Consider the following 110,846-nt stretch of genomic DNA (forward strand, 5'->3'; position numbering starts at 1 on the left):
GCGCCGAACTACTCCGCGACCCGTTCGGCACTGGCCAAGTCTTCGGGCCTCGGCCGCAAGCCGGCCGTTCCGGCCGCCGCGGCCAAGGTGACGAAGCGCAAACCCAAAGCCTGAACCAGGCAGCCTCTGAAAAGTCAGTCTGCTGTTTGCAATGGACGGCGCGCTTAAGGCGCGCCGTTTTCATGCCTTATGCCCCCGCCGGCGCCCAGGCCCTTGCGAAGCGCCGCCCTCCCGTGCAAAAGCCCCGGCATGCTTATCATCAACGATCTTTCGCTCCGCATGGCCGGACGCTTGCTTCTCGATCATGCGTCGCTGACCTTGCCAGCCGGCACAAAGGCCGGCCTCGTCGGCCGCAACGGCACCGGCAAGACGACGCTGTTCAAGGCCGTCACCGGCGACTTTCCCTCCGAGACCGGCTCGATAAGCCTGCCCAAGAACACCCGCATCGGCCAGGTGGCGCAGGAAGCGCCCGGCACCGAGGAGCCGCTGATCGAAATCGTGCTCAAGGCCGACCTCGAGCGCACCGCATTGCTCGAGGAGGAAAAGACCGCCACCGACGCGCAGCGCATTGCCGACATCCATATGCGGCTGGCGGATATCGATGCGCATTCGGCGGAATCTCGCGCGGCCACCATCCTCGCTGGCCTTGGCTTCGACGACGCCGCGCAGCGCCGCCCGGCCTCGTCCTTCTCCGGCGGCTGGCGCATGCGTGTGGCGCTCGCCGCGGTGCTGTTTGCCGAGCCCGACCTTCTGCTGCTCGACGAGCCGACCAACTATCTCGATCTCGAAGGCACGCTTTGGTTGGAAAACTACGTGTCGAAATATCCGCACACGGTGCTTCTGATCTCGCACGATCGCGACCTGCTCAACCGCGCCGTCAATTCCATCGTTCATCTCGACCAGAAGAAGCTGACCTTCTGGCGCGGCGGCTACGACCAGTTCGAGCGCCAGTACACCGAGCAGAAGGAATTGCAGGAGAAGGGCCGCGTCAAGCAGGAAGCCGCGCGCAAACACATGGAGTCCTTCGTCGAACGCTTCCGCGCCAAGGCTTCGAAGGCGAGACAAGCGCAGTCGCGCATCAAGGCGCTGGAGAAGATGAAGCCGATTGCCGCGATCGTGAACGACACGGTGCGGCCGTTCTCTTTCCCCGAACCGGTGAAAACGGTGGCGTCGCCGATCATTGCCTTGAACAACGTCAATGTCGGCTACACCGAGGGCCAGCCGATCCTGAAGAAGATGACGCTGCGCATCGATGCCGACGACCGCATCGCGCTGCTCGGCGCCAACGGCAACGGCAAGTCGACCTTCGCAAAGCTTCTGTCGGGCCGGTTGAAGCAGGAGAGCGGCACCATGACGGTGGCGCCGGGCCTGAAAGTGGCTATCTTCGCGCAGCATCAGCTCGACGATCTCAGGCCTGATGAAAACGCCTACGAGCATGTCCGCCGGCTGATGCCGGAGGCGCCGGAATCCAAGGTACGTGGCCGCGTCGCCCAGTTCGGTCTCACCACCGAGAAGATGAACACCGCCGCCAAGGACCTGTCCGGCGGCGAGAAGGCGCGCCTGCTGATGGGCCTGTCGGCCTTCGAAGGCCCGAACCTGTTCATCCTCGACGAACCGACCAACCATCTCGACATCGACAGCCGCGAATCCCTGATCCATGCGTTGAACGAGTTTCCCGGCGCCGTCATCCTGATCTCGCATGACCGCCATCTGCTGGAAGCGACGGCCGACCGGCTGTGGCTGGTCAAGGATGGTGCGGTCAACCCGTATGACGGCGACCTGGAGGACTACAAGACGCTGGTCACCGGCGTGTCGGGTGACCGCCGCGGCAAGCGCGAGGCCGAGAAGGCATCGAAGGCCGATCGCCGCCGCGATGCCGCGGCGCGCCGCGCCGCCTTCGAGCCGCTGGCCAAGGAAATCCGCGCCACCGAAGCACTGATGGACCGCATCCGCAAGCGCATCGACCTGATCGAGGACGAACTCGCCAACCCGGCGGTATATGAGAAGGATCCGTCGACGGCGACCCGGCTTGCCAAGGAGCGATCGCAACTGGCACAGCAGTTGGCTGGCCACGAGGAAAAGTGGCTGACCATGTCGGCCGAGTACGAGGAAGGCACGGCGGAGTGATTTACCCTCCCCCTTGTGGGGAGGGTCGATCCGCAAAGCCGAGCGGGGCGGGGGTCTGCGCCGCACCCCACCCCGGCGCTGCGCGCCGACCCTCCCCATCAGGGGGAGGGTAAGATCTGGCCCTACACGCCGCCCGCGAAACCCGCTAAAAACGCCGCATGAACCAGCACGCCAAGCTCAGAATCGGCCACTCCGCCTGTCCGCATGATTGCCCTTCGACCTGCGCGCTCGAGGTCGAACTGCTCGATGGCAACCGCATCGGCCGTGTCCATGGCGCCAAGTCCAATACGTATACGGCTGGTGTGGTCTGCGCCAAGGTCGCGCGCTATGCCGATCGTGTCCATCATCCGGACCGACTGCTGAAGCCGCTTGTTCGCGCCGGCGCCAAGGGCGACGGCATCTGGAAAGAATCCAGCTGGGAAGCGGCACTCGACGTCGTCGCCGAGAAATTCATCGCGGCCGAAGAAAAATACGGCTCCGAGACCGTCTGGCCTTATTTCTATGCCGGCACGATGGGGCTGGTGCAGCGCGACGGCATCGACCGGCTGCGCCATGCGAAAAAATACTCCGGCTTCTTCGGCTCGATCTGCACCAATCTGGCCTGGACCGGCTGGATGATGGGAGCGGGCGCCTTGCGCGGTCCCGATCCGCGCGAGATGGCGAAGTCCGACTGCGTGGTGATCTGGGGCACCAATGCCGTGGTCACGCAGGTCAATGTCATGACCCACGCCATCAAGGCGCGGAAGGAGCGTGGCGCCAGGATCGTCGTCATCGATGTCTACCAGAACGCGACGATGAAGCAGGCCGATATGGGCCTGGTGCTGAAGCCCGGCACCGATGGCGCGCTGGCCTGCGCGGTCATGCATGTGCTGTTCAGGGAAGGCATGGCCGACCGCGCCTATCTCAAAAGATACACCGACGATCCGAAGGGGCTGGAAGCGCATCTGGAGACGCGCACGCCGGAATGGGCTTCCGCCATCACCGGTCTTGCCGTCACCGAGATCGAGGCTTTCGCCCGCCTCGTCGGCACGACGAGGAAAACCTATTTCCGCCTCGGCTATGGCTTTGCCCGCCAGCGCAATGGCTCGGTCAACATGCACGCGGCATCCTGCATCGCCGCCGTCACCGGCGCCTGGCAATATGAGGGTGGCGGCGCCTTCCATTCCAATTCCGGCATCTTCAAGCTCAACCAGGATGTGCTGGAAGGCACCGCGATGCGCGATCCCAATATTCGCCATCTCGACCAGTCGCGCATCGGTCCGGTGCTGACCGGCGCAGCGGACGCGCTTTACGGTGGCCCCCCGGTGACGGCGATGCTGATCCAGAACACCAACCCGGTGAATGTCGCATCCGAGCAGCGGCTGGTGAAACAAGGTTTTCTGCGCGACGACTTGTTCACCTGCGTGCACGAACAGTTCATGACCGACACGGCAAAGCTTGCCGATGTCGTGCTGCCGGCAACGATGTTCCTCGAGCATGACGACGTCTACAAGGGCGGCGGCAACCAGCACATCACGCTTGGTCCCAAGCTGATCGACCCGCCGGAAGGGCCGCGCACCAACCACTTCGTCATCGAGCAATTGGCGCAGCGTCTCGGCGTCTCCGACCGGCCGGGCTTTGGCCTGACCGAGCAGCAGCATATCGACATCATCCTGGGCAAGCGCGGGCTGGGCTCCTTCGTCAGCCTGAAGGAAGACAAATGGGTCGACCTGCAGCCGGATTTCGAGGCCGCGCATTTCATCGCTGGCTTCGGCCATGCCGACAAGAAATTTCACTTCCGCGCCAATTGGAGCGGGCAGGCGGCGCCCAACCGGCCGCCGAAAAGCATGGGCCTGTTCGGGCCGGTGGCGGAACTCCCCGAATTCCCTGACCATGTCGACCTGATCGAGGTGGCGGACGCCGAGCATCCGTTCCGGCTGACGACATCACCGGCGCGCAACTTCCTCAATTCGACCTTCTCGGAAACGCCGGTGTCGAAGGCCAAGGAAGGCCGGCCGGAATTGTTGTTGCATCCGGACGACGCTGCCGCGCTTGGCTTGGACGACGGTGACCGTATCGAGGTCGGCAACCGGCGCGGCGAGGTGGTGCTGCACGCAAAGCTGTTCGATGGCATCAAGCGCGGCGTGGTGATCGCCGAGGGCATCTGGCCAAACAGCGCGCATGAGCGTGGCGAAGGCATCAATGTGCTCACCGGCGCCGACGCACCAGCGCCCTATGGCGGTGCGGCCTTCCACGACAATAAGGTCTGGCTGCGGCCGGCGGGCTAAAGCAATTCCAGGAAAAGTGTGAGCGGTTTTCCGTCCGGAATTGCGTAAAAGTGACTGGCTATCCCGGCAGAGGCACCGTCAGCCCCACCTTGACACGGTCCATGGCAACGAAGGTGCGGAATTTTCGGACATTCTTGCTGTCGAAGAACAGTCTGCGCGTCAGGGCCTCATAGGCCCCCATGTCGGCCGCGGTGATGACTAGGATGAAGTCGGCCTCGCCGGTGACGTAGTAGCATTGCTGCACTTCGGGCTCTGCCGAGAACTGCCGCTTGGCGGCGTCGATCAGGTCCGAGCGTTCGCTCTCCAGTTCCACTTCGACGAAGATGGTGATGGGATGGCCGACCGCCGCCGGGTCGACCACGGCGACATTGCCCGCAATGACGCCGGACTGTTCCATGCGCTTGATGCGCCGCTGCACCGCCGGCGCCGACAGGTTGACGGCTTCGCCGATCAGCCGCTGCGGCATCGTGTTGTCCCGCTGCAGGATGGCAAGGATGGCGAGGTCGAAACTGTCGAGTGAAGGCGATCGAGGCAAAGCGCTATCCTGGCGAAACAAACTTGCATTTCGAAGCGCCAATAACAGCGCTATTTGCGCCTCGGCTGCAATATGATTTCGTCACACCCAAAGGAGGCCACCCGTGTTCCTGCTCAACAGCAATGCCTTGCACCGTCGGCCGCTCGATCCGGTCGATGCCGAAACGCTGGGGAATGCCGGTGCCGATACGGTCGAGCGCTTTCTGGCCCATCGCGACAATCACCTGGCAACTCCGTTGCATGCATTGCCGACGCTGGCCGGCGAACTCGGCCTCGGCGCCGTCCACATCAAGGATGAAGGCTTTCGCCTCGGTCTCGGCAGTTTCAAGGCGCTCGGCGGCGCCTATGCCGTTTTTCGACTGGTGCTGGAGGAGGCGAGCCGATCGCTTGGTCGGCCCGTTGACGTGGCCGATCTCAACCGGTTCGACGTCCGGGCGGTCGCTGCCGGCATGACGGTTGCCTGCGCCACCGACGGCAATCATGGCCGCTCGGTCGCGCAAGGTGCACAGTTGGTTGGCGCGAAAGCGGCGATCTTCGTTCACGCCGGCGTCAGCGAGGCGCGCATTGCAGCAATAGCCCGCTATGGCGCCGAGATGATCCGCGTCGACGGCAATTATGACGACTCGGTCAGGCAGGCCGCCGAGGTTTCAGCTGAGCAAGGTTGGACCGTGGTGTCCGACACCTCCTGGCTGGGCTATGAGCGCATCCCCGGTCTGGTGATGCAGGGCTATACGGCGATCGTGCGCGAAGCGTTGGGCCAGTTGCCGCAGCCGCCGACCCATGTCTTCGTGCAGGCCGGTGTCGGCGGCATTGCCGCCGCGGTGGCCGGTCATCTCGCCATCGTGCTCGGTGACGCCAGGCCGACCTTCATCGTCGTCGAGCCGGCCCGCGCCGCCTGCGTTGTCGCAGCCGCCCGGGCGGGCCACGTGGTCAAGGTCGCACACGATCAGCCGACGGTGATGGCGATGCTCGAATGCTACGAGGCCTCGCAAGTTGCCTGGCGCGTTCTGGCGCGGGTTGCCGATGCCTTCATGACGGTGGATGAGGAGGAGGCGGTCGCGGTGATGCGGCGGCTGGCACGGCCGGCTGGCAATGATCCAGTGATCGTCGCCGGCGAAAGCGGCGGCGTCGGTCTTGCCGGGCTGATCCGGACGACGGCCGACCACAAGTCCGCTCTCGGGCTCGACGACAAATCCCGCGTGCTTGTAATCAACACCGAAGGCGCCACAGACCCGCACCGCTATACCGAGCTGGTCGGGCAGAGCCCCGCCGATGTGCTGGCCGGCAAGCTGAAGGCCGAGGCATAGCCATGATCGGGATCGATGCACAGCGTCTGCTTGGCCGCATCCGGGAACTCGGCGCCGTCGGCCGCGACAGTGAGGAGAGGCTGATCCGGCTCGCCGCCTCCGACACAGACAAACAGGGCCGTGACCTCTTTGTCGGCTGGCTCAGGCAGGCCAGGCTGGAAGTCGCCATCGACCGGGTCGGCAATATTTTCGGCATCTGGCAAAGCCCCGACAATGCCGGGCAGGCGCCACTGCTCATCGGTTCGCATATCGACACCGTCATCGATGCCGGCATCTATGATGGCTGCTACGGCGTGCTGGCCGGGCTGGAGGTGATCGAGACGCTGCAGGCTTCGGGCTTTTCGCCGTCACGCCCGGTCGCGGTCGCCGCTTTCACCAATGAGGAAGGCGTGCGCTACACACCTGACATGATGGGCTCGCTCGCCCATGCGGGCGGCGTCGACGCCGATGCGGTGCTGGCCGCTGTCGGCACGGACGGCAGCGTGCTCGGCCGGGAACTCGCCCGCATCGGCTATGCCGGCGACCGCGAACCCGGCTTCCTCAAGCCGCATGCCTATCTCGAACTGCATATCGAACAGGGGCCGGTGCTGGAGCGTGAAGGGTGCCGATCGGCGCGGTCGAGAATTTGCAAGGCATTTCCTGGCAGCGCATCACCATCGACGGCGCCGCCAACCATGCCGGCACCACGCCGATGTCGATGCGCAGCGATGCCGGCCATGCCGCCGCCCGCGTCATCACTTTCCTGCATGATCGGGCGAGCGCATCGAACACGCCGACAGTCGCCACCGTCGGCACAATGCGCTTCGAACCCAATGCCATCAACGTCATTCCCGCGCGCGCCGTCTTCACCATCGACCTGCGCGATCCCGACGAACAGTGCCTGCAGGCGCATGAGGCGGCCCTTGCTGCCTATCTCGAGGAGCTCGCTGCAGCCGAAAGCCTGTCGATTTCGGCAGAGCAACTGGCCCGTTTCGAACCGGTGCTATTCGACATCGGCATCGTCGAACGGATCGAGGCGGCCGCGAAGAACCGCGGTCTCGGCGTCAGGCGCATGACATCGGGCGCCGGCCATGACGCGCAGATGATGGCCCGCCTCGCGCCGGCGGCAATGATCTTCGTGCCGAGCGCCGGTGGCATCAGCCACAATCCGCGCGAACACACTGAAGATGCCGAGCTTGTCGCCGGCGCCAACATCCTGCTTGATGTCGCCAGTGAGCTTGCAAAATAGGTCGGGGAGAAAATGGCTGAGCTCGATCGTGATGTGCTGAAGCAGGAAATGACCGGCTGGCGGCGCGATTTGCACGCGCACCCCGAGTTCGGCTTCGAGGAAAAGCACACCGCTGCCTTTGTCGCCGCGAAGCTGCGCGAATTCGGGCTGGACGATGTTGCAGAGGGGGTCGGCGGCACCGGCGTCGTTGGCACGTTGAAGCGCGGCAGCGGCAACCGGGCGATTGCGCTCAGGGCCGACATGGATGCGCTGCGCATCACCGAGCAGTCCGCGACAGCCTATCGCTCGCAGAACCCCGGCATCATGCATGCGTGCGGTCATGACGGCCACACCACCATGCTGCTCGGCGCTGCAAAGCTGCTGGCCGCCGAGGGTGGTTTCGACGGCACCGTGCGTTTCGTTTTCCAGCCGGCCGAGGAATGGGGCAAGGGCGCGCTGGCAATGCTCGATGACGGGCTGCTGCAGCGCTTCCCCTTCGACGAGATCTTTGGCCTGCACAACATGCCGGGCCTGCCCATTGGACATTTCGAGACCCGTGCCGGCCCGTTTATGTCGGCGGAGGACAATTTCGAGATCGTGCTCAAGGGGATCGGCGGCCATGCGGCGCGGCCACATTCCGGGAACGAGACGCTGGTCGCCGCCTGCGCGCTGGTAACCAATCTGCAAACCATCGTCTCGCGAAGGCTGAGCCCGGCCGACATTTCGGTGGTTTCGGTGACCGAACTGATCACCGACGGCACCCGCAACGCATTGCCCGGCCTCGCCCGCATCCTTGGTGACGCCCGCAGTTTTCGTCCCGAGGTCAGCGCCGAGATCGAGCGCCAGATGCGGGTCATCGCGGCGGGCACCGCCGCCGCCTACAATGTCACCGCCGACGTGACCTACAGCAGGGAATTCGTGCCGCTGCAGAACGATGCCGACCTGGTGGACGCGGCCTTTGTCGCCGCAAGGCGCGTGCTGGCCGATGGCGCCGCCGGCATCGCGGCGGAGCCGATGACCGCCTCGGAGGATTTCGCCCGCTTTCTCGACCACGTACCGGGCTGTTTCGTCTTCCTCGGCAATGGCGAGGCCTCGGCCCCGCTGCACAATTCCAGCTACGACTTCAACGATGACGGGCTGTTGCACGGCACGAATTTCCACGCCGCGATCGTCAGGCAAAGGCTGGGCGGCGCGATCGGGAAGTGACGCCTGATCGCCTTCGCAGCTGGCCCAAGCGGCACTGCTATCGCCAGCCAGCTCCCAGGTTTAGGGAGATTGCCTGTTCCCGGAGATCGCACGCCGATGACCAGGGTTTCGCTTCTGGGAATACCGCATGACGAGAACTCGTCCTATCTCAAGGGCGCGGCTGCAGCGCCGGCCCTGATCCGGCGCGAACTCAAAAGCGACGCGCACAGCTCGTGGAGCGAAACCGGCTTCGATGTGGCGGACAGTTTCGTCGACCACGGCGACATCGACTTTTCAGGCGCCGGCGATCCGTGGGAGCGAATCGAGGCCGAGGTCGGCCGCGCGCTGGATGCCGGCCACCCGTTGATCAGCCTCGGCGGCGATCATGCCATCGCCTGGCCGGTGCTGCGTGCCGTGCGCCGCCGCCATGCCAGGCTAACGATCGTCCAGATCGACGCCCATCCCGACATCTACGATGCCTATCAGGGCAACAGGCGGTCCCACACCTCGTCCTTCGCGCGCATCCTGGAGGAGGGGCTGGCTGACCGGCTGATCCAGATCGGCCTGCGCACCCTCAATGATGAGCTTCGTGACCAGCTCAAGCGCTTCGGCGTCGAAATGATCGAGGCGCGGCATTTCAGCGAGGATCTGCAGCTCGATCTCAAGACGCCGGTCTATCTCTCGGTCGATCTCGACGGCCTCGACCCGGCTTGTGCGCCCGGCGTGTCGCACCGCGAACCCGGTGGTCTTACAACCCGGCAAGTGATCAACCTGATCCAGCGGATCGACCAGCCCATCGTCGGCGCCGATGTCGTCGAATACAATGCAAGCCAGGATGTCTCCAATCTCACTGCGCTGGTTGCCGCCAAGCTGGTCAAGGAGATCGCCGGCATGATGCTCAAGACCCATGGCGCCGGCTGAACCAATCTGGCAGGGCGGCATGGTAGATCATTGTTGTGACTCGCATTTCCAGTGAAAGCCGCATGCCGCATCCTTTGAAAATAGCCATAGCCGGCGCGAACGGGCGCATGGGCAGCCAGATGGCGCTGGCCGTCGAGGCCGATCCCAGGCTGACGCTCGTCGCCCGCTTTCACAGGCCGGGCAGCATCGGTGAGGGGCTGGTCGAGCGCGACGAAGCACTGGCGCTTGCGGATGTCGTCATCGATTTCACCACGCCTTCGGCCTCCGTCGATCTTGCACAAGCTTGCGCGGCCTGCGGCGGCCCGGCGCTGGTCATCGGCTCGACCGGCTTCGAGCCGGCCGATCTCGCCGCCATCGCTACTGCTTCGAAGTCCGTCGCCATCGTTCGCTCCGGCAGCTACTCGCTCGGGCTCAGCATGCTGACCGGGCTGGTCGAGCAGGCGGCGCGAGCACTTGGTCCCGCCGCCGACATCGAAATCCTGGAAGCGCATCACCGCATGAAGGTCGACGCACCGTCGGGCACGGCGCTGATGCTGGGCGAGGCGGCCGCTCGCGGACATGGCGTCAGGCTGGACGATGTGGCGAAACGCATCCGCGACGGCCTTACAGGTCCACGCCCTGCCGGCGAGATCGGCTTTGCCGTGCTGCGCGGCGGCAGCATCGTCGGCGAGCACAGCGTGAGCTTGCTGGCCGAGGGCGAGACGCTCACGCTTTCCCATTCGGCGGGCCACCGCTCGATGTTCGCGCGCGGCGCCATTGCGGCAGCACGCTGGGTCGCCGTCCGGCCGCCCCGCGAATACGACATGCGCGACGTACTGGGCTTCACGACCTTTTGAGATGCAAGGGTAACGCAACGAGGGGCGTTGGAGGTCGGAGCCGCCTAGAGAATAGAATATAGCAACAACTACGCCATTTCGCGCCTTCCAACACCGAACCGAACGGTTCGGTTCGCACATTTTTGTGATTGGCAATGGCAGCAACGCACACCCATTTCGGGGTGGTCCGAGCGACGCGAATTCCTCCCAAGGCACGCCACTTGACGGACAGAACTGAAAAATCTGGATTACCTGAAATGACCAAGATCGCACTTACCGCTGCTGCCATCCTCCTTGCCACCGGCACCGCTTTCGCAGGCAGCGACCACTACGGCTCCGACGGCGTCAACCAGCCTGCTGTGACAGCGCCCGCCGGCAACATCGATCACAGCTATACCGCCTCGATCCGCAAGCCGGCCAGCCTCGGCGATTTCACGATCAAGGGCGACTCGAACCAGCCGGAATCCGGCCAGGGCATCTGGGGTCGTTGATTTTCTGAGAAATCGACGACCACAAAGAGCGGTGGGCCTGGCCCACCGCTCTTGTTTTTGTGCAATCGACTCGGGCCGCAAAGATCTTGAATCAATCCGCCAGCAGCTGGTCCTACCTCCTTTGGCCGTGATCTTTTCAAAACACGGTTTGCGGCTGTCACCTGCGGCTAGCCCGTTAGGCAGCTTGGTCTAGCTTAGATCCTTCGGCTTGATACAATGCGTCAACCGGGCCGCGCCGAAGCCGAGATCCGCCCAGTCGCCGTCGATGACAAAGCGGGCAAGGGCGCCGGTCGGGAATTTCTCTTCAAGTTTCCTGAGAGCAGCCACACCCGATCGCGGACCGGCGAACCGGCGGGCAAAATCCTCCAGGCCGGGATTGTGGCCAAGCACCAGGAGACAGCCAGCTGATGCGACTGCCTGCTGCACCTCGGCCAGAATGTCGCCAGCCGTGGCTTCGAAAAGCGCCTCGGCGAACTCCACCGTTACGCTCGCCGACAGTTCCGCCGAGACCAGCCGCCATGTCTCGCGCGTGCGCAGCGCCGGCGACACCAGCGCCAGGTCGGGCAGCCAACTGCGCCGGGCCAGTTCGCGCCCCATCAGCGGCGCCGTCTTCAGCCCGCGCGGCCCGAGCGGCCGGTCGAAATCAGCGAGCGCCGGGTCGTCCCAGCTCGACTTGGCGTGGCGCAGCAGGAGCAATTGTCTCGATGTCGCCATGCCGGCCTACGGCGTGATCCGCGCCAGATGTTCGAGATCGCGCTCTTCGCGCAGCGGGTCGGGGGCCATCACCACCGAAGTTCCGTTTTCGGCATCGTCAGCGAAATGCGCCAGCACAGTGCGGCCGCCTTCCATGCGCGCCTTGCCGTCGGCGACGAGGCCGAGCGCCAGCGCGTAGAGCCGGTGCTCGGCTTTCAGAACGCGGGCGGCCAGTGTGTCCTCATTGTCGCCGACCATCACCGGCACCGCGGCTTGCGCGATGATCGGGCCGTCATCCATCTCAGGCGTAACGAAATGCACCGTGCAGCCATGGATACGCATGCCGGCGCGCAATGCGCGTGCATGGGTATCCAGGCCCTTGAAGGCCGGCAGCAGGGCAGGGTGGATGTTGATCATGCGCCCCTGCCACTTCTCGACCAGGCCGCGGGACAGGATGCGCAGATAGCCGGCCAGCGCCACGATCTCGGCGTTGAATGCAATCAGCGCGGCGTCGATCGCCGCATCATGGGCTTCCTTGCTGGCATGGTCGGCGCGCACGATGACCTTGGTCGGGATACCGCGCGCGGCCGCGATGCCGAGGCCGGCGGCGTTGGCCCGGTCGGAAATGACGCCAACGATCTCGGCCGGATAGGCCGGGTCGCTGGCCGCCGCGATCAGCGCCGTCATGTTCGAGCCGCGTCCCGAGATCAGAACAACCGTGCGTTTCCTGCTCATAGGCCGATCGAGCCCCGATAGATGACGCCGGCGTCGCGGCGCGGAACGATGCGGCCGATCGGCGTCACAGTCTCGCCGGCCTCCTGCAGCACGGCTGCGACCTGTGCCGCCTGGCCGGAGGCGACGACGAGGATCATGCCGATGCCGCAGTTGAAGGTGCGCATCATCTCCTCCGGCGCCACGCCGCCAGTCTTCGCCAGCCAGGAAAACACCGGCGGCACATCGATGGCATTGAGATCGAGTTCTGCGGAAAAGTCCTTCGGCAGGACGCGCGGAATGTTTTCGGGAAAGCCGCCGCCGGTGATATGGGCCAGCGCCTTGATGCCATGCGTGTTGCGGATCGCCTTCAAGATCGACTTCACATAGATGCGGGTCGGCTCGAGCAGCGCTTCGGCCAGCGTCGCTTCGTCGTTGAACGGCGCCGGATCGCTCCAGGCAAGCCCGCTGACGCCAACGATGCGGCGCACCAGCGAAAAGCCATTGGAATGCAGGCCCGAGGAAGCCAGGCCAAGCAGCACGTCGCCTTCGACAATATCGTCGGTCGGCAGCAACTGGCCGCGTTCGGCCGCACCGACGGCGAAGCCGGCAAGGTCGTAATCCTTGTCGTTATACATGCCGGGCATTTCAGCGGTCTCGCCGCCGATCAGCGCGCAGCCGGCCTGTCGGCAGCCGATTGCTATGCCGCCGACGATTGCCGCCCCCTGGTCGGGGTCGAGCTTGCCGGTGGCGAAATAGTCGAGGAAGAACAGTGGCTCGGCGCCCTGCACGACGATGTCGTTGACGCACATGGCGACGAGGTCGATGCCGATCGTGTCGTGCTTGCCGGCATCGATGGCGATCTTCAGCTTGGTGCCGACGCCGTCATTGGCGGCAACCAGCACCGGATCGGTGAAACCCGCCGCCTTGAGGTCGAACAGGCCGCCAAAACCGCCGATCTCGCCATCGGCGCCCGGCCGGCGCGTCGCGCGCACCAGCGGCTTGATCTTCTCGACCATGAGGTTGCCGGCATCGATGTCGACGCCCGCCTCGGCATAGGTGAGCCCGTTCTTGCGCTTGGCCCGGTCGCCCTTGCTCATCGTCGGCGCATCCCTGTTTCCCTCGGCGGCTCTTCGCATGAATGGTTTCGGGGGGCAAGGATGACGACAGGATACCGGGCTTTTGCCCAAGATAAATACGTGGACAGTCGTCCCTTCACCGCTGGTCCTTGCACCCACAATCCATCTCCATCATCTATCTGCAGAACAAGCATGGCGGGACATGCCTTTGACCATTCCCAACCTCATCACCATCCTGCGCTTCGTGCTGGTGCCGGCGGTGGTGCTGGCGATGCTGAACATGCGCTGGGACTGGGCCTTTGCCGGATTTCTCGTTGCCGGAATTTCCGATGGCGTCGACGGCTTCATCGCCCGCCGCTTCAACCAGCATTCGAGACTCGGCGCCTATCTAGATCCGATGGCCGATAAGGTGCTTCTGGTCTCGGTGTTCGTGGTCATGGGCTTCATCGGGCAATTGCCGCTGTGGCTGGTGGTGACCATGGTGTCACGCGATGCGCTGATCATCTGCGCCGTGCTTTTGTCCACGATCATGGCGCATCCGGTCGAGATGAAGCCGCTCTATGTGTCGAAGGCCAACACCGCCGCCCAGATCGTGCTGGCGCCGTGTGCTGGGCGAACTTGCCCTTGGCCTCCGCCTCGACCCGCTCAGGCCTGCGCTCATATTGCTGTCCGGGGTCTTGACCGTGGCTTCGGCCGCGGCCTATCTCGTGGCTTGGCTGAGGCATATGAGCGGCTATGGCGAAGGCTCCACCCCGGGTAGTTGACAAGAATGCCGCGACTGCCGCGCTGGCAGAGGCGGCTGCGTCCCTGGCGTTTCGCCGCCAGATTTTCTTCTGGCTGGGCACGGCAATCTTCCTGGCGCTGTTCCTCTACATTTTTTCCAGCATCCTGTTGCCGTTCGTTGCCGGCATGGTGCTGGCCTATTTTCTCGACCCGGTCGCCGACCGGCTGCAACGCCTCGGCCTCTCCCGGCTGATGGCGACGGTGGTCATCCTGATTGCCTTCATCGTCCTTTTGGTGCTGGCCTTCGTCATCCTGGTTCCGGTACTGGCCACGCAGATGGCCGATTTCGCCAGCAAGCTGCCGGAATATCTGACCCGGCTGCAGTCGCTGATCACCAGCTTCGATCCGAAATGGCTGGAGCAGAAATTCGGCGTCAATGCCAATGGCCTGCGCGACGGGCTGAATTCGCTGCTCACTTCCGGTTTCGGCCTGCTGAGCACCGTCTTCACCTCGATCTGGAGTTCCGGCGTTGCTCTGGTGTCGGTGGTCAGCCTGTTCGTGGTCACTCCGGTTGTCGCTTTCTACATGCTGCTCGACTGGGATCGCATGGTGGCGGTCGTCGACAGCTGGGTGCCGCGTGATTATGTCGGGACGGTCAGGGCGATCTCCAGGGACATCAACACCGCGACCGCCGGCTTCGTGCGCGGCCAGGGCACGCTGTGCCTGGTGCTCGGCGGCATGTATGCCACCGGCCTGACGCTGACCGGGCTGAATTTCGCCATCCTCATCGGCCTCTTCGCCGGGCTGATCTCGTTCATCCCTTATGTCGGCTCGCTGACCGGACTGGTCCTGGCCGTCGGCGTCGCCTTCGTCCAGTTCTGGCCGGACTGGACCATGATCGTTGCTGTCGCCGTGGTGTTCTTCATCGGCCAGTTCATCGAAGGCAACATCCTGCAGCCCAGATTGGTCGGAAAAAGCGTCGGCCTGCACCCGGTCTGGCTGATGTTTGCGCTGTTCGCTTTCGGCGCCCTGTTCGGCTTCGTCGGCCTTTTGATCGCCGTTCCTGCTTCGGCGGCGGTTGCCGTGCTGGTGCGCTTTGCCATTGCCCGCTATCTCGAATCGCCGCTCTACAAGGGACACTCCACCGAGCCAGTCCCGCCGCTGCCTGCCGATCGCGGCGGCGGCCACCGCTCGCCGCGCGGCTGAACGTGGCGGATCAAAAGACCGAACCGCCGCGCCAGCTGCCGCTAGACCTTGGGCATGGCACCGGCTATTCGCGCGACGAGTTGGTGGTGTCGGCCACCAACCGCGAGGCGGCAGCCCTTGTCGACCGCTGGCCGGACTGGCCGTCGCCGGTGATCGTGCTCGCCGGCCCGGCCGGTTCCGGGAAGACACATCTGGGCTCGATCTGGCAGGCGCGGGCCAACGCTGTGGCGGTCGATGCCCAGCGCATCGGCAATGCCATCACCGGGCTTGGCGGCAGGCCCGCGCTGATCGACGATGTCGACAAGACAGCCATCGACGAGACGGGCCTGTTCCATCTCATCAATGAAGTGCGCGGCGCCGGGGCCACCTTGCTGTTGACGGCGCGGCGCTTCCCCGCCGCCTGGAGGGTGACGTTGCCCGATCTTGCCTCGCGGCTGAAGGCGGCGGCAACCGTCGAGATCCATGAGCCGGACGATTTGCTTCTGGCCGGTGTCATCACCAAACTCTTCGCCGACCGCCAGGTCGAGGTCGAGCCGCATGTCGTGCAATATCTGGTGCGCCGCATCGAGCGCTCGCTGGCCACCGCCATGCGCGTGGTCGAGCGCCTCGACCGCACCGCGCTCGAGCGCAAGACGCCGATCACCAGGGCGCTCGCCGCCGAAACCGTCAGCGCAATGGACGAAGGGCAGGGCGAGTTCGAGGTATAGATCCTGCTGCAATTCCCTGGACGGCGATTGTCGATCCCGCCCGTGCGACGTTTTCAAAACACGCATGGTGACATCACCTGAAACAATATGATACTTTCAATCAATGACATCGGAGCGATATCAATGCCTGCAGTGACCGTCCGAAATCTTCCGGAAGCGACCCACCGAGCTCTGCGTGTACGGGCGGCCTTGCACGGTCGCAGCACCGAGGCCGAGATACGCGACATTCTGGAAAACGCGGTGCGGCCGGACGGCCGTGTGAAACTCGGCTCCGTTCTGGCAGACATTGCCCGACGCGCCGGGCTGACCAATGAAGACGTGGAGGTCCTGGAGCAGGCTCGCGACAAGGCGCCGGCCGAACCGCTGGGGTTCGAATGATCCTCCTCGATACCAATGTCGTTTCGGAGGCCATGAAGCCCGAACCGCATCAAGCTGTGTTGGCCTGGCTTGATGACCAGGCCGAGGAAACGCTTTACCTCTCCAGTGTGACGCTCGCCGAAGTGCTGTTCGGCATCGAGGCCATGCCGGCGGGTCGTCGCAAGGCTGCGCTCGCTGAAACCTTCGCCGGTGTGTGCGCCGTGTTTGAGCGCCGCATCCTGCCTTTCGATACCGAGGCGGCCCGGCACTATGCCCGACTTGCAGTGAAGGCGAGGGCAGCCGGCAAGGGGTTTCCTGTGCCCGACGGCTACATCGCGGCAATCGCCTCCGCAAACGGCTTTCATGTCGCCTCGCGTGACACGGCGCCATTCCATGCGGCCGGCGTGCCTGTCATCGATCCTTGGCAGCCGTAACCAGGTACGGCAGCCCGACCAGAGCGCGAGCTGCGAACATGCGTTTCGGCAGGATTTCCTCTTCAGCGACGACAGCGTGTTCGAATGAATACACTCGATCTCTCCGTGCCCACCGCCGCATGAGGGCCGCTGTCCCATTTCGGGAACATTATTTGGCATCCGTCTTGCACCTGGGAACTTGCCGGCTGACCCCGGTCCTGGTCGCGTTCCTGATCGGGTTGTAGGCTCGCCGGGAGTGATGATTGGGGTTCTCGCCCGGCGAGCTTACCTTCGTGGAGCAGTCACCGGAGTGTCCGGGAGGGTGCCCTATAGCCACAACGCCGCCAGATACCGGACCAGCAGATAGACCACCGTATGCGCTGCCACGTAGCACGCGGCGACGACGACAAAGAACAGCACGCTGGCGGGCCACGAGCGGGGACGGCCTTGCCTCTTGCTCGGCCGGTTGTTCCAGATCCACAGGGCTGCACAGATAATGGCCCAGACGACGACGAACGGAACCGTGATCCCGATGTAAGCGAAGTAGGCAGGGCCAATCAGCGAAAGCCATGCCTCGAGACCAAGCATCCAGAATCTCCCCTTTGCCCGGAGTCTAATGCATGTCGCTCAAGGTGGTCCCGGTTTTGAGAGAACGACATGCATCAAAACAAAAATCAAAACGCGTCGCCTGGATACGTTTCAGCGCGACGCGCTTTTAGACCGGCGATAGAGGTGGAAGCGAGGGGATTATCCCTGCGTCGATTTTCAGCCAAACCCGCCGAAGGGATGCTGTTCGATGACACGGGCGCCTGATGCATGTCGCTCAAGTGGCCCCGGTTTTGAGAGAACCACATGCATCAAACAAGACCTCAAGCGCGTCCTTGAGTCCGTTCAAATGCGACGCGCTTTAGGTCAGATTGGTGCTCCGGCCGCCAACCCGGCCGGAGCAGGTCCAAAGCGATCGGATCAGCCGCAGACCCTGACCTCTTCGACGACCCTGTGGTGATGGCGCCAGTGCCTGACCAGTTCGATATGGCAGCGGTGATGGCGATGGTGGCGCCGCCATTGGCCATCCTGGTTGTCGCTGTAGTCGTCGCCATAGTCGTCGCTATAGTCTTTGTGGCGCTGGTGATGGCGAAGAACCTGTATATCGCCATCGTCGGACGAATATTGATCGTCGTCATCGGACTGGATAGTCAGACTAGCGGCTTGCGCCGGTGCGATCAAAGCCGCCGTTCCGGCGAACGCGATCATCGAGGCGATGAGAAGGGTTTTCATTGTTTGCTCCTTGGGTTGAACATACACAACTCTGGGAGCGAACTGGTGTTCCAATGTAGGGTCCGATCGGCGAGCGGCTGCTGCTTGGGCAATGCGTGCCGCCATGCGCTACCGGCGAGGCAGCCATTGGCGACCTTGGGAGTGACCTTGGGCAAGGACTGGCTTTGTGGGAAAAAATGGTCGGAGTGGAGAGATTCGAACTCCCGACCCTCTGGTCCCAAACCAGATGCGCTACCAGGCTGCGCTACACTCCGAGGCCCTGCGGCGTATACGGTTCCGGACCCTGTCGCGCAACCCCTAAAACATCAAACGGGGCTTGGCGGTCTGCGCTCCCGCGCAATCCTGGCTGCGATCGCCTTGGCCTGGATGCGAGCATTGGCGAAGCAGCCGCGGATGCTTGGCCGCATGCCGGTGAACCACAGGCCCGGCAGTTTCGGGTCGCTGTCGGCGCCGTTGAACAGCGGCACGCCCTTTTGGTCGAGCACGCCGAGCCTGCCCAGCATGGCCTCGAGCCCGGTGCGGTAGCCGGTCGCGGCGATGACGATATCGGGCTGGATCGTCGCGCCATCGTCGAAAACGACCGTGTCGCCGGTAAATTCCCGCACGGTTGGCAGCACGATGATCCTGCGGTCCTTGATGGCATCGACGGCGCCGTCATCGGTGGCGATGGCGGTATAATCCGACGCCAGCCGGCTTGCGCCGCCCGAAGGCGTCGGCGGCAGGCCGTAGGCCGTGAGGTCGCCGAAGGCCCATCGCTGCGTCGCCGCCATCACCGCATCGGCGAGCTTGAACGGCAGCCGCGCCAGGATCGGCGAAAACCGGTGGACGGCGATCTGGCCGAGGCGCTTGGGCAGCAGTGCCGGACCGTTGCGCGCCGACAGCCAGATCTGTCCCGCGTCGGCTGCCACCAGGTGATTGAGCACGTCGAAGCCGGAATTGCCGGCGCCGACGACCAGCACTTTCTTGCCCGCATAGGCCTTGGCCTTACCGAATGCGGCCGAATGGATGATGCGTCCGGCAAAGGCCTTCATGCCTTTCCAGGCCGGGATGAAGGGCTGCCGGTCGCGCCCGGTGGCGATGACGACATGGCGCGCCAGCCGCGGCCCGGCACTGGTCCGCACAAGCCAGTGGTCGCCCTCGAAGCCAATCTCCTCGACCGCGATGCCGAACTCGACCGGCAGCCGGTGCATGGCGTGGAATTCGTTCAAATGGCCGATGATGGTGTTTCGGTGCGGAAAGGCAGGGGTGCCGGCAGGAAAGGAAACGCCCGGCAGCGCCGAAAGGTCGCGATGCGTGTTGAGATGCAGTCGCTCGTGCCGCCCGTGCCATGGCTCGGCCAGCCGGGCTTCCTTTTCCAACACCATCACAGGCACGCCGGTCTTGAGCAGCGCATGGGCTGCGGTCAAGCCGGCTGCCCCGGCGCCGATCACGATCGCGCCGTCGAAAATCGCTTGGCTGTCGGCCTCGGCGTGCAAAATCCCTGCGTCCATGCCTCTTTGTGTCGCCATCATGACCATGACTTTTGATGCTACGCCAGTGTATCGGGCCGATGCCGCTGCCGAAGCGGCCTGGTTGCAGGCCGCTTCGGCCTTGCCGTCGGCAGTGTTGCACAGTATTGACTGAAATAAGGCGGCGCTACCGCCAACGCAGCTACGAGGTGCCCATGTCCGCGCGAATTTTCAGCCCAGCCAAAACCGCGATGCAGTCCGGCAAGGCCAAGACCGGCCATTGGGTGCTGGAATTCGATCCCGCCCAACGCAAGAAGATCGACCCGCTGATGGGCTACACCACATCGGGCGACATGCTGAGCCAGATCAGGCTGACCTTCGACACCAGGGAAGAGGCGGTGGCCTATGCCGAAAAGCAGGGCCTGGCCTTCCGTGTCGAGGAGCCGAAAGAGACCAAGCGCCGGCAGATTTCCTATGCGGAAAATTTCCGCTATGACCGCAGGATACCCTGGACGCATTGACCGGCGGTCAGCGCCTGGCACATAGACACCAGCCGGCCAAGATATCAAATGCCGGCCAGCGGTCCCGTAGCTCAGCTGGATAGAGCACCGGCCTTCTAAGCCGATGGTCACAGGTTCGAATCCTGTCGGGATCGCCAATTTTGCCGGGTCCATTCCGGACACATAGGTTACGGTTTGTACCTGGCATATGGGTAGCACTCTGAAGGTGTACGAACGAAACAGAACGACCGAGCGCTGCCCTTCCCATCCTGGCGCGTTGCTCGACGACATCGTTCCCGCCGCCGGCAAGACCAAGATGGAAATCGCCAATCTGCTCGGAATCTCGCGCCCAGCAGCTCTACGATATCATCCGTGAGAAGAAGCCGGTATCGCCTGCCGTGGCCGCCCGCCTTGGCAAGATGTTCGGCGATGGTGCCGCGATCTGGCTCAGGATGCAGGCCGCGTATGATGCCTGGCATGCGGAGCGCGAAGTTGACGTTAGCGCCATCCCGACCCTGCATGCTGCCTGAAGGTAGAGCGCGTTCGCTGACGGCAGCGGTCCCGTAGCTCCGCCGGATAGAGCACCGGCCTTCTAAACCGATGGTCACAGCTTCGAATCCTGCCAATAATTTCAATACCTTAGGTGAGGCGTCGCGGCGCCGGAGACTGAAGGTCGTCCTTGTTAGCCATCTACCGGTAAAGTTTCGGGTATTTGGCCCTCTCGCTTTGGCAACTTGCCGATCTCTGGGCCGCCATTGCGAAAGCCCTCTCATAGGTATGGATGGCCATGTTGAACTTTCGGGGGTCTGGGGTCAGGTGTTTGTCCCGCCCATCATACAAAAGGACCGGGACGGCAAAAATTGCTTTTCCGTCTTCCGTTGGCCTCAACGCCGGACATCTTTGCCTTACGCCAACGAGGTCACCGGCCATTCTGGCGGCCGAATTTAACCTTGCATCGGACATCCGAGCCAGGAAGTTGATGTTTTGCTGTTCCCCTTGTCCGGCCGAGGCAGCCGACAATGCGAAGAAAATTCCTGCGGTGAATACAGCGAAAGCTAGACGTAGTTTCATTGTGCCCTCCCAAGTTGAGCACAAGAGAGCACGTTTGGACTTGACAGGATAGCCGCGTGTCCAGTGCAAGTTACTGTACGGAACCTTTGCCATACGTCGACTATCAGCCAGTTGTGCGGCCAGTCAGGATAGTCGGAACGCGGCGCGCCTTCGGGTGTTATAGGAGATGGCACCGAAAACCCCGACCATTGCGCGCATCTGGCGCGGCAGGACCTCGCCCGGCAGGGCCGACGCCTATGAGCGCTACAATTACGAGGCTGGTATCAAGCCGCTGATCGAGAAAGCGCTTGGCGTGCAGACTTTTCGCGAGGACACGCCGACGCATTCGGAATTCATCACCATCTCCTATTGGGAGAGCGTCGAGGCGATGGCCGCCTTTACCGGCGGCGATCCGCAAAGCATCCACCATCTCGACCGCGACAAGGAGTTCCTGATCGAATTGCCGAAGGGTGTCCAGGTGCTGCGAATCCGTTCCAGCCACGGACTGGTTGGCGGCAGCTGATGTTTGCGGGCTTTGACGCCAGGACCGTTCAAATGGAGGAGACATCGATCTTCGTCAGGGCCGGTGGCTCAGGGCCGCCGTTGCTGCTCCTGCATGGCTTTCCCGAAACGCATGTGATGTGGCGGGACATCGCCGTGGCCCTGGCGCCGCATTTCAGCGTGGTCGCCGCCGATCTGAGAGGCTACGGACAAAGCGGCTGTCCGGCTTCCGGAGCCAATCATGCCGCCTATTCCAAACGAGCGATGGCGCGCGACATGGTGCAGGTTATGGACGTTCTCGGTTTCGACCGTTTCATGGTTGCCGGCCACGACCGTGGCGGTCGCGTCGCCTACCGGCTGGCGCTCGACCATCCCGAAACCGTGTCGAAAGTCGCCGTTCTCGACATCGTCCCCACGGCCTCCGCCTGGGATCGGGCCGATGCCAGGTTGGCGCTGGCCTTCTGGCCGTGGAGCCTGCTCGCCCAGCCGGAACCGCTGCCTGAGCGCCTGTTGTCCGCAGCACCCGACGCAGTTGTCGACAATGCGATCGCCGGCTGGGGCTCGGCTCCAGATGCTTTTCCCGCTGAGGTCAGGGCCGCCTATATCGAGGCGCTGCGTGATCCCGCCCATGCCCACGCCATCTGCGAGGAATATCGCGCCGCCGCAGGCATCGACCGCGAGCACGACGCGCAGGACCAGGCTGATGGCTGTCGCATCAGATGCCCGCTGCTTGCGCTCTGGAGCGGCGAGGGCGGGTTGGAGAACTGGTATGCGGAGGAGGGCGGCCCGTTGGCGATCTGGCGGCAATGGGCTGATAACGTCGGAGGCGGCTCGGTCAAGGGTGGGCATTTCTTCCCGGAAGAGCACCCCGAAGACACGGCTGCAAGGCTGTCGAGATTCTTCGCAAGCTGACTACGGGCCGATTGCTAAATCCGGCCCTGTGTAGTCCTGTGTCGACTATCTCAGATGCCCGAGGGATTGCAGGATCAAAGTGCTCGAAAGACCAAGCAGGGCGATACCGTACAACCGGTCGATCCACACGGCGTTTGGCCCAGCCAGAAGCCTTGCAGCCCGCGCGCCAAGGGCTGCGTAAAACGTCAGCACAAACACATCGGCAAGCGCGGCGATAATGGCCAGGATGCCATACTGGATCGCGATCGGCTCATCCACGCGGACAAAATGCGGCAGGATCGCGGGGAAAAGCAGCCAGGCCGCCGGATTTGTGACCGCCACCAGGAAGCAGCGCCCAATGAGTGCCTTGGCTGAATGGCGTGTTTCGGGAACGTTAGGGTTGAACGAAGGTCGGGACGCGGTGCGCAGGGTACCGATGGCGACGAAAAGCAGATAGCCCGCGCCGAACATCCTGAGAGCCGAGAGATAGAATTCCGAAGCCAGCAGAAGAGCGCCGAAGCCCAGCGCGACGATGCTGATAAGAACGAAATCAGACAGTACGACGCCGGCCATGCCGAGAAACGCGCGTCGAAAACCGTAGCGGGAGCCGTTGGTGATGGCGAGCACGACGTCCGGTCCCGGAACCGCCATTCCGAGCACCGACACGAAGGCAAATGTCACCAGCGGCAGGTTTCCCATGACGCCGCGTAATGTACCCGGCGCTCACCGTCCGTAACGCCCTTCACACAGCGGCTTGGCTATCGCCGATTGTTGTTGGCCACCTTGGCTCAGTGCCCGCCGCGCATCTTCACCACCACAGTCCTCACCGCCAGGACCAGCACGGTGATGATGATCAGGATCACCGAAAGGGCTGCGATCGCCGGGTCGATGTTGTCGCGCAGGCCCATCCACATCAGCCGCGGCAGCGTGATGGCGTTGACCGAGGTGATGAACAGGGTGACGCCTATCTCTTCCCAGGACAGCACGAAGGACAGCAGCGCGGCGGTGACGATGCCGAACTTGATGTTGGGCATGATGATGCGCGTGGCGCGTTCCCACACGCCGGCGCCAAGGCCGCGCGCGGCAAGGTCGATGCGGCGGTCGAGCTGGCTGAGCGAGACCAGGATCAGCACCGTGGCGAAAGGCACCGTCATCACCGAATGCGCCATGGCGACGCCGAGCCAGGTGTCGTAGCCGAAGAACGAACTCATGCCCGAGATCGACGTCAGCAGGAAGTAGAGCGTGATCGCCGAGACCACCGGCGGCACCACCATCGGCAACAGCACGAAGCCGACAAGGGTGGCCGTGAAGCGCGGCTGGAACATCCAGGCGCCAAGGCTGAAGCACAGCGCCAGCACGGTGGAGATGACGCTGCTGACGATGCCGATGCGGATCGACAGCAGGATGGCGTCGAGCCAGCGCGGATCCTCGATCAGCGCGCGGTAGTGGCGCAGCGACAGTTCGCCCGTCGGCATAGCCAGCATGCGGCTTGGCGTCAGCGACACTGGGATGACCGCCAGCAGCGGCAGCAGCAGGAACAGTGCCACCAGCACGGCGAGGATCAGCGAGACGGGACCGGGGCGATAGGTCGGCATCAGATCAGTTGCTTCGGTCTGACATAGCGGAACAGCAGCGCCATGAGCGCGCCGACGAACAGCACCAGCACGACGCTGATCGCCGCACCCAGTCCCCAGTCGGGACTCTGGAAGATGCGCAGATAGATCAGCTCGGCGATCATCACGCTGCGGCCGCCGCCGAGGATCGCCGGCGTGACGAAGAAGCCGAGCGAGAAGACGAACACGATCATCGCCGAACCGATGATGCCGGAGCGCGTCATCGGCACGAACACGGTCCAGAAGGTGCGCATGCGGCTGGAGCCGAGCCCGCGCGCCGCGAGCAGCACGCGCTCGTCGAGGCTGCGCATGGCGGAGGCCAGCGGGAACACCGCGAAGGGAATGAGGAAATGCGTCATGCCGACGATGACGCCGAACTCGTTGCGCACCAGCGCCAGCGGCTCGGAGATGAAGCCGATCGATTGTAGCCAGGTGTTGATCAGGCCGCGGTTGGACAAAAGCGCCACCCAGCCGAAGGCGCGGGTCAGCACCGAGATCCAGAAGGGGACGAGAATGCAGAATTCAGCGATTATGCGCTGTGCCGGGCTGCCGCGCACCCACACCATGGTGATGGCGTATGCCGCCGCCACGGAAACCACGGTGACGATCAGCGCGATGCGCAGCGTGCGGATGAACACAGACTGCACCAGGGCATCGGTGGCGAGCGCGCCATACTGGCCGAGCCCCGGTGTCGGCAAGGTGACGCTCCACTTGACGACGCCGAGGAACGGCCAGGCGTAGGCCAGCACAAGGAACAGGAGCAGCGGCGCCATCAGCACCGCCGCGCCCATCCTGTCGGAGAGGGTGCCTCTCATCGAAGCTCGTGCCCGGCCTGGTCAGGCCGAGATGATCTTGGTGTATTCGTCGAGTGCTGCCCCGTAATTCTTGGCGTACCAGTCCATGTCGAGCGCGATCTGCTTCTTCATGTTTTCGGGATCGACCGGGTTGATGCGCTTCTTGTCGGCGGGGATCAGCGCATCGGCGGCCGGATTGGCCGGACCCTGTCCGAGCTTGTCGAACATCACCAGTTGCTTTTGCGGATCCTGGGCGCTGGCGATGAACTTCATCGCTGCGTCCTTGCCGCCGGGGTTGCCCTTGAGCACGGCCAGCGCGCCGGGCGAAATCAGGCCCTGATCCCAGATGAACTTGATCTTGCCGCCCGAGTCCTGCTCGATCAGCGAGGCGCGGGTCGACCACACGATCGCCATCGAGGCTTCGCCGTTGAGCAGCACGCTCTGGCTCTCGGCGCCGCCGCCCCAGTAAGCCACGACGTTTTCCTTGAAAGCGGCGATCTTGTCATGCGCTCGCTTCAGGTCGAGCGGGTAGAGCGAGGCCGGCGCGATGCCGTCTGCAAGCAGCGCTGCTTCCCAGCTCGACACGCCCCATTTGTAGAGCGAGCGCTTGCCCGGAAACTTCTTCACGTCGAAGAAGTCGGCCATGCCGGTCGGCGCGTCCTTGCCGTATTTCTCCGAGTCATAGGCGATGACGTAGGAGAAGAAATAGGTCGAGGCCGCGTATTCCCAGCCGAAGCCTTCTCGCATCTTCTTCTTGTCGACGACGGCGTAGTCGATCGGCTCGAGCGCACCCTGGGCACCGAGAGTGATGGCCGAGAACGGGTCGACATCGACGAGATCCCAGGTCGGCGCGCCGCTCTTGAACTGTGCGGCAATCGCGCCTTCGGTCGGGCCCGAACCGTCCATCTTGACGGCGATGCCGGTGTCCTTGGTGAAGGCCTGGCCATAGGCGGCGTCATAAGCGGTGAGGGCATCGCCACCCCAGTTGACCAGCACCAGTTCCTTGGCCTGCGCAAACGCGCCGGTCGAGCGCAGCAGCATCGGCGTGCCGGCCAGCACGAAGGCTGCAAGCTGGGTGAATTGCCGGCGCGAAATCTCGCCGCGCACAGCCCGGGCGGATAGCGCGTCCATGGCTTGTTTTTTGCTTTGGTCTGTCATTTTAGTTCCCCTTTTTCGTTGTTGGTTCCGGTGGTTATGGCGCGCTCCAGATTCTTTGCTGGAAGACTTCGCCGTTCTCGTCGTCATCCTCCGTCCGGAAGGAGGAAACCCTTTTCCGCCGGCCAGGTCAGCCAGACGGAATTGCCTTTGCTCAGCGCCGCCGCCGCGACCTCGTTCGGCACCGAGACGGTCACCTTGGCGCCCTGGCGCGTCGTCAGATCGAGCTTGGTCGCCGCACCCAGATAAGTCGAGCCGATGGCGGTGGCGGCGATGCCATTCTCGCCGGTGGCGGCTTCGCGCGCGATCGACATATGTTCGGGCCGGATCGCCAATATGGCGTTGCCGTTCACCGCCTCGGCATTGCCGCGCAGCGTGATCGCGCGGTCTTCGCAGAGCGCGGTCGCGCCATTGTCGGCGCGCTTCACGCCCTTGAGCGGCAGCATGTTGATCTCGCCCAGGAACTCAGCGACGAAACGATTGGCCGGCCGGTCATACACCTCGTCCGGTGCACCGACCTGCAGCAATTTGCCATGGTTGAAGATGGCGACGCGCGACGACAGCGCCAGCGCCTCGCTCTGGTCGTGGGTAACGAAGACGAAGGTGGTGCCGGTCTCCTGATGCAGCCGCTTCATCTCGGCCTGCATCTGGCCGCGCAGGCTCTTGTCGAGCGCTGAGAACGGCTCGTCGAGGAGCAGCACGCCGGGTTCGAACACCAAAGCGCGGGCCAACGCCACGCGCTGCTGCTGGCCGCCGGAAAGCTGCGCCGGCAGTTTCGTCTCATGGCCCTTGAGGCCGACGCGCTCGATCATCTCGGCAACGCGGCGCTTGATCTCGGCAGCCGATTTCTTGCGTACCTTGAGCGGGAAAGCGATGTTGGCTTCGACCGACATATGCGGAAACAGCGCATAACCTTGGAACACCATGCCGGCGGCACGCTGCTCGGCCGGCCGTTCGGTGATATCGACGCCGTCGCTGAAAAGCCTGCCGACGGTGGGCTGCACGAAGCCGGCCAGAATCATCAGGAAGGTGGTCTTGCCGGAACCCGAGGGGCCGAGCAGCGTCAAAAACTCGCCGCGGCCGATATTGAGCGTCAGATCGTCCAGCGCCTGGAACGAGCCGAAGCTCTTGCCGATCCCGATTGCCTTGATCTCTGCGGCCCGGCCGGGTTGCTGCATCCTGCCTCTTCCTTGATCGTGGCTTGAGCGTAGGGCAGTGCGCCGGCTCACCGCAACCGAATAGTTTTCGCCTGATCGGCAAATTTGATTCACGGATGGGAGGCTAGTACGGGCTGATCCGGTTCTCCGACAGCTTCGACCTCAACCACCCATTGAATGCTTCCAGCACCGGGTGGCTGGCCTTGGCATGTTCCGACACCAGGAAATACGAGCGCGGCGAGGGGATCGCGATGTCGAAGGGGCGCACCAGACGGCCTTCGCTCAGCGCCCGGCGGCTGGTCAGCTCGTCGCCCATGGCGATGCCCTGGCCGGCGATCGCCGCGGAAAAAACGAGGTTCATGTCCGAGAAGAAGATGCCGCCTTCGGTGTCGGGGTTTTCCACCTTGGACAGCGCCAGCCAGCGCGCCCAGTCCTCGGTGTCGCCGAGATGCAGGAGATTGGCGCGCAGCACGTCGGCCGGTTTTGAAAAGCCGCCGACCTTGTTGAGCAGTGTCGGGCTGCAAAGTGGCGTGAACGAGATTTCGCACAGCAACTCCACCGAGCGGTTCGGCCAGTTGCCGACGCCAAAGGCAATGAAGGCATCGGCGTCCGGATTGCTGACATCGTCCAGCCGCCGCGGCGTCAGGATCGACAGCGCCACGTCCGGATACATCTGCCGGAACTCGCCGATGTGCGTGCACAGGAACAGAGAGGCGAAGCCCGGCGTGCAGGAAACGGCGAACGAACCGCCGACGCCCGTGCCGGCCTGGCGCGTCACCGCATCGCCGAGCACCGTCAGCGCCTTTCTCACATCGGCGGCATAGCGCTGGCCGCGCGGTGTCAGCGCCACGCCCTTGCCGATGCGCTCCAGCAGGTCGAAGCCGAGGTCGCGTTCGAGCAGCCGCAACTGATGGCTGACGGCGCTGCGGGTCAAGTGCAGTTCATCGGCTGCGCGCCAGACACTGCCGTGACGGGCAAAACTGTCGAGGGCGCGCAGCGCCTGTGTGGAAGGTATTCGCAAGAGGCCTCAGGTGAACCGAATTTGCATGAACCGGAAAAACATATCACTTTTTGCAATGCCGCTTCACTGCTTTCTTGGGCGGCATGGAGAAACCGGTGACGACCTCGGCGCAAGCCACCGCGCTTGCCTGTCTCGATAGCATCCAGCCGTCGCTGTCGGCGTGGACGCGCACCATTTTCGATTTCGGCGAAACAGCCTGGCGCGAATACCAGTCGGCGGCCTGGTATGTCGCGCGGCTGAAGCATGAGGGCTTTTCGGTCGAGGAAGGGTCGGCCGGCATGCCGACCGCCTTTTGCGCCCACTGGACGAATGGCCCGGGGCCGACCATCGGCATGTACGGCGAATACGACGCCGTGCCTGGCAACTGCCAGGACGCGGCAACGGTGAAGCGATCGCGGCCGCGCCTCGGCAGCGAGGCCGGCGGCCACACCGATCCGCATTCCGGGCTTGGCATTGCCGGCCTCGGCGGACTTCTCGCCACCAAGGCGGCAATGCAACGCCACGGCATCGAGGGGACGTTGCGCTTCACCGGCGAGCCGGCCGAGAAGGTCAGGGGCTCGAAGCCGATCCATGCGGCCAAGGGCTACTATGACGGCCTTGCCGGCATGATCTCCTTCCACCCCTTCTATATGCTGCCGCTCTGCAACACGGCGCGCTGGGACACGCATTGCGGCGCCGCCTATGCGATGATCTACCGTTTTGTCTGCGACGAACCCGAAAACTGGGTTCGCGCAAGCGATGGCGCGCCGATCCCGCAGGCGCATTCGGCGGTGCGGGCGCCCGGCGCCAACGACGCACTGATGACGATGTACATGGCCTCCAAGGCGCTGCGCGATTCCATGCTACCCCACCAGGGCGGCTGGTCGATCAGCGAGGCGATCCTCACCGCCGGGCAGGCGACCGCCGACAATCTGCCGGCGGGGCTGGCCGAGATCCAGTACATGATCCGCGTGCCGACCATTGCCATGGCAGAGCAGGTCACCGCGGTGCTCGACCGTAATGCGGCCGCGGCCGCGGCGATCAGCGGTTGTCGCTATGAGCGCCATTGGGTGTCGAAGTCGAGGCCGGGCCTCGCCAATCACGCCATGGCGGGGATTGCCTATGAGGCGCTGTCCACCGTTGGCGCTCCAAGCTGGGACGAGGCGGCGAAAGCGATCGGTCGCGAGGTCCAGGTCAATGCCGGCGGCACCGCGACCGACAACCCTTTCATCGACGAGATGGAGCGGCTGGTTGCGCCGCAAGAGGCCGAGGCAATCCTGCGCCGCGATTTGCCTCCGTCGCAGATCAACTCGACCTCCGACGACTACACCGACATGTCGTGGCACACGCCGACCGCACGCTTCTATGTCGCCCGCCCGGCGCTGCGCTCGGCGAATGGCCATGCCTATCCATCCTGGGCGATGAACGCGCTGGGCGGTATCTCGGCCACCATCGACCCGATGGTCATTTGCGCCGCCAAGACGGTTGCGCTTGCAGCCCTCCGCCTGCTCGAGGACAAGTCCGCGCGTGATGCAGCCATGGACGAATTCGTCACCCGCACCGGCGGCGGCATTGGTGGCTCCAACTGGATCGCGCCGCTTTGCGACTATGACCCGCCGATCAATTTCCGCTGGCCGGAATATGTCACCACCGCGCGCGGACGCGATTGGTGGATTCCGAGCAGCCAATCCAATCAAGCTGCATAGTCAAATCGAGGAGAACCTTATGACCGTCCATGATCGCATCATCGCCGAACCGTTCTCGCTGCAGCGCCGCAATCCCGCCGGCGGCACCAAGCCGCTGACATCATGGGGCTTTGCCAACGAGACCGACGTGCTGACAGACGTGTTGCTCGGCTCGCCAAACTTCCTGCGCCACCTCTCGACCAGCTCGCTCTCGCGCAAGCATTTGCGCGAAGCGCCCTGCAACGTTCAGATCGCCCAGGCGCAGCACAAGGACCTCGTCGCCGCCTATGAGCATTTCGGCGTCAACATCCACTGGCACGAGCCGACGCCGGAACTGCCGATGCAGGTCTATTCCAGAGACTCCAGCGTCATGACGCCCTACGGCGCCTTCATCACCGCCATGGCCAATTGGTGGCGGCGCGGCGAGAACTATGCCGCCATCCGCACCTATGAAAAGCTCGGCATCCCGATCTACGACATGGTCACGGCTGGCACCTTCGAAGGCGGCGACTTCAACGTCATCGAGGAGGGCGTGGTGCTGATCGGCTGCGGCGGCGCCCGCACGCAGGAAGAGGGCGCCCGCCAGGTGCAGGACTGGTTCGAAAAGGAAGGCTGGGAAACGCGCCTCGCCTTCATCGACGAATATTACGTCCATATCGACCTGATGGTGGTGCCGATCGCCGACAAACTCACCGCGGTGTGTCTCGCCTGCACCGAGCCCGGCATCGTCGACTGGCTGAAGGGCAAGGGCCACGAGATCATCGACGTGCCGTTCCAGGACACGATGGCGCTCGGCTGCAACTTCATGTCGCTTGGCAAGGACAGGGTGATCGCGCCGACGTCGAGCCAGTCGCTGATCGGCCAACTCAAAGCGCGCGGCTTCGAGGTTGCTGCCGTCGACATGAGCGAGATTTCCAAGACCGGCGGCGGCATTCACTGCATGGCGCAGGCGCTCAAGCGCGAGCCGGCGTAAGGGCACGAATTGCCGCCGGGACCTGTGACGGACTGCTGCCAGATTTGACAAAACGGGCCCAGCAGACGAAATTGATGCTATTAAGGAGGGATTCTGTGAAAAAAACCTACGAAAAGCCGAGTCTGGCCAAAGCCGGCAAACTGGGTTCGCTGGTCGCTTCAAACCCATCGAAGCCCGCCCCCTGAGCGCAACCAGCCGCTGAAGGCCGAAATTCGGTCGTCCTGGTTATCGGCGACCGGATCGCGCTGTATGATTGAAGGGAGCCGCCGGCTATGAACGGCGGGCTTTTTGCTTTGCGCCAGAGCGCTGCCGCGTCTGCCGGCTAGTCCAATCTGCCCGAACCTGAATTGAACTTGCGCCGGGCGTTTTCCAGATGCGCCCGCATCGCTTGGCCGGCCGCTTCCGGGTCGCGGCGCTCGATCGCCTCGAACACCGCTCGGTGGCCGGCAAAACTCGTGCGGTTTTCGATCTCCGTATTGGCCACGTGGATGCGCTGGTTGATCAGCCATTCGACCTAGCCGATGATTTGAAAACCAAGCCAGCTTCCCCAAAAGATCATGCCCAAACAAAGCCATAGCGCGAAGACCACATGCGCGCCGTTCCCGCCCGCTCGGCGATCAGGGAGTGGCTGGCGTGAGATGGCCGCGCTGACGACGGAACGAGATCGCCTCGTCTGGCCGGCCGGACTCGCGACGGCGTGGTCCGGCCGGAATTCCATCTGCTATGCGGGTATCAATACGGCGATGCGATGCACGCCGACCTCCTTGCTTGTATTCGTCGCTTCATCGGTCTTGCCCTTGGAGCAGGTGTACATATCACCCGTCTTGAGCTTGAATTCCTTGTCCGCTTTCTTGATCGTGAATGCACCTGAGGTAATGGTGCACACCATGTCGTTGTCCATCACGGTTTGAGGAGCATGTGCTCCGGGCTGAAACACAACGTCGATAATTGCGATGCTCTTGTAGGCGGGAATGTCTGCATTGCCGGTGCCGACCTCCACCACCCTGACACCGGGCGCAATCTCCTTGCCCTCTTTCGGGCCGTATTTCTTGATTTTTGCCGATGCCGCCAAGGTGAACAAAGGCGCTACCGCGGCGGTCGTCAGACCGAGGGCAATTGCAGACCTGCGATTCATGGTTTTCATTGCATCCTCCCGATGCTCGTCATGCATGGATATGCACGGCCGGCGATATATTAGCACAAACGAATTTACTTGTATGCAAAGTGACTGTGGCGCAGGCCAGCAAGAAATGCTCCGCCGGATAATGTCGCTTCACTGTACCTTTTGCCGGAATTTCGAATGACAGGTCGAGCAATCCTGCAGGATGAGATGCAGGATATGCTCCGCCGGCAGTTTGGTCGGATCGGCTTCCTCTGGAATCGAGCGCTTGCCGAGCAGGCTGCCGCCGCCCATCGCCAGGCCGGTGCCCATGCGCATGTCATCGGTGATGACGGCCGGCGCGCTTTCGGCCTTGGCGGCCAGAGCGTCGGCCAGCGTTCCGATATGATTTGCCAGGGCCTCGAATTCCGCCCGTGACTGATCGATCTCCAGCCTGGCCTGCGAAGGCGGTCCAAGCGAGCCGCTCGGAAATTCGGCAATCAGGGCAGGGCCGATGCGCGCGCGCAGCGTGTCCGCTGCCGCCTTGAAGGCTGCCGCGTCATAGGCTTGCCTGCGGTCGAACATGCCGGCAATGGTTTTCGCAGCCGCCGCCATCTCCTTCATCGACGCCTGGCGGGCCGCGACGATCGGTCCGCTGCCGACGGAGGCGCCCATCGTAAGGGCACAGACCAGCCACAGCAGCGCCGCTTTCACAGTCCATCTCACGGCGCCATGTCCTTGCCCCATTCATCCGTGCTCAGCCAGCCGCAGCAGGGGTTCGACCTGCAGTCGGATTCTTCGGTCGTGATGCCGGTTCTCATCGGTAAATTTCCGTCGCCGGAGGTCTCCGTCTCTGAGCAGATAGACCTTCCAGCCACCGGAAGGTCAACTGATTGAGAAGGCCGATCAGCGGGCAATCAGCACAGGCTTGCAGCAAGCTGACGCAGCGTTTCCTTGACTTGGATCGCAAAAACGGGCAGCAAGGCGGGGGTGAGGGAGAGCATTCTACCGTGGCGCAGACCATGGAGTGCTCTTTTTTTCGTATCAGGCGCCGCATAATCGGTGGCTGATGGAGGGATTGGTTAACCAACTTTGTCCATCTTTTGATTCAATCGGCAACAGACGCGAAAGGTGCAGGGGGCACCAGCGAACTGTGGATGTCACGGATGCGAGGGTCGCAAGCCTGCATGCCGATTGAGAGTGGTTGTATGGCGTTTTTGCGTTTGAAAGACCGGGGCGATACTCCTGAACGGGGTTTGACTTCGAAGAGATCCGGCCAGCGCTGGGTGGTGGTGCCGGTTGTCGGCGCGGCCTTGGCGCTGTGGTCGGTGGCAACTATGGCCGGCCTCTATTCGCTCGGTACCTCGCTCACCGCAGCCTCCAACAGCCTTCCGCACAGTCTGCTTCTGCCGAACGCAGCACTTGCCGATTCGCGCCGCAGCCTCGCCAATTCGTGGGCGCCTCGGCTTTCGGCGCAAAAATCACAGGCCTCGCTGCTCAGCCAATGCGACGCCGGCTGCGCGCATGCCGCCGCGAACTTCGCGCATGACGGCAAGATGGCGCGGCTGAAGCCGGCCGCGCACGCTGTGGCCCCGAGCAGTGTCGCCTCAAACATTGCGCCAAACACCAGCGTCGCTCTCGCCACTTCGCGCGGCATGCGCTTCGACGGCGTGGTGGCCAAGGCAGAGCTGTCGCCGCAAAAGCTGGCTGCCGCCTTCGCCAAGGCCTCGAATGCGCCCTTCATGCTTGCCAGCCTTCCGGTCGCTGCCCGTTTCGCCGAAGTCCGGCTGCCCGATCAGCATGGCCCGGCCTCGGAACGCTTTGGGCCGGAAGTGGCTGAGATCGAACGCTCATCGCGCCTGGCGCTGGCGCTGGCCAACAGCTTGCCGGAAGACGCTGACATGCTGGCCCCGCCGCCGGCCGTTGAAGCAATCGCCGGAGGGCAGGATCCTGAGCAGGCCGAGGTTCAGGTCGCTTCGCTGCCGCCGCAGGACGATCTGCCCGACAACATTGCGTTGCCCGGTTGGCGTCCACGCGCCGAAACCGCTCAGCCTGCCGAGGCTCGGCAAGCCAGCAAGCCCAGGGCAGCCAAGCCACAGACCGACAGGACGCCCGAGAGCCCCGCACCCCAGTCGCCGGGCAATTCGTCGCCGCGCTCGCCACGCAGTACTTCGGAGGTCGCCGCACTGCCTGGCGTGCCAGACAGCCAGAGCATCCAATCAAGCCGGATCAAGCCTGGCAAACGGTCGAAGACACAGGCCGGCGAGATGCTGGCCTATGCCAAGCCGGACGTCCCGGCGGGCGGTGTCGGTCGCGCCTTCAAGGATCTGTTCGCCACGCCCGGAATGGGCGGCGGCGTCGCCGTGTACGATATCTCGGCCAAGACCGTCTATATGCCGGACGGCTCGCGGCTGGAGGCCCATTCGGGGCTGGGTTCGATGGTCGACCAGCCGCGCTTCGTGCACAAGAAGAATGTCGGCCCGACGCCGCCCAACACCTATGATCTGCGACTGCGCGAATCCCGCTTCCATGGCGTCGAGGCGCTCCGTCTCACTCCGGTCAGCGGCGGCAATAAATACGGCCGCGACGGCCTGCTCGCCCACACCTACATGCTGCGCGGCGGCCGTGCGGAATCCAATGGCTGCGTCGTCTTCAAGGACTACGCCCGCTTCCTTGCCGCCTACAAGAAGGGCAAGATTAAGCGCCTCGTCGTCGTGCCGCGCCTGACCAAGCCGCTGACGCGGGTCGCTCAGGAAGGCCGGGGAGCGTAAGGCAGTAGGCAGTAGGCAGTAGGCAGTAGGCAGTAGGCAGTAGGGCCCAGGAGCGTCCATCGCCTGTTGATTGTTTTTCTGCCCCTATTGCCTATTCCCCACTGCCTATTCCCTTTTCACCCCCAGGCAGACTATGAGTGACCCCTGCGGGTCGGCTTCACCACGAGGACATCCATGACAATACGCGCTGTCGTTTGGGGCGAGAACATCCATGAGCGGACCAACGAGGTGGTCGCAGCCCTCTATCCCGAGGGCATGCACACGACCATCGCCAAGGCGCTGAATGCCGACAAGGCGATCTCCGCCTCGACCGCCACGCTCGATCAGCCGGAGCACGGCCTGCCGGCCGACCGTCTGGCCGAGACCGACGTGCTGGTCTGGTGGGGCCACAAGGATCATGGCGCGGTGGCCGACGAGATCGTCGAGCGCGTCGCCCGCCGCGTTTGGGAGGGGATGGGGCTGATCGTTCTCCATTCCGGCCATTTCTCGAAAATCTTCAAGCGGCTGATGGGCACGCCCTGCACGCTGAAATGGCGCGAGGCGGGCGAGCGCGAGCGACTCTGGGTGACCAGTCCCAGCCATCCGATCGCCGAAGGCGTCGGCGAATATTTCGAGCTCGAGAATGAAGAAATGTATGGCGAGCAGTTCGCCGTGCCCGAACCGCTGGAGACCGTCTTCATCTCCTGGTTCCAGGGCGGCGAGGTGTTCCGTTCTGGGCTGACCTATCGCCGCGGCGCCGGCAATGTCTTCTACTTCCGCCCGGGCCACGAGACCTATCCGACCTATCACGACGCCAATGTGCACAAGGTGCTGCGCAATGCGGTGAAGTGGGCGCACAATCCGCAGGGCACCAAGTCGGCGATCCTTGAGGCGCCGAACGTGCCGGTCGAGAAGGCGCTGGAGCCGATCGTCGAGCGCGGCGGCAAGCTGCACGCTTCGGGCGAGGCCGGCTTCCGCTAAAGCAAAATCCAGGAAAAAAGGCGTAGCGGTTTTCCGCATGGGTTTCCTAGACCGTATCTGCGCCATATGATTGAATCGAACCAATTCGCTCGGAGTGCAGAGAATGCGGCTTTTGATACTGGGTACCGGCTGGATGGCGCAGGAGCATGCCCGCCGCTTCGGCGGTATCGACGGCGTCGAGATCGTCGGTGCTGTCGACGTCGATGAAAAGCGCGTTGGCGAATTTGCCGACGGGTTCAAGATACCGAAGCGATTCACATCGCTGGAAGACGCGCTGGCGTGGGGCGAGTTCGATGCGGTCGCCAACGTCACGCCCGACCGCATTCACCACCCGACCACCATGGCGCTGATCGCGGCCGGCAAGCCGGTGCTGTGCGAAAAGCCGCTGGCCGAAGACTTCGGCAAGGCAAGCGAGATGGCCAAAGCGGCTGAGGCCGCCGGCATCGTCAACATGGTCAATCTCACCTATCGCAATGTCGCTGCCTTGCAGAAGGCGCGGCAGATGGTGCTGGCCGGCGAGATCGGCACCGTCCGCCACGTCGAGTCCTCCTATCTACAGAGCTGGCTGGTCTCGAAATTCTGGGGCGACTGGCGCACCGACCCGAAATGGCTGTGGCGGCTGTCGCGCGACCACGGCTCCAACGGCGTGCTCGGCGATGTCGGCATCCACATCCTCGATTTCGCCAGCTATGGCGCCGCACTCGACGTCGACCACGTGTTTTGCCGGCTGCGCACCTTCGACAAGGCGCCAGGCAACCGTATCGGCGAATACGACCTCGACGCCAATGACAGCTTCGCCATGACGCTGGATTTCTCCAACGGCGCCTTTGGCGTCGTTCACGCCAGCCGCTGGGCGACCGGCCACATCAACGAATTGCGCCTGCGCATCTATGGCGACAAGGGCGGCATCGAAGTCGTGCACAATCTCGAGGGTTCGGAACTGAAGGCGTGTGTCGGCGAGGATATCGAGAACGCCAAATGGCAGGTGCTCGACGCCGGCACGGTGCCGACCAATTACCAGCGCTTCGTCGATGCGGTTCGCAGCGGCGTGCAGGCCGAGCCTTCATTCCACCATGCCGCCGAACTGCAGAAGGTGCTGGATCTGGCCATGGTTTCGGAACAGAAGCGGACGGAACTGAGGGCCAGCGCCGATACGCAGTGATGTGAAGGGGAGGAAGAAACAATGGTCACGCGCCGCGCGCAATGTCTCTGCGGCCAGCTTTCAGCCGTCTGTTCGGGCGAGCCGGTGCGCATCTCGGTCTGTCATTGCCTCGACTGCAAGCGCCGCACCGGCAGCGCCTTCAGCTACAATGTCCGGTTTGCGCAAGCTGATGTATCGATCGAGGGGCGGGCGAAGCAGTTCACGCGCACCGGCGACGAGGGCGGCCGCGTCATCTACAATTTCTGCCCGGAGTGCGGCGCCGCCGTCCACTATCGCATCGACACGCAGCCCGGTGTGATCGCCATTCCCGTCGGCGCCTTCGCCGACCCGTCGTTCCCGCCGCCCTTCCAGTCTTTTTACCACGAAAGCCGTCGCTGTGAGTGGGTCGAGATCAACGCCGAGCCGCTGGCGACGTTCGACTGAAGGCGCTTTTTGGATACCCGGAACCGTCCGCACGCTCCGCGCCTTCAAGAGGGCATCGCCCCTGATTGCCATTGCCGGGCCGTTAGCCATCGCGCTCGGCTGCCCCATGAATAGGCATAAGTCAAGACGAATCCGGCTTGCGGCCCGATTGCTGACATGCTTACCTGACGGCATGTGTTCAATGGGGGTATATGGATGGCTAAGGAATCTTCGAATTCCGCTTCTTCAGAAAAGAAGGCGGACGTAAATCTGATAGGTAACACAGAAGGAAACGGGCTGAACTTCATGGGAGTTCAGGCCCGCGAAAACGGAACCGCCGGCGACGCCGTCGGTGTCGACAAGATCCGTGACCTGCTGTTCGGCAACCAGATGCAGGACTATGACCGCCGTTTTTCCAAGCTTGAAGAACGGGTGTTGCAGCGCTTCAAGGATGTCGAGTCCGAGGCCAAGCGCAATCTCGAAATGTACGAGTCGAATGCAAAGAAGCAGATCGATTCGCTTGCAGGGCAATTGCGGAGCGAAAAAGATTCACGAGCCGATGCCGACAAGGAGATCGACCGGAATCTTCGCGAGCAAAACCAGGCTCTTGAAAAGCAGGTGCGCACGTTGTCGGATCAGTTGAGCGCGCTCGAGCGCGACGTTTCGGACCGGATAAATCGAAACGATCATTTGCTGCGTGAGGAAATCAAGCAGAAGAATGAAGGCGTTCAGATGCTGATCGAGAAGATGTTTGCCGACCTCAGCAACGTCAAGACCGACCGAAATCTTTTGGCTGGCCTGTTTGTCGAGGTTGCAAAATGTCTCAATCAGGATCCCGTCGGGAGCAAGAGCAACTCGGACCGCAGCTGGAAAGTGAGTTGATGGGACCTTGACGTCCACCGTCGACCCATTCAACCTTCCGCAAAGAACAGCCTCGAACGATACAGAGATTGATCGCGAGGCTCTGGCTCGTCTTTTGATCGAAATTGCCCGGAACGTTGATCCGGACTACCGTGCGCAGTTCGAGGCGGTTCCCACCGCCGATCCGCGCATGGAAACGCTGCGGCAGTTGCTGGTCAGCCGCGAAATCTCGGAGCTTTCACGCGTTACGCATCTGCTCGACGAACCCGAGCAGCTTGCGGCGGCCGTGGGCGACGTTCTTCCCAGTGCTGCCGGACGAGCGCCTTACGCGCAACTCGGCGAGGCGCTTGCGCCAGCTGTCGAACGGGCTGTGCAACGGTCGATCCAGAAGAGCCCGCGCACGCTGACGGACATATTGTACCCGGTGTTTCTGCCGGCAATTCGCAAGTCGATCGGGGAAAAGATCGACCAGACCTTTCAGTCGCTGAATGAAACTCTAAGGCACATATTCACCTGGCACGGGCTCAAGTGGAGACTTGAAGCCTGGAGAACAGGGGCAAGCTTCTCGGCAGTTGTTCTGAAGCATTCCCTTGTCTACCGTGTGGAACATGCCTTTCTCATTCATCGGAATTCCGGCCTTTTGATAGCGCATGTAACTGCCGACAATGCGACGAGCGAAGATCCTCAGCTCATTTCTTCGATGCTCAGTGCGATTCAGGATTTTGTAAAAGACTCATTTAACGAGAAAGAGCAGAGCGGCCTGGACACAATCCGTTTCGGCGAGCTTCGTCTCTGGTCGGAAGTTGGACCGTTTGCGACACTGGTTTCGGTGATCCGGGGAAATCCGCCGGAGGAATTGCATGAAATCGTTCGCGATGTGTTGCTTCGCATCCATGAGCAATCCTCAGAGGCTTTAGAGCAGTTCGACGGCGACGGTTCGCAGCTGGCCTCCGTAGAGGCGCAGTTGCAGACCTGCGTCGAGCTCAAGCAAGAGGAATCAAACGACGGATTTCCGTGGCTGGTGGCGGCCGTTGCCCTGTTGCTCTTGAGTCTGGCAGGCGGTTGGTACTTTCTTTCCTGGCAATCAGCGCAGCGCTGGCAGGCTTATGTGTCGCGCTGGCAGGCTTACGTGTCGCGAGTGGAGGCCCAGCCGGGCATCATCGTTGCCGAACAGCAGGTACGCGATGGCCAGTTCTATATTGCCGGCCTGAGGGACCCGCTTGCCGTCGACCCGCAGTCGCTGTTGTCAGGCACGGGAGTCGATCCGGCCGGGGTTCATCCGCAATGGCAATTTTATCAGAGCCTTGAGCCGGAGTTCGTGCTGAAGCGGCTGACGGCGTCGCTGGCTCCGCCGGATTCAGTGCGACTTTCGATTGTCGATGGCCGCATCGTCGCCGAGGGTGAGGCTCCCGACACCTGGATCAGCCGGGCGCGCGCGGCGGCCCAGCAGCTTTCGGCAGGCGGGCCGGTCTTCGATATCTCGGGGGTTCGTGACGTAAGCCCCCAAGTGCGCGAGGCGGAGCGCTGGCACGCCTATGTGTCGCGACTGGAGACCCAGCCGGGCATCATCGTTGCAGACCAAAAGATAAGCGACGGCCAATTCTATATTGCCGGCCTGCGAGACCCGCTTGGCGCCGACCCGCAGTCGCTGTTGTCGGGAACAGAGGTCGATCCTGCCCGGGTTCATGCGCAGTGGCAGTTCTATCAGAGCCTTGAGCCGGAGTTCGTGCTGAAGCGGCTGACGGCGTCACTGTATCCGCCGGATACAGTACGACTTTCGATCGTCGATGATCGCATCGTTGCCGAGGGTGAGGCTCCCGACACCTGGATCGATCGCGCGCGCGCGGCGGCCCGGCAGCTTTCGGCAGGCGGACCCGAATTCGACATCTCCAAGGTTCGTGACGTGAGCCCCGAAGCACGCGCGGCGGAGCACTGGCAGTATTATGTGTCGCGACTTGAGGCCCAATCGGGAATCATCGTCGCCCAACAAAGCGCGAGGGGCGGACATTTCTACATTTCCGGCTTGAGAGACCCGCTTGCCGCCGACCCGCAAGCCCTGCTGTCTGGAACGGACGTTGATCCTGCCCGCGTTCATGCACAGTGGCAATTCTATCAGAGCCTTGATCCGAAGTTTGTGGTGAAGCGGCTGACGGCGGCGCTGTCCCCGCCGAAAACCGTTCAGCTCTCGATCATCCAGGGTCGCATCGTGGCCGTGGGTGAGGCTCCTGCCGGCTGGATCAACCGCGCGCGGGCCGCCGCTGAACAACTTTCGGCGGACGGAGTGGTTCTGGATGTCTCGCAGCTGCGTGAGCTGAACCTCGCAGAACTTAATCATTTGAGGCAGGCGATCCAGACGACCGATATTTTCTTCTCTTCCGGCAAGGTTGTGCCGGGACCGGAGCAGACGCCGGTTCTCGACAGGTTGGCGGATCAAATAAAGGAATTCGCCCAGAGTGCCCGCAATTCCGGCGTAACGGCGAGGTTCATGTTGACCGGGCATTCGGACACCACGGGCCGTGAGACGGCCAACGCGTCGATCAGCGCCGCCCGCGCCGAGACAGTTCGTGCGCTTCTCAACAAGCGCGGCGTTGCTCCCGAACTGCTGCTGGTTCGGGGCGCGGGCACTTTTGAGCCGGCTGTACCTGAAAACAGTCTAACCGGTAGCTCCACCAATCGCCGGGTTTCGATTACGGTAAACCTGGACTAGCGGAGCCCAACATGTTGCAAAAAAAGATCTGCATGCTGGGCGGCTTCGCCGTCGGAAAGACGAGTCTGGTCCGCAGGTTTGTGCAGAGCATCTTCTCAGAAACCTACTTGACCACCGTCGGAGTGAAAATCGACAAGAAAAGCGTCGCGCTCCCGGACAAAACCGTGGATCTGATTTTGTGGGATTTGGCCGGCGAGGACGATATCGGCTCATTCCGCGTCAGCTATGTTCGAGGTGCAACCGGGCTCGTGCTAGTCGTCGATGGAACCCGCGCTGCTACTCTTGCCGTGGCACTCACGCTGCGCGAACGGGTCGAGGCCGAATTCGGCGCCATGCCGTTCGTATTGCTGTTCAACAAGTCCGATCTGGCCGATCGGTGGGCGATATCGGATGGTGAGATCAACGAGTTGAGGCAACGTGGATGGCAAATCTATCTAACAAGTGCGCTTTCGGGCGAGCAGGTCGATGACGCCTTTCGTCAACTTGCCTTGATGGTCACCAAATAGACCATGCATGAATTGCCAAAAGAAGTCAGAAATTGGTTTTTCAATTTCTTCTTCGACGGGCACGCTGTCGCTTATCTGAAAATCGACGCTGAGCTTTGCATAGCTGCCAAGGGCGGTAATGTTGAACATTACGGGCTGTCATCGCTTCGCATCGGCAAGCCTGTTGCGGGGCAGCTTGAATTCATGGAAGGTTTGCTGCCTTGCCCGGAGCTTCCGTTTCGCATGGACATGATCGAACTGCCCGGCGGGCGTGTCGCCGACCTTCATTTTTTTGCTGACAATGCGTGCGTGTGGCTGCTTTTTCTGGACGCCACTGCCGAACGAGACAACAGGCAGCGGCTTCAACAGAAGGCCTATGAAATGACGCTCCTGCAAGAGAGGGAGCGTCAACTCAACGAAAAATTGCAATCGACGAACGAGGCACTGAGAAAGAGCCAGGAGGGATTGGCGCGTGAATACCAGCGCGCCGAAACCCTGCTCCTCAACATTCTTCCGGCATCCATCGCGGAGCGGTTGAAAGCGCAAAAGAAAATTGCCGACAACCACGCGGAGGTGAGTGTGCTTTTTGCCGACATCGTCGGCTTTACCGAAAGAGCGCGAAGCGTCGGAGCCGTGACGACGCTCGCTATCTTGAATTACTTCTTCAGGGCGGCGGACCGGCTCTCGGAACGATACGGCTGCGAAAAAATCAAGACAATCGGCGATTGTGTGATGGTGGTCTCTGGCTTGCCCACCGCGCGATCCGATCATGCAAAAGCCCTCGCGCGCTATGCAGTTGAGCTGCGCAAGGCGGTAAGGCGGGAACGCTTCGCAGGAGAACCGATAAGGCTGAGAATTGGAATTCACTCAGGACCGATCGTCGCCGGTGTCATAGGCAAGAGGCGGTTCGCCTATGACCTGTGGGGTGAGACCGTTAATCTCGCCTCACGTATTCAAACCTCCGCGGAGCCCGATGAAATCCGTATTTCCGATGCAACTTACCAACTGCTTGGACCGAAATTTGCTTGCGACCCACTCGATGAAACGGAATTGCGCGGTGCGGGTCGCGTGCGAATGTGGCGGCTCCCGAGCTGATCCGTCGCCTGCGGTGCGACCGTGGAGAGCCGATAGCGGCGCCCGAAAGCCATTGGCGTGACGTGATCTTGCGATCGCAAAGCACCCTTTGCGCTTGCCCGGAAGGCCTCTATTCTGGAGCACAGTGGCCGCTGGTGGGATAGAATGTCGGTACTGCCTTTTCTGAGAATCTACGCACCGCTAAATGCGGTGCTCGCTGCGCCTGGGCTTCTGGCGGTGGCTGCGCTCACGATGCCGAACATGTCCGGACGAAGCAGACTGGCTCTGGCTGCTGTGCTCGCTGTCATTTGGGCCGCCTATCTTCTGCAGATGGCCGAGACCCTGCTCAAGCGCTGGGCGGGAGACCTCAGGGACAGGACGCCGGCAATCGCGATCGATGTGCTCGCGGTTTTGGTTCCAGTCGCCGCATTTCTGCTCGACGGCACGCCCGACCGGAGCCTCTACTGTGCTGTCTGGCTGCTGAAGCCGCTGCGCGACTCGACCTTCTTCCCGCTGCTTGGCAGGGTTCTGGCCAACGAAGCGCGCAACCTGGTCGGCGTCACCACGGTCTTCGGCCTGGTTCTGTTCGGTGTCGCACTCGCGGCCTATGTCATCGAGCGCGACGTCCAACCGGAAAAGTTCGGCAGCATCCCCGAGACAATGTGGTGGGCGGTGGTCACGCTGTCCACTACCGGCTATGGCGACGACATTCCGCAAAGCTTCGCCGGCCGCGTCCTTGCCGGGGCTGTCATGATGTGTGGCATCGGCATCTTCGGGCTCTGGGCCGGCATTCTTGCCTCCGGCTTTTATCAAGAAGTCCGTCGCGAGGATTTCGTCCGCAATTGGCAATTGATTGCCGGCGTTCCGTTGTTTCAGAAGCTTGGCCCGGCCACGCTGGTCGAGATCGTGCGCGCGTTAAGGCCTCGCACGGTGCCGGCGGGCGCCGTGATCTGCCGCAGCGGCGAGACCGGCGATCGGATGTTCTTCGTCGTGGAGGGCCGCGTCAGCGTCGCGACGCCGAACCCGGTGGAGCTTGGCCCTGGCGCCTTCTTCGGCGAGATGGCGCTGATCAGCGGCGAACCGCGTATGGCGACCGTCACTGCCGCAACTTCTGTCTCACTCCTGTCGCTGCACGCGGCGGATTTCCAGATGCTGTGCAGCAGCAGCCCGGAAATCGCGGAAATCATCCGCAGGACCGCGCTCGAGCGGCGCGGCGCGGCGCCGGTGGCTTGACCGTACAGCCGATGGTGGCCCGGCTGGAACTGGATGGTGCGGCTCCATCCGCGCGGAGCTTCTGGACGGCACGTGGAAGTTCCAGAGGCGTAGCCGGAGACGTAAACGTAGCCGATCCACTCTACCGGCGGCTCGTTGTTTGGCGCTGTGCGTCGACAGTTCCTGCCCCGCGGCCTTTCGGCTTGGGCTAAACTCTAATGCCTTAGAATCTTGCTTAGAAAAGCCCGGCTGCGGTCGGTCTTCGGGTCGGAGAAAAACGCCTCCGGCGTGCCGCTTTCGACGATGGCGCCGGCGTCCATGAACACCACGCGCTGCGCCACCTTGCGGGCAAAGCCCATTTCGTGCGTTACCACCATCATGGTCATGCCTTCCTCGGCCACCGCGACCATGACGTCGAGCACTTCGGAAATCATCTCGGGATCGAGCGCCGAGGTCGGTTCGTCAAACAGCATGATCTTGGGGCGCATGCCGAGGCAGCGCGCGATGGCCACACGCTGCTGCTGGCCGCCGGACAGCTGTGACGGGTAGGCGTTGACCTTGTCGGCGAGGCCGACCTTGGCCAGCAAGTCGCGCCCGGCCTGCTCGGCCTCGGCGCGGGGGATCTTGCGCACATGGATCGGCGCCAGCGTGACGTTTTCCAGCGCCGTCTTGTGCGGGTAGAGGTTGAACGACTGGAAGACGAAGCCGATCTCAGTGCGCAGCTGCGTCATGTTGGTGGCGGGGTCGCCGAGGCGCTGGCCGTCGACGACGAGATCCCCGTCCTTGATCGCCTCCAGGCCATTGATGCAGCGGATCAGCGTCGACTTGCCCGAGCCGCTCGGGCCGCAGACGACGACCACTTCGCGCGGCTCGACGCTGAGCGTGATGTCCTTCAGCACATTGAGCGAGCCGAACCATTTGTTGACGCCGCGAAAGTCGATCATGCCCGTTTTGGTCAGGTTTGTCTTGGTCGGGCTTGGATTGGTCATGGCGGTCAGCCCTTTGGGTTCGATGTCACAGCTGCACCTCGCCATGCGCCGCGCCCATGCGGCGCTCCAGCCGGCGGGCGAGCATGATCAGCGGATAGCAGACGACGAAATAGCCGACGCCGACCAGGAAGAAGACCAGCAGGCCGTTGGGCACACGCTGCACCACAAGCCAGCCGACGCGGGTGAGGTCGGTCAGCCCGATCGCCGAGACGACGGAGGAATCCTTGATCAAGAGTACATATTGCCCGACCAGCGGCGGCAGCACGATGCGCATCGCCTGCGGCAGCACCACCTGGCGCATGCGTTGCCAGCGCGACAGGCCAGACGCCAGAGCTGCCTCAACCTGGCCGGTCGGCACCGAGCGGATGCCGGCGGCGACGATCTCGCAGATGAAGCACGCGGCGAGGTTGGTGAGCGCGATGATGCCGGCCGTGAAGGCATCGAGCTCGATGCCGAATTCCGGCAGGATGAAGAAGATCAGGAAGATCTGCACCAGGAACGGCGTGCCGCGGATCAGGTCGACCCAGGCGCCGATCACGCTCGAGATCAGCCGGTTGCCGCCCGTGCGCAATATGCCGAGGCCGAAACCAAGCAGCGTGCCCAGCACCAGGCTGATCGCCGACAGCATCACGGTCATCCCGAGGCCGCGCAAGGCGAGGGGGTAGCTGCCGGCCAGGCTTTGCAGCTGTTGCCAGATCATGTGCTGCTCCTTGCCGGCTGCAGACCGAGCCAGCGACTGGACAGCCCCGCCAGTCCTTTGAGGCCGTAATAGAGCAGCAGATAGAAAGCGGCGATGGTGATGAAACCTTCGGCCGGCATGAAGCGGTCGGACGCCAGCAACTGGCCGGCGCGCGTCAGTTCGGAAACCGAGATCAGCGACAACAGCGCGGAATCCTTGACCAGCACGATCGCCTGGCCGAGCAGCGGCGGGATCGTCACCTTGAACGCCTGCGGCAGGATGACCAGGCGCATGCGCTGGACATAGGTCATGCCCGAAGCGACGCCGGCCTCGACCTGGCCGCGCGGGATCGACAGGATGCCGGCGCGGATGATTTCCGCGACATAGGCGCCGCTGTTCAGCGACAGAGCGATGATGCCGACGACCAGCTCGGGCAGGACGAAGCCGAGACGCGGCAGGCCGAAATAGAGGAAGTAGAGCTGCGCCAGCAACGGCGTGGCGCGCACGGCATCGATATAGCCCTTGGCCAGCACGCGAAACAGCTGGCCGCGCTGCAGGTTCATGGCGGCGAGCACGATGCCGACCGCCAGCGCGCCGGCAAAGGACAGCGCCGACAGCCAAACGGTCGTGATCAGGCCCTGCCCGAACAGCGGCAGATATTCGACGATGGTGCGGAAGCTGAAATTTTCGAGCATGGCGGTGAATGGTGAATGGGCAGTAGTGAGTAGTGAGTAGTGAAGGGCGTGCGGAATGGCCATTCACCATTCACTACTTCCTACTCACTACTCCCTGCTTACCTCTGCTTAGTGATCCTTCTTCCAGGCGTCGGAATTGACCCAGTAGTCGAGGTTCTTCTGCAGGCGTCCGTCGATGCTGACCTGGTTGAGGAACAGGTTCATCCAGATCAACAGGTCCGGCTCGTCGTAGCGGGTGGCGAAGGCAAGCGGCTCCTTCGACAACAGGTCCGGCATGATGGTGAAGGTGCCGGCGGGATAGGCTGTCGACTGACCCTTGACCGCCGAGACGTCGTTGACGCCGCAATCGGCCTGGCCGTTGTTGACCGCGTCGAGCAGCAGCGGGCCGCCGCCCTTGTAGCTCTTGATGTCGGCATCCGGGAAGGCGTTCTTGGCTTCCTTTTCGCCGGTGGCGCCCAACAGCACGGCGATCTTGGTGCCCTTGGCCTTGCAGTCCTCGGTTGTCTTGAACTTGCTGTCGGCCTTGGTGAAGACGGTGCTGCCGGTATACATGTAAGGTGTGGTGAAGGCGACCTTCATGCCGCGCGCCAGCGTCGGCGTCATGTCGGCGACGAGCAGGTCGGCCTTGCCCGAAAGCAGCGCCGGGATCAGCCCGTCCCAATCATAGTCGAGGAAGGTGATCTTGACGCCCATTTCCTTGGCCATCAGTTCGGCGAGTTCGACCGAACTGCCGGTGCGCTCGCCGGCCGCGCCGACCAGCGAGAAGGGAGGTCCTTGCGTCTGTACCGCGACGCGCAGTTCGCCGCGCTTGGTGATCTCGTCGAGCGTTCCGGCACTGGCAGCAGCGGTCAGGCCCGCAAGCGCAAGTCCGGCGATGAAAAGCTTGGCAATCTTCATTTGGCATTCCTCCTGTTATCGTTGTTGTTCCACTTTGTTATTCCACCCTTTTGGGTGTTTTTTGAGCGGCGGCACCGTTTGCCGGCGGCAGCCACCGTTCGAAAATCCTCAGTCCCAGGCCACCGTCTCGGCAACCTTGATGCCACGCCTGGCCAGCTTGTCGAAGAACGGCCCGTCTGGCACATGCAGCAGCGGGTTCAAAAGCCCTGGTGTGGCGATCTCGCGCCGCGCCAGCATCTGCGCCACGATGCTGGCGGGATAGCCGACGCCAAGGCTCATGCCGAACAGGCCTGATGCCAGGTCGCGTTCGATGATCAGGTCCGACGTCACCGTTTTGGCGCGGCCGCCTTCGAGACCGGAAAAGACATTGCGCATCACGCAAAGGTCCTTCTCGTCGGCGCCATATTGCAGTTGCGGGCCGAGCAGACGGCCGAGAAATTCGCGTGGGCTGGCGCCGGTGCCGGGCACCTTATCTTCGGAGAGGAAGCCGAGTTCCTTCAGCGGCGCCCAGAACGCCGACCATCCCGGCCAGCGCAGCGTATAGCGGCCCGAGCGTTGCAATCCCTTGGCGGCTGCCAGCATCTCGACATAGTGCAGCGCGTCGCCATTGGGGAAAGCTTCCAGCCGGCCGAGGCCCGCGACCTCGATCTCGTGGATGAAGGCATTGTCGTGCTGTCGGCCGGCCGGCACTTCGACGCGCTTGCCATGCTCGATCATCACGCTGTCGCGGTTCTGGCTGACCAGAACCATGTCGAAATTCCAGCTTACCTTGTAGCAAAGCGGCTTCGCCATCGCCTTCGGTTCGGGGATGCCGCCGCAATAGGAATCGATCGAGAAGATCGTAGAGAACTGCTTTGCGGCGCGCGCGTAGAGCACGAGGTCGATGCCGGGATCGAGCCCGCATTCGGTCATGATCGAAACGCCGGCCTGTTCAGCCTCCGCCGCCAGATCGGCAATCGCCTTGCCGTAATTGGTGGTGACCAGCGGCGTGCGCGTTGCGATCGCGGCCTGCACCGCCTCGCGCATCAATGGCTGTGGCAACAGATCGATGGCGGCGTCGACATCCGCCAGCACGGTGGCAAGTGCCGGGCCGATGGGGCCCTCGGGCACGACGAAACGCACGCGGGAAAGGTCGGTCAGCCCGGCAAGCCGGGCAGGGCCGTCGGCCGACGTATCGACGCAGACGACTTCCTCGACGCCGGCGCTGGCGACGAGATCGGCGATGGCCGCCCGTCCCTGCAGGCCGAGGCCGCCGAGAACAGCTATTCTCATGCCGGCTCCTTGCGTGACGGTGTTTCTTCCGACCAGCAGCCTTCGGGAAGGCTGACCCATTTGTTGCATGAAGCCATGACGACGAAGGTTTCGCTGCGCACGACTTCCCCGGGAATGCCGGCGCCCGGAATCAGCTCGCTGGTGATGCGGTAGAGGTCGGCGACATCGCCGGCGACGGTCACGTCGACGATGATGTCGAAGCGCCCGGTAACCACCGAGGCCGAGTTGACGAAAGGCAGTTCGGCAATGCGCTGCGCCAGTTCCCGGGCGCGGCCACGTCCCTGAGCGTTGATGCCGACAATGGCCGAGATCAGCTCGGGGCGTTCGGTCAGATTGAGCAGCCCGACGATCTTCAAGAGGTTGCGGTCGAGCAGATTGCGCAGCCTTGAGCGCACCGTCGGCACCGAGATCGCCATCGTCTCGGCGAGCCGGTTGATGCCGGGCTGGGCATCCTGCGACAACAGCTTTACCAGCCGTCGATCGGTTTGATCGAGATGCTCACGCAAAAGGCAAGGCTTTCATAAAGGAGAAAAATGTGGTGGAATTTCTTCCTGATATGAAAATAGCCTACGAGATATTTATAATAACAGCAAGAGGTGAGTTTGTTGCTACGCTGATCGAATGGACTGGAAGATCGCCACCGCTGCCGCAGTCAGCGCGGCATTGCCGGCCGCAACCGTGCCATCCGGCAGATGCTTCCCATCCTCCAGCCCGACGCGCGTCGACCAGTTGCGATCCGCCGCACGGCGCACGAACGGCCACACCGTCGCGTTCTCGCCATGCAGCAGGATGGCACGGCGAATGCCGGCGCGCTCCAGGACCTGTTCGATGCCGCCGGCGACCGCAAAAGCCTCGTCTAGCGTCTGCTCGGAAATCTCGATCAGCACGCGCAGCACGCGCCCGCCATGGTCGAGGCCGACCAGCCGCTCGGCGTCGGCGACCGACGCCAGACCCGCCTCGATGCCGATGCCGCGCTGGCGCAGGCTCTCCATGACGATCGGAGCCGCCGCCTCGCTGAGATTGACCGAGGCATAGTCCGGCAATTCGCGCCAGCCGGCGATGGCGACCAGCGTGCTTGTATCGTCATTCTCGATCCAGGCGCCGGTGGAGACGCCGATCAGCGTGCCGGGGCAGGCGCGGCGCAGCGCTGCGATCGTCGGGTCCATCGCTTCCGGCGCAAGGCTCTCGCGGCAGTCCGCGCCGCGGGCATGGACATGCAGCTCAGCTGCGCCCACGGCAATCGAAGCCGCCCCGTCGCGCGCCATGGTGTCGGGGTCGAGCGGCAGGGTGGGGTGAAAATCGGCGGCGCGCGCGCCATTGATGCAGGCCTGGACGATCATGGCTCTCGCGATCCTGTTGCGGATCGCGCGAGCCTACCGCAGGGCAGGGCGGAGAGGGAACGGGCGTGGTGAAGATTGCTGACAGGGTGCCGCTTCTGCGGAGGTTGCGGTATCGGCCCAGGACATACCATATAGCGGGACAGGACACGCCACGGGCGATCCTTACCCCTTTGCCGGACTGCCGGCCAGAAGGATTTGCGATGGCTGAGTTGAAGGTCAGGACCCGTGTCACCGGCGCGACGGCGACGCTGCAGCCCGGCGGCTTGCCTTCCATCACCACTCCGACCGGCGGTGCAGTCGATGTCGTCACCGGCGTCAGCGCGCCGGGCTTCAATCCGCTCGACCTGCTCTACGCCTCGCTCGCCGCCTGCATGGTGCTGAGCGCGCGCATCGCCGCCTCCCGCCTCGGGGTTGCCGCCGCGCTTGGCGAGGTGCGCGCCGAGGTCAGCGGCGAGAAGGCCAAGGACGAGCCGTCGCGCGTCGAAAGGCTCAACATCAGGCTCGACATCTCAGGCGATCTCGACGCTGCGACCAAGCAGCGGATCGTCGAGGACGCCGAAGCGATCTGCACGGTGTCCAACACGCTGCGCGCCGCGCCGCAATTGCATACGACGCTTGGGTGAGGGCTTCGCAGAATGCCTCGCTGCCACCAACCAAGGACCGTCCCATGGCCATGATCCCGCCGATCGACTACGCCTCGGCATCGCATGACATCCGCGCCGAGCACGACAGGGAGCTTGGCCTGCGCGGACGCATGACCAACATGAAGCGCATCCTGCTGCATTCACCGGCGGCCCACCGCATCTATGCCGAATGGTTCACCCTGCGCGATCTGCTCAAGCCCGCACTCGACGACCGCGCTGTCTGGCTGTTGTCGCTGGCGATCTCCGAGAGATGCCGCGCCGAGATACCGCTTACCTTCTTCCGCCGCGCGCTGATCGATGGTGGCCTTGATCCCGAGGCAATCCAGCCAACCTCCGACGAGGCGTTGCTGATCGAATTTGGCAAGGCAGTCGCCGCCGATGCCAATGTCATTCCGAACGACATCTGGGCAGCGCTGAAGGCTCGCTATGACGACACGCTGCTGGTCAACCTCGTCGCCTTCGCCGGCATCATGGTGGCGACCTGCCTGTTCACAAACGCGGTGAGGGTCGATCTGGACCCTGAGTTGGAGGCGTATCGCCGCAAGGGTGCCGATCCGGTCTGATGCGATCGATACGCAGTCGATCTGCAGTGGATATCGCCCGGAAGGATCAGCCGTAGTAGCCGGCTCCAAACAGCAAAAGTGTTTCCACCTGGGAGTCCGCTTCTTTTCCTATGGCTGTCCAGATGCTGATGCCGAGAGCATTCGAATCGCGCTATCGATCTCGACCTTCACATGGGGGTCGGTTTGTCTCAAGAACCTCAGCGCAACCTCCATGGAAATCGGAAACAGCGACGCGCCACCCAGTTCCAAGATCGCAGGCGAGGTGAATTCTAGCGCTTCGAGTGCGCCATCGGCCTTGTAATAGGCGAATACTCCAAGGTCCGGCCAATAGTCGGCCGGAACGCTGGTTGGGCTCCGCCGGAAGACCTTGAGCTCTCCTGAAAAGAAGGATCTGACAGTCGCCTTAGACGATCCGAGAGGAAGCCCTTTGACGCCATTTAGCGGTTCGATCGAAAGATGCATGTACACAGTTAATCGCTGCCGGCAGCAGATGACAATGTTCATCGCAGGAATCGGGTGGCCCAGGCGCCTCGTTCGCCCCACTTTGACCGCAAGCAAAGGAGGCATCCATGACCATCCATTCGATAAGCACCAAACGCGCAGCCCATTCGGCCGAAGCGCGCATCGCAGCGCAGGACTGGAGTGCTCTGATCGGCGAACTGAACAGCCACGGCAGCACCGTCATGCCGGCGCTGCTTTCACCCGAGGAGTGCACCGAGATCGCCGGTCTCTATCCGCATGAGGACCATTTCCGCAGCCATGTGGTGATGGCCCGCCATGGCTTCGGCAAGGGCGAGTACCGCTATTTCCGCTATCCGCTGCCGGATCTGGTCGGTGGCCTGCGCACCGCGCTCTATCCCAGGCTCGCCGGCGTCGCCAACGACTGGAACGAACGCATGGGCGCGGCACGGCGCTATCCCGATGACCACGCCGCCTTCCTCCAGCTTTGCCACGAAAGCGGCCAAACGCGGCCGACGCCGCTTCTCCTGCAATATGGCCCCGGCGACTTCAACTGCCTCCATCAGGACCTCTATGGCGATCTCGCTTTTCCCCTGCAGGTGGCGATCCTGTTGTCGCAGCCCGGCGAGGATTTCACCGGCGGCGAATTCGTCCTGACCGAACAGCGCCCGCGCATGCAAAGCCGTGCCGAAGTGGTGCCGCTGACCCGGGGCGATGCGGTGATCTTTGCTGTCCACAACCGCCCGGTGCAAGGCACGAAAGGCCATTACCGCGTCAACCTCAGGCACGGCGTCAGCCGCCTGCGCTCCGGCAGGCGGCATACAGTGGGGATCATTTTCCACGACGCGAAGTGACAATTCGTCGGACACAGCCAAAGCACCTCACTACCGCTGCTTATTGACATGGCGAGTTCGGCGGAACAGTCTCCGCTTGTGTAAGAGAGGGGCATTTATGAAACGATCCTATGAGAAGCCGACACTCGTCAGACGGGGCAAGCTCGCCTCGCTCGCCGCCCAGCAGGTGCCGTCAATAGAAGCGGAAGTGCCCGCACCGAACTGAGTACAGAAGCTGGTTCAAAAACAGCCCGTTGCGCAAAATCGCGCGGCGGGCTGTTTTGCATTCTGGAGGTGCGGACCGCAGCGGCTTTTGCGCGCGGCGTCAAATGGGCGCTTCCTCTGGCGCGGCCGATCGCGTAAGGGCCGGGGAAAATCCTCCAAGGTTCTTCCAGTCGCATGATCCGTCTTGAAAGCATCAGCAAGCAGAACGGCCGCCAGCTTGTCTTCATCGAGGCCTCGGCCTCGCTACAGAAGGGCGAGAAGGTCGGCCTTGTCGGGCCGAACGGCGCCGGCAAGACGACGCTGTTTCGCATGATCACCGGCCAGGAGCAGCCCGACGAGGGCCAGGTGCAGGTCGATCGCGGCGTCACCATCGGCTATTTCAGCCAGGATGTCGGCGACATGGCGGGCCATAGTGCTGTGGCCGAAGTGATGAACGGCGCCGGGCCGGTCAGCGACGTGGCGGCCGAAATGGCCGAACTCGAGGCGGCCATGGCCGATCCCGAGCAGGCCGACCGGATGGACGAGATCATCGAGAAGTACGGCGAGGCGCAGCATCGTTTCGAGGAGCTCGACGGCTATGCGCTCGATGGCCGCGCCCGCGAAGTGCTCGACGGCCTCGGCTTTTCCCAGGAGATGATGGATGGCGACGTCGGCAAACTGTCCGGCGGCTGGAAGATGCGCGTGGCGCTCGCCCGCATCCTGTTGATGCGGCCCGACGTCATGCTGCTCGACGAACCGTCGAACCATCTCGATCTCGAAAGCCTGATCTGGCTGGAGCAGTTCCTGAAGGGTTATGAGGGCGCGCTGCTGATGACCTCGCACGACCGCGAGTTCATGAACCGCATCGTCAACAAGGTGGTCGAGATCGACGCCGGTTCGCTCACCGCCTATTCCGGCAATTACGAATTCTACCAGCAGCAGCGGGCGATCGCCGACAAGCAGCAGCAGGCGCAGTTCGAGCGCCAGCAGGCCATGCTGGCCAAGGAGATCGCTTTTATCGAGCGCTTCAAGGCGCGGGCGTCACACGCCGCCCAGGTGCAGAGCCGGGTGAAGAAGCTCGACAAGATCGATCGTGTCGAGCCGCCCAAGCGCCGCCAGATCGTGAATTTCGATTTTCAGCCGGCGCCGCGCTGCGGCGAGGATGTCGTGACGCTGAAGAACGTCCACAAGGGATATGGCAGTCGCTCGATCTATGAGGGGCTGGATTTCCAGGTCCGCCGCCGCGAGCGCTGGTGCATCATGGGCGTCAACGGCGCCGGCAAGTCAACGCTGCTGAAGCTGGTGGCAGGCGCTTCCGATCCCGACACCGGCACGGTCGCGCGGGGGCCGAGCGTGAAAATGGGCTATTTCGCCCAGCACGCCATGGAGGTGCTGGAGGGCGAGCGCACCGTGTTCCAGACGCTGGAGGACGCGTTTCCGCAAGCCGGCCAGGCGCCGCTCAGGGCACTCGCCGGCTGCTTCGGCTTTTCCGGCGACGAGATCGAGAAGAAATGCCGGGTTCTGTCAGGCGGCGAAAAGGCGCGCCTGGTGATGGCGCTGATGCTGTTCGAGCCGCCCAATCTTCTGGTGCTGGACGAGCCGACCAACCACCTCGACATCGCGACCAAGGAGATGCTGATCACGGCGCTGTCGCAGTACGAAGGCACCATGCTGTTCGTCTCGCACGACCGCCATTTCCTGGCCGCACTCTCCAACCGCGTGCTGGAACTGACGCCAGAAGGCATCCACACCTATGGCGGCGGCTATACCGAATATGTGGAGAGGACCGGGCACGAGGCGCCGGGGCTGCGGACCTGACGCAGGTCCTGCGTCCGCATTTGCGTCCAGCAAAGCCAGGATTTGTCAGCTCGCCGCCAGCCATTTGCGCGACTGCGCGAAGGCCTTGAAGGCTTTGGCATCCATCGGGTAGCCGAACAGGAAGCCTTGCAGGATGTCGCAGCCAAGCTCTTTCAGGATGCGCGCGTGCTCCATCGTCTCGACGCCCTCGGCGATCACTTCGATCCCGAGCGACTTGCCGATGTCGATGATGGACGACACAAGCTGCCGCTGTGCGGTTGAGCTGGTGATGGGGGTGACCAGCTGGCGGTCGATCTTGAGGCGACGGGGCCGCAACTTCAACAGCGAGACGATCGAGGCATGCCCGGTGCCGAAATCGTCGATCTCGACGTCGATGCCAAGCCCCTTGATGTGTTCGATGTTCCAGCTGACCAGCTCGTCGTTTTCGTCGAGGAAAATCGACTCCACCAGTTCGAACGACACGGTCCCTTCCTTGATGGGAAGCTTGCGCAAACCCTTGATCAGGTCCCTGTCTTCCAGGCGCCGTGCGGAAACGTTGACCGAGACGCGCGGGATGTTGAGGTGGCTGCGCGACCAACGCTCGAAATTATCGAGCGCCTGCTCCAGGACGGTGCGGTCGATAAGCGCCACGACATTGAGTTCTTCAGCCACCTTGATGTAGGCGTCGGGGGTCAGCATGCCGCGTTGCGGGTGATCCCAACGCGACAGCGCCTCGACGCCGACGATCTCCAGCGTCTTGGCGTCGAACTGCGGCTGATAGTAGACGATGAATTCGTTCCGCTCGAGCCCGCCCAGAATCTCGTCGGCGGTCTGCTTGGTCCGCACGATCTCGCTCTGCAGCTCTTCGTTGAAAAACTCGTAGCGGTTGCGGCCGCGGCCTTTCGCCCGGTACAGCGCTAGATCGGCATTGACAAGCAACTGCCTTGCATCGACGCCGCTATTGGCCGCAATGCCGATGCTGACGCCGAACCGGCACTGGTGACCCAGATAGTCGACCGGCTGGCGCATCGCATCGATAATGTGGTCGGCCAGCGCGGCGAGTTCCTTCTCGTCGCGTCCATGGCTCAGCACGACAAACTCGTCGCCGCCGATGCGCGCAACGAAATCGGCACTGCCGACGCTGGCCTTGATGACTTTCGAAGCATGCACCAGCAATGCATCGCCCGCTGCATGGCCGAGCGTGTCGTTGATCTGCTTGAACCGGTCAAGGTCGAGATGCAGCAACGCCGCACGGCCGTCGGCTTCGCGGTTTTCGGCAAGCATCTCGTCCAGATACCGACGGTTGGGCAGACCGGTCAGCGAATCATGCATCGCGACATGCTCGATGCGGGCTTTGGCCAGGTTCAGTTCGGCATTTTTCGATTCTGAAAGGCGACGTTCACGCACGAGATTCTCGTTGAGCAGCACGTCGCCTGTCACATCCCATTCGGCGCCGATCATTTTTGGCGTGCCGTCGATGTCCCGGAAGAAACTGGCGCGGGTGCGCACATGGCGAATGGTGCCGTCCGGCCGCAGGAGCCGATACTGCGAAGAGTAGGGGCCTTGTGTTGCAACAGCCGAATCGAAATCTGCTTTAGCCCGTTCGAAGTCTTGGGGATGGATCGCCAGCGCCCAGTCGTCATAGCTACGGGTCTTGCCGCCGCCGGGTTTGCCATAGATTTCGTTGATGCGGTCGTCCCATACGAGTTCGTTGCTGACGGTATCGTGCTCCCACACGCCTATAGCAGAGGCTTCCAACGCCAACTCCAGCCGCCGGGACAGGCGCCTCAACTCGGCGTCACTTTTCTGCCGCTCACCGAAAAGACGTCCTGCCACGAGGATCGGCAGCACCACCAGCGCGCCGGCAAGCGCCATGAGCAGACGCAACAGCCACTCATTTTTCGGAGCGGTCGGCCAGCCGCCCTTCGGTATGGCTGAAATTTGCCAGGAGCCTGAAGGCAATTGCACCTCTGCCATCACCGGATTGCCGGACACGACATTATCGCCGCCGAAGAACAGTTCCCCGCCGCCGCCGAGCGCATCCTTGCCGATAAGCGCCACATTGATATCCAGATCAGGGTCGGTCAGTCCGCTGGCAGCGTAGAGCCGATCGACATCGATCACGGCCGAGACGATACCCCAGAAACGGTCGCCGCCACCCGCCGTCGGCACGAAGACGGGGATACGGCCGATGAAGCCACGTCCGCCTTGCGCCAGTTTGACCGGCCCGGCGAGCACCAGCGCGCGCTGGTCACGGGCGCGAAGCGCGGCCATGCGTTGCGTATCGCTCTTGCGGTAGTCCAGCCCGATGGCTTTTTCATTGCCTTCCAGCGGATACATCAGCGCGATGACGAGGTCGGGGGCGCCGGCAATATCGCGCAACTGCGATTTTTGCTCGAACAGATTACGGGCGAGTGCCGCAAATCTTTGCTGGCCCATATAGGGCTCGGTAACGATTGTCGAAACGAGACCCTGAACCAGCTGGAGATTGCCGCCTATGTTGCCTTCGAGCTTGGCGCGTATGATGTTGACCTTGGCCAGGACGTCGGCCCGCGCCAGCTGATCGGAGACTTCTCTGTTCCTCTGGTCGGCAACCAGGGCGCAGACGAGAAGCACGACAAAGGCAATCGCCGCCGGCAAGTTGGCGGAAGAAAAAACGGCCCGTTTCAACCGGCCGGAATTGAGCATTGCACCTGCCAACTCGATCCGAAGACCTTTCCAGGACAGTAGTCCTTCGGTCGACCATAGTAGCTAAAGCTTAAGTTTGAGCTTCGAGACGAATCCGAGAACAAACGGTAAGCTTTTGGCTGCCAGGGTCCAGCCGAAATCTGAATGAGTGTCCGAAAGTAGGACGCCAGGTTGCAGCGTTCTGCAACCCAGCGGCGAAGTCATATTCGCCTCAGATTGCAACAAGCCGCCTGATCTTGCCGCGCGGGCCCTTGCGGGAGGCTTACTTCCCAGCCATTTGATCGGCCAGCGCCTGCGCCTGGGCGAGCAGCGCCGGGAAAGCCGGGTCAGCCGGCAGGCGCTGCGCCATGCAGGCCCGGTAGTCGCTGTCGCCCTTGTCCCAGGCGGCGTTGGAGGACTCGAACGCTTTTTCGTCCTTCAGGTCCGATGCCTGGTAGGCCTCCTGGAATTTCTGCGCGGCGGCGTCCGCAGCAGCCCACACGGCGTCGCAGGCGGCGATCTTCGGAACGGCAGGGGCTGCCGGCGCTGCGATAATTCTCACGCTGTTGCCTTTGACGAGCGTAACGATGACTTCCTGCTCATAGATCGGCCCGACGTCCTGCGTCCAGCCGCCGAGCCGTGCGAAGGCGATGTCGGCGCCTTCGGGTTTCTTCAATGGAAAGTCGAGCGTTCCCTCGAAGGCGGCGTCGCTGTTGATCGCCTGGGTATAGAAGGCATCCAGCTTAAGCGCCTCATCGATGCCGGCGGGCAGTTTGAAACATTCGTCGGTCTCGGCGGTTCTGGACTGGAGCCAGCGCTCCAGCAGCCCTCGCGTCGTTGCCACTAGGCTGGGGCCGTCGTCGCCCTTGGTGTATCGCAGCCCATCGAGCATGCCATAGCCGATATCGGAGTCGCTGAGGCTTTCGATATTGATTGTGCCGGTTGGCGGAAAGTCCTTGACCGCCAGCGGCCCGATAATGCCGGCAAGACGCTGCTGGAGGTCGGCCAGCGCCTTCTCGTTCTCAGCGTCGATGGTCTCGATTGCCGCGTTCGCACTGTTCAGCGCTGCGATATCAGCAATCGCCTTGTCACGCGCGGCCACATAGTCGTCCTCCGGCGAGGCCGCGAAAGCCACGCTGCTCACCAGTGCAAACAGAAACGTCCAGACCCACCGCATGATATAAACCCTGCTCTACGTTCGATTCCAAGGATACATGACAACATTGGGCTGAAAAAAGACGCCGTTGGAGCTGCAGATCTCCCCACATGAGGGGGAGATGGCCGGCAGGCCAGAGGGGGTCGCCGCGCGTGAAGCGCTGACTCCTTTTGCAGCGCGAGACGACGTTAGCGCTTCACGCGCAACGACCCCCTCTGTCGCCTTCGGCGACATCTCCCCCTCGAGGGGGGAGATTGGCGCCTAATCACGCCTTGCGCTTCTCCACCTCCGCCTTCCTCAGCAGGAAGCGCTGGATCTTGCCGCTTGGGGTCTTCGGCAGTTCCGTGATGAACTCGACCTCGCGCGGGTAGGCGTGCGCCGACAGCCGTTTCTTGACGTGCTGGGCCAGCTCTTCGGCGAGCTCCGAATTGCCCTTGTAAGCCGGCGCCAGAACGACGAAGGCCTTGACGATCTCGGTGCGCTGCGGATCGGGCACGCCGACGACAGCCGCCTCGTTGACCGCCGGATGCTCGATCAACGCGCTTTCGACGTCGAACGGGCCGATGCGATAACCGGCCGAGGTGATGACATCGTCGGCGCGGCCGATGAAGGAAACCGAACCGTCCGGCTCGTACTCCACCGTGTCGCCGGTGCGGTAGTAGCCGCCCGTGGTCGCCGGCGTCTCGGCTTGGTGATAGCCGTCGAACCAGCGCAGCGGCGACTTCGCGATGTCGACGGCGAGGATGCCGGGCTGGTTGGGGCCGAGCTCGTTGCCGGCCTCGTCCAGTACCACCATGCGATATCCGGGCATGGCGAAGCCGGCCGAGCCCGCGCGCACGACATGCGAGAGCCCATGATGGTTGTTGACCATCATGCCGTTCTCGGTCTGGCCGTAATGGTCGTGAATGGGCGCGGCGAGATTTGCGTCGAACCAGCGGATGACTTCCGGGTTGAGCGGCTCGCCGGCGCTGCTCACCACGCGCAGTCTGCCTTTGACTCGGGCCGCAGCTTCCGCGCCTTCCGCCATCAGCAGGCGATAGGCGGTCGGCGAGCCGGCAAGGCTGGTGACGCCGAGCCGCTCGATGATGTCGTAAGTGCTCTTGGCGTTGAAGGCGCCTTCATAGAAGGTCGTGGCGATGCCGAGCTGCAACGGGCCAGTGATGGCGTAATAGAGGCCGTAGGCCCAGCCGGGATCGGCGATATTCCAGAAGATGTCGTCGGGCAGCAAGCCGATCGCGTCGCGCATATAGGCGCCGAAGGCGAGCAGGGCGCGAAGCGGCACCGGCACGCCCTTGGGCAGGCCGGTCGTTCCCGACGTCGACATCATCATGAACAAGTCGTCGCCCTTGCGCATCACCGGCTGGCACTCGGGCGAGGCGGCGGCAAGCGCGGCGCGGAAATCGATGTCGCCTGCAGGTAGCACACCGCCATTGCCAAGAATGGTGGCGATTTGCGCTGATGTCTCGACCTCGTCGAGCTTGCCGCGATTGGCCGGGTTGGTCACCACGATCTTGGCGCCGCTATAGCCGAGGCGGTGCTCGATGGCTTTCGGACCGAAGGCGGTGAACAGCGGCTGGTAGACCGCGCCGATGCGCCACGTCCCGAGGATCAGCGCCACCAGTTCGGGGACGCGCGGCAGCATGCCGGCGACGACATCGCCGGCACCGACGCCGGCGGCCTTGAGCACATTGGCGGCGCGCCCGGACATGTCGGCGAGATCGTCGAAGCTGAATTCGCGAAGCTCGCCGCCGGCCGAGATCGCGCGCAGCGCCAGCCGGTCTTCTCCGGTGTAGCGGCCGCAGCATTCGACATAGGCATTGATGCCGGTTCCAGGGTTGCCATACAACCGCGCGATCTCATCTTCGATGCGAAAGCGCTGAACGGCATCCTCATAGCGCGGCATTTTGCTCATCGCAGTCCTCCCTAGGCGGCGCCCATCTCCCCTTGGAGCGCCTTATCGGTCAGATTGCCTGAAATTGCTGCGCTGGTCGATTACGGCGATAGTCGGGGAATGCGAAGGATCGCAGCGCAGCGACAATCCGCGCCGAGCCACTGCTGTTGACCGAACCGTCCATCCGGCCGATAGCACCGCCAGAATTGCCTCGAGGCCCCAATGATCCCAGACTCAACTTTCGATGACGCGGCCATCGCCGACGAAGGACGCGATGCTGACATCGCCTGGCAAAACGACATCCGCGCGGGCGTGCGCCACGTCCGCGATCTCGCCTCGCTGCCGCTGTCACCCGCCGAGCGCGCGGCGGCGCAGGAGGCGGCTACGCGCCACAAGGTGCGTGCCCCCAAAACCTATCTCGACCTGATCGACTGGAACGATCCCGCCGATCCGATCCGCGCGCAAATCATTCCATCGCCGGATGAGCTGACCGAAACGGAAGGCGAGCTCGACGATCCGATCGCCGACCATGCCTTCAGTCCGGTGCCGCGACTGACGCACCGCCACGCCGACCGCGTGCTGTTGTTTGCGACCTACCAATGCGCGGTCTATTGCCGCTTCTGCTTCCGCAAGGAGTCTCTGACCTCGATCGGCCGCGGCTACACGCGCGAGGCGCTCGAAGACGCCTTTGCCTATATCGAAGCCCATACCGAAATCCGCGAAGTGATCCTGACCGGCGGCGATCCGCTGTCGCTGCCGGACAAGGCGCTGGCCGAAATCCGCGCCCGCATCGAGACGATCGCGCATGTCAGGCTGCTGCGCATCCACACACGCGTGCCTGTCGTGCTGCCCGCGCGCATCACGCCGGGGCTGGTTGGCGCCTTGCGGGGCCGGCTGATGGTCACAATCGTCACCCATTTCAACCATGCGCGGGAGATCACGCCGGCCACCGAATTGGCCTGCCGCGTCATGCGCCAGGCAGGCTTCGTGCTGCTCAACCAGAGTGTCCTGCTCAAGGGCGTCAACGACACGGTCGAGGTGCTGGAGGAACTCTGCCGCGAACTGATGTACCGGCTCGGGGTCAAACCCTATTACCTGCACCATGGCGACCTCGCGCGCGGCATGGCGCACAGGCGCACCACGATTGCGCAGGGACAGGCGCTGGCCGGCGCGCTGCGCGCCCGCCTGTCGGGCATCTGCAATCCGGTCTATGTGCTGGACCTGCCGGAAGGCGGCGGCAAGGTGCCGCTCGGGCCATGCCATGTCGAGGGACGGGACGGGCAGGATTGGCGCATCCGCGGCCAGGATGGCGAGGTGAGGGTATATCGGGACGTGGTGGTGTAGGCACGGCGCAGCGGCGACGATGACCGCCGCCGTCACATTGTCGATCGGGATGACCATCGCACCAAACTCTCGCCACTACGCGTTCGCCTGCATTCCGTATGTTGACATAAAGATATCCTTATGTGATGGTTGTCGCCTCAAGGATAAAAAATGTCGCAGAATTCTGCATCGCTGGACGCATTGTTCGGCCCCGTCGCGGCAAAGCCCGATGGGTCCGAAGTGCTTGCGGCGCTGACGGCAGCGGCACGCGAGCGCATCCTCATCCTCGACGGCGCCATGGGCACGCAGATCCAGGGTCTCGGCTTCGACGAAGAGCATTTCCGCGGCGAGGCTTTCGCGGGCTGCGCCTGCCACCAGCAGGGCAACAACGACCTCTTGATCCTGACGCAGCCGAAGGCGATCGAGGAAATACATTATCAATACGCCATCTCTGGCGCCGATATCCTCGAGACCAACACCTTCTCCTCGACCTCGATCGCCCAGGCCGATTACGGCATGGAGGATGCCGTCTACGCGCTGAACCGGGACGGCGCGCGACTGGTGCGTCGGGCAGCGGCGAGGGCACAGCAGGAAGACGGCAAGCGGCGCTTCGTCGCCGGCGCGGTCGGGCCGACCAACCGCACCGCCTCGATGTCCCCCGACGTCAACAATCCCGGCTACCGCACCGTTACCTTCGATGAATTGCGCCTGGCTTATGGCGAGCAGCTGCGCGGCCTGGTCGACGGTGGCGCCGACATCATCCTGATCGAAACTATCTTCGACACGTTGAACGCCAAGGCGGCGATCTTTGCCTGCAACGAGATTTTCCTCGAAAAGGGCGTGCGCCTGCCGGTGATGATTTCGGGCACCATCACCGATCTCTCCGGCCGCACGCTGTCGGGCCAGACGCCGACCGCCTTCTGGCATTCGGTGCGCCATGCCAACCCCTTCACCATCGGCCTCAACTGCGCGCTCGGCGCCAATGCGATGCGCGCGCATCTGGCCGAAATTTCAGGCGCCGCCGACACCTTCGTCTGCGCCTATCCGAATGCCGGCCTGCCCAATGAATTCGGCCGCTATGACGAGAGCCCGGACTTCATGGCCGCGCAGATCGAGGATTTTGCGCGGGGAGGGCTCGTCAACGTCGTCGGCGGCTGCTGCGGCTCGACGCCGGAGCACATCCGGGCGATTGCCGAGGCTGTCAAAAAGTATCCGCCGCGCGCAATTCCCGAGATCGAGCGCAAGATGCGCCTGTCCGGGTTGGAGCCGTTCACGCTGACCGACGAGATCCCCTTCGTCAATGTCGGCGAGCGCACCAATGTCACCGGCTCGGCCAGGTTCCGAAAACTGATCACGGCGGGCGACTATGTCCCCGCGCTCGACGTGGCGCGCGACCAGGTCGCCAATGGCGCCCAGATCATCGACATCAACATGGACGAAGGCCTGATCGATTCGAAAAAGGCGATGGTCGAATATCTCAACCTCATCGCCGCCGAGCCTGATATCGCCCGTGTCCCGGTGATGGTCGACTCCTCGAAATGGGAGATTATCGAGGCCGGGCTTAAATGCGTGCAGGGCAAGCCGCTGGTCAATTCCATCTCGATGAAGGAAGGCGAGGAAGCGTTCCTGCACCACGCGAAACTGGTGCGCGCCTATGGCGCGGCCGTGGTCGTCATGGCCTTCGACGAGGCCGGTCAGGCCGACACCAAGGCGCGCAAGGTCGAGATCTGCACCCGCGCCTACAAGCTGCTCACCGAACAGGCCGGCTTCCCGCCCGAAGACATCGTCTTCGACCCCAACGTCTTCGCGGTCGCCACCGGCATCGAGGAGCACGACAATTACGGCGTCGACTTCATCGAGGCCACCGGCGAGATCACCGCCACGCTGCCGCATGTGCATATCTCGGGCGGCGTCTCGAACCTGTCCTTCTCCTTCCGCGGCAACGAGCCGGTGCGCGAGGCGATGCACGCCGTGTTTCTCTATCACGCCATCCAGCGCGGCATGGATATGGGCATCGTCAATGCCGGTCAGCTCGCCGTCTACGACACGATCGAGCCGGAGCTGCGCGAAGCGTGCGAGGATGTCGTGCTCAACCGCGTGCCCAGGGCCGGCGGCACCGCCACCGAACGCATGCTGGAGATCGCCGAGCGCTTCAAGGGCACCGCCGGCAAGGAAGCCAGGGAGCGCGATCTCGCCTGGCGCGACTGGACAGTCGAGCGGCGGATTTCGCATGCGCTGGTCAACGGCATCACCGAATTCATCGACGCCGACACCGAGGAAGCGCGCCTCGCATCCGAGCGGCCGCTGCATGTCATCGAAGGCCCGCTGATGGCCGGCATGAATGTCGTCGGCGATCTGTTCGGCGCGGGAAAGATGTTTCTGCCGCAAGTGGTGAAGTCGGCGCGCGTGATGAAGCAGGCCGTGGCCGGATTGCTGCCGCACATGGAGGCCGAAAAACTGGCCAACGCCGCCAATGGCATCGACAATGGCGAGCGCCAGACGGCCGGCAAAATCCTGATGGCGACTGTAAAGGGCGATGTCCACGACATCGGCAAGAACATCGTCGGCGTCGTTCTGGCCTGCAACAATTACGAGATCATCGATCTCGGCGTCATGGTGCCGGCGGCAAAGATCCTGCAGACGGCGCGTGAGCAAAATGTCGACATCATCGGCCTGTCCGGCCTGATCACCCCGTCGCTGGACGAGATGGTGCACATGGCCGCCGAGATGGAGCGTGAAGGCTTCGACATTCCGCTGCTGATCGGCGGCGCCACCACCAGCCGCGTGCACACGGCGGTGAAGATCCACCCGCGCTATTCCAAAGGACAGACGGTCTATGTCAACGACGCCAGCCGGGCGGTCGGCGTCGTCTCGTCCTTGCTGTCGAAGGAGACCAAGGGCGGCTACGTCGACACAGTGCGGGCCGAGTACAAAAAGGTCGCCGACGCGCATGCCCGCTCCGAGGCCGACAAGCAGCGGCTGCCGCTGGCAAAGGCCAGGGCCAATGCGCACAGGGTGGACTGGTCCGCCTATGAACCGCCGAAGCCGTCCTTCACCGGCGTGAAAGTGTTCGAGAACTGGGACCTGACTGAGCTCTCGCGCTACATCGACTGGACGCCGTTCTTCCAGACCTGGGAGCTGAAGGGGCGCTATCCCAAGATCCTCGATGACGAGAAGCAGGGACCGGCGGCGCGCCAGCTGTTCGAGGATGCGCAGGCGACGCTGAAAAAGATCATCGCGGAAAAATGGTTCGCGCCGCGCGCCGTCATCGGCTTCTGGCCGGCGAACGCCGTCGGCGACGACATCAGGCTGTTCACGGATGAGGCACGCTCGCAGGAACTGGCAACCTTCTTCACGCTGCGCCAGCAACTGACCAAGCGCGACGGCAAGGCCAATGTCGCGCTGTCGGATTTCGTCGCGCCTCAGGACATAGGCAAGCCGGATTATATCGGCGGCTTCATCGTCACCGCGGGGATCGAGGAGGTGGCGATATCAGAGCGCTTCGAGCGCGCCAATGACGATTATTCCTCGATCATGGTCAAGGCGCTGGCCGATCGTTTCGCCGAAGCTTTTGCCGAGCGCATGCACGAGAAGGTGCGCAAGGAATTCTGGGGCTATGCATCAGACGAGAAGCTGGCGCCCGACGAACTGATCGGCGAGCCTTATCGCGGCATCCGCCCCGCGCCCGGCTATCCCGCGCAGCCCGATCATACCGAGAAGGCGACCTTGTTCCAACTGCTGGATGGTGAGCGCAATGCCGGCGTCAGCCTGACCGAGAGCTATGCGATGTGGCCGGGCTCATCGGTGTCCGGCATCTATCTCGCGCATCCCGAAAGCTATTATTTCGGCGTCGCCAAGGTCGAACGCGACCAGGTCGAGGACTATGCCCGGCGCAAAGCCATGCCGCTGGCCGATGTCGAGCGCTGGCTCGGCCCGATCCTCAACTATGTCCCTCAGCACTATGCCGAGGCGGCGGAATAGCGGCTGCGACGTGGCCCAATGGCTGCTCGACCGCTCCCTTGATTTTTCACCGTCGAAAAAAATCGCGCCGCACCCGGTTCTCGGCGAGCTGCCGGTTGTCGGTCGGTCAGACTTAGGTCCCTCGCGCCTGCTTTTCTGGAACAAGCCGTGATGTCCCGCATTTTATTGGCAGGGACACAAGGAGTGTCGAGTGAAAGCGATTTTGGGACTGGTCGGCGGCTTCGTGCTGACCCTTGCGGTGTTCGGCAGCGGGCTGGTTTTCGCGGCCTGGCTGCTTGCCGCCAAGCCAGCGCGGGAGGCAAGGCCGACCGTCAGCGTGGCGGAGCTGTGGACCCGGAAAGCGCGGCCGGTGGACAAGACGGCGCAGGACTTCGAACGTGTGCCGCCCGAGCAGTCCGCGCCTGCCGACATCGCCGCCAAGGAGCCGGCTCAGGACCCGGCCAGGCAGCAGCCCGATCCCGCCGTCACCGGCGCTATCGCGCCGGTCGAGCTGCCGCCGCCGCATCTCGCCTGGTGCGTCAGCCGCTACCGCTCCTACAACCCTGATGACAACAGCTACAGGTCCTATAGCGGACAGCAGCGCACCTGCGTCTCGCCCTATCTCGGCGCCGAGCGCGCCGCGCCGCGAGCCCCTGAGGCGCGTGCCACGGAAGCAAGCTATGTCGTGGGCGCGGGCGCCTACGCGGCCACCAGCGGCGACCATGTCGAATCCTGCTTCAGCCGCTATCGCTCGTATCGTCCGGAAGACAACAGCTACCAGCCATATTCCGGCGGGCCGAGACGGCAATGCGAGTAGCCAGCGCGAAGGGCGCCGCGAACGATTGCGACCGCGCGATTTCTGGGATCGTTCGGATCGCCCTTAAGGCCCAGGGGAGGAACCACTATGAACGACGACAGGCATCATAAGATACAGCAGCGCGCCTACCAGATCTGGGAGCGCGAAGGCACTGGCGACCCCGAGCATCACTGGCACCGGGCCGAGGCCGAGATCGACCGCGAGGCGGCGCTGCCGCTGACCGCCGACGACGCCCTGCCGCGCGAGATCGCCAGCACCGACGTCCTGACCGTCGAGGAACTCGCCGTGCGCACCGGCATATCCGGAGACGAAGCGCAGGAGTTGATCGACAGGCTTGGCACTGACAGGGCGGCGGTTGAGCAGGCGGCGCGGGGGATTGACGGAAAGAGGCGGGCGACGTCCTGATCGGAGGGCTAGGACGATCTTTCAGAGTGTCTTGTTGACACTTATCACTTTGGCAGTCGCGACAGAGGCCGTCATTTCTGACAGCTTTGCGCCTAAATTGATCCGTGCTGGCCATAGCAACATCCGTAAGCGGACGGTGCCGATGCCGGCGAAGCAGCCCAGATGCCGCGATACGAAGTGCCAACCACTTCGCGGCACCAGCGTGCCTGTAGACACTCTCGCCACTTTCTCTATACGACGTCGAGACGGGGTGGCGAGCAACGATGATCACAGTGTTGGTGCACGAGTTGAATCAGACGCCGATGCGGCGGCTGATTTCGTCGGCAGGGCACTTGTTGCCGCTTTTGCGCATGGAAACCTATCAGTCAGTCTTCCGCCGACTGAACTTTCCCGCGGGTACCTTGGTTTTTACTGATTTTGAGTATCTGAATGGCATGGAAATGATGGCGGCGGCGGATATTGCCGAAGCCGCAAAGCGCGCCGACCCTGATGCTCGAATTCTAAACCATCCCGCGACTGTCCTGGAGCGGTTCGCCCTGCTCCGCCGGCTTCGTATTAGAGAAATCAACCCGGTCGAAGTATCGCGTCTGGAGCAGGATGAGCGACCAACCCGTTACCCTGTTTTTATCCGGATGGAAGATGGCTTTTGGGGGCCGGAAACCAAGCTTCTGGAAAACCCACGCCAACTTGAAGAGGCGATCGCCGTGCTCCAGGGCAACGCCAAGCCGATGAAGCGGCGCATCGCCGTCTCCTTTGAAGCCGATCGCGATTCGAACGGCTACTATCGAAAGTATGGCGCATTCCGCATTGGGGACGCGATTGTGTCCCAGCACATACTTAGGTCCGTCGACTGGAACGTTAAGTCATCGGCAAGCAGCACCGACCCGGATTTCGTGCGCGAGGAACTCGCCTTCGTAAAGGACAATCCGCACGCTGAGGACCTGCTTCGCGCCTGCAATACGGGCCATATCCAGTTCGGCCGCGTGGACTACACGTTGCGAGACGGCGCATTGGTGATATTCGAGGTCAACCCCAATCCGACTTTTCCGAAGTTCAAAGGTGGCGCAGCCGCCCGTGAGGAACGACGTAGCCACATTATCGCGGCGTTGAAAGTTGCATTCGAGGCAATCGACAGTTCCGGCACCGGGAGAATCGACTTCCTGCCTTCAGCCGGATCTTACCAATTCATTCAGTCGGGCCGCTGGATATGGCCGGTGAGATGGCTTTGGAGAACAAGAATGGTCCGGCGAAGGAAGATGCAATCGCAATGAACGGCCCGCGAGAAAGCCCACCGGCAGGACAACGGCTCTCGATTTACACCGACGAACCACTCACGCAACTTGCCCGTTTTTCGTTTGATTGGGCTGAGGTGCTGTGTGACCCGAGCCATGGGTGTATGCCCTACCATCGCACGTGGAGCATGATCCGCCTGCTGGAATCGAAAGGTGCCAAGCCGGCCGGCGGGGGGTTCTTTGGACGTGAATTGGCTGCCGTGGCCCAGGAGGGACGCTGTCGGATTCTCCTGTCGGGCGCGGCCGACACCGGCCTGGCGGCAATGGTTCTGGGCCAAACGAGGCCGGTCGGCATCGAGCCCGAATTTGTGCTGATCGATCGCTGTGAAACGACGGTCGAACAGAACAGGCTGTTTGCCCGCTCCGCCGGTTTTGCGCTCGAGACCCACCGCGCCGACATTCGCGGTTGCGACTGTGCGCCGGTGCAGGCAGTTGTCGCGCATAGCGTTCTTAATTTCTTCGACCGCAGCGCACGCCAGCAGGTGGTCGACAGTTGGGCGCGTAGTCTCAAGCCTGGCGGACGCCTGCTTCTCTCCCAGAGGTTGCTATCGGAAAAAGACCAGCCGAGGGGGCCTCGCGGCAGCGCTGAAATCGGCCGAAGGCTTTCGACCATCGAGAAGGCCGCCGTCGCGGCGCATTTTCCTGCCGCTGCCGTGGCGGAGCTGAAGACGGCCGTCGAAGCGCTCTGGGGTGAACCGCTGCATGAAGATCGCACTACATATTCAGACCTTGCGGATATGCTGAAGCAATCCAACCTGACGATTGTCGGCTCGGAGCAGCATCATACCGGGAAAAGCGTTTCCCCGCTTGCCGCTGCCGACAGCGTCCAGACAATTCCAAGATACGAAATCGTCGCCGTCAGGATGTAGCCCGACCACTAGAATAAGTGCGACATCGCAGAAGCGGGAAGGTCGATAGCGGCTATCCGATCGAGATAAAACCAGGTCGCCACTGCGACCGCAACCGAGGTGCAAGATGCCAGTGTCGCCGACTTCAAGGTCAGCTTCTGACCGGCTGAAATCCATACCAGGGTAAACAGGGACAGCGCCGCCGGGAGGCCCGCCAGCCAGACAGCGACCGGCAACAGGAGCATCATCATCAACGGCACACGATGGCTTTCCGGGATCGTATGGGTCCGTTCGCCTCCCTGTTTCTCGTGGCCAACAAGCGAGATCGTTTGCACAAGGGCGACCGCGAGCATCGCAAACAGACAACACCAGGCCACGGCCTGCGCGAAGATCGAATAGCCTGGCTGCCCTTGGAGCGATATCGCTGCCAGCACAGCGCATCCACCGGTCAACAGCCATGCGACTGCGGCATCGGCACGCTTTGGCTTGACACGTCGCGGCGGCAAAACACCACCGCGCACGATCCATGCGAGGGAAAGCGCGATTATGACCATGATCGTCAACGACGCCGGCCGTTGTAGAGGGTTCAGCCTGCCGACACGGGCCAACTCCACACTGAGCGCCAGGTTTCGCTCGATGAAGCCGCCCAGGACGAATGATATGACAAAAGGAATTTGCGGCCAGTCGAGGCGCTTCAGCATGTAGCCGGCCAGCCCGAAAGCGACGGCTACGTACAGATCGATCAGCAGCCCGTTTAGCTGCACGATCGTCACGAAGCTGACGACAATGATCGGGAGCGCGATGCGGTCGATCCTGAGAGCAGTCAGGCGCGCAAAATATGGTGTCAACGCCAATCCCACTGCGGACGTCAGCAAGTTCGACAGCAGCAGCGCGGTAATCAACGTGAACGTCAGGGGCAAGTCGGTCGTCAGCATCGGTATGCCCGGAACGATGCCGTGTACCGTCAGGACTGTCAGCAGGATCAAGCCGCCCTCGCTGCCGGGAAGGCCGAAGGCAACGGTCGGCAGAAGCGAGCCTCCGTCCTTCGAATCGACGGCCGCTTCCGGCGCAATGATGCCCCTGATGTCACCAGATCCGAACCTTGAGCGCTGGTCCTTGGGGGTTGTCTGGATCGCCTGCCCGTAGGCAACGAAGCTGGCGACCGTTCCTCCAACACCTGGAATGATGCCGACCAACACGCCGATGGCCGACGATCGCATTGTTAGTCCCCAATGACGAAAGACAGCAAGCATACCGGTCCAGATCGAGTCGTTCGCGTTTTCCAGGCCAGCCGCTTTTTCAAGCTGCAATCTTTTTCGCCACGAGATGATTTCAGAAACGGTGAAAAAGCCAAGCAGCAGCGCGACCATGTCGACGCCGTCGAAGAGAGCGATGCTCCCAAACGTCCAGCGTGGTTGGCCATAGGTCGGATCAGTTCCGACAAGACCGACCAAAAGCCCCAGCAGCGCCATCGCCAGCGCTTTCAGACGGGACGCGCTTGGAACCGCAATGATCGTCGACAGGCCCCATACGCCGAGCAGCACGTATTCAAACGGTCCGAATTGCAGGATGAACGGCCGAATGATCGGCATGAGCGCTATGAGGACGAGGACGCCAAAAACCGATCCGACGGCCGAGGCCGTTGCCGCGGCGGCTATCGCGGTGCGAGGCAGGCCGGCCCTGGACATCGGATGGCCGTCGAGCAGGGTTGCCGCGCTTGGCGCGTTGCCCGGTATGTTGAAGAGGATAGCCGTTATAGATCCCATGAAGGTCGCGCCGCCGGTCAGGGCGCCAAACAGCAACAACACCGATACCGGATCCCAATGCACGGTTGCGACCAGCAGAAGGGTTGCAAGGCTGGCGCCGCCAATCCCTGGAAGAAAGGACGTAGCCATGGCAACCAAGGTGCCAAGCACCGGGATCAGTATGTTCGGCCAGGAGAATACATTGCCCAGTCCAGTGCCGAGGGCAGCCCAATATCCGGTCATCAGCGCGTTGCTCGCGCATCCCGCTCGAGTTCCGGGTGTTTTTTCAGATACGCTTCCGCCTCATGGAAGGCACTGAGCATATCGTTGATCACGATGACGGTCTGGTCGGCGTCGCGCGGCTCGATTGGACGTTTCTGAGCTTCAAGCGCCACCTTGAACCCATCGCTCTTGACCGCGGCGGAGACGGCGTCACGAAGACAACCTAGCGATTTCTGCTCCATGTCGGCAGGGGCAAAAAATCCCCGCGCTGTCGCCGAAGCTTTCGCGACGGCGATGGCCAACCGCAATCGTTCTTCCTGCTTCTCCTTGGAAAGGCCTTGGCTGCGCTGCCACACCAACCCTCCTTCACCCGCCAGGAAAGCCACGCCTGGCGCGTTCGGGTCAGGTCCCTCCGTGAGAACCAGACCGACTTTGGCTTCGCCTGCGGCGGTCGAGCGCAAGCCTGTCGTCAATGAATTGGATGTCATATCGCCTTCGCCACGCAGGAGCGCGGACATGAGTGCGCCGCTGCCTTCATAGCCCGAGACCACGTCGACCTTGATATCGAGGAGGTGCGCGGTGAGCACTATCGGCAGGATGCCGGCTTCAAGCGATGAAACCGACGCGACCAGATGTTTGGCGCTTTGCAAATCGACATCGTTCCGAACGATCCACGCTTCGGGATCGATGTGAATCAGTCCTATCGGATTTAGCCGATTCGTCCAGTTGTCGACGCCAGCCGGAATGTCACCTTGCGAAATTATGTCGGAGACGCTTTCAATCATAAGGACCAGTTCGTCGGATGGCGCATTGGTTACACGCTTTAGCGCCGCAAATCCGCCTGCCGCGGGCATATTCACGACCCTGACATCGAGCTCGGTCGTGCTGGCAAGGGCCGGCGCAAATGCACGGGCATAGGTATCATAGCCGCCGCCGGCAGCGTTGGGGACAACGAGGGTGATTCGCCGGCCGGCGTAGGTGGTTGCGCAAGCGATCTCGCCGCCGCTTGCCGCGGACGGCAGGTAGATTGCCGCGGCGGTGATTGCCGCCAACGCCACACGAAAGAACTTCATCTCGCCAAGCCCCAGATTTCACCCAGTGGTGATACTTAGATAGCCCTTGCAACGCCAGCGTTGTTCCTTAGCAATCGCGCTTAGTTTCGTGAATGTCGCGGTCTGTGTCGCCAATTGGCGTCCGATCTGCCATGCGGTTATTCAGTTCATTAACCTTTCATTAACCATACCACGGCTAGCGTTTACCTCTCAGTAAGGAATCGCCCGCCGTGACCTTTGCCGCTCCCCTCGAGGCCAAATCCATTCGCTTTCGCGCCCGCTCCTTCGTCGCGTTCACGCTGACGCCGGAGGCGCCTTTGGATGTCTGGCTGGAGAGCCTGGATCGCTGGGTCGGCAACTCGCCGGGCTATTTTGCCGGGCGCCCGGTGGTGCTCGACCTGAATGTGCTGAAGCCCGAAGTCGTGGCCATCGAAGCGCTGGTCGATTTGCTCGGCCAGCGCGGCATCCGCATCTATGCCATCGAGCTTGATGGCGGCGCCGAGCTTGGCGCGCATCTGCCGCCGGTGCTGGTCGGCGCCAAGGAGGCGACCACCGACGGTCTGCTGCAGCCGAGCCGCAAGGCGGGCAGGGCGGATGACGCCACGCCGGCAGGCGATACGAAGGCGGCCGGTGACATCAAGGCAGAGGCCGGCGATTTGAAGGCGGGCGACTTGAAACCGGCGAGCGATGCCAAGGCACAGCCGAAAGACGCCAAAATTGCCGCGCCGGACGCCGGCACGTTGATGATCCGCTCGCCGATCCGTTCGGGGCAGCTGATCTTCCATCCGCATGGCGATGTCATCGTGCTGGGTTCGGTCGCCTCCGGCTCCGAGATCGTCGCCACCGGTTCCATCCATGTCTATGGCACGCTGCGCGGCCGCGCTTCGGCGGGCGCTCAAGGCAACACGGCGGCGCGTGTCTTCTGCCGCAGGAACGAAGCCGAGCTTCTGTCGGTGGATGGCTGGTATTGCACCGCCGAGGAGATGGACCCGTCAGTCCGGGGCAAGCCTGTGCAGGCCTTTCTCGACAACGGCATGCTGCGCATCGCCCCTTTCAGCTAATGCGGCAGGCGCTGCTCGCGCCCGACCAACGATATAACGAACAACAACGGAGGCTTTATTGATGGGCAAGGTAGTGGTGGTCACCTCGGGCAAGGGGGGCGTCGGCAAGACGACCTCGACGGCGGCCCTGGGGGCGGCGGTCGCCAAGACCGGTAAGAAGGTGGCGCTGGTCGATTTCGATGTCGGCCTGCGCAACCTCGATCTGATCATGGGCGCCGAACGGCGCGTGGTGTTCGACCTCGTCAACGTCATCCAGGGTTCGGCAAAGCTGTCGCAGGCGCTGATCCGCGACAAGCGGGTCGAGACTTTGTTCCTGCTGCCGGCCTCGCAGACGCGCGACAAGGATGCGCTGACCGAGGAGGGCGTGGCCGAGGTCATCGGCAAGCTGCGCTCGGTGTTCGACTACGTCTTCTGCGACAGCCCGGCCGGCATCGAGCGAGGCGCGCAGCTCGCCATGCGCTTTGCCGACGAGGCGGTCATCGTCACCAATCCGGAAGTGTCGTCGGTGCGCGATTCCGACCGCATCATCGGCCTGCTCGATTCCCGCACCTTGCGGGCCGAGGAGGGCGAGCAGATCGCCAAGCATGTGCTGGTCACGCGCTACGATGCGGGACGCGCCGCGCGGGGCGAAATGCTGTCGATCGACGATGTGCTGGAGATCCTGTCGGTGCCGCTGCTCGGCATTATCCCTGAGAGCCAGGATGTGCTGCGCGCCTCCAACCTCGGTTCGCCGGTGACGCTGTCGGAGCCGCTCAATGCCGCTGCCAAGGCTTACATCGACGCGGCCAAGCGGCTCGAGGGCGAACAGCTGCCGGTCATCGTGCCCTTCGAACGCAAGGGCTTCCTCGATCGTCTTTTGGGAAGGAGGGCGGCATGAACCTGCTCGACATCTTCAAGCGGCGCACCAGCGCGCCGGTGGCGCGCGAACGGCTGCAAGTGCTTCTCGCCTATGAGCGCCGCAACCGCAGCCAGCCCGATCTCGTCTCCATCCTGCGCGAAGAGATCATGGCGGTGATCGCCAAGCACGTGCAGATCGACCAGGATTATCTCCAGGTCTCGATGGACCGCGGCGAGACCATGTCGACGCTGGAGATCGACATCCAGATCCCCAACAAGAGCGCGGTTCCGCTCGCAATGGCGGGGTGAGATTGAAGCTGCTGATCTCCCCCCTTGTGGGGGAGATGGCCGGCAGGCCAGAGGGGGGCGCTGTCCCGCCGGCCTGTCGATTGTTTGGCAACGGCTTGGGCCGAAGTCGGTCCTAGCCGACACGACTTGTCGAACGTAGCGATCCTTCGCGCCCCCCTCTGTCCTGCCGGACATCTCCCCCACGAGGGGGGAGATTGGGCACTCCTTCGCGGCTTCGCCGATCAGTCACCCTCCCCAAAAAACATTCAACCAACTAGTTGACTATCTAAAATCTCGCCTCTATATTCAACTACATGGTTGAATTAGAGACGCCCCAGATGGACCAGGTTTTTCACGCCCTTGGCGACGCTACGCGCCGCCACATGCTCAACGACCTCGCCGGCGGCGAGCGCACGGTGAGCGAGCTGGCGCAGCCCTTCGCCATGTCGCTGGCCGCAGCCTCCAAGCACATCAAGGCGCTGGAGCATGCCGGGCTGATCCGGCGCGAAGTGCGCGGGCGCACCCATGTCTGCCGCCTCGAGGCCCGCCCGCTGGCCACCGCCTATCAGTGGCTCGGCCAATACGCGCGTTTCTGGAACAGCCGCCTCGATGTCCTCGAACAGCTTTTGCGCGAGGAGGCGGGGCGCAAAACGTCGACAACGCCGTCAACGCCGGCACCGGCAAATCCGGAACCATCCAAGCCGGAATCACCCAAGCCAGACACATCCAGGCCAACATCATCCGAGGGAGACGACCGATGAACCAGATGAACAGCTTCGACGGCTACGCCCAGCTGATCCAGCCGGCCACTTTGAGGATCGAACGGCTTTTGCCCGGAACCAGGGAGCGCGTCTGGGAATATCTGACGCAGAGCGATCTGCGCCGCCAATGGCTGGCGGCCGGCGACATGGAGATGGAGGAAGGCTCTTCCTTCGAGCTGGTCTGGCGCAATGACGAACTGACCGACCCGCCCGGCGACAGGCCGGCCAGCTTCAGTGGCGGCGAGCAGCGGATGCACAACCAGATCGTCGAGTGCGATCCGCCGCGCAAGCTCACCATCACCTGGAACGGCAGCGGCAATGTCACCTTCGAATTGGCGCAGCGCGGCGACGACGTCTTGCTCACCCTGGTCCACCGCCGCCTGCCGGACCGCTCGAGCCTGATGATGCATGCCGCAGGCTGGCACGTGCATCTCGACCTCCTGGTTGCCCGCGTGGCGGCCGAGAAGCCCGAACCGTTCTGGGACAGCTTTAGCCGTATCGTGGCGGAATACGACCGGCGCCTGCCGGCCTGACCTGACCTAACGCATCGCCCGGTCCGACCGGGCCCCATCGATCCCTTGCATCGGATGCCGGCGCAAGGGCCGGCGAAACACGCGCCTTCGCCAGACACAGCGGCGCGTCATCGGAAGTGAAACCAGGCAACGTGCTTGCATCCCGCAAGCCCGAAGGAGGAAGTCATGCGTAAATTGATCACCGGAATGAAGATCTCCATCGACGGCAAGATGGAAGGCCCCGAAGGCTTCGCCGACTGGGTCGACAACTGGTCGGAGGAATACGGCCTGATGCCCGAGATCGACGCCTGCCTGCTCGGCGGCGTCATGTATGCCGGCTATGAGCGCTACTGGAGCGCGATCCTTGAGAACGAGCCGGACCAGCCATTGCCGATGACCGGCAGACTGGTCGACCCGGCCGAACTCGAATGGGCGCGCTTTGCCGCGAAAACCCCGCACTATGTGCTGTCGAACACCATGACTTCGGCCGCCTGGGCCTCGACGCGCTTCCTGCGCAGCCTCGACGACATCGCGGCGCTGAAGCGCGAGCCCGGCAAGGACATCTACCTCATGGGCGGCGCCCGCATCACCGCCAGCCTGATCGAAGCCGGCCTGGTCGATGAAATGCGGCTCATCGTCTATCCGCTGCTCGCCGGCGACGGCAAGGCGCTGTTCGGCATGGTGCACGCCCGGCACAGACTGGAGCTGCGCAAGGCCGAGGCGCTTTCGGATGGACGTGTGAGCCTGGTGTATGGGCTGGCGAGCTAGCTTCTTTTCCTCTCCCTCCGGAGGGGGAGAGGTGGCGCCGCGAAGCGGCGACGGAGTGGGGAAGGCGGTCATGAAACCCACGGTCGCCGCAAAACAGGAGCGACGGAAGCGAGCGCGAAACGCCTGCAAGCAGGCAATCAGGCGGATGAACGGTCGACCCCCACTCCGTCGAGCTACGCTCGACACCTCTCCCCCGATCGACGGGGGAGAGGAAATGCGTCGGCGTTCGCCTCCCACCCTTGCCCTATCAACAGCCCGCTCGTGCCACACGACAACCGGGCCCTTTATCCCTATCTCCGGCCTGCGCTACGGCCTGCTGGTCGCGTGGGGAGGGACTGGAATTGACGTCGACGTCGATTGCCGCAGCTGAAGCGAAGGCCTTGCCGATCGGCGCGTTGCTTGGCGCCATGGTGTCGATCCAGATCGGCGCCACCTTCGCCAAGAGCCTGTTTCCGCTGATCGGCGCCAATGGCACCACGGCGCTGCGGCTGGCCGTGGGCGCGCTGATGCTGGCGGCGGTGCTGAGGCCGTGGCGGGTGCGGCCGTCGCGCGCCGTGCTGCCCTGGCTCATCGCCTATGGCGTCAACCTCGCGGCGCTGAACCTGCTGTTTTATGCAGCGCTCGCCAGAATCCCGCTCGGCGTCGCGGTGGCGCTCGAATTCTCCGGCCCGCTGCTCGTGGCGACGCTGTCGTCGCGGCGCGCCACCGACTTCGTCTGGGTGGTGCTGGCCGTTGCCGGCATATCGCTGTTGTCGCCCTTCATCCACTCCGGCAGTGCACTCGACCCGATCGGCGTGATGCTGGCGCTGGCCGCCGGCTGCTGCTGGGCGCTCTACATCGTCTTTGCGCAAAAGGCGGGCGCCGAGCTTGGCAGCCAGACCACGGCTTACGGCCTGGTCATTGCCGCTGCTGTCGCCCTGCCGTTCGGCCTCGCCGAGGCGGGTACCGGCCTGATCGCACCCGCGATCCTGGTCAGCGCGCTGCTGGTCGGGCTGTTCTCCAGCGCCTTGCCGTTCTGGCTGGAGATGGTGGCGCTGACCCGGATGCCGGCCAGGCTCTACGGCACGCTGACTTGTCTGGAGCCGGCGCTGGGCGCGCTGGCCGGCTTCCTGTTCCTGCACGAAATCCTGAGCCCGCTGCAATGCGCGGGCATCGCCGCCGTGGTCGTCGCCGCCTTCGGCGCGGCGCTGACGACGAAGCCGCCGGTACCGTCGCCGGAATAGTTGCCTGAAATGCATATGTGACGCCGGTGCCGTGGTCCGCCGGTCCCGTGTCCGGTTGCTCAAGCGCCTGCAGCATCGATATATGGATCGATGTATGCGCAGGAGATCCAGATGAGCAGGGCCGACAGCATTGCTTGAGCCGTCCGTGATCAAGGCAATACTCCTTGTCGGGTTCGCCGCTGTCGTTGCGGCTCTCGCCTGGCGGCTGGCGCGGTCTCGTCCCAGAGCCCGGCTTCGTGAAGATCCGGCCAACGACTACGCCGTGCGCCGGGACTGGTCGGGCAACCACGGCAAGCTCAATCATTCGACCTTTGTCTACTTCGATGCCGATCGTGACGGCCGCTACGGGCTCGGCGACCGCCCGATGGCCGGCATCATGGTCAGACTGCATGATGGCGACGGCCGCTTCGTCGCCGCGGCGCGGAGCAACCGCGGCGGCTTTGCCAATTTCCTGGCGTCGGCGAAACGTCGGGCCGCGCCCATCCATGTGCCGGGCAGCTACCGCTTCACCGTGTCGGTTCCGCCCGGCTGGCGCTCCAGCAGCGCCAACGAGGTCCAGTCGCAGCACCTCCGGCCGCTGCCGGGCTCGCCCACCGGGCTGGTCTCGGAAGCAATGCTGCAGCCGGTCGGCCTGTTTGCGATACGCCGGCTCAGCGGCCGCGTAGCGGACGGTGCTTCGGCGAGCATCTCGGTGATGGCGAAATGGCAAGAGGTGGCAGTGCATCCGCTAAGTGCTGGGGCTGGCTTCCGTCTCGATCTGCCCGATGACGCCGACGCGATCGAAGTCACCGGCGATGGCATGGAACGACGACTGGCCTTGTCGGCCTACCCGACCGAGCTCGGCCTGCTGTCGCCCGAGAACGCGGCTGTCGACAGCGCCGCGTCCTTGCAGGCCATCGGTTTCGACGATGTCACGACGCGCGGCCTGCGCAAGGTGCCGTCCGGTTATGCCGGGTTGACCTGGTTCAACCTGAACGCACTGGCGCGCGATCATACCGAAGGCAGCGAAGGCTACGTCAACGGCAATATCTCGGGAGACCATGTCTGCTATACGAGCAGCGGACACCCGGCCGAATTCTCGAGCGACAAACCGTTCGGGTTCCATTCCGTGATGCTGACAGCGGCATGGTTGAAGTCCGAAGGCGAAACCGCACTGGTCGAGAGCTGGCTTGGCGACCGGCTGATCGCCAGCGACACGATCGTCCTGTCGGCACTGGCGCCCGTCCACTATGCGCCGATGCTGGCGGCGGTGACGCGCGTGCGCCTTTCAACGAGCCACTATTGGCAGCTCGTGCTCGACGATCTGGTGGTTGTGCGCTGAACGGTCCCGCCGCCTGCGGGAGATCATGCTCCGGAAACGATCAAGCCGCCCGACTCTGCCAGGAGGATCTCGATCTACCGGGGAACGAGTTTAGCCCGGAATAGGAGCAGAAGCGCCGTTCGCGGTGATCTGCGAGAGCTTGCCCCTTTTTACCAGCACTGGCTTGGAATAGGTCTTCCTCATTTTCCACTCTCCACGTCGGGCACCCAAAGCCCCGTTCCCGGCCAGACGGCACGAGGCGTCGGATAATCGGCTGCTAGACGGCGACCGGCCCGGAGCCGTTACCATTGTCGGCTGTAACCTGCGAGAGCTTGCCCTTCTTGACCAGCACCGGCTTCGAATAGGTCTTCTTCATGCCGCATCTCCAGTGTCAGGCGAGGCCGCCAGATCAGGCGACAGTCCGACTCAACGACTTCACTCGATCGGGCCGGAACCCGCTCCATTGGCGAGCGCCGTAACCTGCGAAAGCTTGCCTTTTTTGACCAGAACAGGCTTCGAATAGGTTTTCTTCATAGTGTATCCTCCAAGCTTACGCGATAATGCCAGACGGATCGGCACTGTCAACCTTCGCGGCGCCGTCGTCCCGCCCCGGGTTTTCTCGGTCCCGATGCACTAGATCATGATGAGATTTGGTTGCAATCTCATCATGATCTAACCCTTTGTTGGAGCATGATCTTTTCCAAAAACCGGACCCGCTTTTTGGAATCATGCTCTAACCCGCAAATCCACCTTCATCGAGAAAGCGTTGTTCTTGGGCGTGCATGGCGCGACCGAGGATCGGGTTGCGGTGCGGAAAACGTCCGAAACGGCGGATGATGTCGCGGTGATGTTCGGCCCGCTTCAGGTCGGACGGGCCGATGTCGCGCGACAGCGCCACCGAGCGGTCCTGGTCGGCAATCGCTTCGGAATGCGCGAAGGGCAGCCCGAAGAACAGCCGCAGCGAGGGATCGACCATCCGCTGGAACCCGGCATCGATCGCCTCAGTAGCGATCGCGCGGGCCTTCGCGTCGCTGGCATACATGCGCGGCGTGTCGCGAAAGGCGTTGCGCGGGAACTGGTCGAGCAGCAGGATCAGCGCCAGAGCCCCGTAGGGCGTCGCCATCCAGCCATCGCAGTCGCCGCGCGCTGCGGCCTCATGCAGCCGCAGGAAGCGATCGCGAAACTCGCGGTCGAAGGCCGCATCCTTGGCGAACCACGCGGCAGGTCCTGCCTGCCACCAGAAGCCGACCACGGCGGCAGCGGCATCCGGCACATTCTTCCGGGCGGCGAGGCCGCCCGGTTCGACGGTTGCGATGGGGTCCATTGTCAGGCCGCCTTCGCATCGCCGGCCAGTGCCGCCCAGTCCAGCGCTCTTGCCCATTCGGCGAATGAGGTCGGCTTCACCGGCAGCAGACGGGTCGTCTGGCCAAGATCGACGGCAAGCACGGCCTGCTTCTGGCTGCGGATCCAGGCATAGCTGGCGGCAGTCTGTTCGGCGGCGTCCTTGCCGAGCATGGTTTCGAGCGCGGCGGCGAAGTCCGCCAGCGGCACCGGATAATAGCTGACTTCGCGGCCGACAATGCCTGACAGGATGACGGCCATCTCCGGTCCGGTCAGCGCCTGCGGCCCGCCAATGTCGAAGCTGGCACCGGCAAGCTCCGGATGCCGCAGCGCTTCGACCACGTAGGCCGCCATATCCTGCCAGGAGATCCAGGAGGTCTGGAAGTTGGCCGGCAGCGGATAGGCGAGGACGCCCTGATGCATGATCGCCGGCGCGCTCCAGGGCGCTGCGATATTGCTCATGGCCAGCGTCGGCTTTAGGACGATGGATGGCGGGCCGAACGTCTTGATGTAGTCGATGAGTTCGGCCTTGGCATCCATCACCGCCGTGCCGGAATGGCCCGACACATGGCCGCTGGTGTTGAACACCAGAAGCTTGACGCCGCCTTGCTGCGCCGCATCCGCAATGTTGCGGCCGTAGCGCAGGATCTCTTCAGGGCTTGCACCGACCGGCAAGGTCAGCGCCACCGCATCGACGCCGAGGCAGGCGAGGGCCAGTCGGCCGGGGTCGGCGAGATCACCGCGCACGATGTTGACCCCATCGCCGAACGGATCGGGCGAGCCCTTGCGTAACAGGACACGCACCGTGGCGCCGGCGGCGCGGCAAGCGCTGACAATGGCCGACCCTTGGGCGCCGGAGGCGCCGGTGACCAGAACCGAATTGGGAAAGTTTGGCATGGATTTGCTCCTCTCTGAATGAGTGCCGACGAAACCGGCACCACCGTCTTCGCGTCGAAGAAGGCATTCGCAACTTTACTCTGCTGAATCCAGTGATATGATTTCAGGAATATGCTGAACAAAATTGACCTGGCGCGCGCCGATCTCAATTTGCTGGTCTTGTTCCAAGCCATCATGGAGGAGCGGCATGTCGGTCGCTCGGCGGAGCGGCTAAACCTGTCGGCCTCGGCGGTCAGCCATGGCCTTGGCCGGCTGCGCAAGCTGCTTGGGGATCCGTTGTTCCTGAAGACGCCGCGCGGCGTCGTGCCCACCGACCGGGCAACGGAGCTTGCCGAATCGGTGGCCGAGATCCTGGCGCGGGTGCGCCGGGTGATCGCCAGCGCCGAGCCGTTCGATCCGGCCCGCTCGACGCGCCGCTTCACCATCGGTGCGCCGGATGCGGTATCGTCCGTGCTCCTGCCGCCGCTGCTCGACCAGATCCGCTTTTTGGCCCCCGGCATCGACATCGGCATCCGGCAACTGCTGCCGCGCCAAGGTGAACCGTCGCCCACTACTGCCTGGAGCGACTGTGTCGCCGAACTCGAAGCGCGCGCCATGGATGTCGCGGTGATTCCGTTCGACGGCCTGCCGGCACGCTTCACCGTCGACAAGCTCTATGAGGAGGATTTCGTCGTCGCCATGCGCGCCGGCCACCGCTTCGCCGGCGATCCGTGCCTCGACGCCTATTGCAGCGTGCAGCATATGGTCGTCTCGAACAATGGCGATCCGAACGGGTTTGTCGACAGGGTGCTGGCCGAACGCGGCCTGTCGCGTCGCGTCGCGCTGACTGTCCCCAACTTTATGTTCGGACTGGCCGTGCTTGCTCAGACTGATCTGATATCGGCCTATCCGCGCCGGTTCCTCGCCATGTATGGCGGCCGTTTCGGTGTCGTCGGCGTCGATGCGCCCATCCGGCTCGGCCACTTCAACATCAACAGCATCGTGCCGAAGGTTGCGCTGATGGATGCGGGCTTGGCCTGGCTGGTCGGCCTGCTCAGGCAGACCGGAAATGCAGTGCTATCTTCGGGTGCGGCGTAAGCATTGGCCTGGCCGTCGCAGCGGCGGTCCTCAAAGCTCCTTTTCCGCCAGTTCGCGGAAGGCATCGGGAACCGAGCGCCGGGCTTCCAGCGCCACGGCGCCGTAGCCGACAGCCTCTCTGCCAAAGCGCTGGCGGATCTTGTCGATGGCGCGGTCGGCGCCAAAGCGCGCCAGGCCTTGCCTGCTGCCGGGTCGCTGCTTTTCATCGGCAAGCCCGAGCGGCAGCTCCAGCTGCAGCTCGGCACTTTCTTCCAGCTGCGACACCGAGATCGCCAGCAGCGAGATGGTCTTCTCCCGAGGGTTGGCGGCCAGCACGCCGCGCACCAGCTCCCCGGCGATTTCGGCCAGCATCGCGGTTGCCGAAATCGGCTGATCGAGCGTCAGCGAGCGTGTGACAGCGTGCAGATCGGCGAAACGCACGCGCACCGTCACCGTGCGCCCGGGCCGTGATTTCGCCCTGAGCCGGCTTGCGACCCGGTCTGCCAGATGCAGCAGCACGGGTCCGAAGATACGCGCCTCGGCCGGCCGTCTGCCAAGCGCCGACTGCGCGCCGGCGGAATGCGACCGCCTGTGGGTTTCGAGCTTTCGCGGGTCGCGGTTCCATGCCAGCGACGCCAGCTTTTCGCCGGTGGCGGGCCCGAGCAACCTTCGCAGCACCCCGCTATGCGTCTTTGCCAACTGGCCGATGGTCTCGATGCCGATCTCGGCCAGCCGCGCCTTGGTCGCCGGGCCGACGCCCCACATCAGGCCGACCGGCAGATCATGCAGGAAGGCAAGTTCGGTGTTCGGATCGACCACCACCAGGCCGTCGGGCTTGGCCACCTGCGAGGCGATCTTGGCCAGATGCTTGGTGCGCGCCACGCCGATCGAGATCGGCAGGCCGAGCTCTGCCCGGACGCGCCGACGCACCGTGGCGGCGATCTCGGCCGGCGGCCCGAACAGATGCGTGCAGCCGGCGACGTCGGCAAAGGCTTCATCGATGGAAATCCGCTCGACCAGCGGCGTGAAATCGTCGAGCACCTTGATGGCGGCGTCGCCCAGCCGCTGATAGTCGGCGAAATGGCCGCCGACGAAGATCAGTCCGGGGCAAAGCTCGCGCGCGCGTTGTCCGGGCATGCCGCCGCGCACGCCGAAAACCCTGGCTTCGTAGGAAGCGGCAAGCACGACGCCGCCGCCGACGGCGATCGGCTTGCCCCTGAGCGCCGGGTCGAGCAGCTGCTCGACCGAGGCGTAGAAGGCGTCGAGATCCGCATGCAGGATGGTGGGCTCCATCCCGACCGTTCCCTTTGCGGCGTTGCAGCATTAGCCGCGTCTGTTGTGAGAGGCGTTTTTGCCGAACAAATAGAGAACAAACAGGGCCTATTGTCAAGCGAAGCGGTTGTCGCCGGCCGGCCCGTTCCAGGTCGGGCTGTCGAGTGCTCCGCCTGGGCATCGGACCTGCGGAACATTGTCTCTCGCCTCGGCGTTCATATCCGCGACGGGACGCTGTTTTTGTGGAGGCCGGTATGGGCCAGTTCGAGATGATCGACCTCGTCAGCGTCATTGACGCCTGCACGAGCGATCGCGTTGCCGGGCACTGCGTGTCAATGGCCAGGGCGGTGGAGGAGTTGCGAGTGCTGACCGGTGATTTCGTATCGCCGGACGAGACGGTGGCCAACGCGCTGTCGGCAGTGGCGCTGGGGCGCGGCTGCGCGGTGGTGTTCGACGAGCGAGCGGGCGCCGACATCTTGCTGACGCCGTAGCGCGGCGGCGCCGGGTTGTGGCAGCCAGAAAAGTCGAACAGCGTGCAAAAAGCTGTGCAGGCATGGCCCATAAGCGCGGCGTGGAAAAGTTCTGCGCGTGGGTGTATTCTCCAGGTCGCAAGCGGTCGCAGACCGCATAGGGGGAGAAATGACATGCCGAGGGTTTCAGAACTCTTTTTCAAAACTGCCATCTTGTTCCTGATGTTGGGGATTGCGGCCGGCCTGCAGATGGCGATCTCGGGTGACCACGCCGCTTTTCCGGCGCACGCGCATATCAATCTGCTCGGTTGGGTGACGAGCGCCATCTTCGGCGGCTACTACGCGCTCAATCCGCAAAAGGCGGCGCGTCGCATCGCCATGATCCACTACGGGCTCTACACACTCGGCCTGGTGATCATGCTGCCGGCGCTGTATGTGATGCTGCAGGGAAACCCGGCGCTTGAACCGATCGTCGCCGGCGGCTCGCTCATCGTCGCCGCTGCCGTTCTGGTTTTTGCTTTCGTGGTGTTTTCGCCCGAAACGGCGCGCTCGGTGTCCGGCGTGGTGCCGGCTTCTCGCTGACTGTTCGCGCAGCGATCAAGTCCGACCCGCGTTCGCGACCCGCCACGCGGGTTGGCCAGGCCGATGGCCGCAGCCGCTGGCTGCGGTGTCTATCGCCGCGTCGGCGCTCAACATACCCGAGTCCCACCACGTATTATTTCGTGACTATTTGGCGCCGGAACCTTCCCAGATATCGCGCGTTGCGGCGACTGTATTCGCGCTGCCTTATATATAGGCAGACTTGAGTACGTCCACAGCATGGGTTGGGGGAGGAGCAGGCCACCATGTCGAACAGAGAAATCGGAACGTCGGCCTCACTGGGCCGACGCATCGCCGATCTGAAAGCCAGGATGCGAGACGCCAGCGTTACTGAACACGAGATGCAGACCTTCCAGAAGGTCGCGGCCATCATGGGGGGTGTCGAAGGCTCCCTACGCCTCGACGCCGACGACCTGATCGCGGCGTCCTTCGTCACCGAGGCGCTCGGCGATCCCGGGTCGAACTGAAGGTCAGAGCCCGTCGGCACTCAAGTGCCGGCGGGCGATGGCCCGGTTCGCAGCGTTGCGATGCTGGAGCGTGTCTGCACCGCCCGCGGCGGGGATTTCTTGCGCACTTTGAAGATTTCAGGCGAGCGGCCTCGACGGCGCTTGAAATATTGGGCTTCGCGTTCGTGCTTCTCGGCTGCTTCTCGGCTGTCGAAGGTGCCGAGATTGTCGCCGTCCAGCCCTTGACCACAAGGGCTAAGCCAAACCGCCAAGGCGCCTTAAACGAAGGATCCGGCCAGCCGGATCCTTCGAAATATCGCGATGCTCCGGCATCGCCTTCAGCTCATCCTTGGTCCAACTGGTGACGGCGTGGACGTCCCGGGAAACCTCTCGAAAGTATCCGCGGTCGCTGCCTTACACGTCGTCGAACGGGCCGCCGCGCCTCGCCAGATCGTGACCAATGGCGGCTTCCTCGGCGTCGTCGGGCAAGGCATCGTCACTGTCCTGGTAGGGGTTGTCGTCATCCTCCTCGGGCAATTCGCCTTCCTTCTCGACACCGGTGGTGTCCGGCAGGCTTTCCTCATCTGCTCCGTCGGGCAGGACCGTTGCGCCACGCAGCGCATCCCAATCCTGCCGGCGCGGCGTCGGCGCTTCCACCTCGTCATTGGCGATCCTGTCGCGGGCATCGTTTTTGCTCGGTGGCGCCTCGACCTCGTCATTGGGTTTTCTGTTTCGTTCTTCCATGATTGCCTCCTCCGGGCGGCTTTGCGTCGAGAAGGTGGAACTCACTTCCGGCTGTCAGGTTCCGGCAACCACTCCATCTCCGTGGAACCAATTGCCGCCAGTCTGCTTTGCCAAGGACTAGTCTGCTTTGCCAAGGAGATGAATCCAGAGGAGCTGGACCATGAAGACTTTCCCCCTCATCCCATGCGTGCTGCTCTTGGCGCTGGCCGACCCGGCGGCTGCGCAGGACAATGGCGACCAGCACGGCCCTGCCGCGCCTTGCCAGGCGCAGCCTCAGGACGATGGTCAGAAGCCGCCGGTCGCCAATGGCGGCGGCGAATCGACCAGCACGCTCGGTCCCTGCGGCGGCGTGCTGCAGCCGCCGCCCAGTGGTGACCAGGGTATGACGCAGCCGCCGCCGGACCAGGGCAAGACGCCGGTGATCAAGCCTGGCGAGGTGCCTGCGCAGCCGCCGAAGCAATGACCTTTGCTTGAAACTTCACGGCGTGGCACGAAGGCGGTCGGTTCCCGTCTTGGCCGGGCGACGCGGTCACCGGATCAATGCCGGCGCCGGCCGCAATCGCCCGGAATTGGAGCCGTGCATCATCCATGTCGAAGGTCTCCTGAGGGATTGTGCTTCAATGCGAATCTTGCGGGTGCGGGTTCTGCTGGCATGACCGGGAAGCCGATCAATTTAGTCTCCGCTTGCGGAACAAGACCGTACCGGCTGCGTTTGCCTCCAGGAGCCCGCCACCTCGATCTGCGCTGTTTTCGCCTCATGCGGGAACACGGCGGAGCTCGCCAACAACGACAGGAGACGAAGATGAAAACCATCCTTATTCCCGCCGTCGCCGGGCTCGCCATGATCGCTGGTATCGGCATTGCCGCCGCCGACGAGGTCATCGTCACGCAGCCGGCACAGCAGCAGGTGATCATCACCCCGGAACAGCGCACGGTCGTGCACCAGTACGTAAAGAAACATCCGCTTGCCTCGGTCAATCTGCTCGGCGTCGAATTGAATGTCGGCACTGCCTTGCCTGATACTGTCGAGCTGCAGGAGGTTCCCGACGTTCAGTACAGATACGCCGTCGTCGACAACCATACCGTGTTGGTCGACCCCAGCACGCGCAGGATTGTCGAGGTGGTCGAGTAACGCTCGACAACCTAACCATTCATCGGTGATACGGCCCTGTCGTTCTTCCTAAAAGGGCGGCAGGGCCGAATGATGAACATGATGAAAGGAGAATTGCCATGTTGCCGCATGTCGAGACCCCGAACTCCGCCAATGTTGCGGCGTGTTGCGACAAGTTGCTGGCCGAGCGCAACACGGCGCTGTTATCGATGAAGGAAGCGATCGCGCTCCTGCGGGAGCGCACCGGCACCGATCGTTCGGATGCCGACCTCGCGGGGCTGATCGTCAAGAAAGCGGCGCTGCTCGGCGTTGCGGTGATTTCCGACCCGCGCTGAGATGTCTCGTCACTCAAGACGCCGGCCGAATTTTCGGCTAACGTTTTCGTGGAATCTGGACCAACCGACCGGACCCAACCACGGAGGCTTAAGTGACGGACGACAAACAGGACCGCATTCGCCAGCGCGCGCACGAGATCTGGGAAAAGGCCGGCCGGCCTGAAGGCGCGCATCAGGAACACTGGGAGCAGGCCACGGCTGAAGTCGACGGCGCGGTCGCCAAGCCCAAAAAGGCGGCGAAGAAAGCTGACGCCAAGCCCGCCAAGGCAGCCGCCAAGCCAAAGGCAGCGAAGCCTGCCGCCGCAAAGTCCGGCAAAGCCAAATCGAAATAAGGCCAAGTCGAAATAAGTCAGTCGAAATAAAGCAAGGCCGGAATTCGCTGGCCGGGCCATCCTTGGCGCCCGCCGTTCAGGCGCGCCCGAGCCTCTCAACCTGACGAATTGCGCCTGCGACGGGCAGCGCAATTCCTTGTGTTTGGCGACAGGCGCCCTCATGCCTCCCAGGCATAACTCGACAGCGCAAAGCGAATGCCGGCAGCTGTCATGGCCAGTTCGCATTCGGTGATCTGGCGCAGGTGGCGCAGATAGCGCGTCACGGTCTGTGGCAGCCAGCCGGCGCAGGCCTCTACATAGGCGCGGCTGTGAACAAGGGTGCCGGTCGACAGCCTCTCGTCCTTCTCGGCAACGACTTTCAGATATTGGCGGATGAAGCGGATGTCGTCGGCGATGTCCTGGCTGGCCATTCGCCAGGCCCCGGCGAGGCGTTGGCACTGATCGAATGACAAGGGCAACAAAGGGGGCGGCAATAAAGGCGGCGGCAACGACGGAGATGACGGCAAAGGACGAGAGAGATCGGCGAAGGCAACATGGTTCGCTGTGCTCAAGGACATTCCTCTCTGCGAAAAGAGATATCGTACTTTATGTACGAATGAGCGTCAAGCCAATTTCGTACAGTTGGGACGATAACGCAACGAACTGACGAGTCGTCTGTTAACGCCCGGGCGCCCGGCACGTCTGGCCCAAAACACTTTCCCGCAGTGCCTCAACAAACGGCTTCCCCAATGCCGCGAACAATGCTTTAACCCGCCCATCCACAGGGGTGCTCCGTATCGTCGGGGCTGAGATGAGGGCGGCAAGCCTTCGGACCCTAAAGCTGATCTGGATAATACCAGCGGAGCGAGGCGGGCGATGTTTTCAGGCGCACAGATTTCCCTTTATCCCATGACCGACGATTTCGTCGGCGTCATCCTCGGCGCGCTCGGCGCGCTCGATCCCTGGCGCGACCGGCTGCGGATCGAAACCGATGACATCTCGACCCTTATGGTCGGGCCGCCCGAGGTGCTGTTTCCCGCCATGCGCGACCTGTTCGTCGCGGCGGCCAAAAGCGGCAAGCACTGCGTGCTTTCGGCGGCGGTCTCGCGCGGCTGTCCGGGCGAGCCCGACGATCCGATCTGCCGCTCCGACGAGACCGGCGGCCCCGCCATTCCGCTGGACGAGCGCAAGATCGCCGCGATCCGCGCTGTCCAGGCCACGCCGTCGACCGGCCAGCCGGTGGCGGCGCAGTTCTCGCTCTACGTTATGGGCACGGGCGACCATATGGACGAGATCTACGGCTGCATCGATTTCCTGAAACAGTCCGGCGTCTTTGAGCGCTCAAAGAACTTCTGCACCAAATTGCGTGGCGATGCCGGTGCGGTGTTTGCCACGCTCAACGAGGCCTTCTGCCGCTTCGGCCCCGGCGCCGGCCACGTCACCCTCGACATCACGATCTCGGCGAACAGCCCGAGCGCCGTCTGAGCCGCGGCTCAAGCGTCGTTCCTTGAGGATATTGCCGTGGCTGGTTTATCTGACCCATTGCGTGGAGGAGATGCCTCTGACCCCTCAGCACAAAGAGGAGGGGAGCCATTGGCGATTGGCGAAGACCGCGATGCCCACGAATCTCCCCCCTCGAGCAGGAGATGGCCGGCAGGCCAGAGGGGGTCCCAGCGCGTGGAGCGCCGACGTCCTTTTCGCATCGGCAAGGCGTGGGCGCTCTATGCGAGACGACCCCCTCTGTCGCCTTCGGCGACATCTCCCCCTCGAGGGGGGAGATTAGCCGCCGGCATCGCCAAGACCATCCCCGCCGCCTTCGCTTTCGCCCTGCTCCTCGCAGCCTGGGAGCTCTACGCCCGCTACGGCGGTGTCGCCCCCACCGTGCTGCCGGCGCCGTCGCGCGTGCTGCAGCAGGCCTGGGAGCATCGCGCCGCCCTGGCCGACAACACGCTGCCCACCATCCGCGCCACATCAGCCGGCTTCGCCTGCTCGTTGGTCGCTGCCTTCGTGTTTTCGGCGCTGGTCGATTTCTTGGCCCCGCTGCGCCGCGCGCTGTTTCCGCTGCTGATCGTCAGCCAGACCTTGCCGCTGGTCGCGATCGCGCCGCTCATCGTGCTGTGGTTCGGCTTCGGGCTGATGCCAAAAATCCTGCTTGTGGCGCTCGTCACCTTCTTCCCGATGATGGTCGCGCTGGTCGAAGGTTTTGCTGCGACCAGCAAGGAGATTTCGCAGATGCTCGCCGCCATGGGGGCAGGGCGCTGGCGTATCTTCTGGCTGGCGCGCCTGCCTTCGGCGCTGCCCTATTTCTTCGCCGGGCTGCGCATCTCCATCACCTACGCCGTGGTCGGCGCGATCTTCGCCGAATATGCGGGGGCGGCGAAGGGGCTGGGCATCTACATGCTCAATGCCAAGAACAACTTTCGGCCCGATCTGGTGCTCGCCGCGGTCGCCGTCAGCGCCGCGCTCACGCTTGTCTTGTTCGCCATTGCGGTGCTCGTCCAGCGCTTCGCCATGCCTTGGGAGAATGCAGGGAGCGAAAGCCGCGACGTCAGATCTTCGGGAGACAGCAGCCAATGACACGGCTTGAACTCCGCGACATCAGCAAAAGCTTCGGCGCGCTTGAGGTGCTCGCCGGCATTTCGCTTCATGTCGAGGCCGGCGAGTTCGTCTCCATTCTCGGCCCTTCCGGCGCCGGCAAGTCGACGCTGTTCCAGTTGCTGACCGGCGCGCTGAAAGGTGAGGGCGACATGCGCTTCGACGGCGCACCATTGCAGGGCAGCCCCTTCGCCTTCATGCCGCAGCGCGACGCGCTGATGCCGTGGCGACGCGTCATCGACAATGTGACGCTGGGGCTGGAAGTTCAGGGTCTTGGCCGCAAAGCGGCGCGCGAACGCGTCGCGCCGTTGTTTGCCGAGTTCGGCCTTGCCGGCTTCGAGCGCGCCTGGCCGGCGGAACTTTCCGGCGGCATGCGCCAGCGCGCCGCCCTTTTGCGCACCGTGGTGCAGCAGCGCGACATGCTGCTGCTCGACGAGCCCTTTGGCGCGCTGGATGCACTGACCCGCGCGGGTATGCAGCGCTGGCTGGAAGGCATGTGGCAGCGCCACCGCTGGACCGCGCTGCTGATCACCCATGACGTGCGCGAAGCCGTCTACCTCTCCGATCGAATCTATCTGATGTCGGCGCGGCCGGCCCGCATCATCGGCGAGATTGCCGTGCCGCTGCCGCGCCCGCGCACCACCGGCAGCGATGCCGCGCGCCAGGCCGTCGCGCTCGAAGCCGACATCCTCGACACGCTGCTCAATCCCGGGACTGACCGGCCCTCGTTCCCGCAGACCGCTCAAAGGAGTTTTTCATGACCGAATTCACACGCCGGCAGGCTTTGCTGCTGACGCTGGCTGCCGGACTGCCGCTTGCCTCTCGCGCTCATGCGGCTACGCAAAAAATCACCGTCGCGCTCGACTGGACGGTCAACACCAACCATGTCGGCCTGTTCGTTGCCCGCGACAAAGGGTTCTACAACGAGGCCGGGCTCGATGTTGAGATCCTGCCCTATGGCGATACTGGCGCCGGCACGCTGGTCGCCAACCGCATCGCCGATTTCGGCATTGCCGGCGTCGGCCTGTTCACCCAGCGGGCTGCCGGCGCCGATCTCAAGGCGGTCTACGCCGTGGTCCAGCAGGAGACCGGCCGGTTGGTCTTCAACGCGGATCGCGGCGAGATCAAGAGTCCCAGGAATCTCGACGGTCTGACCTATGGCGGCTTCGGCAGCGCCTGGGAAAACACGCTGATCTCGACCATCATCCGCCACGATGGCGGCAAGGGCGTTTTCGAGACGGTGACATTAGGCACCTCGGCCTATGAGGCGCTGGCCAACGGCTCGGTCGACTTCACGCTGGAGGTCTCGACCTGGGAAGGCGTCGCTGCCGAGTTGAAAGGCGTCAGGCAGCGCGGCTTCCGCTACGCCGACTACGGCGTGCCCGACGAGCACACCACCTTGATCGCCTCCAGTGATGCCTATCTCCAGGCAAATCCAAAGGCGGCGTCATCCTTTCTCGAGGCGACGCGCCGTGGCTATCAGTTTGCGGTCGATCATGCGCAAGAGGCTGGCGACCTGCTGATCGCGTCCAACAAGGACGCGCTGACCGACCCGGCGCTGATCCACGCTTCGCTGAAGATGCTCGTCGACGGGCACTTCCTCAGAAGCCAGGCCGGCGTCATCGGCACCATCGACAAGGCCAAGATCGAGGCGATCGGAACCTACCTCTTCAGGGCCGGCATTCTGCTTGACGCCGATGGCAAGGGGCTGAAAGAGCGGCCGGATTTCGGGGGGTATTTTACGAACGAGTTTTTGGGCGCGTAATCTCCCCCCTCGGGAGATGTCGCCGAAGGCGACAGAGGGGGTCGGTACGTCCTGACGCGACTTCCTATCGCGGACAGAGGACGTCAGCGCCTTACGCGCGGCGACCCCCTCTGGCCTGCCGGCCATCTCCCCCTCGAGGGGGGAGATTGCGCCTCACCGCCTTCTCCCTCACATATCGATCATCGAGCGCTTCACCCGGCCGATGATGGTGATGGCGCCTTCGAGCGCCGGCGGCGGGATGTCCATGTAGGAGGCCGGCTGGAAGGGCGGGTTCTCGTTGGGGCGGTAACGCTTGTAGGTGGCCTGGCCGGATTCGTCAGAAATGACGTAGCAGCCATTGGTCACCAGCCGCTTGTCCCTGAGGTTGACGAAGATGATCGAATCCGGTGGCGAGATCTTGTTCATCGACGGGCCGTCGACGCGCAGAGCAATCCATTGGCCCTGCTCCAGATCGGTGGTGGGGATGGTCGGATAGTCGCTGAGATTGACCACCATGTCCTGGCTGCCGAGTTCGCCGGCGCTGATCCATGAGACGATGGGCACATCGACGGTGGCCAGCGACGGCATCGGGATCTGCCGGCCCGACTCGTCAAAGCCGAAATGGCCCCCCGCAAGGCTGCCGCCGTCGCCGTTGAACAAGAGCCAGCCGGGATCGACGCCGAACAGGCGGCCGTATTTCTCCGCCGCCTTGCGCGACAGCGGCCGGTTACCGTTCTCGTGACTGATCAGCGTGTTCTTGTTGATGTCGCGCAATGCCCGCGCGGCGTCGCTCGGCGAGGCATAACCTGCCTCCGCCCGTGCCTGCTGCAATCTGTGCCTCGGTTCCTGCATCGTACAAATTGCCTGAATTTATCGTCCAGTACGTACGATTTCGCTTGCGTACGTTTCGTACATATCGTACGCTTAGCGCATGATCGAACAAACCGCAAGCGTTTCCGCAGGCATCCTCAGCTTTCTCCCATCGTCCGGGCTGTCCTCCTCCCCGGTCCGGACGCAAACCGGGGCTTCTGCCCCGGATCCGGTCGAACCGTCGTCCCCCCGATCGACCGGAACGGCCGGAGCCGCTCCTCTCCCGGCTCCGGCCACCTCTTCGGCCCATGGCGCCGCCGGTGCGCCAAGGGCTGTCTCCGGCGGGCAGGACCTTTCCTGCATCCGCACGGAAGATGGCACCGTCATCCTGTTCGACCGGCTGACGGGCAGGGCGGTTTCCGCCCTCACCAAAGCGGCCGCCGAAGCCGCCTTGCGGCATCTCGCCGGCTCGCTGCCGGCCGCCAGTATCGGCTGACCGCACCGACCATCCGCTCTGATTTTTCCCGTAGGCCCTCGGGGCCGGCGCTCGGCCTTTGCGCGCAATCAATGGATACCGACATGACTGCCTATACCGACACCGAATTGCAGGAGATCGCCGTCTGGCTGAGGGATGGCCTGTCGGCCACAGGGATCGCCGTCCGCTTCACGGCGCTGCGCGGCAGTCCGGTCTCGCGCAACGCCATCATCGGCATCGTCCACCGCAACAGCGCGTCGAAGACCATCGGCTTCGCCAACCCCAGAGGCGGCAGGTCGGGCGGCCGACCGAGGAAGAATGCGACGGCGCCGGCTGCAGCCAACGAGAACACGGCAGGGAAGATCCTGCCGGTTCAGCCGAGCAAGCCGGTAAGGCGGCCTGAAGTTTCGAAGCCGGCCGCACCGGCCACACCGGTCGCCAGGCAAGCCAGACACACGCCGGCCACACCGGTCGCCAGGCAAGCCAGACACACGCCGGCCAGGCCTTTGTTGCCAGCCCGTCCGGCGCCCTCGATCCCGGGCGAAGGACGGCTGGTGGTGGACGGCGAAGTCTATCGCTTCAATGTGCCGGCGCCGCGCCCTGCTTCGCTCGGGCGTCAGCCGCATGTCGCCGCCATGCGCTTCATCGACTGCCTGTTCAACCGCTGCCGCGCGCCGCTCGACCTGACGCTGGAGGAAGACCCCGACAACGATGCTCCCGGTAGCCGGCCAGGGCCGGAGATGCTGTGCTGCGGCCTGCGCACAAGGGCGCTGAAAAGCTACTGCGAATACCACCAGGCGCGCTTCCACCGGCCTGTGGTCGAGGTGGTGTGAGCGGCTGGGCTCCGTTCCTCGCCTCCGGACGACCCCACCAATGATCGTAAGCCGGCGGGACAGCGCCCCCCTCTGTCCTGCCGGACGTTCGTCGCTCGGAAAGCCAAGCAATTGGCTTTCCGTCCGCTTCGCGGACCACTCCTCAACCCCCACGACGGGGGCGATCGGATATCGCCGCCGATTTCGCCAATTGCCAACGTTGCAGAGGCGCAGGCGCCGAAACTGCCAATCTCCCCCCTCGTGGGGGAGATGCCCGGCAGGGCAGAGGGGGGGGCGAAGGAACGCCAACCTTCCGGCTCAACAACCCAATCCCACAAGGATCCCCCGATGAGCAAAAAAACCGCGCAGAAACGGCAGCCACCAAAACTCCCCAAAGGCGAAGTCGAGCAGGTGCGCATCCGCCGCGAGATCGGCCATGATTTCGCGCTGAAGGACGATCGCTTCGGCCGCAAGCGGCTGAGCGTCGGCACCGAAGAGGCGCGGCGCGTCTACGAGGTCTCCAATGACGGCTACACCGCGACCGGCGGCATCGTGCGGGTGCGCAATGTCGATCCGCTGGTCGGCATCACCTCACTGACGCGCCAGCAACGCGAGGCCGGCCAACGGTTTCGCGACGATTTTGAGCGCGCCTCGCGTGACGGGCTGCGGCCGATGTCGTGGGAAGAGCGCATTGACGGCGGCCGCATCAATGGCGGCATCCCCGACCGCGTGCTCAACGCCGGCCGCGCCCACACCCATGCCATCGCCGCCATGGCCCACTGGGAAGTGGCGGAGGTGGTTCGCAAAATCTGCCTCGAAGGCCAGTCGGTGAAGGCGCTCGCCGAACGCACCGGCGAGGGACGAGATGTGGTGGTGAAGCTGTTGAAGGTCGGGCTCGACCTTTTGGCCGTGGGTTACGGGATGATGCTGATGCGGAAGCCGCGATAAGGCCGGCAGCCGCGCAGGAAGTGGCCGGCCGGCAGATGCCGGCCGAACCGGTTTCACCCTATCGGATCACCGTTCGCAAACGCGAATTTCCTCGACGATCCTGTGATGATGGCGCCAATGCTTGACCAACTCTATGCGGCAATGGCGATGGTGCCTGTGATACCTGTGGTACCTGAAGCCGTTATCGTAGGCATTATACTGGTAGTAAGGGCGAGGAGCGTAGCGATCGTAATAGTCGCCATAGCTGTCATTGTAGTCATCGTCATAGTAGCCGTTGCCGATGCCGATCACGACGCGCCCGCCGGCATTCGCCGGGGCGATCATCGCCGCCGCCGCAGTGATAGCGATAGCCGAAGCAAGCAGGAGCTTTCTCATAGCTGCCTCCTATTCAAGGTTGCGCTAATATAACTCGCGGGGCACGACCTCGTTCCATAATTTTGCAAGATGCGAACGACCCCTGCGCCGTGCATTGCGAGGAAAGTCAGCGTCACCTCCTGTCAGCATCGTCCCCCGATTTTTGAACCCTTCGCCGCCCCAGCCATTAATCCGGCATGAATCAGCAAGGGAAGGACGAGACCATGCATGTCATTCTTGGAGGTACCGGCCATGTCGGCTCGGCGGCGGCAATGGCGCTGTTGCGGCAGGGCGAGGATGTCACGGTGGTGACGCGCGACGAGTCGAAGGCCGCATGGTTGGTTGAACAGGGCGCGGAGGCCGCGGTTGCCGATGTGCTCGATGTCGAGGCGCTGCGTGAAGTCTTGCGGCGCGGCAAGCGGGCGTTTCTGCTCAACCCGCCGGCCGATCCATCGACCGACACCGACGCCGAGGAGCGCAAGACGGTTGGCGCCATTGCGACGGCACTGGAGGGGTCCGGCCTCGAAAAAGTGGTAGCGGAATCGACCTATGGCGCGCAGGCCGGCGAGGGTGTCGGCGATCTCACCGTCCTTTACGGCCTCGAGCAGAAGCTGAAGGCCCAGGCCATTCCGGCAAGCATCAACCGCGCCGCCTATTACATGAGCAACTGGGATCAGGCCCCGGAGACGGCGCGGCGCGACGGCGTCATCACCTCCTTCTTCCCGGCGGATTTCGAGCTGCCGATGGTGGCGCCGCAGGATCTCGGCGAGGCTGCGGCGAGACGTCTGCTGGAGCCGGCGGACAAGACCGGCACGCACTATATCGAGGGTCCTCGGCGCTACTCCGCCGCCGATGTCGCCGCAGCCTTCAGTGCGGCGTTGCGCAAAAACGTGCGCGTGGTCACGGTGCCGCGGGAGCGCTGGACAGAAACCTACGAAAAACTCGGCTTCTCCAAAGCGGCGGCCGAGTCCTATGCCCGCCTGACCGGGGCCACGCTGGACAAGCCGATGCAGCCGGAAAACCCGGAGCGCGGCACGACCAGCCTGGAAAGCTATATTGCCGCGCTCGTCGAGGGCCGGCCGGAAGACCTGTTGAAGGGTGCCGCGTAAAAGTTAATATTGTAAGACAGTGGCTTAGAGAGGTTTTGTGAATCAAACTTGAAACTGGCGAGTCGCTGAACGAGCCATTACTTTCAGGCGCCGCGCCGCCCCTCATCTGGCTGCCGCCATCTTCTCCCCGTAAACGGGAGAAGGGGCTGGCCGCGACGGCGGCGCTTTTCCTGCAACGTTGGCGATTGGCGAAAGCATCGAAGACAGCATATTTCTCCCGTCACTATACGGGGAGTTGAGGAATGGTCCGCAAAGCGGACGAAAAGCCAACTGCTTCGCTTTTCGAATGACGAACGCCCGGCAGGGAAATGAGGGGCGGCGCGAACCGGCCGCCATCAAGCGCCTTTCTTGATCGTCCTCAACGGCTCTTCTTCCGCCGCCGTCTCGCACCCAAACACACTGCGCCCGCCAAGCAGGTGCGACTGGTCGAACTCGCCGGCGACGATCTCCTTAAGGCTCGGCCCGGTGACGTAGCGCTCCAGCCGCCGCGCTTCGCCATCCAGCCGCTTCAGCGCGCCAAGCTCTTCCTCGCGGCCGAGCTTTGCCTTGCCGACGGCCGATTTCAGCACCGCGATCGTCTCGTCATAGACTTTCAGCGGCACCGGGAAGGGGTGGCGGTCCTTGCCGCCATGGGCGAGCGAGAAGCGCGCCGGATCGGAGAAGCGGCAAGGCGCGCCATGCACCACTTCCGCCACCATGGCCAGCGCCCTCACTGTGCGCGCGCCGACGCCGGGCACCAGCAGCAGTTCGGGAAAATCGGCCGGCCCGCTTTCTATTGCCGCGGAAATGTTGCCGTGCAGCCGGTGCATGACGATGTCGCTCTCGCGCACGTCGTGATGCGCCGGCATCACCAGATTGGGCAGCATCGGCTGCGCGGATGATTTCGCAGGCGCTGCTTTCGACGGCGGCTCCAGCACCGCTAGCTCGTCAAGGATCCGCTCCGGGCTCATGGTCTTCAACAGGTCGAGCTGTCCGGTCCGCGATGGCTCGGCGCGATGATCGGTCAGGTTGACGATCTCGCCCTGCCGCTCGCCCTCGATCGCCGCATGCGGCTGGTCGACGAAGCTTGTCAGCCCTTCCGACAGCCAGTGATAGCGCCGCGCCTGGCGGCTGTCGCCGTTCATGCCTTGCTGCACCACCACCCAGCGGCTGTCGTCGGTGACGATGAAGCCGTGCAGATAGAGGTCGAAGCCGTCCTGCACGGCCGCACTGTCCACTTTGGCGACCAGGCGGCTGGCGGTGGCGAGTGCCGCGCCATCGATGCCGACGCGTTCGCCGATCGCGGTCAGCTCCTGCGGCGTCTTGCGCGAATGCGCGCCGCGCCCGCCGCAGACATGGATGCCGAGCTCGCGCGACATCGGGTTCAGCCCGCGCTTCAGCGCGCCGACGACCGAGGTGGTGATGCCCGAGGAGTGCCAGTCCATGCCCATGACGGCGCCGAAAGACTGGAACCAGAACGGATGCGCCAGCCGCCGCAACAGCTCGTCGCGGCCATAGTGATGGATGATCGCCTCGCACAGCACAGCGCCCAGCCGCGTCATGCGATCGCCCAGCCATTTCGGAACCCGCCCGCCATGCAGCGGCAAATCCGCACTGCCGCTTCGCTGCGTCAAGTGAAAGCTCCGTGGCTAAGGCGCACCGGCGGTGCGCCTGTGATCTAGATGGCATTTGGGGGGCGATTTGCAAGTGGGGTGGGGGCGGCGACTATCGTCGCCCTACGCTCTTCTTGGCGTCTCGCCGAAAGATGCAGTTACGCCGCCTGTCGCACCTGGCAATAAGGTCGGCTCCATGCTTGTAGGCGAGACAGGTCTCGAATAGAGCTTACCCAGCCGACGGCAACTATTAAAATCAAAAACGATGTCGCAATTCTGGTGGGTAAATCACAGTCAGACCGCCTGCCAAGAGATCGACGGGCAATATCTCTGGTCGCCCAAAACTCAGAAGAATGGGGCACGCAGCGAGTTCTACAAAAATATGCGTCGGGCGACACCTGGTGACCTCGTGTTGTCTTTTTTCGGTCAAGCCGTGCGCTATATTGGTCGGGTAGCGGAGTTTGCATTCACAGCACCGAAACCACCGGAGTTCAAGAACACTGGAGCCAATTGGAACGAGGAAGGTTGGCTTCTCCCGGTGTATTGGGCGCCGCTCCTGCCGACGGTGCGCCCGTCGGACATAATTGGCGAATTGGGTCCGCTTCTGCCTGCCCGATACTCGCCCATCGACCCAAACTCCGGATCAGGCCGTCAAAACGCCTATCTCGCGAGCGTATCGCAAGAGGTGTTTCACACAATTGTCGCGGGTACAGCTTTCGACCGCGAAGCTTTGAGGCGTGGTGGCGCAAACAGTCTCACTTTCGAAGTCGTCAATGAAATTTTAGAGGACGTCGTTGAGCGCCGTATCCGAGACGACCTCCAACTCGAGGACACTGTAAAGACGAGCGTCATTCAAGCTCGTCGCGGCCAAGGTAAATTTCGTTCCAATGTCGAAGCCATGGAGCGCTCGTGCCGACTCACAGGGGTCACCAATCCCTCGTTGCTGATTGCAAGCCACATCAAGCCTTGGCGCCTATGCGCTTCCGCGCAGGAGCGCTTGGACGGCATGAACGGGCTGCTCCTCACGCCTGATGCCGACCACCTCTTTGACCGTGGCTTCATCAGTTTTGAAGATAGCGGGCAGGTCCTCATATCCCAGCGCGTCGACAAGACTGATTTGCGGCGGCTCGGATTCGAGCAATTGGTGATGCAGAGTTTCGGCTTTGCCGAAGCCCCCGCCGTCTGGCGCACTAGCACCTTCACCCCGCCGCAGCAGGCTTACCTCGCTCACCATCGAGAGGATGTGTTTGTGGCATAGCTCGCATCAACTGAGCGTCAGCCGTCAGGTCCCCCTACCTCGCCGCCCCCTAAAACACCGCCTTCTCCAAGAGCGGCTCCAGTGATTCAGCAAATGGCGTCGCCAGGTGGTGCCGGTCGCGGAAGGCGAGTTGGCCGTTGATGAACACGTGGCAGGTTTGGGCGTCGCAGAACTGGCTGGTCAGGTCGACATAGGTGGCGCCGGGCACGCTGCGCACGACGTCGCGCTCGGCCGCGGCGATGTCGTCGTTCGCCGCCGCGTCCCTCGGCGTGTCGCAGACTTCAGGCACCTGCCCGCGCCACAGCGCCCGCGCCACGCATTTGTCGGCATAGCTTCCATTGTAGGGAACGTCCCGGATTACCGCGACCTTGATCCCGGCCCGGCTGAATGCCGCCAGCGTCCAGCGCAGGCCGGTCTTCCACTCCTCGTTCCCATCGGCGTGCTTCAGTTCCTCGGGCGATTCCTTCATCACATTGCCGATCGAAAATTCCGAGATCACCACCATGTGCGGGTGCAACGCGATAATGTCCTTGACCGATTGCTCCCGCCACTGGTCGCATTCGGTGTAGTCGCGCTTCAGCCGCCAGTTCCAGGTCGTCACCCGCGAGGCACGGCAGGACGATTTGAGATAGGTGACGAGGCGATAGTTGTTCTTGGCCGCCGCCTCGATCAGCGGCGTCGACCAGTGGTCGGCATGCGAATCGCCGAACAGCGCAATCGAGCGCGGGGCGTCCTTGTTGCCGAACACGCAGGCCTTCGGCGTCACCGTCTCAAAGGAAAGAATACAGCCGGCCGCGCGCGCCGTGGAAGGCTGCGCGGCGCTGGCGGCAATGCTGCGCTGCTCAGGGTCCAGATCGTGGACGGCCAGCCTGGCATTGGCATATGCGGCTGCGACGCTGGTGCCGGTCAGGAGGACGGCCGGCACCAGCGCCCGCGCCGCACTGGCCATCAGCCAGCCATTGCGACGGATCGGGTTCTCGATGACATGATAGGTGAAGACCGACAGCGCCAAAGTGAGCGCCAGGCAGGCGAGGCGTCCGAGCGGCGACAGCTCGGGCACCACCATCGTGGCATAGACGATCACCGGCCAGTGCCAGAGATAGAGCGAGTAGGAGAGTTTGCCGACCCATTGCAGGGGCGGCAGCGCCAGTGCCGCGCTCGGGCTTTTCTCAGCGCTCTGCCCTTGCTGCGCATGCGCTGAACCGGCGAGCAGCAACAGCACTGTGCCGGCCACCGGCACCAGGGCGAGGAAGCCGGGGAAGGGGGCTTCCTCGCTGAAGGAGAGATAGGCGCCGGCGATCAGCGCCAGGCCGAGCCACGCCAGCGGCGCGGCGAGCCGCGGGCGGTTTTGCCAGACTTGTTGCGGCACCATGCTGGCCAGCCCGCCGGCGGCGAACTCCCAGACGCGCAGCGGCGAGAAGTAGAAGGCCCAGGGCTGTGAGACCGTGGTGAGCCAGGCGCAGACGGCGAACGAGACGAGACCGGCAATGCCGATCACCAGGATCGCGCCGCGCTTGCCGGGGCGCAGCCATGCCGCCAGCACAAGCAGCGCCGGCCAGGCGACATAGAACTGCTCCTCCACCGACAGCGACCAGAAATGGACAAACGGGTTGCTGGCCGCATCGGCGGCGAAATAATCGAACGACCAGCGGATCAGCCACAGATTGATCATGTAGGCCGAGGCGAACATGGCGCCCCTCGAATAGAGCGATTGTTCCTCCGGCGACAGGATGAAGGCGCCGGCCACCAGCGTGGCGAGGATGACGAACAGCGACGCGGGCAACAGCCGCCGGGCGCGCCTGGCGTAGAAGCGCCACAGGTTCAGCCGCCCGGTCTCGGTGATTTCGGCAAGCAGGTGTTTTGTGATCAGATAGCCCGAGATGACGAAGAAGATGTCGACGCCGGTGAAGCCGCCGGGCAGACCGGTGAAGCCGAAATGGAAGGCGATCACGCCTGCCACCGCCAAGGCGCGCAGTCCTTCGATATCGGGCCGGAACGATGCTGACACGATTTGCCACCTCGTGCTGGTGCATGATCCCGCCTTGGAGCGAGCAACGATCGCGCCGGGATCATACGTGCCGCAGCTGTGCGCGCCCAACGGGACACGGCGCAGCCGTTGACAGTCGGCCCAAGACTCCGCCCTATGGGTCGATATCGCAATGCAACAAATCTAACGCAGTGCAACATTGGAGGAGGCGACGCCGCTGATCTCCCCCCTTGAGGGGGAGATGGCCGGCAGGCCAGAGGGGGTCGGTTCGACCGGACTCGGCCCAATCCTGCAAGTGAAGGCAGGCGCTCCACGCGCGGCGACCCCCTCTGTCGCCTTCGGCGACATCTCCCCCTCGATGGGGGAGATTAGCTCCCCGCCTCCTTCGCCAAATCTCCGACATCCGGGGTCGGCCCTTGCGTTGCTCCCGTCACACGCATCGGCTATCCAACCGGCAGCCATGCAATTCAAACGGAGCCTCCCATGACCAACACCACCATTTTCAAATTCGGCGCTGTCGAGCATGCCGAGGGCGGCGACTTACCGGGCTGGATCGTTGTCGCGGGCCGGCCGACCATGCAGACCGCCGTGCAGCACACCACCGCCGACGGCAAGGTGCTGTCGGGCACCTGGCGGGCCTCGCCCGGCACTTATCACGCCACCTACACCGACTATGAGTTCGTGCACATGATCGCCGGCCGCATCATCATCACGCCCGATGGCGGCACGCCTGTCGAGGTCGGTCCGGGCGATGCGTTCGTGGTCGAAGCCGATTTCAAGGGCACCTGGCATATCCTCGAGCCGGTAACCAAGCACTTCGTCGTCAAGCTTGCTTGATCGACGTCGCCAGGGTCGCCTGATCGGCTCGTCGTCAGGCTTGCTTGATCGCGTCGTCGGCAGTTCCTGATCGGCGCCGATACACGTCGGCCGGCGCGGTTCATCGCCAGCGTCCCCCTCGCCCAGCAGGGGGAGGGGGACGTAGCGAAGCGAATATCGGTTAAGAGGGCGTCACCTCGTTCGCTTCGAACCGATGCGGATCGAAAAGCTGAGACGATGGCGTTCTGCGGAGCCTGGTCGAGATAACGCAGGCCAGGACTGCTGCCGGGTCGCCGGCGCGTCAGCCAAGAGCGAGCGGCGCACTTCGAGAGTGCATGCCGCCCGTCCGGCGCCGGGCCGTCAATGCTGTTGTTACGAAACCCCCCAGCCCCGTCTCAACCGCCACGGCCATGGCGTGACCCATGGCTTGCTATACGCATGCAGCACCGCGGTCTGTCAACGCCGCCCGCGATGGCCGCGGGAGGTCGCTTTTGCGCCTCCCGGCCAGCTTTCCAGCCGGCCTCGCGCAAGCCATTCGCCGCCGCAAAATGCGCTTGAAATGGCGGTTTGCCGGGTTTTCCGGCCGCTCCGGAGCGGACCTTTGGCGCGACAGAGGTCGCGATCTAGGCGATTGAACGAATTTGCCTTTCCCGGCTGAAACGTTTCAGGAGCCGGATTGTAGACCTGACTTTTTTTGGGTGTATTTCCCTCACGTCAGTTTTGCACCCCAGCCGGCCCGATCGACCTGCCGGAGGGCAAGCCTCAGGGGCCGGCGTCGGCGCTCTGAGTCTCTCGGACCGACGGGCGCCGGACCATGCCGCTGACGACATAGGCCGCCGCGCCCAGCGCCGTGATCCAGAAGCTCGTCGGCCAGTCGGTCAGGAAGGCGAGCGTCAGGCTGATCCAGGCGATGATCACGGCAAGCGCGATGGACGTCAGCACGCCGGCTCCGACGCCGCTGGTAAGCCTGAGCGCGGTGGCTGCAGGCGCCACCATCAGGGCGAAGACGAGCAGCACGCCGACGATCTGCACCGCCTCGGACGTGGCGACGGCGACCAGCACCATGAACAGGGTCGAGACAAGAGTGAGCGGCACGCCGCGCGCTTCGGCGAGTTCCGGCTGCAGGCTGGCGAACAGCAGCGGCCGCGCGATCAGCAAAAGCGCGACAAGGATCGCCACCGCCAGCACCGCAAGCACGATGACGGTGCGCAGGCTGATGCCCAGCACATTGCCGAACAGCACGTTGGTCGCCTGCGAGGCGAAGGCGGTGTAGAAATGCAGAAACAGCAAGCCCAGGCCGAGCGACAGCGTCAAAACGATGCCGATGGCGACGTCGCGATGCGCGCGTTCGCCGAGCAGGCCGATGCCGATGCCGGCGGCGACGGTGAACACGGTGAGGCCGAGAAACGGCGACAGCCCGATCAGGCCGGCGCCGGTGGCGCCGGGAAAGCCGACATGGGAGAGCGCATGACCGGCGAAGGTCTGGCCCCGGAGCACGAGGAAATAGCCGACCGCGCCCGAAACGATGCCGACGATGGTGCAGGCATAGAAGGCGTTGCGCATGAATTCATAGTCAAAGATCGTGGACATGCGCCCCGCTCTCGAGTTCTACATCGTCGGCCATGACGAAGATGCGGCCGGCAACCCGCACCACATTGATATGCGTGCCGTAGAGTTTCGACAGCACCGGACCACTGATGACCTCGTCGACGGAGCCGATCGCCGCCTTGCGGTTGCCGAGATAGAGCACGCGGTCGACGGCGCGCAGCAGCGGGTTGATCTCGTGCGAGCAGAACAGCACGGCAATGCCGAGCCGTTCGCCGATCTGATGCACCAGGTCGATGATCGCGCGCTGATGGCCCGCATCAAGACTGATCAGCGGCTCGTCGAGCAGCAGCAGTTGCGGATTGCCGATCAAGGATTGCGCGATCAGGATGCGCTGGCGCTCGCCACCGGAAAGCTCGCCCAGCGGCCGCCGCGCAAGGTCGCCGGCGCCCACCTCTTCAAGAGCCTTCCACGCCGCCTCCTTCTCGGCAGCCGATGCGACGGGCCAGCCCCAGCGATGCCCGCCGGCGGCACTCAGCACGAAGTCGAGGCCGCTGACGCCGACATCGCCAAGCGCGCGCCGCGCCTGCGGCATATAGCCGATGTCGGCGTTGCCGCGCGTCGGCGATTTGCCAAGCACCGAAATGGCGCCGCCGGCCGGTTTGATCAGGCCGAGAATGGCGCGCAGCATCGTCGTCTTGCCGGCGCCATTGGCGCCGAGCAGGCCGACAAAGGCGCCTTGCGGTAGAGAAAAGGAGACGTCGGATAAAACCCGGCGTCCCCCATAGGTCAGCGTGACCTTGTCGAATTCGATTGCGTTCATTTAGTCACATTCATTCGCAGTCACGTTCATTGCGTGCGGGCGGCGAGCGCCTTCTGGACCGCGTCGATCTGGCCGCCGAACCAGGTCTGGATCGTCTGGCCCGCCGGTTCCGTCTCGGTGACGCCGATGACCGTGACCTTGTTCTGCCTGGCGATGTCGAGCAGCCTTGTCGTTGCCTCGTCGGTCACCTGCGAATTGTAGAACAGGATCTTGGCCGAGCCGTCCTTCAGGCTGTTTTCGAACGCCGCCACCTGCGTGGCGCTCGGCTCCGCATCGTTCATCAAGGCCACCTGGAAATCGTAGTTCAGCATCTTGAGACCGAGCGCTTCCGCCATGTAGCCGAAGACCGGCTCGGTAGCCGTCACCTCGGTGCCGGCATAGGTGTTCTTGACGTCGGCGATTTCCTTGTCAATGGCCTCGAGCGAGGTCTGGAATGCCTTCAGGTTCGCCTCATAATGCACGGCATTGGCCGGATCGCGCTTGGCAAGATCGGCGCTCAGCGCCTTGGCGATGGCGGGCAGCGTCGCCGGGTCGTACCACAGATGCGGATTGTCGCCCGACTTCTTGTCGATCAGGTCGGCGGCGACGATGGTCGTGCGATCCTTGGCTGTCGAGGCCGACAGCAGCTTGTCCATCCACGGATCGTAATCGGCGCCGTTATAGATGACGATCTTGGCATCGGCGATGGTGCGCGCCGTCGACGGGCTGGTCTCGAACAGATGCGGATCGTCGTCGGGATTGGCCAGGATGCTGGTAACGGTGACGTTGCTGCCGCCGATCTGGCGGGCAAGGTCGCCATAGAAATTCTCGGCCGCCACGATGGTCAGCTTGTCTTCGGCGCCGACAGCCGTGCCGGTCAAAAGCGGCACCGCGACGAGCAGCGCGGCGAGAAAGGGAATGCGACGCATCCGTGGTCTCCTTGCAGTCTGAAATGTATGTCGCCGGAGAGGCGGGCTGTGTAACTGTATAACAGTAACAATATAACGTTTGCGTCGAAAATACGGCTGATGTCAATGGGCTTTTCGAGCCGCGCAGTTTTTCACGCGCACAAAAGCGTGAGCGGCCTGCGCCGATCAGGCGGAGCCACTCATGCCTGTCGGCTATATGCGAAAGGGCAGGCGATCGCCGGCACCGCGAGGCCGCCGCGAGCACACCGGTCGTGGCGGTATCCTGATGAATTCGCGGCGGGTAAGTTCCTTGCTTGTTGCCGTCAGTTTTGCGGACGCCTTCCCTCCCACGCGTCCTGCAACAGGGCGCGGATTGCGGCGCGGTCGAAAGGCCGCGGATTCCAGTATGGGTTCCTGGTCGCAATCTCGGCGGCGCGGTCGAGATCGGCCTGCTTGAGGCCGAGTTCTTTCAATGTAAGGGGCGCGCCGATCGCCTTGGCGAAATCCTGGAGACCGCTACCGGCGCTGCTGCCAAACAAGTCGGCGACCGGCTTCAACAAGTCGGGCACCGCGGCGGCGTTGAAGCCGATCGTGTGCGGCAACATCACCGCATGCGTCTCGGCATGCGGCATGTCGAAAGAGCCGCCGAGCGTGTGACAGATCTTGTGATGCAGCGCCATGCCGACGGCGCCGAGCACCGTACCGCAAAGCCAGGCGCCGTAAAGCGCATCGCCGCGTGCATCGATGTTTCCAGGCTCCTTGGTCAACACCGGCAGCGCAGTCTTCATGGCGCGCAATCCTTCTTTCGCCATCAGGGTGGAAATCGGATTGCGATCCTGCGCGTAAAGCGCTTCGGCCGCGTGCGCCATGGCGTTGAGTCCTGACGCGACGCTCATCGCTGTCGGCAGGCCGACGGTCAGCTCTGGATCGTAGATCACCACTTCCGGCAGGATCCTTGCGTCACGCATTGTGGTTTTTTCGCCGTTCTCGGTCTGACCGAGGATCGGCGTCACCTCCGAGCCGGCATAGGTGGTCGGGATGACGATCTGCGGCAGGTCGGTGCGCCAGGCGATCGCCTTGCCGAGACCGGTGGTCGAGCCGCCGCCAAGCGCGACAACGCAGTCAGCGTTGACCTCGGTCGCCTTGGCCATTGCCGTTTGGGTTACCTCGACCGGCGTGTGCATGGCGGCGCCCGAAAAGGTGCCGGCCGCCAGCGCGCCGAGGGATTTGGCAAGCGCCTCGCCGTCGGCAGCCCGATGCGGCGTCGACAGCACCAGCGCGCGATTGCAGCCGAGTTTTTCGATCCAGGTGCCCACCTCGGACGACGCGCCATTGCCGAAGACAATATGCGCAGGGCTGCCGGAGTAGGTGAACGTCCTTGTCATGCCGATCCGCTCCCTTTGCATATTATCACTGTGACGGAGCCGAAATCGAGCGACCAGCTCTCGCCGCCGGCGACATCGTTTGCGTCGTCACCGTCTCGCAAGCGGGGCCTGATCTCTCCCGCGTACTCGCAAACGTATCGCCTTGACCACAAAAACGTCAAAAAAGTATCAGTGAGGTGGACACACCGTGGTGGCGGCTGCATGAATTGCCGCCTAAGCTTCGATCACTGCAGAGAGCGGCAAACGCGGCCTGCGGGAGATGGCACTGCAACTGGTCGCATGACCGGACCGGCGCCGGGAGGAACTGACATGAATCCGGACTTGGAAGTCGTCCAGATCAGACGCGGCGAGTCGTTCAAGGCCTGGGCCCACGGCTACCCCTTCCACACGGTGCGCTGGCACTTCCACCCCGAATACGAAATCCATCACGTCGTCGCCACCACGGGCCATTATTTCGTCGGTGACTTCATCGGCGAGTTCGAGCCCGGCAACCTCGTGCTCACCGGCCCGAACCTGCCGCACAACTGGGTCAGCGACGTGCCGGCAGGCGCCAGCGTGCCGCTGCGCGGCCGCGTCGTGCAGTTCTCGCAAGAGTTCATTGCCGACGCCACCGCCGCGTTGCCGGAACTTGCCGGTTGTGAAAACATTCTCGAGCTCAGCCGCCGCGGCGCGCTGTTCTCCACCGCTACCGCCAAGCTCGCCGCACCTGTGCTGGCCGAACTGGTCGAAGCGCAAGGCGTTCGCCGCATCGCTTTGTTCATGGAACTGATCGATATTCTGAGCCGCGCCGCCGATGTGCGGACGCTCACCAGCGCCAGCTATCTGCCAGATCCCTCAGGCTTCATGTCGGCCGGCGTCAACAAGGCGCTTGCCTATATCAACGCCAACCTGACCGAGCCGTTCAGCGAAAGCGATCTGGCGGCGATCGCCGGCCGCAGCCCGAGCGCGTTTTCGCGCAGCTTCCGCCGCCATACCGGCATGGCGCTGGTGCAGTATGTCAACCGGTTGCGCATCAACCTCGCCTGCCAACTGCTGATGAGCGAGGCCGACATGCCGATTACCGAGATCTGCTATGCCGCCGGCTACAACAACATCTCGAATTTCAACCGCCAGTTCCTGACCCAGAAAGGCATGTCGCCTTCGCGCTTCAGGGCCCTGCTGGCGGAAAACATCAGCGCGGAGATTGCCGCCTAACAGGGAGGATCGGGAGGAGCCTAGACATTTACTGAGGTAAGAACGCGGGGTGCGTTGGAGGCGCCCCGTGCTGGAGATCGCTTGTCCCGAAATCCAGGGATATCAAGGGGATGCGCAGCACGGATCAAGTGCTCCGTTGTTCCTCGCAACAGCCGACTGCAGTCAAGGCCCGGCGCCATGTGGTGTCCAGGGCTTCATGAAACCATTCCTTGAAACGGAGCTATCAAAATGACCAGATTTGCCTGGAAATCGACGGGAGCCATTGCGCTCACTCTGTCTCTTCTTGGCGGCACCGCTGCCTTTGCCGCCCCGGTTACCGACGCCACGGTCGCCTTCTTGATGCCCGACCAGGCCTCGACGCGCTACGAGCAGCACGACTATCCCGGCTTCGTCGCCGAGATGAAAAAACTCTGCCCCGGCTGCAAGGTGATCTACCAGAACGCCGATGCCGACGCCTCGCGCCAGCAGCAGCAGTTCAACTCGGTAATCTCGCAGGGCGCCAAGGCGATCGTGCTTGACCCTGTCGACTCGACCGCCGCCGCCTCGCTGGTCAAGCTGGCGCAGAGCCAGGGCGTCAAGGTCATCGCCTATGATCGCCCGATCCCGACTGCACCTGCCGACTTCTACGTCTCGTTCAACAATGAAGGCATCGGCAAGGCCATTGCCGACTCGCTCGTCGAACACCTCAAGGCGCTGAAGGTCGACCCGGCCAGCGGCGGCCTGCTGCAGATCAACGGATCGCCGACCGACGCGGCCGCAGGGCTGATCAAGAAGGGCATCCATTCCAGCCTCGACAACAGCGGCTACAAGATCCTTGCCGAATACGACACGCCGGAATGGGCGCCGCCGAAGGCGCAGCAATGGGCAAGCGGCCAGATCACCCGCTTCTCCACGCAGATCGTCGGCGTCGTTGCGGCCAATGACGGCACCGGTGGTGGCGCCATCGCCGCTTTCAAGGCCGCCGGTGTCGATCCGGTGCCGCCGGTGACCGGCAATGACGCGACCATCGCCGCCCTGCAGCTGATCATCGCCGGCGACCAGTACAACACCATCTCCAAGCCGAGCGAGATCGTTGCGGCGGCTGCCGCCAACGTCGCCGTCCAGCTTCTGTCGGGCGAGACGCCGAAGGCCGAAATGACCCTCTACGACACCCCGTCGCAGCTGTTCACGCCGGCGGTGGTGACGCAGGAAAACCTCAAGGCCGAGATCATCGACAAGAAGATCAACACCGCCGAAGAGCTTTGCGTCGACCGCTATGCCGAAGGCTGCAAGAAGCTCGGCATCACAAAGTGACAATGCAGGTCGCCCCAAAAGTGCGCAGCGGTTTTGGGATGACGACATGCATAAAAGGATGACCTAGAATCCTGATCCTGCTTTCCGGCCGCCCTTGCGGCGGCCGGAAGTTCGCAGTCACTCTTGACCGCCCATCCGGAAAGGTTTGCCACCATGTCTGACATCTCTGACGGACCGGTTTCGGCAGGCGAGCTGGTGCTCAGCCTGCGCGGCATCTCGAAGAATTTCGGCGCCGTTTCGGCGCTCACCGATATCGATCTCGATGTCCATGCCGGCGAGGTGGTGGCGCTGGTCGGCGACAATGGCGCCGGCAAGTCGACGCTGGTCAAGATCCTGGCCGGCGTCCACCAGCCGAGCTCGGGGACCATCAATTTCCGTGGTAGGCAGGTGACCATGCCTGACCCGAGTGCCGCGCTGACGCTCGGCATCGCCACCGTTTTCCAGGATCTGGCGTTGTGCGAAAACCTCGACGTCGTCGCCAACATCTTTCTCGGCAAGGAGATCAACCCGCTGCGGCTGGACGAGGTGGCGATGGAAATTCGCGCCTGGACGCTGCTCAACGAATTGTCGGCGCGTATTCCAAGCGTCCGCGAGGCGGTCGCCTCGCTGTCCGGCGGCCAGCGGCAGACAGTGGCGATCGCCCGCTCGCTGCTGCTCGACCCCAAGGTCATCCTGCTCGACGAGCCGACCGCCGCTCTTGGCGTCGCCCAGACGGCGGAAGTGCTGAACCTCATCGACCGGGTGCGCGAGCGTGGGCTCGGCGTGCTGATGATTAGTCACAATATGGAGGACGTGCGCGCCGTCGCCGACCGCATCGTCGTGCTCAGGCTCGGCCGCAACAACGGCGTCTTCGAACCCGACGCCTCGAACCAGGAACTGGTCAGCGCCATCACCGGCGCCGCCAACAATGCAGTGTCGCGCCGCGCCGAACGGCGCAAGGCCGCCGAACAAGCGAACAATCAGGAGCAGCGGCCATGAGCGCGGAGCCCAAGCAGGACACCTCCTCATCGACGGCGCTCGACCGCAGCGACGTGCGCGTCAAGCACCAGGCCGGCGTTGGTGGCGCCATCAGCGCCTTCTTCGACCGCGTCCGCTCCGGCGACCTCGGCTCGTTGCCGGTCATCGTCGGCCTGGTCATCATCTGGAGCGTGTTCACCGCCCTCAATCCGGTCTTCGTCTCGTCGAGCAATCTGGTCAATCTCCTGTTCGACTGCTCGACCGTCGGCGTCATCGCGCTCGGCATCGTCTGTGTGCTGATGGTCGGCGAGATCGACCTGTCGGTCGGCTCGATCAGCGGCTTTGCTTCGGCCATGGTCGGCACACTGTGGGTCAACCAGGGCTGGCCGGTGGCGCTCGCCATCCTCGCCGCGATCGCCGTCGGCGGTTTCATCGGCGGGCTCTATGCCTTGCTGTTCAACCGGCTCGGCATGCCAAGCTTCGTCTCGACGCTCGCCGGCCTGCTCGCCGTGCTCGGCCTGCAACTGTATATTCTGGGCTCCACCGGCTCGATCAATCTGCCCTATGGGTCGAACCTGGTGAATTTCGGCCAGTTGCTGGTCATGCCGGACTGGCTGTCCTATGCACTGGCGGCATTGCCCGGCATCGTCATGCTGATCAGCGGCCTGCGCACCGTCAGCCGCCGCCGGGCCGTCAATTTGTCAGCGCCGTCTGTCGGCGGCCTCATCGTGCGCGTCGCCGCCCTGACCATCCTGCTCGAACTGATCGTCGGTTATCTCAACCAGGCGCGCGGCATACCGTGGATGTTCGGCCTGTTCGTCGGCCTGGTGGTGGCGATGAACTATGCGCTGACCCGCACCCAATGGGGCCGCTCGATGACCGCCGTCGGCGGCAACCGCGAAGCGGCGCGCCGGGCCGGCATCAAGGTGCGCTCGATCTACCTCAGCGCCTTCGTCATGTGCTCGATGTTTGCCGCCCTCGGCGGCGTCCTGTCGGCGGCGCGGCTGGCCTCCGCCAGCCAGCAGGCCGGCACCGGCGACGTCAACCTCAACGCCATTGCGGCGGCGGTCATAGGCGGCACCAGCCTGTTTGGCGGCCGTGGCAGCGCCTATTCCGCGCTGCTCGGCATCATCGTCATCCAGTCGATCGCCAGCGGGCTGACCTTGCTCGATCTGTCATCGTCGCTTCGCTACATGATCACCGGCGCCGTTCTGGCAATTGCGGTCATCGTCGACTCCCTGGCACGCCGCTCGCGGGTTTCCCACGGCCGCGCCTGAACGCAACCGCAATCGATACGAGGATAGAATGGCTCAGGATTTGAGTGGAAAGGTCGCGGCGATCACCGGCGCCGCGTCGGGCATAGGCCTGGAATGCGCGAGAGCGCTGATTGCCGCCGGCGTTCGCGTTGTGCTCGTCGACCGCGCCGAAGACGCGCTGAAAAGCGTCTGCACCGAACTCGGTCCCGACGCGATCCCGCTGGTGATCGATCTGATGAAGCCGGCCAGCGTCGCGACGATGATGCCGCAAATCCTGGACAAGGCCGGCCCGCTCGATATCTTCCACGCCAATGCCGGCGCCTATGTCGGCGGCCCGGTGCTCGAAGGCGACCCCGATGTGTGGGACCGCATGCTGAACCTCAACATCAATGCGGTCTTTCG

At 63.4% G+C, this 110,846-nt stretch carries 112 protein-coding genes, 2 tRNA genes, 3 pseudogenes and 1 riboswitch (2 of these 118 running past the window's edge); of the genes and pseudogenes, 71 read left to right on the forward strand and 46 right to left on the reverse strand.

The features are described from left to right. From NKK52_RS04430 to NKK52_RS04440, 3 genes are all read left to right on the forward strand, one after another. Positions 1–114, forward strand: partial view of a Ros/MucR family transcriptional regulator gene (locus NKK52_RS04430; RefSeq protein WP_023670270.1) — the 3' end only. It extends 333 nt beyond the left edge of the window; 114 of the gene's 447 nt are visible here — the last part of the coding sequence; its start codon lies beyond the left edge, outside the window; its stop codon occupies positions 112–114. A 135-nt stretch (positions 115–249) separates the two neighbouring features. After that, positions 250–2,127, forward strand: coding sequence for an ABC-F family ATP-binding cassette domain-containing protein (locus NKK52_RS04435; protein ID WP_023684751.1), 1,878 nt, complete (start codon positions 250–252; stop codon positions 2,125–2,127). Between the two features lie 158 nt (positions 2,128–2,285). Further along, positions 2,286–4,394: a molybdopterin-containing oxidoreductase family protein gene (locus NKK52_RS04440; protein WP_023684752.1), complete on the forward strand. Its 2,109-nt coding sequence runs from the start codon at positions 2,286–2,288 to the stop codon at positions 4,392–4,394. Positions 4,395–4,452: 58 nt separating this feature from the next. Here NKK52_RS04440 and NKK52_RS04445 read toward each other — a convergent pair whose 3' ends face one another. Then, positions 4,453–4,929 carry an Lrp/AsnC family transcriptional regulator gene (locus NKK52_RS04445; RefSeq protein WP_023684753.1) on the reverse strand — a complete coding sequence of 159 codons (477 nt, stop codon included), beginning with the start codon at positions 4,927–4,929 and terminating at the stop codon, positions 4,453–4,455. A 103-nt stretch (positions 4,930–5,032) separates the two neighbouring features. Between NKK52_RS04445 and NKK52_RS04450 the strand changes: the two genes are divergently transcribed. The 6 genes and pseudogenes from NKK52_RS04450 (at position 5,033) to NKK52_RS04475 (ending at position 10,854) form a co-directional block, all read left to right on the forward strand. Next, positions 5,033–6,235, forward strand: a complete 1,203-nt coding sequence (locus NKK52_RS04450) for a diaminopropionate ammonia-lyase (RefSeq protein ID WP_023684754.1) — start codon at positions 5,033–5,035, stop codon at positions 6,233–6,235. Between the two features lie 2 nt (positions 6,236–6,237). Beyond that, positions 6,238–7,463: pseudogene (locus NKK52_RS04455) on the forward strand (Zn-dependent hydrolase). A 12-nt stretch (positions 7,464–7,475) separates the two neighbouring features. Continuing rightward, positions 7,476–8,648 (forward strand): amidohydrolase, encoded by a 1,173-nt coding sequence (locus tag NKK52_RS04460; protein WP_023684755.1) that lies wholly within the window; start codon positions 7,476–7,478, stop codon positions 8,646–8,648. A 96-nt stretch (positions 8,649–8,744) separates the two neighbouring features. Further along, positions 8,745–9,548 carry an agmatinase gene (speB, locus tag NKK52_RS04465; protein WP_023684756.1) on the forward strand — a complete coding sequence of 268 codons (804 nt, stop codon included), beginning with the start codon at positions 8,745–8,747 and terminating at the stop codon, positions 9,546–9,548. 62 nt (positions 9,549–9,610) lie between these two features. Continuing rightward, positions 9,611–10,384 carry a 4-hydroxy-tetrahydrodipicolinate reductase gene (gene dapB, locus NKK52_RS04470; protein ID WP_023684757.1) on the forward strand — a complete coding sequence of 258 codons (774 nt, stop codon included), beginning with the start codon at positions 9,611–9,613 and terminating at the stop codon, positions 10,382–10,384. Between the two features lie 236 nt (positions 10,385–10,620). Next, positions 10,621–10,854 carry a DUF680 domain-containing protein gene (locus tag NKK52_RS04475; RefSeq protein WP_023684758.1) on the forward strand — a complete coding sequence of 78 codons (234 nt, stop codon included), beginning with the start codon at positions 10,621–10,623 and terminating at the stop codon, positions 10,852–10,854. 189 nt (positions 10,855–11,043) lie between these two features. Here the strand turns inward: NKK52_RS04475 and NKK52_RS04480 are convergent, their stop codons facing one another. From NKK52_RS04480 to purM, 3 genes are read right to left on the reverse strand one after another with little or no spacing between them, the layout of a single operon-like run. After that, positions 11,044–11,568: a SixA phosphatase family protein gene (locus tag NKK52_RS04480; protein WP_023715099.1), complete on the reverse strand. Its 525-nt coding sequence runs from the start codon at positions 11,566–11,568 to the stop codon at positions 11,044–11,046. Between the two features lie 6 nt (positions 11,569–11,574). Continuing rightward, positions 11,575–12,282, reverse strand: a complete 708-nt coding sequence (purN, locus tag NKK52_RS04485; protein WP_023684759.1) for a phosphoribosylglycinamide formyltransferase — start codon at positions 12,280–12,282, stop codon at positions 11,575–11,577. After that, a complete protein-coding gene (gene purM / locus NKK52_RS04490; protein ID WP_023684760.1) occupies positions 12,279–13,358 on the reverse strand; it encodes a phosphoribosylformylglycinamidine cyclo-ligase in 1,080 nt (359 codons plus the stop codon). The genes purN and purM overlap by 4 nt, the downstream gene beginning before the upstream one ends. 187 nt (positions 13,359–13,545) lie before the next feature. Between purM and NKK52_RS04495 the strand changes: the two are divergent. The 5 genes and pseudogenes from NKK52_RS04495 to NKK52_RS04515 all read left to right on the forward strand — a co-directional run bounded on the left by NKK52_RS04495 (position 13,546) and on the right by NKK52_RS04515 (position 16,764). Next, positions 13,546–14,101, forward strand: a pseudogene (locus NKK52_RS04495) (CDP-alcohol phosphatidyltransferase family protein). Further along, entirely contained in the window at positions 14,073–15,266 is a 1,194-nt protein-coding gene (locus NKK52_RS04500; RefSeq protein ID WP_023684761.1) for an AI-2E family transporter, read from the forward strand. Before NKK52_RS04495 ends, NKK52_RS04500 begins: the two are co-directional and overlap by 29 nt. Before the next feature lie 2 nt (positions 15,267–15,268). Next, positions 15,269–15,973 carry a DnaA regulatory inactivator HdaA gene (gene hdaA / locus NKK52_RS04505; protein ID WP_023684762.1) on the forward strand — a complete coding sequence of 235 codons (705 nt, stop codon included), beginning with the start codon at positions 15,269–15,271 and terminating at the stop codon, positions 15,971–15,973. Between the two features lie 123 nt (positions 15,974–16,096). Continuing rightward, positions 16,097–16,351: a FitA-like ribbon-helix-helix domain-containing protein gene (locus NKK52_RS04510; RefSeq protein WP_023670289.1), complete on the forward strand. Its 255-nt coding sequence runs from the start codon at positions 16,097–16,099 to the stop codon at positions 16,349–16,351. Beyond that, positions 16,348–16,764 (forward strand): type II toxin-antitoxin system VapC family toxin, encoded by a 417-nt coding sequence (locus NKK52_RS04515; protein WP_023684763.1) that lies wholly within the window; start codon positions 16,348–16,350, stop codon positions 16,762–16,764. The genes NKK52_RS04510 and NKK52_RS04515 overlap by 4 nt, the downstream gene beginning before the upstream one ends. A gap of 306 nt (positions 16,765–17,070) precedes the next feature. Here the strand turns inward: NKK52_RS04515 and NKK52_RS04520 are convergent, their stop codons facing one another. From NKK52_RS04520 to NKK52_RS04535, 4 genes are all read right to left on the reverse strand, one after another. Beyond that, a complete protein-coding gene (locus tag NKK52_RS04520) occupies positions 17,071–17,331 on the reverse strand; it encodes a hypothetical protein (RefSeq protein WP_023684764.1) in 261 nt (86 codons plus the stop codon). 378 nt (positions 17,332–17,709) lie between these two features. Next, positions 17,710–18,021: a hypothetical protein gene (locus NKK52_RS04525; protein ID WP_023684765.1), complete on the reverse strand. Its 312-nt coding sequence runs from the start codon at positions 18,019–18,021 to the stop codon at positions 17,710–17,712. A gap of 177 nt (positions 18,022–18,198) precedes the next feature. After that, positions 18,199–18,275: transfer RNA gene (locus NKK52_RS04530), tRNA-Pro, on the reverse strand. 51 nt (positions 18,276–18,326) lie between these two features. After that, positions 18,327–19,511 carry a flavin-containing monooxygenase gene (locus tag NKK52_RS04535; RefSeq protein ID WP_023684766.1) on the reverse strand — a complete coding sequence of 395 codons (1,185 nt, stop codon included), beginning with the start codon at positions 19,509–19,511 and terminating at the stop codon, positions 18,327–18,329. 173 nt (positions 19,512–19,684) lie between these two features. Here NKK52_RS04535 and NKK52_RS04540 point away from each other — a divergent pair, with 173 nt between their 5' ends. The 3 genes and pseudogenes from NKK52_RS04540 (at position 19,685) to NKK52_RS04550 (ending at position 20,499) form a co-directional block, all read left to right on the forward strand. After that, positions 19,685–19,990: an ETC complex I subunit gene (locus NKK52_RS04540; RefSeq protein WP_023670294.1), complete on the forward strand. Its 306-nt coding sequence runs from the start codon at positions 19,685–19,687 to the stop codon at positions 19,988–19,990. A 60-nt stretch (positions 19,991–20,050) separates the two neighbouring features. Next, positions 20,051–20,127, forward strand: a tRNA-Arg gene (locus NKK52_RS04545). A 50-nt stretch (positions 20,128–20,177) separates the two neighbouring features. Further along, positions 20,178–20,499, forward strand: a pseudogene (locus NKK52_RS04550) (HigA family addiction module antitoxin). Between the two features lie 160 nt (positions 20,500–20,659). Here NKK52_RS04550 and NKK52_RS04555 read toward each other — a convergent pair. Next, entirely contained in the window at positions 20,660–21,040 is a 381-nt protein-coding gene (locus tag NKK52_RS04555; RefSeq protein WP_023684767.1) for a hypothetical protein, read from the reverse strand. Positions 21,041–21,206: 166 nt separating this feature from the next. Here NKK52_RS04555 and NKK52_RS04560 point away from each other — a divergent pair, with 166 nt between their 5' ends. Further along, positions 21,207–21,542, forward strand: a complete 336-nt coding sequence (locus NKK52_RS04560) for an antibiotic biosynthesis monooxygenase family protein (protein WP_023738659.1) — start codon at positions 21,207–21,209, stop codon at positions 21,540–21,542. Beyond that, complete coding sequence (locus NKK52_RS04565) at positions 21,542–22,432, forward strand: alpha/beta fold hydrolase (RefSeq protein ID WP_023684769.1); 891 nt, start codon at positions 21,542–21,544, stop codon at positions 22,430–22,432. The genes NKK52_RS04560 and NKK52_RS04565 overlap by 1 nt, the downstream gene beginning before the upstream one ends. Positions 22,433–22,477: 45 nt before the next feature. On the opposite strand, the gene NKK52_RS04570 is transcribed toward NKK52_RS04565, so the two are convergent. The 6 genes from NKK52_RS04570 to NKK52_RS04595 all read right to left on the reverse strand — a co-directional run bounded on the left by NKK52_RS04570 (position 22,478) and on the right by NKK52_RS04595 (position 28,151). Continuing rightward, positions 22,478–23,110 carry a LysE family translocator gene (locus NKK52_RS04570; RefSeq protein WP_023684770.1) on the reverse strand — a complete coding sequence of 211 codons (633 nt, stop codon included), beginning with the start codon at positions 23,108–23,110 and terminating at the stop codon, positions 22,478–22,480. 89 nt (positions 23,111–23,199) lie between these two features. Beyond that, complete coding sequence (locus NKK52_RS04575) at positions 23,200–24,006, reverse strand: ABC transporter permease (RefSeq protein ID WP_023684771.1); 807 nt, start codon at positions 24,004–24,006, stop codon at positions 23,200–23,202. Further along, a complete protein-coding gene (locus tag NKK52_RS04580) occupies positions 24,006–24,839 on the reverse strand; it encodes an ABC transporter permease (protein ID WP_023670301.1) in 834 nt (277 codons plus the stop codon). Before NKK52_RS04580 ends, NKK52_RS04575 begins: the two co-directional genes overlap by 1 nt. Positions 24,840–24,860: 21 nt before the next feature. Further along, a complete protein-coding gene (locus NKK52_RS04585) occupies positions 24,861–25,976 on the reverse strand; it encodes an ABC transporter substrate-binding protein (protein ID WP_023684772.1) in 1,116 nt (371 codons plus the stop codon). A gap of 83 nt (positions 25,977–26,059) precedes the next feature. After that, positions 26,060–27,151 carry an ABC transporter ATP-binding protein gene (locus NKK52_RS04590; protein WP_023684773.1) on the reverse strand — a complete coding sequence of 364 codons (1,092 nt, stop codon included), beginning with the start codon at positions 27,149–27,151 and terminating at the stop codon, positions 26,060–26,062. Between the two features lie 103 nt (positions 27,152–27,254). After that, the gene (locus tag NKK52_RS04595; protein ID WP_023684774.1) at positions 27,255–28,151 is read right to left on the reverse strand and encodes a LysR substrate-binding domain-containing protein; all 897 of its coding nucleotides are present in this window, start codon (positions 28,149–28,151) and stop codon (positions 27,255–27,257) included. An 83-nt stretch (positions 28,152–28,234) separates the two neighbouring features. Here NKK52_RS04595 and NKK52_RS04600 point away from each other — a divergent pair, with 83 nt between their 5' ends. Continuing rightward, positions 28,235–29,836: a zinc-binding metallopeptidase family protein gene (locus NKK52_RS04600; RefSeq protein ID WP_031204236.1), complete on the forward strand. Its 1,602-nt coding sequence runs from the start codon at positions 28,235–28,237 to the stop codon at positions 29,834–29,836. A 19-nt stretch (positions 29,837–29,855) separates the two neighbouring features. After that, positions 29,856–30,788: a dimethylarginine dimethylaminohydrolase family protein gene (locus NKK52_RS04605; protein ID WP_023684776.1), complete on the forward strand. Its 933-nt coding sequence runs from the start codon at positions 29,856–29,858 to the stop codon at positions 30,786–30,788. A 322-nt stretch (positions 30,789–31,110) separates the two neighbouring features. Here NKK52_RS04605 and NKK52_RS04610 read toward each other — a convergent pair whose 3' ends face one another. The 3 genes from NKK52_RS04610 to NKK52_RS04620 all read right to left on the reverse strand — a co-directional run bounded on the left by NKK52_RS04610 (position 31,111) and on the right by NKK52_RS04620 (position 32,613). After that, positions 31,111–31,272: an FCD domain-containing protein gene (locus tag NKK52_RS04610; protein WP_023684777.1), complete on the reverse strand. Its 162-nt coding sequence runs from the start codon at positions 31,270–31,272 to the stop codon at positions 31,111–31,113. 237 nt (positions 31,273–31,509) lie between these two features. Continuing rightward, on the reverse strand, positions 31,510–31,932 hold the full coding sequence (locus tag NKK52_RS04615; RefSeq protein ID WP_023684778.1) for a hypothetical protein: 423 nt from the start codon (positions 31,930–31,932) through the stop codon (positions 31,510–31,512). A gap of 129 nt (positions 31,933–32,061) precedes the next feature. Then, positions 32,062–32,613, reverse strand: a complete 552-nt coding sequence (locus NKK52_RS04620; RefSeq protein ID WP_245263134.1) for a cytochrome c — start codon at positions 32,611–32,613, stop codon at positions 32,062–32,064. Positions 32,614–33,095: 482 nt separating this feature from the next. Between NKK52_RS04620 and NKK52_RS04625 the strand changes: the two genes are divergently transcribed. The 9 genes from NKK52_RS04625 (at position 33,096) to NKK52_RS04665 (ending at position 43,542) form a co-directional block, all read left to right on the forward strand. Further along, entirely contained in the window at positions 33,096–34,658 is a 1,563-nt protein-coding gene (locus NKK52_RS04625; RefSeq protein ID WP_084569989.1) for a DUF2778 domain-containing protein, read from the forward strand. 174 nt (positions 34,659–34,832) lie between these two features. After that, positions 34,833–35,618, forward strand: a complete 786-nt coding sequence (locus tag NKK52_RS04630; protein WP_023684782.1) for a ThuA domain-containing protein — start codon at positions 34,833–34,835, stop codon at positions 35,616–35,618. Between the two features lie 103 nt (positions 35,619–35,721). After that, complete coding sequence (locus tag NKK52_RS04635; RefSeq protein ID WP_023684783.1) at positions 35,722–36,780, forward strand: Gfo/Idh/MocA family protein; 1,059 nt, start codon at positions 35,722–35,724, stop codon at positions 36,778–36,780. 21 nt (positions 36,781–36,801) lie between these two features. After that, complete coding sequence (locus NKK52_RS04640; RefSeq protein WP_023670313.1) at positions 36,802–37,203, forward strand: GFA family protein; 402 nt, start codon at positions 36,802–36,804, stop codon at positions 37,201–37,203. 195 nt (positions 37,204–37,398) lie between these two features. Then, complete coding sequence (locus NKK52_RS04645) at positions 37,399–38,064, forward strand: hypothetical protein (RefSeq protein WP_023670314.1); 666 nt, start codon at positions 37,399–37,401, stop codon at positions 38,062–38,064. 7 nt (positions 38,065–38,071) lie between these two features. Further along, positions 38,072–40,750, forward strand: coding sequence for an OmpA family protein (locus NKK52_RS04650; protein WP_031204239.1), 2,679 nt, complete (start codon positions 38,072–38,074; stop codon positions 40,748–40,750). Positions 40,751–40,761: 11 nt separating this feature from the next. Next, positions 40,762–41,256, forward strand: a complete 495-nt coding sequence (locus tag NKK52_RS04655) for a Rab family GTPase (protein ID WP_023670316.1) — start codon at positions 40,762–40,764, stop codon at positions 41,254–41,256. 3 nt (positions 41,257–41,259) lie between these two features. Next, positions 41,260–42,330 (forward strand): adenylate/guanylate cyclase domain-containing protein, encoded by a 1,071-nt coding sequence (locus tag NKK52_RS04660; protein ID WP_023684785.1) that lies wholly within the window; start codon positions 41,260–41,262, stop codon positions 42,328–42,330. A 144-nt stretch (positions 42,331–42,474) separates the two neighbouring features. Continuing rightward, positions 42,475–43,542: a cyclic nucleotide-gated potassium channel gene (locus NKK52_RS04665; protein WP_023684786.1), complete on the forward strand. Its 1,068-nt coding sequence runs from the start codon at positions 42,475–42,477 to the stop codon at positions 43,540–43,542. A 194-nt stretch (positions 43,543–43,736) separates the two neighbouring features. On the opposite strand, the gene NKK52_RS04670 is transcribed toward NKK52_RS04665, so the two are convergent. The 7 genes from NKK52_RS04670 to NKK52_RS04700 all read right to left on the reverse strand — a co-directional run bounded on the left by NKK52_RS04670 (position 43,737) and on the right by NKK52_RS04700 (position 49,393). Continuing rightward, positions 43,737–44,465, reverse strand: a complete 729-nt coding sequence (locus NKK52_RS04670) for an amino acid ABC transporter ATP-binding protein (RefSeq protein ID WP_023670319.1) — start codon at positions 44,463–44,465, stop codon at positions 43,737–43,739. 70 nt (positions 44,466–44,535) lie between these two features. Continuing rightward, positions 44,536–45,210: an amino acid ABC transporter permease gene (locus NKK52_RS04675; RefSeq protein WP_023684787.1), complete on the reverse strand. Its 675-nt coding sequence runs from the start codon at positions 45,208–45,210 to the stop codon at positions 44,536–44,538. After that, a complete protein-coding gene (locus tag NKK52_RS04680; protein WP_023684788.1) occupies positions 45,207–45,884 on the reverse strand; it encodes an amino acid ABC transporter permease in 678 nt (225 codons plus the stop codon). The genes NKK52_RS04675 and NKK52_RS04680 overlap by 4 nt, the downstream gene beginning before the upstream one ends. A 108-nt stretch (positions 45,885–45,992) precedes the next feature. Beyond that, positions 45,993–46,781 carry an ABC transporter substrate-binding protein gene (locus NKK52_RS04685; protein ID WP_023684789.1) on the reverse strand — a complete coding sequence of 263 codons (789 nt, stop codon included), beginning with the start codon at positions 46,779–46,781 and terminating at the stop codon, positions 45,993–45,995. A 108-nt stretch (positions 46,782–46,889) separates the two neighbouring features. Continuing rightward, on the reverse strand, positions 46,890–48,053 hold the full coding sequence (locus NKK52_RS04690) for a saccharopine dehydrogenase family protein (protein ID WP_023684790.1): 1,164 nt from the start codon (positions 48,051–48,053) through the stop codon (positions 46,890–46,892). Beyond that, the gene (locus NKK52_RS04695) at positions 48,050–48,559 is read right to left on the reverse strand and encodes an Lrp/AsnC family transcriptional regulator (protein ID WP_023670324.1); all 510 of its coding nucleotides are present in this window, start codon (positions 48,557–48,559) and stop codon (positions 48,050–48,052) included. The genes NKK52_RS04690 and NKK52_RS04695 overlap by 4 nt, the downstream gene beginning before the upstream one ends. 102 nt (positions 48,560–48,661) lie before the next feature. After that, complete coding sequence (locus NKK52_RS04700; RefSeq protein ID WP_023684791.1) at positions 48,662–49,393, reverse strand: 3-keto-5-aminohexanoate cleavage protein; 732 nt, start codon at positions 49,391–49,393, stop codon at positions 48,662–48,664. Positions 49,394–49,593: 200 nt separating this feature from the next. Between NKK52_RS04700 and NKK52_RS04705 the strand changes: the two genes are divergently transcribed. Together NKK52_RS04705 and NKK52_RS04710 are read left to right on the forward strand one after the other, a co-directional pair. Continuing rightward, positions 49,594–50,016 (forward strand): OsmC family protein, encoded by a 423-nt coding sequence (locus tag NKK52_RS04705; protein WP_023670326.1) that lies wholly within the window; start codon positions 49,594–49,596, stop codon positions 50,014–50,016. 44 nt (positions 50,017–50,060) lie between these two features. Further along, positions 50,061–50,600 carry a carboxymuconolactone decarboxylase family protein gene (locus tag NKK52_RS04710; RefSeq protein ID WP_023684792.1) on the forward strand — a complete coding sequence of 180 codons (540 nt, stop codon included), beginning with the start codon at positions 50,061–50,063 and terminating at the stop codon, positions 50,598–50,600. 108 nt (positions 50,601–50,708) lie between these two features. Here the strand turns inward: NKK52_RS04710 and NKK52_RS04715 are convergent, their stop codons facing one another. Next, positions 50,709–51,104 carry a hypothetical protein gene (locus NKK52_RS04715; RefSeq protein ID WP_156939287.1) on the reverse strand — a complete coding sequence of 132 codons (396 nt, stop codon included), beginning with the start codon at positions 51,102–51,104 and terminating at the stop codon, positions 50,709–50,711. Positions 51,105–51,169: 65 nt separating this feature from the next. Between NKK52_RS04715 and NKK52_RS04720 the strand changes: the two genes are divergently transcribed. Continuing rightward, entirely contained in the window at positions 51,170–51,913 is a 744-nt protein-coding gene (locus NKK52_RS04720) for a 2OG-Fe(II) oxygenase (RefSeq protein ID WP_023684794.1), read from the forward strand. A 378-nt stretch (positions 51,914–52,291) separates the two neighbouring features. Further along, the gene (locus tag NKK52_RS04725) at positions 52,292–53,914 is read left to right on the forward strand and encodes an ABC-F family ATP-binding cassette domain-containing protein (protein WP_023684795.1); all 1,623 of its coding nucleotides are present in this window, start codon (positions 52,292–52,294) and stop codon (positions 53,912–53,914) included. A gap of 45 nt (positions 53,915–53,959) precedes the next feature. Here the strand turns inward: NKK52_RS04725 and NKK52_RS04730 are convergent, their stop codons facing one another. The 3 genes from NKK52_RS04730 to NKK52_RS04740 form a co-directional block, all read right to left on the reverse strand. Continuing rightward, the gene (locus NKK52_RS04730) at positions 53,960–56,581 is read right to left on the reverse strand and encodes a bifunctional diguanylate cyclase/phosphodiesterase (RefSeq protein WP_031204243.1); all 2,622 of its coding nucleotides are present in this window, start codon (positions 56,579–56,581) and stop codon (positions 53,960–53,962) included. Between the two features lie 262 nt (positions 56,582–56,843). Beyond that, positions 56,844–57,737 (reverse strand): hypothetical protein, encoded by an 894-nt coding sequence (locus NKK52_RS04735; RefSeq protein ID WP_023684797.1) that lies wholly within the window; start codon positions 57,735–57,737, stop codon positions 56,844–56,846. A 244-nt stretch (positions 57,738–57,981) separates the two neighbouring features. Beyond that, the gene (locus NKK52_RS04740; RefSeq protein ID WP_023684799.1) at positions 57,982–59,628 is read right to left on the reverse strand and encodes an acyl-CoA synthetase; all 1,647 of its coding nucleotides are present in this window, start codon (positions 59,626–59,628) and stop codon (positions 57,982–57,984) included. A gap of 201 nt (positions 59,629–59,829) precedes the next feature. On the opposite strand from NKK52_RS04740, the gene NKK52_RS04745 reads away from it, so the two are divergent. From NKK52_RS04745 to NKK52_RS04770, 6 genes are all read left to right on the forward strand, one after another. Then, positions 59,830–60,951 (forward strand): KamA family radical SAM protein, encoded by a 1,122-nt coding sequence (locus tag NKK52_RS04745; protein ID WP_031204246.1) that lies wholly within the window; start codon positions 59,830–59,832, stop codon positions 60,949–60,951. Positions 60,952–61,101: 150 nt separating this feature from the next. Then, the gene (gene metH, locus NKK52_RS04750) at positions 61,102–64,911 is read left to right on the forward strand and encodes a methionine synthase (RefSeq protein WP_023684801.1); all 3,810 of its coding nucleotides are present in this window, start codon (positions 61,102–61,104) and stop codon (positions 64,909–64,911) included. 190 nt (positions 64,912–65,101) lie between these two features. Further along, positions 65,102–65,707, forward strand: a complete 606-nt coding sequence (locus NKK52_RS04755) for a BA14K family protein (RefSeq protein WP_023684802.1) — start codon at positions 65,102–65,104, stop codon at positions 65,705–65,707. A gap of 87 nt (positions 65,708–65,794) precedes the next feature. Beyond that, entirely contained in the window at positions 65,795–66,112 is a 318-nt protein-coding gene (locus tag NKK52_RS04760) for a DUF2934 domain-containing protein (protein ID WP_023684803.1), read from the forward strand. 263 nt (positions 66,113–66,375) lie between these two features. Then, positions 66,376–67,383, forward strand: a complete 1,008-nt coding sequence (locus tag NKK52_RS04765; RefSeq protein WP_023684804.1) for a hypothetical protein — start codon at positions 66,376–66,378, stop codon at positions 67,381–67,383. Further along, positions 67,332–68,273 (forward strand): class I SAM-dependent methyltransferase, encoded by a 942-nt coding sequence (locus tag NKK52_RS04770; RefSeq protein ID WP_196814116.1) that lies wholly within the window; start codon positions 67,332–67,334, stop codon positions 68,271–68,273. Before NKK52_RS04765 ends, NKK52_RS04770 begins: the two co-directional genes overlap by 52 nt. Before the next feature lie 8 nt (positions 68,274–68,281). Here NKK52_RS04770 and NKK52_RS04775 read toward each other — a convergent pair whose 3' ends face one another. Beyond that, positions 68,282–70,240 carry a tripartite tricarboxylate transporter permease gene (locus NKK52_RS04775; protein ID WP_023684806.1) on the reverse strand — a complete coding sequence of 653 codons (1,959 nt, stop codon included), beginning with the start codon at positions 70,238–70,240 and terminating at the stop codon, positions 68,282–68,284. Further along, positions 70,240–71,292 (reverse strand): Bug family tripartite tricarboxylate transporter substrate binding protein, encoded by a 1,053-nt coding sequence (locus tag NKK52_RS04780; protein WP_023684807.1) that lies wholly within the window; start codon positions 71,290–71,292, stop codon positions 70,240–70,242. The genes NKK52_RS04775 and NKK52_RS04780 overlap by 1 nt, the downstream gene beginning before the upstream one ends. 209 nt (positions 71,293–71,501) lie before the next feature. Between NKK52_RS04780 and minC the strand changes: the two genes are divergently transcribed. The 8 genes from minC to NKK52_RS04820 all read left to right on the forward strand — a co-directional run bounded on the left by minC (position 71,502) and on the right by NKK52_RS04820 (position 78,042). Beyond that, positions 71,502–72,332 carry a septum site-determining protein MinC gene (gene minC / locus NKK52_RS04785; RefSeq protein ID WP_023684808.1) on the forward strand — a complete coding sequence of 277 codons (831 nt, stop codon included), beginning with the start codon at positions 71,502–71,504 and terminating at the stop codon, positions 72,330–72,332. A gap of 61 nt (positions 72,333–72,393) precedes the next feature. Next, a complete protein-coding gene (gene minD, locus NKK52_RS04790) occupies positions 72,394–73,209 on the forward strand; it encodes a septum site-determining protein MinD (RefSeq protein WP_023670342.1) in 816 nt (271 codons plus the stop codon). Then, complete coding sequence (gene minE, locus NKK52_RS04795; protein ID WP_023684809.1) at positions 73,206–73,478, forward strand: cell division topological specificity factor MinE; 273 nt, start codon at positions 73,206–73,208, stop codon at positions 73,476–73,478. The genes minD and minE overlap by 4 nt, the downstream gene beginning before the upstream one ends. A 293-nt stretch (positions 73,479–73,771) precedes the next feature. Beyond that, positions 73,772–74,218 carry an ArsR/SmtB family transcription factor gene (locus tag NKK52_RS04800; RefSeq protein ID WP_023684810.1) on the forward strand — a complete coding sequence of 149 codons (447 nt, stop codon included), beginning with the start codon at positions 73,772–73,774 and terminating at the stop codon, positions 74,216–74,218. Continuing rightward, on the forward strand, positions 74,215–74,751 hold the full coding sequence (locus NKK52_RS04805; protein WP_023684811.1) for an SRPBCC family protein: 537 nt from the start codon (positions 74,215–74,217) through the stop codon (positions 74,749–74,751). The genes NKK52_RS04800 and NKK52_RS04805 overlap by 4 nt, the downstream gene beginning before the upstream one ends. Before the next feature lie 165 nt (positions 74,752–74,916). Then, positions 74,917–75,498 carry a dihydrofolate reductase family protein gene (locus NKK52_RS04810; RefSeq protein WP_023715121.1) on the forward strand — a complete coding sequence of 194 codons (582 nt, stop codon included), beginning with the start codon at positions 74,917–74,919 and terminating at the stop codon, positions 75,496–75,498. 341 nt (positions 75,499–75,839) lie between these two features. Further along, positions 75,840–76,721 carry an EamA family transporter gene (locus tag NKK52_RS04815; RefSeq protein WP_023684813.1) on the forward strand — a complete coding sequence of 294 codons (882 nt, stop codon included), beginning with the start codon at positions 75,840–75,842 and terminating at the stop codon, positions 76,719–76,721. Between the two features lie 145 nt (positions 76,722–76,866). Beyond that, positions 76,867–78,042 (forward strand): hypothetical protein, encoded by a 1,176-nt coding sequence (locus NKK52_RS04820; protein WP_023684814.1) that lies wholly within the window; start codon positions 76,867–76,869, stop codon positions 78,040–78,042. A 256-nt stretch (positions 78,043–78,298) separates the two neighbouring features. On the opposite strand, the gene NKK52_RS04825 is transcribed toward NKK52_RS04820, so the two are convergent. The 4 genes from NKK52_RS04825 to NKK52_RS04840 form a co-directional block, all read right to left on the reverse strand. After that, positions 78,299–78,397: a hypothetical protein gene (locus NKK52_RS04825; RefSeq protein WP_023684816.1), complete on the reverse strand. Its 99-nt coding sequence runs from the start codon at positions 78,395–78,397 to the stop codon at positions 78,299–78,301. Between the two features lie 59 nt (positions 78,398–78,456). After that, positions 78,457–78,555 (reverse strand): hypothetical protein, encoded by a 99-nt coding sequence (locus tag NKK52_RS04830; RefSeq protein WP_023670351.1) that lies wholly within the window; start codon positions 78,553–78,555, stop codon positions 78,457–78,459. A gap of 199 nt (positions 78,556–78,754) precedes the next feature. Further along, the gene (locus NKK52_RS04835; RefSeq protein ID WP_023728143.1) at positions 78,755–79,345 is read right to left on the reverse strand and encodes a DUF924 family protein; all 591 of its coding nucleotides are present in this window, start codon (positions 79,343–79,345) and stop codon (positions 78,755–78,757) included. A gap of 2 nt (positions 79,346–79,347) precedes the next feature. After that, positions 79,348–80,259 (reverse strand): SDR family oxidoreductase, encoded by a 912-nt coding sequence (locus tag NKK52_RS04840; RefSeq protein ID WP_023684818.1) that lies wholly within the window; start codon positions 80,257–80,259, stop codon positions 79,348–79,350. 111 nt (positions 80,260–80,370) lie between these two features. Between NKK52_RS04840 and NKK52_RS04845 the strand changes: the two genes are divergently transcribed. Next, positions 80,371–81,336 (forward strand): LysR family transcriptional regulator, encoded by a 966-nt coding sequence (locus NKK52_RS04845; protein ID WP_023684819.1) that lies wholly within the window; start codon positions 80,371–80,373, stop codon positions 81,334–81,336. A 30-nt stretch (positions 81,337–81,366) separates the two neighbouring features. Here the strand turns inward: NKK52_RS04845 and dinB are convergent, their stop codons facing one another. Beyond that, on the reverse strand, positions 81,367–82,608 hold the full coding sequence (gene dinB / locus NKK52_RS04850) for a DNA polymerase IV (protein WP_352628357.1): 1,242 nt from the start codon (positions 82,606–82,608) through the stop codon (positions 81,367–81,369). 233 nt (positions 82,609–82,841) lie between these two features. Here dinB and NKK52_RS04855 point away from each other — a divergent pair, with 233 nt between their 5' ends. The 3 genes from NKK52_RS04855 (at position 82,842) to NKK52_RS04865 (ending at position 84,124) form a co-directional block, all read left to right on the forward strand. After that, positions 82,842–83,078, forward strand: a complete 237-nt coding sequence (locus tag NKK52_RS04855; protein ID WP_023670353.1) for a hypothetical protein — start codon at positions 82,842–82,844, stop codon at positions 83,076–83,078. A 153-nt stretch (positions 83,079–83,231) separates the two neighbouring features. Continuing rightward, the gene (locus NKK52_RS04860) at positions 83,232–83,639 is read left to right on the forward strand and encodes a heme-copper oxidase family protein (protein WP_023684822.1); all 408 of its coding nucleotides are present in this window, start codon (positions 83,232–83,234) and stop codon (positions 83,637–83,639) included. Between the two features lie 263 nt (positions 83,640–83,902). Further along, a complete protein-coding gene (locus tag NKK52_RS04865; RefSeq protein ID WP_023670355.1) occupies positions 83,903–84,124 on the forward strand; it encodes a hypothetical protein in 222 nt (73 codons plus the stop codon). A gap of 393 nt (positions 84,125–84,517) precedes the next feature. Here NKK52_RS04865 and NKK52_RS04870 read toward each other — a convergent pair whose 3' ends face one another. Then, a complete protein-coding gene (locus NKK52_RS04870) occupies positions 84,518–84,847 on the reverse strand; it encodes a hypothetical protein (protein ID WP_023705173.1) in 330 nt (109 codons plus the stop codon). 160 nt (positions 84,848–85,007) lie between these two features. Here NKK52_RS04870 and NKK52_RS04875 point away from each other — a divergent pair, with 160 nt between their 5' ends. The 4 genes from NKK52_RS04875 to NKK52_RS04890 all read left to right on the forward strand — a co-directional run bounded on the left by NKK52_RS04875 (position 85,008) and on the right by NKK52_RS04890 (position 86,625). Beyond that, entirely contained in the window at positions 85,008–85,310 is a 303-nt protein-coding gene (locus NKK52_RS04875; RefSeq protein ID WP_023684824.1) for a hypothetical protein, read from the forward strand. Between the two features lie 339 nt (positions 85,311–85,649). Continuing rightward, positions 85,650–85,979, forward strand: a complete 330-nt coding sequence (locus tag NKK52_RS04880) for a DUF1236 domain-containing protein (protein ID WP_023670359.1) — start codon at positions 85,650–85,652, stop codon at positions 85,977–85,979. A 98-nt stretch (positions 85,980–86,077) separates the two neighbouring features. Continuing rightward, on the forward strand, positions 86,078–86,293 hold the full coding sequence (locus tag NKK52_RS04885) for a hypothetical protein (RefSeq protein ID WP_023670360.1): 216 nt from the start codon (positions 86,078–86,080) through the stop codon (positions 86,291–86,293). Between the two features lie 92 nt (positions 86,294–86,385). Next, positions 86,386–86,625, forward strand: coding sequence for a DUF2934 domain-containing protein (locus NKK52_RS04890; protein WP_023684825.1), 240 nt, complete (start codon positions 86,386–86,388; stop codon positions 86,623–86,625). Positions 86,626–86,783: 158 nt separating this feature from the next. Here the strand turns inward: NKK52_RS04890 and NKK52_RS04895 are convergent, their stop codons facing one another. After that, positions 86,784–87,035, reverse strand: coding sequence for a hypothetical protein (locus tag NKK52_RS04895; RefSeq protein ID WP_023684826.1), 252 nt, complete (start codon positions 87,033–87,035; stop codon positions 86,784–86,786). A 342-nt stretch (positions 87,036–87,377) separates the two neighbouring features. Beyond that, positions 87,378–87,490: riboswitch (TPP riboswitch) on the forward strand. Here NKK52_RS04895 and NKK52_RS04900 point away from each other — a divergent pair. The 4 genes from NKK52_RS04900 to NKK52_RS04915 all read left to right on the forward strand — a co-directional run bounded on the left by NKK52_RS04900 (position 87,481) and on the right by NKK52_RS04915 (position 90,964). After that, complete coding sequence (locus NKK52_RS04900; RefSeq protein ID WP_023670364.1) at positions 87,481–88,089, forward strand: YkoF family thiamine/hydroxymethylpyrimidine-binding protein; 609 nt, start codon at positions 87,481–87,483, stop codon at positions 88,087–88,089. (Overlaps the previous riboswitch by 10 nt.) A gap of 255 nt (positions 88,090–88,344) precedes the next feature. Further along, the gene (locus NKK52_RS04905; protein WP_023715124.1) at positions 88,345–89,181 is read left to right on the forward strand and encodes an ABC transporter permease; all 837 of its coding nucleotides are present in this window, start codon (positions 88,345–88,347) and stop codon (positions 89,179–89,181) included. After that, entirely contained in the window at positions 89,178–89,960 is a 783-nt protein-coding gene (locus NKK52_RS04910) for an ABC transporter ATP-binding protein (protein WP_023685443.1), read from the forward strand. Before NKK52_RS04905 ends, NKK52_RS04910 begins: the two co-directional genes overlap by 4 nt. Then, complete coding sequence (locus NKK52_RS04915; protein ID WP_023685444.1) at positions 89,957–90,964, forward strand: ABC transporter substrate-binding protein; 1,008 nt, start codon at positions 89,957–89,959, stop codon at positions 90,962–90,964. The genes NKK52_RS04910 and NKK52_RS04915 overlap by 4 nt, the downstream gene beginning before the upstream one ends. Before the next feature lie 168 nt (positions 90,965–91,132). On the opposite strand, the gene NKK52_RS04920 is transcribed toward NKK52_RS04915, so the two are convergent. Continuing rightward, positions 91,133–91,795, reverse strand: coding sequence for a LexA family transcriptional regulator (locus tag NKK52_RS04920; protein ID WP_023672482.1), 663 nt, complete (start codon positions 91,793–91,795; stop codon positions 91,133–91,135). A 79-nt stretch (positions 91,796–91,874) separates the two neighbouring features. Here NKK52_RS04920 and NKK52_RS04925 point away from each other — a divergent pair, with 79 nt between their 5' ends. The 3 genes from NKK52_RS04925 (at position 91,875) to NKK52_RS04935 (ending at position 93,988) form a co-directional block, all read left to right on the forward strand. Next, on the forward strand, positions 91,875–92,249 hold the full coding sequence (locus NKK52_RS04925; RefSeq protein WP_023685446.1) for a hypothetical protein: 375 nt from the start codon (positions 91,875–91,877) through the stop codon (positions 92,247–92,249). A gap of 83 nt (positions 92,250–92,332) precedes the next feature. Continuing rightward, a complete protein-coding gene (locus NKK52_RS04930; protein WP_023715125.1) occupies positions 92,333–93,061 on the forward strand; it encodes a GcrA cell cycle regulator in 729 nt (242 codons plus the stop codon). A gap of 327 nt (positions 93,062–93,388) precedes the next feature. Continuing rightward, positions 93,389–93,988 carry a DUF6456 domain-containing protein gene (locus NKK52_RS04935; RefSeq protein ID WP_023685448.1) on the forward strand — a complete coding sequence of 200 codons (600 nt, stop codon included), beginning with the start codon at positions 93,389–93,391 and terminating at the stop codon, positions 93,986–93,988. Between the two features lie 66 nt (positions 93,989–94,054). Here the strand turns inward: NKK52_RS04935 and NKK52_RS04940 are convergent, their stop codons facing one another. Next, on the reverse strand, positions 94,055–94,363 hold the full coding sequence (locus NKK52_RS04940; RefSeq protein ID WP_023672486.1) for a hypothetical protein: 309 nt from the start codon (positions 94,361–94,363) through the stop codon (positions 94,055–94,057). Positions 94,364–94,566: 203 nt separating this feature from the next. Here NKK52_RS04940 and NKK52_RS04945 point away from each other — a divergent pair, with 203 nt between their 5' ends. Then, positions 94,567–95,451 (forward strand): NmrA family NAD(P)-binding protein, encoded by an 885-nt coding sequence (locus NKK52_RS04945; protein ID WP_023715126.1) that lies wholly within the window; start codon positions 94,567–94,569, stop codon positions 95,449–95,451. 335 nt (positions 95,452–95,786) lie between these two features. Here the strand turns inward: NKK52_RS04945 and NKK52_RS04950 are convergent, their stop codons facing one another. Then, positions 95,787–97,064, reverse strand: a complete 1,278-nt coding sequence (locus NKK52_RS04950; protein WP_031204374.1) for a DUF763 domain-containing protein — start codon at positions 97,062–97,064, stop codon at positions 95,787–95,789. A 244-nt stretch (positions 97,065–97,308) separates the two neighbouring features. Here NKK52_RS04950 and NKK52_RS04955 point away from each other — a divergent pair, with 244 nt between their 5' ends. Next, the gene (locus tag NKK52_RS04955) at positions 97,309–98,301 is read left to right on the forward strand and encodes an HNH endonuclease (RefSeq protein ID WP_023685451.1); all 993 of its coding nucleotides are present in this window, start codon (positions 97,309–97,311) and stop codon (positions 98,299–98,301) included. 49 nt (positions 98,302–98,350) lie between these two features. On the opposite strand, the gene NKK52_RS04960 is transcribed toward NKK52_RS04955, so the two are convergent. After that, positions 98,351–100,309, reverse strand: coding sequence for an acyltransferase family protein (locus NKK52_RS04960; protein WP_023685452.1), 1,959 nt, complete (start codon positions 100,307–100,309; stop codon positions 98,351–98,353). A 462-nt stretch (positions 100,310–100,771) separates the two neighbouring features. Between NKK52_RS04960 and NKK52_RS04965 the strand changes: the two genes are divergently transcribed. Further along, positions 100,772–101,125, forward strand: coding sequence for a cupin domain-containing protein (locus tag NKK52_RS04965; RefSeq protein ID WP_023685453.1), 354 nt, complete (start codon positions 100,772–100,774; stop codon positions 101,123–101,125). Positions 101,126–101,866: 741 nt separating this feature from the next. On the opposite strand, the gene NKK52_RS04970 is transcribed toward NKK52_RS04965, so the two are convergent. The 4 genes from NKK52_RS04970 to NKK52_RS04985 form a co-directional block, all read right to left on the reverse strand. Next, complete coding sequence (locus tag NKK52_RS04970; RefSeq protein WP_023685454.1) at positions 101,867–102,694, reverse strand: metal ABC transporter permease; 828 nt, start codon at positions 102,692–102,694, stop codon at positions 101,867–101,869. Then, positions 102,678–103,472: a metal ABC transporter ATP-binding protein gene (locus NKK52_RS04975; protein WP_023685455.1), complete on the reverse strand. Its 795-nt coding sequence runs from the start codon at positions 103,470–103,472 to the stop codon at positions 102,678–102,680. Before NKK52_RS04975 ends, NKK52_RS04970 begins: the two co-directional genes overlap by 17 nt. Before the next feature lie 26 nt (positions 103,473–103,498). Beyond that, positions 103,499–104,380, reverse strand: coding sequence for a metal ABC transporter solute-binding protein, Zn/Mn family (locus NKK52_RS04980; RefSeq protein WP_032999887.1), 882 nt, complete (start codon positions 104,378–104,380; stop codon positions 103,499–103,501). Between the two features lie 302 nt (positions 104,381–104,682). Further along, positions 104,683–105,744, reverse strand: coding sequence for a maleylacetate reductase (locus tag NKK52_RS04985; RefSeq protein ID WP_023715130.1), 1,062 nt, complete (start codon positions 105,742–105,744; stop codon positions 104,683–104,685). Positions 105,745–106,053: 309 nt separating this feature from the next. On the opposite strand from NKK52_RS04985, the gene NKK52_RS04990 reads away from it, so the two are divergent. From NKK52_RS04990 to NKK52_RS05010, 5 genes are all read left to right on the forward strand, one after another. Further along, on the forward strand, positions 106,054–106,938 hold the full coding sequence (locus NKK52_RS04990; protein WP_023672497.1) for an AraC family transcriptional regulator: 885 nt from the start codon (positions 106,054–106,056) through the stop codon (positions 106,936–106,938). Between the two features lie 228 nt (positions 106,939–107,166). After that, positions 107,167–108,231: an ABC transporter substrate-binding protein gene (locus NKK52_RS04995; protein ID WP_023672498.1), complete on the forward strand. Its 1,065-nt coding sequence runs from the start codon at positions 107,167–107,169 to the stop codon at positions 108,229–108,231. A gap of 153 nt (positions 108,232–108,384) precedes the next feature. Then, on the forward strand, positions 108,385–109,209 hold the full coding sequence (locus NKK52_RS05000) for an ATP-binding cassette domain-containing protein (protein WP_023715131.1): 825 nt from the start codon (positions 108,385–108,387) through the stop codon (positions 109,207–109,209). Then, positions 109,206–110,465 (forward strand): sugar ABC transporter permease, encoded by a 1,260-nt coding sequence (locus NKK52_RS05005; RefSeq protein ID WP_023685459.1) that lies wholly within the window; start codon positions 109,206–109,208, stop codon positions 110,463–110,465. The genes NKK52_RS05000 and NKK52_RS05005 overlap by 4 nt, the downstream gene beginning before the upstream one ends. Positions 110,466–110,493: 28 nt before the next feature. Beyond that, a protein-coding gene (locus tag NKK52_RS05010) for an SDR family oxidoreductase (protein ID WP_023685460.1) crosses the window boundary here: on the forward strand, positions 110,494–110,846 show its beginning. The gene runs 376 nt beyond the window's last position; only the first 353 of its 729 coding nucleotides appear in the window; its start codon is at positions 110,494–110,496; the stop codon falls past the right edge of the window.

It is taken from the genome of Mesorhizobium sp. C277A (genome assembly GCF_040324395.1).
Classification (GTDB): domain Bacteria; phylum Pseudomonadota; class Alphaproteobacteria; order Rhizobiales; family Rhizobiaceae; genus Mesorhizobium.

Excerpts from the sequence above, each read along its gene's own strand:
- NKK52_RS04435 (WP_023684751.1), top strand. The coding sequence starts at position 250 with ATGCTTATCATCAACGATCTTTCGCTCCGCATGGCCGGACGCTTGCTT.
- NKK52_RS04440 (WP_023684752.1), top strand. The coding sequence starts at position 2,286 with ATGAACCAGCACGCCAAGCTCAGAATCGGCCACTCCGCCTGTCCGCAT.
- NKK52_RS04460 (WP_023684755.1), top strand. The coding sequence starts at position 7,476 with ATGGCTGAGCTCGATCGTGATGTGCTGAAGCAGGAAATGACCGGCTGG.
- speB (WP_023684756.1), top strand. The coding sequence starts at position 8,745 with ATGACCAGGGTTTCGCTTCTGGGAATACCGCATGACGAGAACTCGTCC.
- dapB (WP_023684757.1), top strand. The coding sequence starts at position 9,611 with ATGCCGCATCCTTTGAAAATAGCCATAGCCGGCGCGAACGGGCGCATG.
- NKK52_RS04475 (WP_023684758.1), top strand. The coding sequence starts at position 10,621 with ATGACCAAGATCGCACTTACCGCTGCTGCCATCCTCCTTGCCACCGGC.
- NKK52_RS04480 (WP_023715099.1), bottom strand. The coding sequence starts at position 11,568 with ATGGCGACATCGAGACAATTGCTCCTGCTGCGCCACGCCAAGTCGAGC.
- purN (WP_023684759.1), bottom strand. The coding sequence starts at position 12,282 with ATGAGCAGGAAACGCACGGTTGTTCTGATCTCGGGACGCGGCTCGAAC.
- purM (WP_023684760.1), bottom strand. The coding sequence starts at position 13,358 with ATGAGCAAGGGCGACCGGGCCAAGCGCAAGAACGGGCTCACCTATGCC.
- NKK52_RS04500 (WP_023684761.1), top strand. The coding sequence starts at position 14,073 with ATGGCGAAGGCTCCACCCCGGGTAGTTGACAAGAATGCCGCGACTGCC.
- NKK52_RS04510 (WP_023670289.1), top strand. The coding sequence starts at position 16,097 with ATGCCTGCAGTGACCGTCCGAAATCTTCCGGAAGCGACCCACCGAGCT.
- NKK52_RS04515 (WP_023684763.1), top strand. The coding sequence starts at position 16,348 with ATGATCCTCCTCGATACCAATGTCGTTTCGGAGGCCATGAAGCCCGAA.
- NKK52_RS04520 (WP_023684764.1), bottom strand. The coding sequence starts at position 17,331 with ATGCTTGGTCTCGAGGCATGGCTTTCGCTGATTGGCCCTGCCTACTTC.
- NKK52_RS04525 (WP_023684765.1), bottom strand. The coding sequence starts at position 18,021 with ATGAAAACCCTTCTCATCGCCTCGATGATCGCGTTCGCCGGAACGGCG.
- NKK52_RS04535 (WP_023684766.1), bottom strand. The coding sequence starts at position 19,511 with ATGGACGCAGGGATTTTGCACGCCGAGGCCGACAGCCAAGCGATTTTC.
- NKK52_RS04540 (WP_023670294.1), top strand. The coding sequence starts at position 19,685 with ATGTCCGCGCGAATTTTCAGCCCAGCCAAAACCGCGATGCAGTCCGGC.
- NKK52_RS04555 (WP_023684767.1), bottom strand. The coding sequence starts at position 21,040 with ATGAAACTACGTCTAGCTTTCGCTGTATTCACCGCAGGAATTTTCTTC.
- NKK52_RS04560 (WP_023738659.1), top strand. The coding sequence starts at position 21,207 with ATGGCACCGAAAACCCCGACCATTGCGCGCATCTGGCGCGGCAGGACC.
- NKK52_RS04565 (WP_023684769.1), top strand. The coding sequence starts at position 21,542 with ATGTTTGCGGGCTTTGACGCCAGGACCGTTCAAATGGAGGAGACATCG.
- NKK52_RS04570 (WP_023684770.1), bottom strand. The coding sequence starts at position 23,110 with ATGGGAAACCTGCCGCTGGTGACATTTGCCTTCGTGTCGGTGCTCGGA.
- NKK52_RS04575 (WP_023684771.1), bottom strand. The coding sequence starts at position 24,006 with ATGCCGACCTATCGCCCCGGTCCCGTCTCGCTGATCCTCGCCGTGCTG.
- NKK52_RS04580 (WP_023670301.1), bottom strand. The coding sequence starts at position 24,839 with ATGAGAGGCACCCTCTCCGACAGGATGGGCGCGGCGGTGCTGATGGCG.
- NKK52_RS04585 (WP_023684772.1), bottom strand. The coding sequence starts at position 25,976 with ATGACAGACCAAAGCAAAAAACAAGCCATGGACGCGCTATCCGCCCGG.
- NKK52_RS04590 (WP_023684773.1), bottom strand. The coding sequence starts at position 27,151 with ATGCAGCAACCCGGCCGGGCCGCAGAGATCAAGGCAATCGGGATCGGC.
- NKK52_RS04600 (WP_031204236.1), top strand. The coding sequence starts at position 28,235 with ATGGAGAAACCGGTGACGACCTCGGCGCAAGCCACCGCGCTTGCCTGT.
- NKK52_RS04605 (WP_023684776.1), top strand. The coding sequence starts at position 29,856 with ATGACCGTCCATGATCGCATCATCGCCGAACCGTTCTCGCTGCAGCGC.
- NKK52_RS04615 (WP_023684778.1), bottom strand. The coding sequence starts at position 31,932 with ATGAAAACCATGAATCGCAGGTCTGCAATTGCCCTCGGTCTGACGACC.
- NKK52_RS04625 (WP_084569989.1), top strand. The coding sequence starts at position 33,096 with ATGGCGTTTTTGCGTTTGAAAGACCGGGGCGATACTCCTGAACGGGGT.
- NKK52_RS04630 (WP_023684782.1), top strand. The coding sequence starts at position 34,833 with ATGACAATACGCGCTGTCGTTTGGGGCGAGAACATCCATGAGCGGACC.
- NKK52_RS04635 (WP_023684783.1), top strand. The coding sequence starts at position 35,722 with ATGCGGCTTTTGATACTGGGTACCGGCTGGATGGCGCAGGAGCATGCC.
- NKK52_RS04640 (WP_023670313.1), top strand. The coding sequence starts at position 36,802 with ATGGTCACGCGCCGCGCGCAATGTCTCTGCGGCCAGCTTTCAGCCGTC.
- NKK52_RS04645 (WP_023670314.1), top strand. The coding sequence starts at position 37,399 with ATGGCTAAGGAATCTTCGAATTCCGCTTCTTCAGAAAAGAAGGCGGAC.
- NKK52_RS04655 (WP_023670316.1), top strand. The coding sequence starts at position 40,762 with ATGTTGCAAAAAAAGATCTGCATGCTGGGCGGCTTCGCCGTCGGAAAG.
- NKK52_RS04660 (WP_023684785.1), top strand. The coding sequence starts at position 41,260 with ATGCATGAATTGCCAAAAGAAGTCAGAAATTGGTTTTTCAATTTCTTC.
- NKK52_RS04665 (WP_023684786.1), top strand. The coding sequence starts at position 42,475 with ATGTCGGTACTGCCTTTTCTGAGAATCTACGCACCGCTAAATGCGGTG.
- NKK52_RS04670 (WP_023670319.1), bottom strand. The coding sequence starts at position 44,465 with ATGATCGACTTTCGCGGCGTCAACAAATGGTTCGGCTCGCTCAATGTG.
- NKK52_RS04675 (WP_023684787.1), bottom strand. The coding sequence starts at position 45,210 with ATGATCTGGCAACAGCTGCAAAGCCTGGCCGGCAGCTACCCCCTCGCC.
- NKK52_RS04680 (WP_023684788.1), bottom strand. The coding sequence starts at position 45,884 with ATGCTCGAAAATTTCAGCTTCCGCACCATCGTCGAATATCTGCCGCTG.
- NKK52_RS04685 (WP_023684789.1), bottom strand. The coding sequence starts at position 46,781 with ATGAAGATTGCCAAGCTTTTCATCGCCGGACTTGCGCTTGCGGGCCTG.
- NKK52_RS04690 (WP_023684790.1), bottom strand. The coding sequence starts at position 48,053 with ATGAGAATAGCTGTTCTCGGCGGCCTCGGCCTGCAGGGACGGGCGGCC.
- NKK52_RS04700 (WP_023684791.1), bottom strand. The coding sequence starts at position 49,393 with ATGATCGTCCAGGCCTGCATCAATGGCGCGCGCGCCGCCGATTTTCAC.
- NKK52_RS04705 (WP_023670326.1), top strand. The coding sequence starts at position 49,594 with ATGGCTGAGTTGAAGGTCAGGACCCGTGTCACCGGCGCGACGGCGACG.
- NKK52_RS04710 (WP_023684792.1), top strand. The coding sequence starts at position 50,061 with ATGGCCATGATCCCGCCGATCGACTACGCCTCGGCATCGCATGACATC.
- NKK52_RS04715 (WP_156939287.1), bottom strand. The coding sequence starts at position 51,104 with ATGAACATTGTCATCTGCTGCCGGCAGCGATTAACTGTGTACATGCAT.
- NKK52_RS04720 (WP_023684794.1), top strand. The coding sequence starts at position 51,170 with ATGACCATCCATTCGATAAGCACCAAACGCGCAGCCCATTCGGCCGAA.
- NKK52_RS04725 (WP_023684795.1), top strand. The coding sequence starts at position 52,292 with ATGATCCGTCTTGAAAGCATCAGCAAGCAGAACGGCCGCCAGCTTGTC.
- NKK52_RS04730 (WP_031204243.1), bottom strand. The coding sequence starts at position 56,581 with ATGCTCAATTCCGGCCGGTTGAAACGGGCCGTTTTTTCTTCCGCCAAC.
- NKK52_RS04735 (WP_023684797.1), bottom strand. The coding sequence starts at position 57,737 with ATGCGGTGGGTCTGGACGTTTCTGTTTGCACTGGTGAGCAGCGTGGCT.
- NKK52_RS04740 (WP_023684799.1), bottom strand. The coding sequence starts at position 59,628 with ATGAGCAAAATGCCGCGCTATGAGGATGCCGTTCAGCGCTTTCGCATC.
- NKK52_RS04745 (WP_031204246.1), top strand. The coding sequence starts at position 59,830 with ATGATCCCAGACTCAACTTTCGATGACGCGGCCATCGCCGACGAAGGA.
- metH (WP_023684801.1), top strand. The coding sequence starts at position 61,102 with ATGTCGCAGAATTCTGCATCGCTGGACGCATTGTTCGGCCCCGTCGCG.
- NKK52_RS04760 (WP_023684803.1), top strand. The coding sequence starts at position 65,795 with ATGAACGACGACAGGCATCATAAGATACAGCAGCGCGCCTACCAGATC.
- NKK52_RS04765 (WP_023684804.1), top strand. The coding sequence starts at position 66,376 with ATGATCACAGTGTTGGTGCACGAGTTGAATCAGACGCCGATGCGGCGG.
- NKK52_RS04770 (WP_196814116.1), top strand. The coding sequence starts at position 67,332 with ATGGCTTTGGAGAACAAGAATGGTCCGGCGAAGGAAGATGCAATCGCA.
- NKK52_RS04775 (WP_023684806.1), bottom strand. The coding sequence starts at position 70,240 with ATGACCGGATATTGGGCTGCCCTCGGCACTGGACTGGGCAATGTATTC.
- NKK52_RS04780 (WP_023684807.1), bottom strand. The coding sequence starts at position 71,292 with ATGAAGTTCTTTCGTGTGGCGTTGGCGGCAATCACCGCCGCGGCAATC.
- minD (WP_023670342.1), top strand. The coding sequence starts at position 72,394 with ATGGGCAAGGTAGTGGTGGTCACCTCGGGCAAGGGGGGCGTCGGCAAG.
- minE (WP_023684809.1), top strand. The coding sequence starts at position 73,206 with ATGAACCTGCTCGACATCTTCAAGCGGCGCACCAGCGCGCCGGTGGCG.
- NKK52_RS04800 (WP_023684810.1), top strand. The coding sequence starts at position 73,772 with ATGGTTGAATTAGAGACGCCCCAGATGGACCAGGTTTTTCACGCCCTT.
- NKK52_RS04805 (WP_023684811.1), top strand. The coding sequence starts at position 74,215 with ATGAACCAGATGAACAGCTTCGACGGCTACGCCCAGCTGATCCAGCCG.
- NKK52_RS04810 (WP_023715121.1), top strand. The coding sequence starts at position 74,917 with ATGCGTAAATTGATCACCGGAATGAAGATCTCCATCGACGGCAAGATG.
- NKK52_RS04825 (WP_023684816.1), bottom strand. The coding sequence starts at position 78,397 with ATGAAGAAGACCTATTCGAAGCCGGTGCTGGTCAAGAAGGGCAAGCTC.
- NKK52_RS04830 (WP_023670351.1), bottom strand. The coding sequence starts at position 78,555 with ATGAAGAAAACCTATTCGAAGCCTGTTCTGGTCAAAAAAGGCAAGCTT.
- NKK52_RS04835 (WP_023728143.1), bottom strand. The coding sequence starts at position 79,345 with ATGGACCCCATCGCAACCGTCGAACCGGGCGGCCTCGCCGCCCGGAAG.
- NKK52_RS04840 (WP_023684818.1), bottom strand. The coding sequence starts at position 80,259 with ATGCCAAACTTTCCCAATTCGGTTCTGGTCACCGGCGCCTCCGGCGCC.
- NKK52_RS04845 (WP_023684819.1), top strand. The coding sequence starts at position 80,371 with ATGCTGAACAAAATTGACCTGGCGCGCGCCGATCTCAATTTGCTGGTC.
- dinB (WP_352628357.1), bottom strand. The coding sequence starts at position 82,608 with ATGGAGCCCACCATCCTGCATGCGGATCTCGACGCCTTCTACGCCTCG.
- NKK52_RS04855 (WP_023670353.1), top strand. The coding sequence starts at position 82,842 with ATGGGCCAGTTCGAGATGATCGACCTCGTCAGCGTCATTGACGCCTGC.
- NKK52_RS04860 (WP_023684822.1), top strand. The coding sequence starts at position 83,232 with ATGCCGAGGGTTTCAGAACTCTTTTTCAAAACTGCCATCTTGTTCCTG.
- NKK52_RS04865 (WP_023670355.1), top strand. The coding sequence starts at position 83,903 with ATGTCGAACAGAGAAATCGGAACGTCGGCCTCACTGGGCCGACGCATC.
- NKK52_RS04870 (WP_023705173.1), bottom strand. The coding sequence starts at position 84,847 with ATGGAAGAACGAAACAGAAAACCCAATGACGAGGTCGAGGCGCCACCG.
- NKK52_RS04875 (WP_023684824.1), top strand. The coding sequence starts at position 85,008 with ATGAAGACTTTCCCCCTCATCCCATGCGTGCTGCTCTTGGCGCTGGCC.
- NKK52_RS04880 (WP_023670359.1), top strand. The coding sequence starts at position 85,650 with ATGAAAACCATCCTTATTCCCGCCGTCGCCGGGCTCGCCATGATCGCT.
- NKK52_RS04885 (WP_023670360.1), top strand. The coding sequence starts at position 86,078 with ATGTTGCCGCATGTCGAGACCCCGAACTCCGCCAATGTTGCGGCGTGT.
- NKK52_RS04895 (WP_023684826.1), bottom strand. The coding sequence starts at position 87,035 with ATGGCCAGCCAGGACATCGCCGACGACATCCGCTTCATCCGCCAATAT.
- NKK52_RS04900 (WP_023670364.1), top strand. The coding sequence starts at position 87,481 with ATGTTTTCAGGCGCACAGATTTCCCTTTATCCCATGACCGACGATTTC.
- NKK52_RS04910 (WP_023685443.1), top strand. The coding sequence starts at position 89,178 with ATGACACGGCTTGAACTCCGCGACATCAGCAAAAGCTTCGGCGCGCTT.
- NKK52_RS04915 (WP_023685444.1), top strand. The coding sequence starts at position 89,957 with ATGACCGAATTCACACGCCGGCAGGCTTTGCTGCTGACGCTGGCTGCC.
- NKK52_RS04920 (WP_023672482.1), bottom strand. The coding sequence starts at position 91,795 with ATGCAGGAACCGAGGCACAGATTGCAGCAGGCACGGGCGGAGGCAGGT.
- NKK52_RS04925 (WP_023685446.1), top strand. The coding sequence starts at position 91,875 with ATGATCGAACAAACCGCAAGCGTTTCCGCAGGCATCCTCAGCTTTCTC.
- NKK52_RS04930 (WP_023715125.1), top strand. The coding sequence starts at position 92,333 with ATGACTGCCTATACCGACACCGAATTGCAGGAGATCGCCGTCTGGCTG.
- NKK52_RS04935 (WP_023685448.1), top strand. The coding sequence starts at position 93,389 with ATGAGCAAAAAAACCGCGCAGAAACGGCAGCCACCAAAACTCCCCAAA.
- NKK52_RS04940 (WP_023672486.1), bottom strand. The coding sequence starts at position 94,363 with ATGAGAAAGCTCCTGCTTGCTTCGGCTATCGCTATCACTGCGGCGGCG.
- NKK52_RS04945 (WP_023715126.1), top strand. The coding sequence starts at position 94,567 with ATGCATGTCATTCTTGGAGGTACCGGCCATGTCGGCTCGGCGGCGGCA.
- NKK52_RS04955 (WP_023685451.1), top strand. The coding sequence starts at position 97,309 with ATGTCGCAATTCTGGTGGGTAAATCACAGTCAGACCGCCTGCCAAGAG.
- NKK52_RS04965 (WP_023685453.1), top strand. The coding sequence starts at position 100,772 with ATGACCAACACCACCATTTTCAAATTCGGCGCTGTCGAGCATGCCGAG.
- NKK52_RS04970 (WP_023685454.1), bottom strand. The coding sequence starts at position 102,694 with ATGTCCACGATCTTTGACTATGAATTCATGCGCAACGCCTTCTATGCC.
- NKK52_RS04975 (WP_023685455.1), bottom strand. The coding sequence starts at position 103,472 with ATGAACGCAATCGAATTCGACAAGGTCACGCTGACCTATGGGGGACGC.
- NKK52_RS04980 (WP_032999887.1), bottom strand. The coding sequence starts at position 104,380 with ATGCGTCGCATTCCCTTTCTCGCCGCGCTGCTCGTCGCGGTGCCGCTT.
- NKK52_RS04985 (WP_023715130.1), bottom strand. The coding sequence starts at position 105,744 with ATGACAAGGACGTTCACCTACTCCGGCAGCCCTGCGCATATTGTCTTC.
- NKK52_RS04990 (WP_023672497.1), top strand. The coding sequence starts at position 106,054 with ATGAATCCGGACTTGGAAGTCGTCCAGATCAGACGCGGCGAGTCGTTC.
- NKK52_RS04995 (WP_023672498.1), top strand. The coding sequence starts at position 107,167 with ATGACCAGATTTGCCTGGAAATCGACGGGAGCCATTGCGCTCACTCTG.
- NKK52_RS05000 (WP_023715131.1), top strand. The coding sequence starts at position 108,385 with ATGTCTGACATCTCTGACGGACCGGTTTCGGCAGGCGAGCTGGTGCTC.
- NKK52_RS05005 (WP_023685459.1), top strand. The coding sequence starts at position 109,206 with ATGAGCGCGGAGCCCAAGCAGGACACCTCCTCATCGACGGCGCTCGAC.